The 114,872-nt window shown below is 63.2% G+C and carries 101 protein-coding genes and 3 pseudogenes (1 of these 104 running past the window's edge); 53 read left to right on the top strand and 51 right to left on the bottom strand.

What is annotated here, in order from left to right; all coding sequences use genetic code 11:
• The 4 genes in view from LB529_RS03520 to LB529_RS03535 are tightly spaced (at most 20 nt apart) and all read right to left on the bottom strand, a layout consistent with a single transcriptional unit that may run on beyond the window.
• A protein-coding gene (locus LB529_RS03520; protein ID WP_224710198.1) for a 2Fe-2S iron-sulfur cluster-binding protein crosses the window boundary here: on the bottom strand, positions 1-1,153 show its 5' end (the start). It extends 1,703 nt beyond the left edge of the window; 1,153 of the gene's 2,856 nt are visible here — the first part of the coding sequence; the start codon lies at positions 1,151-1,153; the stop codon falls past the left edge of the window.
• On the bottom strand, positions 1,150-1,416 hold the full coding sequence (locus LB529_RS03525; RefSeq protein WP_224710199.1) for a sarcosine oxidase subunit delta: 267 nt from the start codon (positions 1,414-1,416) through the stop codon (positions 1,150-1,152). Before LB529_RS03525 ends, LB529_RS03520 begins: the two co-directional genes overlap by 4 nt.
• Positions 1,417-1,436: 20 nt before the next feature.
• On the bottom strand, positions 1,437-2,678 hold the full coding sequence (locus LB529_RS03530) for an FAD-dependent oxidoreductase (protein ID WP_224710200.1): 1,242 nt from the start codon (positions 2,676-2,678) through the stop codon (positions 1,437-1,439).
• Between the two features lie 7 nt (positions 2,679-2,685).
• Positions 2,686-4,083: an MmgE/PrpD family protein gene (locus tag LB529_RS03535; protein WP_224710201.1), complete on the bottom strand. Its 1,398-nt coding sequence runs from the start codon at positions 4,081-4,083 to the stop codon at positions 2,686-2,688.
• A gap of 169 nt (positions 4,084-4,252) precedes the next feature.
• Between LB529_RS03535 and LB529_RS03540 the strand changes: the two genes are divergently transcribed.
• The 4 genes from LB529_RS03540 to LB529_RS03555 all read left to right on the top strand — a co-directional run bounded on the left by LB529_RS03540 (position 4,253) and on the right by LB529_RS03555 (position 10,522).
• Positions 4,253-5,146, top strand: coding sequence for a LysR substrate-binding domain-containing protein (locus LB529_RS03540; protein ID WP_224710202.1), 894 nt, complete (start codon positions 4,253-4,255; stop codon positions 5,144-5,146).
• Between the two features lie 177 nt (positions 5,147-5,323).
• Positions 5,324-6,979, top strand: coding sequence for an ABC transporter substrate-binding protein (locus LB529_RS03545; protein ID WP_224710203.1), 1,656 nt, complete (start codon positions 5,324-5,326; stop codon positions 6,977-6,979).
• Between the two features lie 146 nt (positions 6,980-7,125).
• Positions 7,126-9,543 carry an FAD-dependent oxidoreductase gene (locus tag LB529_RS03550; RefSeq protein WP_224710204.1) on the top strand — a complete coding sequence of 806 codons (2,418 nt, stop codon included), beginning with the start codon at positions 7,126-7,128 and terminating at the stop codon, positions 9,541-9,543.
• 76 nt (positions 9,544-9,619) lie between these two features.
• Positions 9,620-10,522: an SMP-30/gluconolactonase/LRE family protein gene (locus tag LB529_RS03555; protein WP_224710205.1), complete on the top strand. Its 903-nt coding sequence runs from the start codon at positions 9,620-9,622 to the stop codon at positions 10,520-10,522.
• A 27-nt stretch (positions 10,523-10,549) separates the two neighbouring features.
• On the opposite strand, the gene LB529_RS03560 is transcribed toward LB529_RS03555, so the two are convergent.
• From LB529_RS03560 to LB529_RS03605, 10 genes are all read right to left on the bottom strand, one after another.
• Entirely contained in the window at positions 10,550-11,467 is a 918-nt protein-coding gene (locus LB529_RS03560; RefSeq protein ID WP_224606358.1) for an allantoinase PuuE, read from the bottom strand.
• Positions 11,468-11,489: 22 nt separating this feature from the next.
• Positions 11,490-12,566: a pyridoxal phosphate-dependent aminotransferase gene (locus tag LB529_RS03565; RefSeq protein ID WP_224710206.1), complete on the bottom strand. Its 1,077-nt coding sequence runs from the start codon at positions 12,564-12,566 to the stop codon at positions 11,490-11,492.
• A gap of 256 nt (positions 12,567-12,822) precedes the next feature.
• Complete coding sequence (locus LB529_RS03570; protein ID WP_224710207.1) at positions 12,823-14,874, bottom strand: ABC transporter permease; 2,052 nt, start codon at positions 14,872-14,874, stop codon at positions 12,823-12,825.
• Between the two features lie 41 nt (positions 14,875-14,915).
• Complete coding sequence (locus tag LB529_RS03575) at positions 14,916-15,977, bottom strand: glycine betaine/L-proline ABC transporter ATP-binding protein (RefSeq protein WP_140839232.1); 1,062 nt, start codon at positions 15,975-15,977, stop codon at positions 14,916-14,918.
• A 93-nt stretch (positions 15,978-16,070) separates the two neighbouring features.
• The gene (locus LB529_RS03580) at positions 16,071-17,009 is read right to left on the bottom strand and encodes an ABC transporter substrate-binding protein (protein WP_224542991.1); all 939 of its coding nucleotides are present in this window, start codon (positions 17,007-17,009) and stop codon (positions 16,071-16,073) included.
• Between the two features lie 83 nt (positions 17,010-17,092).
• Entirely contained in the window at positions 17,093-17,923 is an 831-nt protein-coding gene (locus tag LB529_RS03585) for an SDR family NAD(P)-dependent oxidoreductase (RefSeq protein WP_224710208.1), read from the bottom strand.
• An 18-nt stretch (positions 17,924-17,941) separates the two neighbouring features.
• Entirely contained in the window at positions 17,942-18,712 is a 771-nt protein-coding gene (locus tag LB529_RS03590) for a glucose 1-dehydrogenase (RefSeq protein ID WP_224710209.1), read from the bottom strand.
• 8 nt (positions 18,713-18,720) lie between these two features.
• Positions 18,721-19,227 carry an acetone carboxylase subunit gamma gene (locus LB529_RS03595; RefSeq protein WP_095768577.1) on the bottom strand — a complete coding sequence of 169 codons (507 nt, stop codon included), beginning with the start codon at positions 19,225-19,227 and terminating at the stop codon, positions 18,721-18,723.
• 6 nt (positions 19,228-19,233) lie between these two features.
• Positions 19,234-21,429: a hydantoinase B/oxoprolinase family protein gene (locus tag LB529_RS03600; protein WP_224710210.1), complete on the bottom strand. Its 2,196-nt coding sequence runs from the start codon at positions 21,427-21,429 to the stop codon at positions 19,234-19,236.
• Between the two features lie 14 nt (positions 21,430-21,443).
• Complete coding sequence (locus LB529_RS03605) at positions 21,444-23,585, bottom strand: hydantoinase/oxoprolinase family protein (protein WP_224600567.1); 2,142 nt, start codon at positions 23,583-23,585, stop codon at positions 21,444-21,446.
• 110 nt (positions 23,586-23,695) lie between these two features.
• On the opposite strand from LB529_RS03605, the gene LB529_RS03610 reads away from it, so the two are divergent.
• On the top strand, positions 23,696-24,478 hold the full coding sequence (locus LB529_RS03610) for a helix-turn-helix domain-containing protein (protein ID WP_140839218.1): 783 nt from the start codon (positions 23,696-23,698) through the stop codon (positions 24,476-24,478).
• 458 nt (positions 24,479-24,936) lie between these two features.
• Here the strand turns inward: LB529_RS03610 and LB529_RS03615 are convergent, their stop codons facing one another.
• Entirely contained in the window at positions 24,937-25,821 is an 885-nt protein-coding gene (locus tag LB529_RS03615) for an NAD-dependent epimerase/dehydratase family protein (protein WP_224710211.1), read from the bottom strand.
• A gap of 61 nt (positions 25,822-25,882) precedes the next feature.
• The gene (locus tag LB529_RS03620; RefSeq protein ID WP_224710212.1) at positions 25,883-27,040 is read right to left on the bottom strand and encodes a mandelate racemase/muconate lactonizing enzyme family protein; all 1,158 of its coding nucleotides are present in this window, start codon (positions 27,038-27,040) and stop codon (positions 25,883-25,885) included.
• A 293-nt stretch (positions 27,041-27,333) separates the two neighbouring features.
• Between LB529_RS03620 and LB529_RS03625 the strand changes: the two genes are divergently transcribed.
• A complete protein-coding gene (locus tag LB529_RS03625; protein WP_224710213.1) occupies positions 27,334-28,320 on the top strand; it encodes an aldo/keto reductase in 987 nt (328 codons plus the stop codon).
• Between the two features lie 78 nt (positions 28,321-28,398).
• Here the strand turns inward: LB529_RS03625 and LB529_RS03630 are convergent, their stop codons facing one another.
• Positions 28,399-29,094, bottom strand: coding sequence for a FadR/GntR family transcriptional regulator (locus tag LB529_RS03630; protein ID WP_224600571.1), 696 nt, complete (start codon positions 29,092-29,094; stop codon positions 28,399-28,401).
• Between the two features lie 344 nt (positions 29,095-29,438).
• Between LB529_RS03630 and LB529_RS03635 the strand changes: the two genes are divergently transcribed.
• The 5 genes from LB529_RS03635 (at position 29,439) to LB529_RS03655 (ending at position 34,462) form a co-directional block, all read left to right on the top strand.
• Positions 29,439-30,719 carry an ABC transporter substrate-binding protein gene (locus LB529_RS03635; RefSeq protein ID WP_224710214.1) on the top strand — a complete coding sequence of 427 codons (1,281 nt, stop codon included), beginning with the start codon at positions 29,439-29,441 and terminating at the stop codon, positions 30,717-30,719.
• Positions 30,720-30,721: 2 nt separating this feature from the next.
• Entirely contained in the window at positions 30,722-31,645 is a 924-nt protein-coding gene (locus LB529_RS03640; RefSeq protein WP_224710215.1) for a carbohydrate ABC transporter permease, read from the top strand.
• Complete coding sequence (locus tag LB529_RS03645) at positions 31,642-32,520, top strand: carbohydrate ABC transporter permease (protein ID WP_140839207.1); 879 nt, start codon at positions 31,642-31,644, stop codon at positions 32,518-32,520. Before LB529_RS03640 ends, LB529_RS03645 begins: the two co-directional genes overlap by 4 nt.
• Positions 32,521-32,639: 119 nt before the next feature.
• The gene (locus LB529_RS03650; RefSeq protein WP_224710406.1) at positions 32,640-33,380 is read left to right on the top strand and encodes a ribonuclease activity regulator RraA; all 741 of its coding nucleotides are present in this window, start codon (positions 32,640-32,642) and stop codon (positions 33,378-33,380) included.
• A 26-nt stretch (positions 33,381-33,406) separates the two neighbouring features.
• Positions 33,407-34,462 (top strand): ABC transporter ATP-binding protein, encoded by a 1,056-nt coding sequence (locus LB529_RS03655; protein ID WP_224542979.1) that lies wholly within the window; start codon positions 33,407-33,409, stop codon positions 34,460-34,462.
• A 39-nt stretch (positions 34,463-34,501) separates the two neighbouring features.
• On the opposite strand, the gene LB529_RS03660 is transcribed toward LB529_RS03655, so the two are convergent.
• Positions 34,502-36,094: a GMC family oxidoreductase gene (locus tag LB529_RS03660; RefSeq protein ID WP_224710216.1), complete on the bottom strand. Its 1,593-nt coding sequence runs from the start codon at positions 36,092-36,094 to the stop codon at positions 34,502-34,504.
• 207 nt (positions 36,095-36,301) lie between these two features.
• Here LB529_RS03660 and LB529_RS03665 point away from each other — a divergent pair, with 207 nt between their 5' ends.
• The 4 genes from LB529_RS03665 to LB529_RS03680 all read left to right on the top strand — a co-directional run bounded on the left by LB529_RS03665 (position 36,302) and on the right by LB529_RS03680 (position 41,013).
• On the top strand, positions 36,302-37,384 hold the full coding sequence (locus tag LB529_RS03665; RefSeq protein WP_224710217.1) for a sugar ABC transporter substrate-binding protein: 1,083 nt from the start codon (positions 36,302-36,304) through the stop codon (positions 37,382-37,384).
• A gap of 164 nt (positions 37,385-37,548) precedes the next feature.
• The gene (locus tag LB529_RS03670) at positions 37,549-38,532 is read left to right on the top strand and encodes an ABC transporter permease (RefSeq protein ID WP_224710218.1); all 984 of its coding nucleotides are present in this window, start codon (positions 37,549-37,551) and stop codon (positions 38,530-38,532) included.
• A 5-nt stretch (positions 38,533-38,537) separates the two neighbouring features.
• Entirely contained in the window at positions 38,538-40,040 is a 1,503-nt protein-coding gene (locus tag LB529_RS03675; protein ID WP_224710219.1) for a sugar ABC transporter ATP-binding protein, read from the top strand.
• A gap of 4 nt (positions 40,041-40,044) precedes the next feature.
• Complete coding sequence (locus tag LB529_RS03680) at positions 40,045-41,013, top strand: ABC transporter permease (RefSeq protein WP_095768593.1); 969 nt, start codon at positions 40,045-40,047, stop codon at positions 41,011-41,013.
• An 83-nt stretch (positions 41,014-41,096) separates the two neighbouring features.
• On the opposite strand, the gene gloA is transcribed toward LB529_RS03680, so the two are convergent.
• The gene (gene gloA / locus LB529_RS03685; RefSeq protein ID WP_095768594.1) at positions 41,097-41,510 is read right to left on the bottom strand and encodes a lactoylglutathione lyase; all 414 of its coding nucleotides are present in this window, start codon (positions 41,508-41,510) and stop codon (positions 41,097-41,099) included.
• Between the two features lie 162 nt (positions 41,511-41,672).
• On the opposite strand from gloA, the gene LB529_RS03690 reads away from it, so the two are divergent.
• On the top strand, positions 41,673-43,115 hold the full coding sequence (locus tag LB529_RS03690) for an FAD-binding oxidoreductase (RefSeq protein ID WP_224710220.1): 1,443 nt from the start codon (positions 41,673-41,675) through the stop codon (positions 43,113-43,115).
• A gap of 3 nt (positions 43,116-43,118) precedes the next feature.
• Entirely contained in the window at positions 43,119-43,898 is a 780-nt protein-coding gene (locus LB529_RS03695) for a FadR/GntR family transcriptional regulator (RefSeq protein WP_224710221.1), read from the top strand.
• Between the two features lie 19 nt (positions 43,899-43,917).
• On the opposite strand, the gene LB529_RS03700 is transcribed toward LB529_RS03695, so the two are convergent.
• Positions 43,918-44,907, bottom strand: a complete 990-nt coding sequence (locus tag LB529_RS03700) for an NAD(P)-dependent oxidoreductase (protein ID WP_224710222.1) — start codon at positions 44,905-44,907, stop codon at positions 43,918-43,920.
• 77 nt (positions 44,908-44,984) lie between these two features.
• Between LB529_RS03700 and LB529_RS03705 the strand changes: the two genes are divergently transcribed.
• The 8 genes from LB529_RS03705 to LB529_RS03740 all read left to right on the top strand — a co-directional run bounded on the left by LB529_RS03705 (position 44,985) and on the right by LB529_RS03740 (position 52,902).
• A complete protein-coding gene (locus LB529_RS03705; RefSeq protein ID WP_095768598.1) occupies positions 44,985-45,734 on the top strand; it encodes a FadR/GntR family transcriptional regulator in 750 nt (249 codons plus the stop codon).
• Between the two features lie 261 nt (positions 45,735-45,995).
• Positions 45,996-46,982 (top strand): aldo/keto reductase, encoded by a 987-nt coding sequence (locus tag LB529_RS03710; RefSeq protein WP_224600581.1) that lies wholly within the window; start codon positions 45,996-45,998, stop codon positions 46,980-46,982.
• Positions 46,983-46,987: 5 nt separating this feature from the next.
• Complete coding sequence (locus LB529_RS03715; RefSeq protein ID WP_224600582.1) at positions 46,988-47,887, top strand: amidohydrolase family protein; 900 nt, start codon at positions 46,988-46,990, stop codon at positions 47,885-47,887.
• 272 nt (positions 47,888-48,159) lie between these two features.
• Positions 48,160-49,392 (top strand): ABC transporter substrate-binding protein, encoded by a 1,233-nt coding sequence (locus tag LB529_RS03720; RefSeq protein ID WP_224710223.1) that lies wholly within the window; start codon positions 48,160-48,162, stop codon positions 49,390-49,392.
• A gap of 86 nt (positions 49,393-49,478) precedes the next feature.
• The gene (locus LB529_RS03725) at positions 49,479-50,348 is read left to right on the top strand and encodes a branched-chain amino acid ABC transporter permease (protein ID WP_224710224.1); all 870 of its coding nucleotides are present in this window, start codon (positions 49,479-49,481) and stop codon (positions 50,346-50,348) included.
• A 7-nt stretch (positions 50,349-50,355) separates the two neighbouring features.
• Positions 50,356-51,444 carry a branched-chain amino acid ABC transporter permease gene (locus tag LB529_RS03730; RefSeq protein ID WP_224710225.1) on the top strand — a complete coding sequence of 363 codons (1,089 nt, stop codon included), beginning with the start codon at positions 50,356-50,358 and terminating at the stop codon, positions 51,442-51,444.
• The gene (locus LB529_RS03735; RefSeq protein ID WP_224710226.1) at positions 51,431-52,159 is read left to right on the top strand and encodes an ABC transporter ATP-binding protein; all 729 of its coding nucleotides are present in this window, start codon (positions 51,431-51,433) and stop codon (positions 52,157-52,159) included. Before LB529_RS03730 ends, LB529_RS03735 begins: the two co-directional genes overlap by 14 nt.
• On the top strand, positions 52,156-52,902 hold the full coding sequence (locus LB529_RS03740; RefSeq protein WP_224710227.1) for an ABC transporter ATP-binding protein: 747 nt from the start codon (positions 52,156-52,158) through the stop codon (positions 52,900-52,902). The genes LB529_RS03735 and LB529_RS03740 overlap by 4 nt, the downstream gene beginning before the upstream one ends.
• A 55-nt stretch (positions 52,903-52,957) precedes the next feature.
• Here the strand turns inward: LB529_RS03740 and LB529_RS03745 are convergent, their stop codons facing one another.
• Positions 52,958-53,860: a LysR family transcriptional regulator gene (locus LB529_RS03745; protein WP_224710228.1), complete on the bottom strand. Its 903-nt coding sequence runs from the start codon at positions 53,858-53,860 to the stop codon at positions 52,958-52,960.
• A gap of 174 nt (positions 53,861-54,034) precedes the next feature.
• Here LB529_RS03745 and LB529_RS03750 point away from each other — a divergent pair, with 174 nt between their 5' ends.
• The 3 genes from LB529_RS03750 to LB529_RS03760 all read left to right on the top strand — a co-directional run bounded on the left by LB529_RS03750 (position 54,035) and on the right by LB529_RS03760 (position 57,843).
• A complete protein-coding gene (locus tag LB529_RS03750) occupies positions 54,035-55,315 on the top strand; it encodes a serine hydrolase domain-containing protein (RefSeq protein WP_224710229.1) in 1,281 nt (426 codons plus the stop codon).
• A gap of 32 nt (positions 55,316-55,347) precedes the next feature.
• Complete coding sequence (locus LB529_RS03755; RefSeq protein WP_224710230.1) at positions 55,348-56,229, top strand: NmrA family NAD(P)-binding protein; 882 nt, start codon at positions 55,348-55,350, stop codon at positions 56,227-56,229.
• 489 nt (positions 56,230-56,718) lie between these two features.
• A complete protein-coding gene (locus LB529_RS03760; RefSeq protein WP_224710231.1) occupies positions 56,719-57,843 on the top strand; it encodes an FAD-dependent oxidoreductase in 1,125 nt (374 codons plus the stop codon).
• 157 nt (positions 57,844-58,000) lie between these two features.
• Here the strand turns inward: LB529_RS03760 and LB529_RS03765 are convergent, their stop codons facing one another.
• From LB529_RS03765 to LB529_RS03780, 4 genes are read right to left on the bottom strand one after another with little or no spacing between them, the layout of a single operon-like run.
• On the bottom strand, positions 58,001-58,174 hold the full coding sequence (locus LB529_RS03765) for a hypothetical protein (protein WP_181174704.1): 174 nt from the start codon (positions 58,172-58,174) through the stop codon (positions 58,001-58,003).
• 34 nt (positions 58,175-58,208) lie between these two features.
• Positions 58,209-59,336 (bottom strand): WD40 repeat domain-containing protein, encoded by a 1,128-nt coding sequence (locus LB529_RS03770; RefSeq protein WP_224710232.1) that lies wholly within the window; start codon positions 59,334-59,336, stop codon positions 58,209-58,211.
• Between the two features lie 14 nt (positions 59,337-59,350).
• On the bottom strand, positions 59,351-59,659 hold the full coding sequence (locus tag LB529_RS03775) for a hypothetical protein (protein ID WP_140839161.1): 309 nt from the start codon (positions 59,657-59,659) through the stop codon (positions 59,351-59,353).
• 12 nt (positions 59,660-59,671) lie between these two features.
• Entirely contained in the window at positions 59,672-60,148 is a 477-nt protein-coding gene (locus tag LB529_RS03780; RefSeq protein WP_224710233.1) for a hypothetical protein, read from the bottom strand.
• Positions 60,149-60,697: 549 nt separating this feature from the next.
• On the opposite strand from LB529_RS03780, the gene LB529_RS03785 reads away from it, so the two are divergent.
• The 9 genes from LB529_RS03785 to LB529_RS03825 all read left to right on the top strand — a co-directional run bounded on the left by LB529_RS03785 (position 60,698) and on the right by LB529_RS03825 (position 70,480).
• Complete coding sequence (locus LB529_RS03785) at positions 60,698-62,371, top strand: aromatic/alkene/methane monooxygenase hydroxylase/oxygenase subunit alpha (protein WP_224710234.1); 1,674 nt, start codon at positions 60,698-60,700, stop codon at positions 62,369-62,371.
• A gap of 100 nt (positions 62,372-62,471) precedes the next feature.
• Complete coding sequence (locus LB529_RS03790; RefSeq protein ID WP_224523078.1) at positions 62,472-63,530, top strand: NADH:ubiquinone reductase (Na(+)-transporting) subunit F; 1,059 nt, start codon at positions 62,472-62,474, stop codon at positions 63,528-63,530.
• A gap of 52 nt (positions 63,531-63,582) precedes the next feature.
• Positions 63,583-64,641: an aromatic/alkene monooxygenase hydroxylase subunit beta gene (locus LB529_RS03795; RefSeq protein ID WP_224523075.1), complete on the top strand. Its 1,059-nt coding sequence runs from the start codon at positions 63,583-63,585 to the stop codon at positions 64,639-64,641.
• 17 nt (positions 64,642-64,658) lie between these two features.
• Positions 64,659-65,027, top strand: coding sequence for an MmoB/DmpM family protein (locus LB529_RS03800; protein ID WP_112097527.1), 369 nt, complete (start codon positions 64,659-64,661; stop codon positions 65,025-65,027).
• Positions 65,028-65,114: 87 nt separating this feature from the next.
• Positions 65,115-66,137, top strand: coding sequence for an amidohydrolase family protein (locus LB529_RS03805; protein WP_224710235.1), 1,023 nt, complete (start codon positions 65,115-65,117; stop codon positions 66,135-66,137).
• A 4-nt stretch (positions 66,138-66,141) separates the two neighbouring features.
• Positions 66,142-66,939 (top strand): iron-sulfur cluster assembly protein, encoded by a 798-nt coding sequence (locus LB529_RS03810; RefSeq protein WP_224710236.1) that lies wholly within the window; start codon positions 66,142-66,144, stop codon positions 66,937-66,939.
• Between the two features lie 76 nt (positions 66,940-67,015).
• A complete protein-coding gene (locus tag LB529_RS03815) occupies positions 67,016-68,647 on the top strand; it encodes a molecular chaperone GroEL (protein ID WP_140839148.1) in 1,632 nt (543 codons plus the stop codon).
• 29 nt (positions 68,648-68,676) lie between these two features.
• On the top strand, positions 68,677-69,720 hold the full coding sequence (locus LB529_RS03820) for an NAD(P)-dependent alcohol dehydrogenase (RefSeq protein ID WP_224710237.1): 1,044 nt from the start codon (positions 68,677-68,679) through the stop codon (positions 69,718-69,720).
• 70 nt (positions 69,721-69,790) lie between these two features.
• Positions 69,791-70,480 carry an MIP family channel protein gene (locus LB529_RS03825; RefSeq protein WP_224542959.1) on the top strand — a complete coding sequence of 230 codons (690 nt, stop codon included), beginning with the start codon at positions 69,791-69,793 and terminating at the stop codon, positions 70,478-70,480.
• 75 nt (positions 70,481-70,555) lie between these two features.
• Here LB529_RS03825 and LB529_RS03830 read toward each other — a convergent pair whose 3' ends face one another.
• The 3 genes from LB529_RS03830 to LB529_RS03840 form a co-directional block, all read right to left on the bottom strand.
• Positions 70,556-72,610, bottom strand: coding sequence for a sigma-54-dependent Fis family transcriptional regulator (locus LB529_RS03830; protein WP_224710238.1), 2,055 nt, complete (start codon positions 72,608-72,610; stop codon positions 70,556-70,558).
• Positions 72,611-72,723: 113 nt separating this feature from the next.
• Positions 72,724-73,197, bottom strand: coding sequence for a hypothetical protein (locus LB529_RS03835; RefSeq protein ID WP_224523070.1), 474 nt, complete (start codon positions 73,195-73,197; stop codon positions 72,724-72,726).
• Positions 73,198-73,434: 237 nt separating this feature from the next.
• Entirely contained in the window at positions 73,435-73,641 is a 207-nt protein-coding gene (locus LB529_RS03840) for a hypothetical protein (protein ID WP_224710239.1), read from the bottom strand.
• A 355-nt stretch (positions 73,642-73,996) separates the two neighbouring features.
• Between LB529_RS03840 and LB529_RS03845 the strand changes: the two are divergent.
• Positions 73,997-75,622 (top strand): annotated as a pseudogene (locus tag LB529_RS03845) (diguanylate cyclase domain-containing protein); the annotation flags it as partial.
• Between the two features lie 23 nt (positions 75,623-75,645).
• On the top strand, positions 75,646-76,518 hold the full coding sequence (locus LB529_RS03850) for a putative bifunctional diguanylate cyclase/phosphodiesterase (protein ID WP_224710240.1): 873 nt from the start codon (positions 75,646-75,648) through the stop codon (positions 76,516-76,518).
• A 167-nt stretch (positions 76,519-76,685) separates the two neighbouring features.
• Here LB529_RS03850 and LB529_RS03855 read toward each other — a convergent pair whose 3' ends face one another.
• The 22 genes from LB529_RS03855 to LB529_RS03960 all read right to left on the bottom strand — a co-directional run bounded on the left by LB529_RS03855 (position 76,686) and on the right by LB529_RS03960 (position 100,622).
• Positions 76,686-77,435: a glucose 1-dehydrogenase gene (locus LB529_RS03855; protein ID WP_224625717.1), complete on the bottom strand. Its 750-nt coding sequence runs from the start codon at positions 77,433-77,435 to the stop codon at positions 76,686-76,688.
• An 89-nt stretch (positions 77,436-77,524) separates the two neighbouring features.
• Entirely contained in the window at positions 77,525-78,529 is a 1,005-nt protein-coding gene (locus LB529_RS03860) for a sugar-binding protein (protein WP_140839134.1), read from the bottom strand.
• 51 nt (positions 78,530-78,580) lie between these two features.
• A complete protein-coding gene (locus LB529_RS03865) occupies positions 78,581-79,663 on the bottom strand; it encodes an ABC transporter permease (protein WP_224517261.1) in 1,083 nt (360 codons plus the stop codon).
• 34 nt (positions 79,664-79,697) lie between these two features.
• On the bottom strand, positions 79,698-80,438 hold the full coding sequence (locus LB529_RS03870) for an ATP-binding cassette domain-containing protein (RefSeq protein ID WP_140839132.1): 741 nt from the start codon (positions 80,436-80,438) through the stop codon (positions 79,698-79,700).
• A gap of 485 nt (positions 80,439-80,923) precedes the next feature.
• Positions 80,924-81,736 carry an NAD-dependent epimerase/dehydratase family protein gene (locus LB529_RS03875; protein WP_224710241.1) on the bottom strand — a complete coding sequence of 271 codons (813 nt, stop codon included), beginning with the start codon at positions 81,734-81,736 and terminating at the stop codon, positions 80,924-80,926.
• 3 nt (positions 81,737-81,739) lie between these two features.
• Positions 81,740-82,942: a pyridoxal phosphate-dependent aminotransferase gene (locus LB529_RS03880; RefSeq protein WP_224710242.1), complete on the bottom strand. Its 1,203-nt coding sequence runs from the start codon at positions 82,940-82,942 to the stop codon at positions 81,740-81,742.
• Complete coding sequence (locus tag LB529_RS03885) at positions 82,942-84,558, bottom strand: hydantoinase B/oxoprolinase family protein (RefSeq protein ID WP_224710243.1); 1,617 nt, start codon at positions 84,556-84,558, stop codon at positions 82,942-82,944. Before LB529_RS03885 ends, LB529_RS03880 begins: the two co-directional genes overlap by 1 nt.
• Positions 84,555-86,651 carry a hydantoinase/oxoprolinase family protein gene (locus tag LB529_RS03890; RefSeq protein WP_224710244.1) on the bottom strand — a complete coding sequence of 699 codons (2,097 nt, stop codon included), beginning with the start codon at positions 86,649-86,651 and terminating at the stop codon, positions 84,555-84,557. The genes LB529_RS03885 and LB529_RS03890 overlap by 4 nt, the downstream gene beginning before the upstream one ends.
• Complete coding sequence (locus LB529_RS03895) at positions 86,648-88,318, bottom strand: thiamine pyrophosphate-binding protein (protein WP_224710245.1); 1,671 nt, start codon at positions 88,316-88,318, stop codon at positions 86,648-86,650. The genes LB529_RS03890 and LB529_RS03895 overlap by 4 nt, the downstream gene beginning before the upstream one ends.
• Positions 88,319-88,439: 121 nt before the next feature.
• Complete coding sequence (locus LB529_RS03900; protein WP_224710246.1) at positions 88,440-89,843, bottom strand: FAD-binding oxidoreductase; 1,404 nt, start codon at positions 89,841-89,843, stop codon at positions 88,440-88,442.
• 50 nt (positions 89,844-89,893) lie between these two features.
• Positions 89,894-90,649, bottom strand: coding sequence for an amino acid ABC transporter ATP-binding protein (locus LB529_RS03905; RefSeq protein ID WP_224710247.1), 756 nt, complete (start codon positions 90,647-90,649; stop codon positions 89,894-89,896).
• Positions 90,650-90,658: 9 nt separating this feature from the next.
• On the bottom strand, positions 90,659-91,738 hold the full coding sequence (locus LB529_RS03910; protein WP_224710248.1) for an amino acid ABC transporter permease: 1,080 nt from the start codon (positions 91,736-91,738) through the stop codon (positions 90,659-90,661).
• Between the two features lie 5 nt (positions 91,739-91,743).
• Complete coding sequence (locus LB529_RS03915; protein WP_224710249.1) at positions 91,744-92,907, bottom strand: ABC transporter permease subunit; 1,164 nt, start codon at positions 92,905-92,907, stop codon at positions 91,744-91,746.
• Positions 92,908-92,991: 84 nt separating this feature from the next.
• The gene (locus LB529_RS03920) at positions 92,992-94,026 is read right to left on the bottom strand and encodes an amino acid ABC transporter substrate-binding protein (protein WP_224542945.1); all 1,035 of its coding nucleotides are present in this window, start codon (positions 94,024-94,026) and stop codon (positions 92,992-92,994) included.
• Between the two features lie 88 nt (positions 94,027-94,114).
• Positions 94,115-95,062: a LysR substrate-binding domain-containing protein gene (locus LB529_RS03925; RefSeq protein WP_224523045.1), complete on the bottom strand. Its 948-nt coding sequence runs from the start codon at positions 95,060-95,062 to the stop codon at positions 94,115-94,117.
• Positions 95,063-95,143: 81 nt separating this feature from the next.
• Positions 95,144-95,893, bottom strand: a complete 750-nt coding sequence (locus LB529_RS03930) for an SDR family NAD(P)-dependent oxidoreductase (protein WP_224637498.1) — start codon at positions 95,891-95,893, stop codon at positions 95,144-95,146.
• Between the two features lie 10 nt (positions 95,894-95,903).
• Positions 95,904-96,614, bottom strand: coding sequence for an SDR family oxidoreductase (locus LB529_RS03935; RefSeq protein WP_140630300.1), 711 nt, complete (start codon positions 96,612-96,614; stop codon positions 95,904-95,906).
• Between the two features lie 279 nt (positions 96,615-96,893).
• The gene (locus LB529_RS03940; protein ID WP_224710250.1) at positions 96,894-97,682 is read right to left on the bottom strand and encodes a FadR/GntR family transcriptional regulator; all 789 of its coding nucleotides are present in this window, start codon (positions 97,680-97,682) and stop codon (positions 96,894-96,896) included.
• A gap of 76 nt (positions 97,683-97,758) precedes the next feature.
• Positions 97,759-98,106, bottom strand: coding sequence for a RidA family protein (locus LB529_RS03945; protein ID WP_224710251.1), 348 nt, complete (start codon positions 98,104-98,106; stop codon positions 97,759-97,761).
• Between the two features lie 10 nt (positions 98,107-98,116).
• The gene (locus tag LB529_RS03950) at positions 98,117-98,923 is read right to left on the bottom strand and encodes an SDR family NAD(P)-dependent oxidoreductase (RefSeq protein WP_224710252.1); all 807 of its coding nucleotides are present in this window, start codon (positions 98,921-98,923) and stop codon (positions 98,117-98,119) included.
• A complete protein-coding gene (locus LB529_RS03955) occupies positions 98,916-99,728 on the bottom strand; it encodes a shikimate dehydrogenase family protein (protein ID WP_224710253.1) in 813 nt (270 codons plus the stop codon). The genes LB529_RS03950 and LB529_RS03955 overlap by 8 nt, the downstream gene beginning before the upstream one ends.
• Positions 99,729-99,731: 3 nt before the next feature.
• Entirely contained in the window at positions 99,732-100,622 is an 891-nt protein-coding gene (locus tag LB529_RS03960) for a 2-hydroxy-3-oxopropionate reductase (RefSeq protein ID WP_224710254.1), read from the bottom strand.
• Between the two features lie 109 nt (positions 100,623-100,731).
• On the opposite strand from LB529_RS03960, the gene LB529_RS03965 reads away from it, so the two are divergent.
• From LB529_RS03965 to LB529_RS04030, 14 genes and pseudogenes are all read left to right on the top strand, one after another.
• Positions 100,732-101,496 carry an HpcH/HpaI aldolase family protein gene (locus LB529_RS03965; protein ID WP_224710255.1) on the top strand — a complete coding sequence of 255 codons (765 nt, stop codon included), beginning with the start codon at positions 100,732-100,734 and terminating at the stop codon, positions 101,494-101,496.
• 8 nt (positions 101,497-101,504) lie between these two features.
• A complete protein-coding gene (locus LB529_RS03970; protein ID WP_224710256.1) occupies positions 101,505-102,722 on the top strand; it encodes an NAD(P)/FAD-dependent oxidoreductase in 1,218 nt (405 codons plus the stop codon).
• Between the two features lie 55 nt (positions 102,723-102,777).
• Positions 102,778-103,080, top strand: a pseudogene (locus tag LB529_RS03975) (electron transfer flavoprotein subunit beta/FixA family protein); the annotation flags it as partial.
• 612 nt (positions 103,081-103,692) lie between these two features.
• Positions 103,693-104,124: a hypothetical protein gene (locus tag LB529_RS03980; protein ID WP_224710258.1), complete on the top strand. Its 432-nt coding sequence runs from the start codon at positions 103,693-103,695 to the stop codon at positions 104,122-104,124.
• A complete protein-coding gene (locus LB529_RS03985; protein ID WP_224710259.1) occupies positions 104,121-105,341 on the top strand; it encodes an NRAMP family divalent metal transporter in 1,221 nt (406 codons plus the stop codon). The genes LB529_RS03980 and LB529_RS03985 overlap by 4 nt, the downstream gene beginning before the upstream one ends.
• Complete coding sequence (locus LB529_RS03990) at positions 105,341-105,700, top strand: hypothetical protein (RefSeq protein ID WP_224710260.1); 360 nt, start codon at positions 105,341-105,343, stop codon at positions 105,698-105,700. Before LB529_RS03985 ends, LB529_RS03990 begins: the two co-directional genes overlap by 1 nt.
• A gap of 2 nt (positions 105,701-105,702) precedes the next feature.
• A complete protein-coding gene (locus tag LB529_RS03995; protein ID WP_224523016.1) occupies positions 105,703-106,065 on the top strand; it encodes a hypothetical protein in 363 nt (120 codons plus the stop codon).
• Between the two features lie 192 nt (positions 106,066-106,257).
• A complete protein-coding gene (locus tag LB529_RS04000) occupies positions 106,258-106,503 on the top strand; it encodes a hypothetical protein (RefSeq protein WP_224523015.1) in 246 nt (81 codons plus the stop codon).
• A 259-nt stretch (positions 106,504-106,762) separates the two neighbouring features.
• Positions 106,763-107,137 carry a c-type cytochrome gene (locus tag LB529_RS04005; protein WP_224710261.1) on the top strand — a complete coding sequence of 125 codons (375 nt, stop codon included), beginning with the start codon at positions 106,763-106,765 and terminating at the stop codon, positions 107,135-107,137.
• Entirely contained in the window at positions 107,134-108,297 is a 1,164-nt protein-coding gene (locus tag LB529_RS04010) for a c-type cytochrome (RefSeq protein WP_224710262.1), read from the top strand. Before LB529_RS04005 ends, LB529_RS04010 begins: the two co-directional genes overlap by 4 nt.
• 426 nt (positions 108,298-108,723) lie before the next feature.
• Positions 108,724-109,515: a cytochrome c oxidase subunit II gene (gene coxB / locus LB529_RS04015; protein WP_224710263.1), complete on the top strand. Its 792-nt coding sequence runs from the start codon at positions 108,724-108,726 to the stop codon at positions 109,513-109,515.
• Positions 109,512-111,425 (top strand): cytochrome c oxidase subunit I, encoded by a 1,914-nt coding sequence (ctaD, locus tag LB529_RS04020; protein WP_224710264.1) that lies wholly within the window; start codon positions 109,512-109,514, stop codon positions 111,423-111,425. Before coxB ends, ctaD begins: the two co-directional genes overlap by 4 nt.
• A complete protein-coding gene (locus LB529_RS04025) occupies positions 111,426-112,022 on the top strand; it encodes a heme-copper oxidase subunit III (RefSeq protein ID WP_224710265.1) in 597 nt (198 codons plus the stop codon).
• Positions 112,023-112,036: 14 nt separating this feature from the next.
• A pseudogene (locus tag LB529_RS04030) lies at positions 112,037-112,146 on the top strand (cysteine hydrolase); the annotation flags it as partial.
• A 2-nt stretch (positions 112,147-112,148) separates the two neighbouring features.
• On the opposite strand, the gene LB529_RS04035 reads toward LB529_RS04030, so the two are convergent.
• The gene (locus tag LB529_RS04035; protein ID WP_224710266.1) at positions 112,149-114,449 is read right to left on the bottom strand and encodes an FdhF/YdeP family oxidoreductase; all 2,301 of its coding nucleotides are present in this window, start codon (positions 114,447-114,449) and stop codon (positions 112,149-112,151) included.
• Positions 114,450-114,872: the final 423 nt, after the last annotated feature.

The following is a 114,872-nucleotide window of genomic DNA, read 5'->3' on the forward strand; positions in this document are numbered from 1 at the left end:
TCAGCAGGTCGCAAGCAATCCAGCTCCCGCCGACACGGACGCGGGCAAGGTGGCGATTTCCGACTGTGCCTTCCGCCGCTTCGATAGTCGCGCCTTTGCGCATGGTGACGCCTTTGCTGCGCAGTTCGGTTTCCAACGGACCGGCCTCGCGAGCGGGTCTCGGATCGACAAGCTCGACGACCGACACACCCGCATCCAGCAGGTCGAGCGCCGTCCGGTAGCCGTCGTCATTGGCGGCGAGCGCCACGGCGCTGGTGCCAGGGCGCACGCCATAGTGCCGGATCAGCCGTTGGGCGGCGCTGCCGAGCATGATCCCGGGCAGGTCGTTGTTGCGGAAGACGGCCGGCTGCTCGATGACGCCGGTCGCCAGGATCACCTCGCGAGCGCGCGTGCGATAGAGGCGATCGCCCTCGATCAGCGGCAGCCAGTTGTCTTCATACCAGCCATTGCAGACCGTGCCGGTCAGCACCTTGAGATTGGGCAGCGACTCGAGCCTTGCCAACAGACCGGAGAGGATGGCCGGATCGTAGCGGCCATAGCTCAGCGAGCCGCCGATCTCAGGATTCTCGTCGCACAGCACCACATCGGCGCCAGCTTCAGCAGCGGCGATCGCGGCGCTCAATCCCGCCGGGCCTGCGCCGACGACGAGCAGGTCGCAATGCAGATGCGTCTTGTCGAAATGCCGGTGCGGGGCCTTGGTGTCGACCACGCCCAGGCCCGCCTTGCGACGGATCACCGGCTCCCAGAATTTCAGCCAGCTATCGCGGCGCGGACCCATGAAGGTGCGGTAGTAGAACCCGACCGGCAGGAAGCGGCCGAACCTGTCCATGATGGCATCGCGGTCGCGCTCAAGCGAGCCGTTGACGTTCTGTGCGCTGACCCGCAGCCCTTCGCTGATCGGCGTCCACTCCGCGGCGGCGTTAGGTTCGAATGGCAATTGCACCAGCGCGTTGGCGTCGGTCCCGGTCATCGACAGGATGCCACGCGGTCGATGATATTTGAATGAGCGCGACAACACCCATTGGCCGGAAGCGGCGAGGGCGCTGGCGATGCTGTCGCCTTCATAGCCTTTAAAAGGCTTGCCTTCGAAGGTGAAGCGGATAGGCCGGCTTCGATCGATGCGGCTTCCAAAAGGGGCGAGCAGCCGGTTCATGCGCGGTCCCGCAGCTCGGACGCATCGAAGGTGCAGATGATCTCGTTGCTCACGAGATCGCGTTCGGCCAGGAAATAATAGTTGCTCGGCACGTGCCGCCACCACTCGGTCACGACACCTTTGCGGTTTTCTGCGCGGAACAGATGGCGCGACCATTCGGTATCGGCGGTTGCGTCCGGATCGGGCCGCGCACGCACCGGGCCGAAGGACTGGAACTCGTCGATGTTGCGCAGGCCGTTCATGGGGCAGGTAAGCAGTTTCATCGGTCAGTGTGGTTTCATGGCTAATGGCTGGCGGCAGTCGCGCCCATTTCATTGAGCAGCCGGAAGGTTTCGAAGCGCTCCAATGCAAATGGTTTGAGGATATCGGGCACCCGGCCGTCGGCGATGGTCTGCGCCATGCGCTTGCCGGCGACAGGCGTCGCCTTGAAGCCCCAGGTGCCCCAGCCGCAATCGAGCCAGAGATTGGTAAGCGGGCTGGCACCCATGATCGGGCTGTAGTCCGGCGTCATGTCGGTGATGCCGGCCCACTGCCGGAGCAGGCGCACACCTTGCAGAAAGGGGAAGAGGTGGACGGCGCCTTCGGCAAGATGCTCCTTCATGTCGAGCGTCGAGCGCGTCGAATAGAGCTGGTAGGGATCGGAGCCGCCGCCGATGACGATTTCGCCGCGCGAGGATTGCACGAGATAGGTGTGCAGGGAAACGGACGAGACCAGCGTGTGCAGCCAGGGTTTCAAGGGCTGGGTCACCATTGCCTGCAGCGGGTAGCAGCGGATGGGAAGCTCGACGCCGGCCTTCAGCGCGACGTCATAGTTCATGCCGCCGGTGGCGATCAGCACCTGGCCGCAAGCGACGCGGCCCCTGTTCGTCTTGACGGCCTGGACCCGGTCGCCGACGACCTCGAAGTCTTGCACCTCGGTGCGCTGGTGGATCTCGACGCCACGTCGCGACGCCTGGGCGGCGTAGCCCCAGGCGACGGCGTCATGGCGCGCCGTTCCGCCGTCGGCATGCCAGAGCGCGCCGAGGATTTCGAGCGGGCCGCCATAGTCCATATTCAAAAGCGGGCAGAGCTCCTCGACGCCCTTCTGGTCGACGACCTCGGTGCGCGTGCCCATATGCTTGCCCATTTCGGCGCGCATGTGGAAGCTGCGCATCGTCGCCTCGCTATGCGCCAGCGTAAGTTGGCCGCGCTGCGAGAACATGACGTTGAAATCGAGCTCATGCGAGAGCCGCTCGAACAGCTCGACGCCTTCCTTGTAGAAAGCGATGCCTTCCGGCGTGATGTAGTTGGAGCGGATGGTGGTGGTGTTGCGCGCCGTGTTGCCGCCGGCGAGATAGGCTTTCTCCAGTACCGCCACGCTGCTTATATCGTGATATTTGGCAAGGTGATGCGCGCAGGACAGTCCATGCCCGCCGCCGCCGATGATGACGACATCATAGGCCGGCTTCAGCTCGGGCGTGGCGGGGATGTCGCCGCTCACCGGATAGTCCCTGCTGAGACCGTATTTCAGGAGCCTGAGGGGCATTGCGGGCTCAGCTCGAAATCTTGGGAGGATCGTAGAGCAGCGCCGAGAGATCGGAGAAGCGGCTGTTGCGGTCGTCGAGCGAAAGCACCGCGTCGCGGATCGCAGCGGCGCGGCTAGATCCGAGCACGGGCGCGGCGAACTCCATGTATTTGGCCTCGACGTCCTGCCTGGTCATCGGCGCTTCCGGGCCGCCGCGCGCATGCACGTCGCCGGACGCCAGCACACGTCCGTCCGTCGTCGTGATGACGACGTCGGCCCAGCGGCCGGCCGGGAAGCGGGCGCTGTGGCGCTCGGTTTCGATCACCGTGATGCGCGTCAGCATGTCCGCGACCGCGGCGTCCACGAGCCCGGAGCCGGAAATATGCTCGAGCCCGATCCGCCCATGGAGGATGAAGGTCGCCACGGCGAAGCGCAGGCTGTATTGCGCCTTCGAGGTCGTGTCCGGCATGCCGTCGAAGAGCGTTGCGGCATAGTGGAAGCTGTTGACCTGGACATGGCCGATGTCGGACGGGGCAAGGTTGTGCGCCAGGCAAAGTCCACGCACGGCATCAATGGCCGCATGCGCCCAGCGGCAGATCGGGTAGGGTTTAAGGTATTGATGGAGCGACTGCCAGAAGACGCCGAGGTCCTGCCAATGGGTCGCGACCTCCGGCGCCTCTACCGTGATCGCCGGCGCGCCGGTGAAGCCGCGCTCGGCCAGCACCGCCGCGGAGAGGCCGACGAGAGCGCCGAGGCCGGAGCCGTCATGCAGCATGGTTGGCGTGGCGATCTCGCGCATCATCTGGCTGCGCGGGCCATGATACTCGGCAATGCCCAGCGCCTCGCGCAGTTGCGTTTCGTCGAGCCGCCGCTGCCGTGCCGCGATCGCCGCAACGCCCAGGGCGTTCCAGGCGCCGGAGGTATGATAGTCGCTCACCGTCGCATGCAAGGCGATGCCGGCCCGGCCGGCGATTTCGTAGCCGACGACCAGGGACGCCAGCGCCTCCGGCCCGGTGAGGTCGGGCCTCGCCTCCGCGAGTGCTGCAAGCGCCGGCACGACCGCCACGCCGATATGGCCTTTGGTGGGGCTGTAGCCGTCGTGGGCGTCGAGATTGTCGATCTGCGTGGCGACGGCATAGGCCGCGCCGGCAATGCTGGCGCGCCGTCCGTCGAACAGCATGCGGGCGGAATATTGCGGGTCGCCCGAGCCATAGAGCAGGACGGCGGCGTCGCGGGCGATGCGGCCGGCCTCCATCGGTCCTGCCGCAACGGCGATGCCCAGCGTGTCGAGCAGGAGGTAACGGGCCTGTTCGAGCACCGGCTGAGGGAAGACGGAAGCTGGACGCCGCAGCACGAAATCGGCCAGGCGTGTGAACGTATCGGAACTGACGACAGGCCCCTCACGCCGGTATGACGGCACAGCCACGCGCTTATCTCCCCTGTCTTCTCACAACATCATTAAATTAGGTTCATCGCGCAGGCACGCGATTAGTTTGGCGGCTTTGGCCAAAAATATTGATGCCATGTCGCTTGTCTGCGATTGAACGCCCGGTTGCCCATGCGATAGCTAGGCAACTGTGGAACAGGAGACCGGGATGAAGCCGCCACCCCCCTTGAACTATATCCGCTCGTTCGAGAGCTCGGCCAGGCATCTGAGCTTTACCACCGCTGCCAAGGAACTGGGCTACACGCAAGCCGCGGTCAGCACGCATGTGCGCGCGCTCGAACATTATATCGGCCGGCAGCTGTTCATCCGCTATCCGCGCAGCCTGAAGTTGACCGAGATGGGGGAGGCGTTCCTGCCGACCTTGCGCCAGGCGCTCGATCAGATCGACCAGGCGACTGAGGCGATCGTGGCGTCCTCTCGCAACCGGACAGTCGTGGTTTCGTGCCCGATGAGCCTTGCGGAAAACTGGCTGGCGGGCTGCATGGCCGCCTTCCGCAAGAAGCATCCTGAGATCGAGATCGTCCTGCACGGCACGATCTGGGAGGATCTGAACGAGCAGATCGCCGACATCACAATCTCGACGCGGCGTTTCGATGACAGGCCGCCGGCGGCGATCCCGCTCTGGAACGACGAACTGGTGCTGCTCTGCGCCCCTGCCTTGCTCGAGGGCGAGCATGCGCTGAAGACGCCGCAGGACATGCTAAAGGTGGACTGGATCTTCGTGCATGGCCGCCAGGAATACTGGCAGGCGGTGACCGAGGCGCTCGGCGTTGACATGGAGGACCATGACAAGGGCCTGTCGACCAACGCCTCCAACATCGCGCTCGAGCTCGCCGCGATGGGGGCGGGGCTCGTTGCCACGCAGCGCTCGCTGGCGCATGCCTATATGCGCCGCGGGCTTCTCGTCGAGCCGTTTCCGGTGCGGCCGCCAAGTCCCTGGAATTACTATCTCACCGAGAGCCAGCTTTCGAAGGGAAATATCGCCCGAGCAGTGAGGGAATGGATCTTGTCCAGGGCCAGGGAAGACGCCGCCCGACCATAGGCCTATCCGCTCCTTCAAAAATTTAGCTAGCCAATGCCATTGTTTTTTTAGGCCTCAAGGGCCGGTTTTCTGCGGTTTGTGAAGGGTCGAGCCCTTCCGCGATTTTTGCATCACCCCTAACATGCTGAGCCGCAAGGGGAATGCAACGGGCGGAAAGCCCTGAACCGGAGAACAACGATGACAATGTTCAAGAGCAACGGTGACCGCGTGCCGGCGGTCATCGAAAGCTACGCAGCTGAAGTCAAAGGCGGGCGGATGGACCGCCGCGAATTCCTAGCCATGGCAAGCGTGATGGGTGCTTCAACGGCGCTTGCCTATGCGATGGCAGGGATGGAGCCGGCCAAGGCCTCGACAGCCGTGCCCGGCAAGAAGGGCGGCATCCTGAAGATGCAGATGATCATCAAGGACATGAAGGATCCGCGCGCCTGGGACTGGTCGGAAATCGCCAATGTCATGCGCCAGTGCAACGATTACATGATCCGCTACACCACCGACTTCACCTTCGAGGGCCATCTGGTCGAGAGCTGGGAGGTGAGCGACGACGCCACCGAATACACGCTGCATCTGCGCAAGGGCGTGAAATGGTCGAATGGCGACGACTTCAACGCCGACGACATCGTCTACAACATCGAGCGCTGGTGCGATAAGGCGGCCGAGGGCAACTCGATGGCCGGGCGCATGGGCTCGCTGATCGACGCCGCTACGAAAAAAGCTACCAAAGGCGCCATCACCAAGGTCGACGACCATACGGTGAAGCTGAAATGCAATCAGTCCGACGTTACCATCATCCCGGGCTTCTCCGACTATCCGGCGGTTATCGTCCATCGCGACTTCGACAAGAACGGCGCCAATATGCTGAAGACGCCTGGCACCGGCCCGTATGAGCTGATCTCCTACAAGGTCGGCGAATCCGCCTCGGTGAGGCGGCGCAAGGATTTCACCTGGTTCGGCGGCGAGCCCTATCTCGACGGCGTCGACTGGATCGACTACGGATCGGACGCATCCAACCCCGCCATCGGCAGCGCCTTCGAGGCCGGCGAGATCGACTGCAACTACCAGACGGTCGGCGGCACGGTCGATCTCTATGACAGCATGGGCCTGGTCAAGGAGCAGGTTGTCACCGCCGGCACGATCGTGCTGCGCACCAACGTGACCAACAAGCCCTATGACGACAAGCGCGTGCGCAACGCCATCCAGCTTGCGGTCGACAACGAGACGGTGCTGAAACTCGGCTATAGCGGCTTGGGGCAAGTCGCCGAAAACCATCATGTCTGCCCGATCCATCCGGAATATTACGAACTGCCCAAAGTCCCGCGCGACCTGGCCAAGGCAAAGGCGCTGATGGCCGAGGCCGGCCTGACGGATCACGAGTTCGAGCTGATCTCCTACGACGCCGACTATGTGAAGGATCCGGCCGATGTCGTCGCTGCGCAGATGCGCGACGCCGGATTCAAGGTCAAGCGCACCATCATCCCGGGCTCGTCGTTCTGGAACGACTGGACGAAATATCCGTGGTCGACCACCGACTGGGGCATGCGGCCGCTGGGGGTGCAGGTGCTGGCGATCGCCTATCGCAGCGGTGAAGCGTGGAACGAGTCCGGCTACGCCAATCCGGAGTTCGACAAGAAGCTCAACGAAGCGATGGCCATCGCCGACCCGGCCAAGCGCAAGGAGCTGATGAAAGACGTGGAGTTCATCCTGCAGGACTCCGGCATCCTCGTCCAAGCATTCTGGCGCTCGCTCTACCGCCACCACGCCACCTATGTGAAGAACCTCGGCATGCACCAGACGTTCGAACTGCAGCTCGACAAGGTGTGGTTGGATAGGGCCTAGACCGGCAGCTCAAACACCATTCAGGGGCGCGGTTTGCGCCCCTGAATTCGCTGGCGACTGCGACCGATCAGTCAGCTAATTGAAATGCCATAGCGCTGCCAAAGAGCGCGAAGCAAAGTCGCCGAACAAAGGGAAGAAATCTCGATATGCGTACTCATGCACAAGCCGTTGTCATTGGCGGTGGTCTGATCGGCTGCTCGATCCTCTATCATCTCGCCAAGTTCGGCTGGACGGATGTCGTGCTTCTGGAACGCAGCGAGCTGACCTCCGGTTCGACCTGGCACGCGGCCGCCAACATCCACGGCCTGCATGATTCCACCAATATCAGCCGGCTGCAGCACTACACGATGGCGCTCTACAAGGAGCTGGAAGCGGAGACCGGCCAGGGCTGCGGTATCTTCCAGCCGGGTTCGCTCTATCTGGCCCAGACCGAGGCCCGCGAGCATCAGCTGCGGCTGCAGGAAGCCAAGGCGCGGCGCTACAAGATGAACTTCTACGAGGTCGGTCGCGACGAAGCGGAGCGACTGCATCCGCTGGTCGATTTCGACGGCATTCGCTGCGTCATGTATGAGCCGGAGGGCGGCAATGTCGATCCGTCGGGCGTGACTGCGGCTTACGCCGCGGGGGCGCGGCAGCGCGGCGCGGAAATCCATCGCTTCACCCCGGTCACGGCGACCGAGGCGCAAGCGGACGGCAGCTGGATCGTGCGCACGCCAAAGGGCGATATCCGCACGCAATGGGTAGTCAACGCCGCCGGCCTGTGGGGCAGGGAGGTCGCCGCCATGGCCGGGCTGCAACTGCCGTTGATCCCGACCGAGCACCAGTATTTCGTCACCGAAACCATTCCGGAAATCGCCTCGATGGGCCGACGCCTGCCGTCGGTCGCCGACCGCGATGGCGAATATTATCTGCGCCAGGAAGGCCTCGGGCTGCTGATCGGCGCCTACGAGCGCAACATGAAATTCTGGGCCGAGGACGGCACGCCGATGGATTTCGGCCATGAGCTGTTTCCCGACGATCTCGACCGCATCGAGGAAAACATGATGCGCGCCATCCAGCGCGTGCCGGCGGTCGCGGCCGCCGGCGTCAAGAAGGTGATCAACGGTCCGATGATCTGGTCTCCCGACAGCGCGGTGCTGTTCGGACCGGCGCCGGAGCTCAGCAATTATTTCTGCTGCAACGGCATTATCCCCGGCTTCTCGCAATCAGGCGGCATGGGCAAGCTCGCCGCCGAGTGGATGATCGAGGGAGAGCCTTCGCTCGACATGTTCGGCTGGGATATGGCGCGCTTCGGCCATTGGGCCGGCAAGGCCTTCACCAAGGCGCGCGTGCAGGACCAGTACAGCCACCGTTTCAAGATCCATTTCCCGAACGAGGAGCGCGCCGCCGGCCGTCCGGTGCGGACACGGCCGGTTTACGAGATGCAGAAGGAGATGGGCGCCGTGTTCGGCCTCAATTTCGGCTGGGAGCATCCGCTTTGGTTCGCGGCCGAAGGCGAGCCGCGCGAGGAAACGATCGGCTTCACTCGGCAGAACTGGTGGGGGCCGGTCGGCCGCGAGGCGCGTATGCTGCGCGAGTATGCCGGCATCATCGACATCTCCAATTTTGCCAAATACGAGATAAAGGGGCCGGACGCGGAAGCCTGGCTGAACGCGCTCTTCGCCAATCGCATGCCGGCCAAGGTCGGCAACTCTTGCCTGACGCCGCTGATCGGCAAGCGCGGCGGCATTGCCGGCGACTTCACCGTGACCAGGCTGGCGGAAGACGAGTTCATGGTGATCGGCTCGGGCATGGCCGAACGCTTCCACCAGCGCTTCTTCAAATCGGTGCCGCTGCCGGAAGGCACGACCTTCCGCTCGCGTACCGAGGATCTCGGCGGCTTCAACGTCGCCGGCCCGAAATCGCGCGAGCTCCTGCAGCGGCTCACCAATGATGATCTGTCGAACGAGGCCTTCCCGTTCATGCGCTCGCGGCAGATCACCGTCGCCGGCGTCGATGTCGTGGCGTTGAGGGTTTCCTTCACCGGCGATCTTGGCTGGGAGCTGCACTGCAAGTCGGCCGACCAGGTCGAGCTCTACCGCGCGCTGCTCAAGGCGGGCGCGGAAGTCGGCGCTGGGCCGGTCGGCTCACGGGCGCTGATGTCGCTGCGCGTCGAAAAGGGCTATGGCAGCTGGAGCCGCGAATACTCGCCGGAATACTGGCCGCAGGAGGTCAAGCTCGATCGCCTGATCAAGACGGACAAGCAATTCCTCAACCGCGACGCCTATCTCGCCGTCGCCGATAAGCCGGCGCGGGATGAACTCATCATGCTTTCCGTGTCGGCCAAGGACGCGGACGCCACCGGCGGCGAGCCGATCTTCCTGCCGGACGGCACGCCGATCGGCCAGGTGTCATCGGGCGCCTATGGCTATTTCGTCGCTCAGTCGCTGGCGATGGGCTACGTCAAGGCCGGAACCGCCAAGGCCGGCGACAAGGTGACCGTCGCCATTCTAGGCCGGCCGCATGACGCGGTGTTGCTCGCGCATCCGCCCTTCGACCCGGAAGGCAAGCGGCTGCGGTCGTAAGGCGCGAACAGCCGGCCACCGCGAGCACACCAGTTTAGAAGAGGACTTCAGACAACTAAAAACAAAGGGGAATCGCATGATCAAACGGCATTTGCTGGGCACGATGCTCGCCCTGGTCCTGACGTCCGCCGCACAGGCGGCCGACATCAAGGTCGTCAACGACGACGCCTGGTTCGCCGAAGGTCCTATCTGGTATCAGGACAAGCTGTTCTACGTCGAATATGGCCGCGGCACGGTCACTGTCTGGGACGGCAAGAAGAACGACATTTTCTGGAAGATGGCTGGCTGCGGCCCCTCGGCCGTGCTGCCGACCACCACCGGCGAGTTCCTCGTCACCTGCTACGACAACAACACGATCGGCCGCATCTCGGCCGACGGCAAGACGCTGCCTGCCTATGACAAGGACACGGACGGCAAGCCGTTCAGCGGACCGAACGATTTCGCGCCGGACAAGGATGGTGGCGTCTATTTCACGGGCTCCGGCAAGGGCGGTCCGCTGATCGACGCTTCGGCCTATTACATCGGCAAGGACGGCAGCGTGAAGAAGGTCGCCGGCGACCTGCACAATGCCAACGGCCTTGTCATGTCGAATGACGGCAAGATCCTCTATCTGGTCGAGACCGAGGACAACCGGATCATCGAGTTCGACGTTTCGTCCGACCACACCTTGAGCAACCGCCGCGTGTTCCTGCGGCTCGACGATCTGTTCCCGAACCAGCCGCATATCTGGCCCGACGGCATCAAGATGGACAAAGAAGGCGAGATGTATATCGGCCAGAGCCCGCGCTCGCTCGACTCGCCAGGCAAGATCATCGTCGTGGACAAAGACGCCAAGCTCTTGCGCACGCTTTCGGTGCCGTCGCCGTCGATGCCGAACTTCGCCTTCGGACCGGACGAGAAGGTGCTTTATGTGATGGCGCTCGACCAGATCGATGCAGCACCCTGGCACGGCAAGGTCTATGAGGTGCCGAATAAATAGAGACTTCGCTGGTAACGGCTCGGTGGCTTAGCCGCCGAACCGGTCCAGCCAGTGGCGGGCGAGGTCGGAGCGGCGGCAGACCCAGATGTCGGGATTGGCGGTGATCTTGTCGAGGAAGCGATCCAGCCCGACCATTCGCCCCGGCCGCGCCGCCAGCCGGCAATGCAGCGACACCGTCATCATGCGCGGGGTCTTCTGGCCTTCCTTCAGCAGCCAGTCGACGCCGTCGCTGACATAGTCGAAGAACTGGCTGCCGGTCTCCAAGCCTGAACCGCGCGAAAAGCGGCTGTCGTTGTTGTCGAAGCTGTGCGGCACGACGAGGTGCCGCTTGGCGCCGACATCGACGAAATAGGGCAGGTCGTCATTGTAGTCGTCGCAGTCGAACAGGAAGCCGCCATGCTCGACCACCAGCCTTCTCGTGTTGAGGCTTGGCCGGCCGGTGTACCACCCGAAGGGATCGATGCCGGTGATGTTTCGCACCGTGTCCACCGTCATGGCGATGTGCTGGCGCTCTTCCTCCTCGCTGAGCGGGGCGTAGTCGATCCAGCGCCAGCCGTGGCAGACGATGTCGCTGCCAAGTGCTGCGATCGCCTTGCCAGCCGCCGGGTTGATCTCAAGCGCGCGCCCGACAATGTAGAAGGTCGGGATGACGCCCTTGTCCCGGAACAGCGAGATGAGCCGCCAGACGCCGACACGCGAACCGTATTCATAAAGCGATTCCATGTTGCGGTTGCGCAGGCCCGGCACGGCGGGCGCGACGGCGAGATCGGACAGGATCGTTTCGGAGACGCCGTCGCCTTCGCCGATCGAGTATTCCGCACCTTCCTCGTAATTGACGACGATGTTGAGCGCCAACTTTGCGCCGCCGGGCCACTCGGCCGGCGGAGGCCGCTCGCCATAGCCGATGAAATCGCGAGCGGGCAGGTACGGTGCGTCTGACGTCATGAAATCCCCTCGGATGAAGCCCTTACCAGCATTGCCGGCCGCGCAGGGCGGTCAGGATACGCAGCGCGCGGTCCATGACTTCCTGCGGCCCGATGGTGATGCGCAGGCAGTCGGTCAGGCCGTAACCGGAGAGGCCGCGCACGATAATGTCGACGCCGCGCAGGGCACTGTCGGCGGCGGCCGCTGCCGCCGCGTCGGCAAAACGCGCCAGAACGAAATTGGTCCGGCTTTCGGGGACTTCGTATCCGGCCGCTCGCAAGCCTTGCGCGAAGCGGTCGCGAATGTCGGCGGTGCGGGTTACGATTGCGCGCGTATAGGCTTGGTCCTCTAGCGCCGCGACGGCCATGGCGAGGCTCACCGTCGAGACCTGGTTGGAGTTCTGCATCTTGCGCACCTCGGCGGCGATCCGCGGCGCGAACAAGCCCCAGCCGATGCGGGCGCCGGCCAGCCCATATGCCTTGGACAGACTACGCAGGATGACGGTGTCGCCGCGCCCGGCCAGCGCGAAGACGGCTTGCGGATCCTGATCGTCGAATTCGCCATAGGCTTGGTCGACCATCAGGAGAACGTCGCCGGGAAGGGCCGCGCGCAGGCGCAGCAGCTCCGCGTTCCTGATGCGCGTGCCGGTCGGGTTGCCCGGATTGCAGACGAACACGATACGCGTCGCCGACGTCACCGCCGCCAGGACGGCGTCGATCGAGACCTCAAAGCCGCGCTCCTGCGTTTTGGCATAGGTCGCCCCGACGCGCGCGGCCGCCGAGGCGGCGAAATTATAGGCATAGTCCGTACCCAGCACGTCAGCGCCCGGTCCGGCGAAGGCCGCGATGGTGCAGGCAATTAGCTCCATCGAACCCGCGCCGCACAGGATGAGATCGCGCTCGATCCCATAGGTTCTTGCGATCGCGTCGCGCAGCAAGGTCCAGTCCGGGTCCGGGTAGAGATGGCTGCGTGCCACAGCGACCCGGCCGGCTTCGATCGCCTTCGGGCTAGGCGGGAAGGCGCTCTCGTTCTGGGCTAGCGTGGGCCGGTCGAAGCCACCGAAATTCGCCAAGGCAAAAGCGGACATGGCCTGGACATGGGTAGTTGCTTTCAGAGGCACGGCATATCCATGCAGGTCTGGCGACCAAATTTGTCGGCAAGGTCTTCCGGAACGGAAGCTATGGCACCGCGACCAAGCCGCAAAGCAAAATTAGCCGGTGCAATGACTGCGGGAATCTGGCCCATGGGAGGGGCCATGTCCAGGCTCTTTTCTTGGATCACATAGGCCGACCTGAAGTCTCTGCTATCAGCGCCTCCGGGCTAATCATGTTATTTTTCAATGGCTTAGCGGTTTCGCGGCCTTGTGGGCGTCAGATTCAGCTGACTTCGTCGGCCCTGCCGCTGACGCCCGCCTGGATCAGCCGGTCGGCGAGGATCGCCAGGAAGGCGATCGACAGGCCGGCGATCAGGCCCATGCCGGCATCGGCCTTGCCGAGCGCGACATAGACTGCCTGGCCAAGATCGCGCGTGCCGACGAGCGCGGCGATTGCCAGCATCGACAGCGCCGCCATGATGGTCTGGTTGAGGCCAAGCATGACGACCGGCAAAGCCAGCGGCAGCTTGGCCTGCAGCAAGGTCTGCATCGGCGTCGCGCCCATCTGCTCGACCGCCTCGACGATATCGGGACGGACATGCCGCAGCCCGTGCTCGACATAGCGGATCGGCGGCACGATGGCGTAGAGCATGATGGCGATCAGCGCCGTGAACTCGCCCACCTTGAAGAACATCAGCGCCGGGATGAGGAAGACGAATTGCGGCATCGTCTGCAGCGCGTCGCAGATCGGCTTCAGGATATGCGAGACGCGATCGTTATGCGCCGCCCATGTGCCGAGCGCGCCGCCGATCAGAAGGCAGAGCAGGACCGCCAGCGTGCAGAGATAGAGCGACTGCACCAGTTGCGGCCACAGCCCGTCGACCAGGATCAGCCCGAAGCCGACAAGCGCGAAAAAACCGAGCCGCGGCCCGGCCACCTGGCCGGCAAGCAACGCGACGGCAAGGATGAAGGCAGGCCAGGGGAGATTGAGAAAGCCGGTATAGAGAACAAGGCCGGCGGCCAGCACGGCCAGCGCCCCGCGCCAACCGAAGCCGCGCAGCGCCAACACGGCCAAGGCCAGCACCAGGACGAGATAAGCCGCGAGCACCGAAGATGGCAATGTGAAGCCCCACATTGCCGGCGTAGCCGAGCCGGCGATGCCGACGCGCATCGGCAGAAGCAGGCAGTAGAGCACCGCATTGCGCACGCCGTTGAAGAACCAGGCGTAGTCGCGCACGAGCGCCAGCAGCCATTGGTTGACGGCGCCCATCTGCATGCGCAGACCGGTTTCCGGCAGAAGCGCCGCATCTGGCGCGGCCAACCGGATGACCACGGCGAGAGCTAGCGCACCCGCCAGTGACAAGGCCAACCGGCGCGGCGTCATCCAGCGCATGGCGGGCGTCGGCCCGGTCTCCGGCGCCTTCGCGAAGCCGATGGTGAGGCGGTCGATGAGGATGGCGAGCAGCGCGATGACGAGGCCGGAGAGGATGCTCTGGCCGAACTCGGCCTTGCGCATCGAGGAGAGCACCTCCCAGCCAATATCCTCGAAGCCACCGATAATGGCGGCGACGATGACCATCGACAGCGCCGCCATGGTCGTCTGGTTGAAGCCGACGAGAAGCTGCGGCAGCGCCGTCGGCACCTCGACCTGCCAGAATTGCTGACGGCGCGTGCAGCCGCTCATCAAGCCGGCCTCGCTGATGGCCGCCGGCACACGGTCCAATCCGAGCATGGTGTTGCGGACCATCGGCGGCGTCGCATAGATCGCCGAGGCGATCAGCCCAACCACCGGACCGAAGCCGAACAGGAGCAGGAGCGGAATGAGATAGGCGAAGGCCGGCACCGTCTGCATCAGGTCGAGCGCGCCGAGCAGGACCGGACGCCAGCGCGGGCGGGCGTAACCCAGAAAGCCAAGCAGGAAGCCGAGCACGGTGGAGATCGGCACCGCCAGCAGCACCAGCGCTAGCGTGTTCATGCTCTGCGGCCAGTAGCCGGCGAGCAGGATATAGGCGAGCGTGGCGAGCGCGAAGATCGCCAACCGCTCACCGCCCGACTTCAGCGCAAGGGCGGCGATCGCCAGCATCACCGCCGGCCAGGGCAGCCAGGCGAGCGCCAGCCGCGCGCCGCGCATCGGCGCATCGAGCAAAGCGGACAGCGCCCGGAAGGCCGGTTGGATGACGGCGACGACAATGTCGGTCACGGCGTTGATGTAGGTAGCCAGCGGCAGCGTCCATTGCTTGGGGAGATTGACCAGCCAGGGAAGCTCGGTTTTGAGAAGCAGGCAAAGCGCCGTCAGGATGGCCAGGCCGCACCAAGGCAGAAGCGCCGGTTCCACCACGAACCGCGATGAGGGTCGAAATGCCGCGGCCGGCGCCGTCATGAGTTCTTGCGCCTTGCCTGCTCGCGTTCGAGCACCGCGAGCACGGCGCTGGCGTCGAGCACCGCCGGCGGGCTGTCACCCACCCCGGAAACGGTGAAGGCCGTGGCGCCCGCGGCGAGTTGCGGGATGAGCGCCTCGAGGCTGGTGTCGGCGACGACGCTTCGTTCCGGCAACAGCGCGCCATTGGCGGGCGTGGCGATGTCGCCGGCCGTGATGACGCGCAACAGCGGCATGTCCTCGGTGAACTGCGCGACATAGTCGTCGGCCGGGTTGAGCACGATGTCGGCGGGACGGCCGATTTGCACGATCTTGCCGGCCCGCATGATCGCCAGCCTGTCGGCAAGCCGGAAGGCCTCGGCGATATCGTGGGTGATGAAGATGATAGTCTTCTTCAGCATGCGCTGCAGGCGCAGGAACTCATCCTGCATCTGCTTGCGGATCAGCGGATCGAGCGCCGAGAACGGCTCGTCGAGAAACCAGAGCTCCGGCCCCACCGCAAGCGAACGGGCGATGCCGACGCGCTGCTGCTGGCCGCCGGAGAGCTGGTGCGGGAAGGATGCCTCGCGGCCTTCGAGTCCGACCAGCGCGATCATCTCGCGGGCGCGGGCCTCGCGTTCCTTCGCCGGCTTGCCCTGAATTTTCAGCGGGAAGGCGACATTGCCCAACACGTTCAGATGCGGCAGCAGGCCGAAATTCTGGAACACCATGCCCATGGCGTGGCGGCGCAGCTCGATCAGTTCCTTGCCGCTGGCGGCAAGCAGGTTCCTACCGTCGAGCAGTATCTCGCCGGCGCTCGGCTCGACCAGGCGCGACAGGCAGCGCACCAGGGTCGACTTGCCGGAGCCGGACAGACCCATGATGACGAATATCTCGCCGGTCGCCACCTCGAAGCTGGCATCGACCACGGCCGGCAGATGCGCTTCGGCGCGCAGGCGCTCGGCCAGCGCATCGGGATCGATGATATAGCCGCGCGAGTCGAAGTAATAGGCCGGGCGCCGGCCATAGACCTTCCAGACATTTCGGCAGGCAAGCTTTATCGGACGCGCGGCCGTGTTCATCCTCAACCACCCGTGCCGATCGCCCGCCCGGCTCCGCGCAGTGCGGAAACCGGGCCTATAGTGCCCTCAGCCTTTGCCAGGCACATCGGCGAATTATCCCTTGGCGGCGTCGAGCCAAGGTTTCCACACCGTCTCGTTCTTGTCGATCCATTCCTTGACGACGGCGTCGAGATCCTTGCCTTGCTTGTCGACGGCCAGCATCATCTTCTGCTGCTCGGTCGCATCCATCTTGAAGGCCTTGAGGAAGGCGTAAGCCGCCGGCCATTTGGCGCCAAAGCCCGACCAGACGATCTTGTCGACGTCGGGGGGCGTGATGCAGTGCTCGTTGGTCTGCTCCTTGCAGGGCGGCATCGTCACCCAGCCGACGTCGTTCTCGGCCAGCGCGTAGTGCGGACCCCAGAACATCATGATGAGCGGCGTCTTGGCGGCTTCGGCGGCTTCCAACTCGGCCACCAGCGCGCCTTCGGAGCCCGACGGCACAGCGGTGTAGGGCATGTTGTTGTCGGCAAGGATGGTGGCCGCGCGCGAGCCCCAATCGGCCGGGTAATCGAGGAAGCGGCCATTGGGCGCGGTTTCGGGCGTCGCCAATGCCTGCACGCATTCGGGCTTGTTCAGCGCAGTCCAGTCCGGCAGGCCGGGGCAGACCTTTTCCATGAATTTCGGATAGATCCAGCCTTCCTGCGTCTTCAGATCGAGCTTGCCGATGTCCTCGATCTGCTTGGCGGCCAGCACTTTCGGATAGATGTCGCCGACATTGTTCAACCAGATCTCGACCGATGCGCTGAGCGAGCCGTCGGCGAGGCCCGAAAATTGCGGGAAATTGCCGGCGGTGACGTATTCGACCTTATAGCCGAGCTTCTCCAGAAGCTGGCCTGCGATGTGCGTGGAGACGTGCGCGCCCGTCCATTCCAGCATGGCGAGCTTGATCGGCTCGTCCTTCGCGCCAAGATCGGCGCTTTGCCCGGCCGTCGTTGCGGCAAGCATCAGCGCGAGGCCAAGACCGGCCCCTTGCAAGGCATTTCTTATTTTCATGTCAGTTCCCCTGTCTGTTGATGGTCCTTCCGTCTATTCCGGTCTCCTCCCACGAGACCGGAATCCATCGCCCCCCACCGACGCTACCACAAGGCGCCGCCGGTGATCTGGATGTTTTCCATGGTGATCCCCCTGGCGAGATCCGAGCAGAGGAAGACGGCGAGCGCCGCGATTTCCTCTGGCTGCATCATGCGCCCCTGGGGATTGCCTTTCGTGAACTCGTCCATCAGTTCCTCTGCACTGCGGCCCTTGCCTTCGCGCTCGACGACCTGCGCCACGTTGCGGCGCATCAGCTCGGTCTCGACCCAGGTCGGACTGATCATGACGCAGGTGACGCCGTGTGCTGCGCCTTCGAGCGCCACGCAACGCGTCAGCCCGAGCAGGCCGGCCTTGGAGGCGCAGTAAGCAGGATTGTCCTTCCAGCCGACGGAAGCCGCGGTCGAGCCGATGTTGACGATGCGGCCCCAGCCGCGTTCGATCATGCCGGGCAGGACCGCGCGGGTCGTACGGAACGCCCCGGTGAGATTGGTGTCGACGATCTTGTCCCAGAGCTCGTCGGAATGGCCGCAGACCGGTTGCTCGGCCGTGGTGCCGGCGGCGTTGACCAGGATGTCTGCCGGGCCGACTGCCGCCTGGGCTTCGGCAAAGAAGAGATTGGTGAGCGCGCTGTCGCGCACGTCGAGATGGGCGGCGTGCACCTTGGTGCCGTGGGCAGCCAGCGCTGACTTGACGCGCTCGATCTCGTCGGCGCCGGGATAGTAGGCGGCATCCGCCGCCCTGTCCGCCTGCGGCGACGCCACATAGGAGCCGACGGCGACATTGGCGCCGGCCTTGGCGAGCGCCGTGGCGATGGCAAAACCCATGCCGGAAAAGCCGCCGGTGACGATGGCGCTGCGGCCGGTGAGGTTGGTCATCGCGAACGTGCTCCGTGTTCACACTGCAAGATAGCCTCCGTCGACGACCATTTCGGAGCCGGTGACGAATTTCGATTCGTCCGAGGCGAGGTAGAGGACCATGTAGGCGATGTCGTTGGGTTCGCCGAGGAAGCCGATCGGATGGCGCGACAGCGCCTTCGCCTTCTCCTGCTCGAGCGTGCCCAAATCGCGCAGATAATTCTCGGTCTGCGGCGTCCAGATATAGCCGGGGTGGATCGAATTGCAGCGGATGCCGTAGCGCTGCTCGGCACAGTGTACGGCCACCGCCTTGGTCAAGGTGCGCACGCCGCCCTTGGAGGCGCAGTAGGCGGCAAGATCCGCCTCGCCGATGACGCCGTCGATGGAAGAGAGATTGATGATCGATCCGCCGCCGGATTTCTTCATCAGCTTGATGCCTTCCTGGCAGCCGAGGAAGACGCCGTCGAGGTTGATCGCCATGGTGCGCCGCCATTCGGGTAAAGAGGTATCCTCGATGTTCCGAGCGATGGCGATGCCGGCGTTGTTGACCAGCACGTCGAGCCGGCCGAAGCGCTGCTCGATCGCCGCCATGGCGGCAGACCAATCCTCGGACTTCGAGACGTCATGGCGAAGCGCCAACGCCTCGCCGCCAACTTTGACAATCTGCGCCGCCGTATCGCCGGCGAGCCTCTCGTCTATGTCGCTGACGACGAGCCTGGCGCCTTCCGACGCCAGCAAAAGCGACGACGCCCGTCCGAGGCCGAGACCGGCCCCGGTAACGAGCGCCACCTTGCCTGCGACGCGGCCCATTTGCGGCATCAGCCTCCTTTGTTCGACGGCTCCAGCGGCTTGCCAAGCCAATCGCGATAGAATCCTTCGAGATCGGGCTCGAAATCATGCACGATCGGGTAGCCGGGCGCCGCCGCCTCGACCTCATGCAGCGTGCCACATTCAGGGCAGATGAATTCGCGGATCTCCATCCAGTCCGGATCCGGCAGATCGCTGTTGGGGTAGATCTCGCGCAGCGTCTCCTCGCTGTCGCGCACGATGATCGCCGCCTTCAGCTTCCAGTTCTTGCGATAGTCGCCGAAGGAATGGCCGCATTCGCATTTCGTCACCCGCTCGTCGCCGCTCTGGCAGATGAACAGATGGTCGCCGACCGGAAGCAGGATCGGATCGCTCCAGCCGACGCGGTCCTGCAGCACCGAGACATATTTGAAGAAGCGGTCGTCGTCCTTGTAGGCGCTCATGATGCGGCGCGTCTGCGGCCAGGGCAGCGTGCCGGCAACCAGGTCGGCGATGACTTCCTTGCTGTATGAGGTCATGGTCCCTTACTCCACGCCGAAGGTCGATTTGGCGTCGACATCCCAGAAGGTCGAAAAATCCTTGGTGAAGCGCGGCGAAAGCTTGATCGCGCTGACATACATCTTCCTCACCTCGGGCGCGAAATCGGCCGCCTTCACCCTTTCGCGCTCGCTGGCGATCCATTCCGAAACCGGTTTTGCACGGGCCAAACGTCGCGCCCGCATCTCGGCACGATGGCGCTTGGTGGCGTCCAGATTGGCGACCGGGAAGCCTTCCTCGTCCTCATCGAGCACGATGCCGAAGATGCCTTCGGCTGCCTCCTTGGTGAGGAAGCCGTTCTCGACATCCCAGGCGGTCTTGACCGGATCGCGCTCGAGCACATCGCCGTAACCGCCGCCGCCATTGTAGGAATGGGTGAAGACGTCGCCGGTTTTGTGGGGTGCTGTGATGTATGGCCCTTCGAGCGTCACATGCTCGCCTTCCAGCCGCATTTCCAGCTCCGAGCGGTACGGGTTGGTGCCGGTGTGGTGGGCCAGCGGCGCGCCATTTTCGGCCAGCTCGAAGATGTTGCTCTCGCGCACTGCGCGGTGCTTCTGGCAGGTCGGCGCCGGATAGCCGCCGCAAAGCCCGCCATTGTCGAAGACGCGCGAGGAATGTTCGGACGTGACCAGCCTGAGATGATCGGTCTTGCTCACCAGCCAGGTCGACAGGAAGGAGCAGCCGCCGCGATATTTGCCGGCGCCGCCGGAGTTGGGGACGATGGAGCGGCCGATATAGAGCATCGGCATGTTCTGTTCCCATATCTCGATGTTGCCCATGTCGGATTCCGGGTTCCAGCCGACATAGGCGGTGTCCAAGCCGTCCTTGATCGCGAGCGCGCCGGACCCGGCGGCGGCGCATTCGAAATGCGCCATGCCGAAGGGCGTGCCGTATTGGCTGGTGCCCCCCATCTCGATCATCGGGCTGTTGACCTGGCCGACAAAGGCCTCCTCGACGAAGCCGCGGGCGATGAAGGAGCGCGACAGGAGCCGCTGGAAGACGCCATAGGCGGGCAAAAGCAACGCCCAGGAAGTCGCCGTCGCCACCATCTCGTTGTCGGGGTTGGTCCAGGTGCCCTTGGGCAGCTTCAGTTCGGTCGCCATCCAGGCGCCGTCATTAACGAGACCTTCGAAATTCATGTGCTGCGTCAGCGTCACGAACATGCCGCCATCCATGCCGGCCGGCGTGCAGTTCATCGAATGGTAGCCCCAGGGCTGCGTGCCCTCGAAGTCCATGACGATCTTGCCGTCGGTGGTGATCTCCATCTCGATCGGCATGTTGTAGAGCCAGTCGGGATCGCCGAGCGGCTGGTAGCCGGGCTTGCCCTTGGTGACGTGCCCGTAAAAAGTGTGGCCGCGATAGATGCCGGGCACGGTGAGCTGACGGGTGCGGGCGAGCTGGGCGCGGCGGCCCTCCTCGATGAATTCCTTCGACACCTGCATCCAGTAGTCGAGGCCGATCTCGTCGATCAGCGCCTTGACGCTTTCGCGCATGTCGATGCACGACGCCACCTTGGCCTTCTCGTCCAGCACCCAGTAGATCGGCATGCGGAGATTGCGCTCGCAGCGGATGACGTAGTCGCGCCGAAGCTCGTCGTTCTCACCGACCTTCTCGGCGCAGACGAAGAGGCCCTCGGTGAAACGTTCCTGCGCCAGCGCAACGTCGCCGCCCGGCGTGATGCCGCCGGCTTCGAGCTCGTGGCAGACCGCACCGGCCCAGCCGACGAGCTTGCCGGAATGGAAGATCGGCACCACGTCCATCACATCCGGCACCTGCACGGTGCCGATGAAGGCGTCATTGTTGGCGAAGATGTCGCCATCACGGATCTGCGGGTTTTCCTCGTAGCCGTTGCGGATCATCCATTTGATGAAGCGGCTCATCGTGTGCACATGCACCATGATGCCGTTGGAAAGCGCGATGGCATCGCCTTCCGGCGTGTAGATGGCGACGACCATCTCGCCGACCTCGCGCACGCCGGGCGAGGCGGAGATGCGGCGCGCCATCTCGCGGGCCGATACGCAGTAGGCGCGCAATTTGGTGTGCAGCGTCTCGAATTTCAGCGGATCCTGGTTGCGCAGCTTGAGCTCGGTGATGCCGTCATAGCAGCCGGTCTCGTCCATCAGCCGTTCGGATTCGAGCAGCCTTTCGCGGATGCGCAGCGCAGAGGCGGGTTTGTCCAGCATGACGTTCGCCCTTCTCAAGCGTGAGTGTAGTGCAGCAGCGTCCATTCATCGACATGGACGCGATCCTGCGGATGGACGACGAGCGTCGTCGCCGGATGTTCGATGATGGCGGGGCCGACAACTTCGTGGCCGGGTTGCAGCAAGTCCATCTCGTAGAGATTCGCCTTGTGCCAGCGGCCCCCGATATAGGCCTCGCGCACGCCCTTGTGGGCGGACGCCGGATCGGATTTGCCGAGCGGCCGCTTGACCAGCATCGGCTTGACCTTGTCGGCGGTGGCGATCAGCCCGAGCTCGGTGATCGAGAAGCCGGCCTCGCCATAGCGCGAGACGCGGTGGTTGACCTTGGCATAGACCGCCTCGAACTCGGCGATGACCTTGCGCATGTCGTCGGCCGAGCGAACCGCCGACAGCGGCGCCATGACCTCGACGTCCTCGAGCTGGCCGGTGTAGCGCATCATCAGGAACGGCACGGTCTTGATCTTGTCGTGGCTGTGGCCGTCGGCGATCATTTCGTCGACCGCAGCCTTGGTGAGATCGTCCCAGACATTGGTCACCTTCTTGCCAAAGGCCTGCAATTCGTCATCGCTGGCGCGGGCGCCGATGTCGATCTGCGTCGACACCGAATGGCGGCGCATGAAATCGGCCGTGGTGCAGCCGAAGGCCGAGAAGGCTGCGGCGAACTGGAAGGTGATGATGTCCTTGAAGCCGATGCCCCTGGAGCAGCCGGCGAGATGCAATGGCCCCGAGCCGCCATAGGACAGAAGCGTGAATTCCGAGGGGTGAATGCCCTGGCCGGAGATGACGCGGCGGAGCGCATTGTTAGCGTCGGCCTCCAGCATGTCGATCATGCCTTCGGCAGCTTCCTCGACACCGACGCCGAGCACGCGGGCGCATTTCTCCTCGAAGGCTTTGCGCGCCTTCTCGACCTGCAGCACGACCTTGCCGCCGAGGAAGTAATGCGGGTTCAAGCGGCCGAGGATAGCATCGCAATCGGCGATGGTTGGTTCGGTGCCGCCCTTGGCGAAGCAGATCGGGCCGGGATCGGAACCGGCGCTTTCCGGTCCGAGCGAGACTTTTCGGGTCAGCGGGTCGACCTTCAGGATCATGCCGGCGCCAGCGCCGATCGTGTCGAGATGCAGCGTCGGCACGTTGAGCTTGAAGCGGTCCATCAGCGGCTCGTTCTCGATCCGCGTCTGGCCGCGCGTGATGACGCCCATGTCGAAGGACGTGCCGCCCATATCCGAGCAGATCAGCGAGTCGTTGCCAATCAGCTTGCCGACATAGGCCGCGCCGAGAATGCCGCCGATCGGCCCGGAGATCATCGTCTCGTGCAGGCGCGGATGGTCGATCGAGGTCAGGCCACCGAAGGAGAGCAGCGTCTGCACGCCATATTTGAAGCCGTATTTCTTGGAGACGTCCTCAATGCCTTTGAGCTGCTTGCGGCCGCGCGAAGTGGCGTAGGCCTCGATCAGCACCGAGTTCAGCCGCGACTGCTCGCGGATGACCGGACGCACCTCATGGCTGGTGTAGACGAGGATGTCGGCGCCGGCGGTGGCGATCTCCTCGCGACAGATCTCGGCAATGCGTTTCTCATGCGCCGGATTGACGTGAGAGAAGATGGTCATGATGCAGATCGCCTCGACCTTGTCGGCAATCAGCTTCTTGGCGGCCGCATGCACCTCGTGCTCGTAGAGCGGCAGGATGACGTCGCCGAACTGGTCGATGCGCTCGGTGACGCCATGGGTGCGGCGGCGCGGCACCAGCGGATCGGGATGGTGATGGGTGACCGCGTGCAGGCGGTCGGCATAAGAATAGTCGGCCCAGGCCTGCAGGCCGCGGCCCATGAGGATCATGTCCTCGAGGCCCTTGGTGGTGATCAGCCCGAGCTTGCGGCCGGTGCGCGACAACAGCGTGTTGAGCATGCCGGTGCCGGAATAGAGCACGACGTTGACGCCTGAGAACAGGTCCTGCAGCGAGATGCCCCAGGCATCGGCCGCATCCTCGGCGGAGGCGAGGAAGCCCTCGGCCTCGTTCTTCGGAGTGGTCGCCGACTTGCCGATCTTGAAGTGGCCGTCCTGATCGACAAGGATCGTGTCGGTCATGGTGCCGCCAGCGTCGATGCCGATGACGATTGGGTTGGTGGTAATCTGGTCCACGGGTCGCTTTCCCTTGCCGAGAGTGACCGCAGGCTAGATTCCCAAAGCCGGATCGCGCCATATGCCTAAAGACACAATGACGCTTGGGCCGGGTTCGCCGAGAAAAGGGCATGCGCATGGGCAACATCTGGGCGCCGCTGGCCAAGGCGATCGCCGCCACCGGCACCGACCGGCATGTCGACTGCCTGATCGACCTGATCGGCGCCGACATCGCGCATGACCTGGTGACGGTGACGCGCTACTCGGCGACCAAGACGCCGGAATTCGTCAAGCACCGGCGCTTCTCCGACGAGATGGTGCGGCGCTATCTCGACAATTACTACGTCTTCGATCCGTTCTATGCCTCGTGGCGCAGCCAGCGCCGGCTAGGCATCATGCCGCTGAAAGGTCTGGCCAACGAGGAGGCCAAACGCGGGCAGTACATAGCCGGTTTCCTGGCGCAGTCGGAAATCTGCGACGAGGTCGGCATCATGTTGGCCGATGGCGGCGACTGGTGCCTCGGCATCTTCCTCGACCGCTCGACGGTGTCGTTCAAGGACAGCGAGATCGCGCTGCTCACCGAGCGATTGCCGGTGTTCGAGGCGCTGCATGCGCTGGACATCAAAGCACGCGGCTCAGACTTCTCCCGCACCTCGGCGCCCAGTGGTCCCGGCGCCTCGCCGCAGCAGAAGCCCAGAATTCCGGAAAGCCTCTGGCCCGAGCTTTCATCGCGCGAGCGCGAACTGGTGCAGCTCATCCTCGCCGGCCATCCCACCGCCAACATTGCCGAGCGGCTCGGCATCACCGTCGGCACGGTGAAGAACCACCGCCGCCGCATCTATGAAAAGCTCGACATCACCACCGAGCGTGAATTGTTCCTGCAGTTCTTCCAACATCTGGGTCCAGCAGCGTAGCTGACATCGGTCAGGAGCAGCGAAATCGCTGAACCGGATCGATTCAATGCTCTTGCGGCCGGATATCGGTTCTGAACCAGATCACAATGCGAGAATAATGTCCGTTCTTGAAGGTTCCGCTGCCCTAAGCTGCCGGCCCGCTTGCGGCCCAAACGCCGACCGCAGCTTATCCTTTGACTTCCGGGGGTTGAAACGTCCCTACAGGTTAGTCGCTGTAAATCTCTCGATCTCGACAAGAACTGACTGCGCGGACGGACCTTGCCCGAGGTGAGAGGTACCTTCATCGCTAGTAAGCTCGGAAGAGAAATCATGTTGACGCTCTGCCGATTGTGATACGGCGCGGCATTCGGCCTGGGTGGCTTGTCACCGGCCTGACGCCTGGAACGAGCTGGTCAGAGATCAGCCGGATATAGTGGCTCTATCAAGCCGGTCGCCGCTGCCCGTGGAGCACGATCGGGTCACTGGGTCCGCCAGTCATACTCTTGCCGGAACCCAAGGACGTCGCGCAGCTTCCGGTTGGAGATCGGTCCCTCAAATGCGTCCATGGCGCGGGTGACCGGTATGTTGGGCACATGCTTCCTGAGAAACTCCGCCGTCGGCAATTCAGACACGATGGTGTCGTTGACGGCGTTGAATATCTGGAATCCCAAGCCGTCCCTCTCGACGCACAGGTCGACGATCTGACCGAGATCGCGCACGTCCATATAGGTCCAGGCGTCGCGCCGCCGCTTCGAGGGATCGGCCAGGAATTCCGGAAAGCGGGCATAGTCCTTCGGCTCGACGACGCCACCGATCCGCAGGGCATAAATGTCGACTCCGGTGCGAGAGGCGAAAGACCGCGCGATCTTCTCGCCGAGCAGTTTGGAAAGGCCGTAGCTGTCGGTCGGATCGGCGTCGTAGTCCTCATCCATCGGAAACGACTTGAAATCGCGTTCGCCTTCGGCAAAGCAGACGCCATAGACCGTCTCGCTGGAAGCCGTGATGATCTTGCGTATGCCGAGCTTGGTGGCGGCCTCGACCACATTGTAGGTCGACTGCACATTGGCGGCGAACATGGCGTTGTCCGGCCGCAGGAATATCCGCGGCAGCGCCGCGAAATGGACCACCGCATCGACCGGCCGGCGGCCCTTGCCGCCGAAATATTCATTGAACCCGAAATGCAGCGTCAGCGCATTGTAGGCTTCGCCGGCGTCGGCAAGGTCGGTGATGACGGTGTCGACACCCGGCAGATCGAGCGGAGTCAGGTCGAGGTTGAGGACCTGATGCCCGCGTTTCAGCAGATAGGGTATGACGTGCCGACCGATCTTGCCGCTGCCGCCGGTGAAGATGATTCGCTTGCCCATGGTTTCCTCCAAAAGAATTTATTGGTCGAGCAGCGGATCCCGCCAGCCGGCGGGTCGCCCGCTATTCAAATATGCCGAAGCCAGGAACCGCGTGCTTGCGCACACCATCCATGTCGAGCTCGACGCCGATGCCGGGAACGTCGGACACCGCGATATGGCCGTCCTCGACGATGGACCTTGCGCCGTCCGGCAGGCGGACATAGCTGTCCCACGCGTCCCGTTCCTCAAGCGCGTGCCATTCCAGCACCAGGAAGTTCGGCACGCTGGCGCAGACATGGCAGGTCGCCATCGTGCCCAGCGGCGTCGACACCAGATGCGGCGCGAAGGGCACATAATACATCTCGGCGAGGTTGGCGATCTTGCGGCTTTCCGCAAGGCCGCCGCATTTCGGCACATCGGGCATGACGACGTCGGCCCCGTAATTCTGGAACAGCTCGCGAAAGCCCCAGCGCAGATAGAGGTTTTCACCGACGCAGATCGGCGTTTTCGTACGCATTCTGATCTGCTTCAGAGCCTCGACATTTTCCGCCGGGATCGGCTCTTCGAGCCACAGAAGATTGAAGCGCTCCATCTCGGCGGCGATGCGGCTGGCGCTCAACACATCGTAGCGCGCATGCAAATCGATGCAGAGATCGACGTCGGGACCAACAGCGTCGCGCACCGCCGCCACACGTTCCACCATGAAGCGGAGTTCCGCGCCGTTGATGGTGTGGTTCATCCGGTCGAATTTCGTTGGATGGTGCAGATTGTCGATATCGAACTTAAGCGCCGTGAAGCCCTCCGCAACCATGCGGCGGGCGCGGGCCGCACATCCCTGCGGCGATCCCGATTCGTCATCGCCGTCGCCGCAATCGGCATAGAGCCTTATCCGGTCGCGGAACTTGCCGCCAAACATGCGGTAAAGCGGCTGGCCGGCGGCTTTCGCCGCCACGTCCCACAGCGCCATTTCGAGCCCGGTGAGGGCGATGAGAAAGACGCCGGCCTGCGCGCCGGAAAACACGTGATCGCGGCGGATCTTGTCCCAGCAATATTCGACATTGCGCGGATCCTCGCCGATCAATTCCGACTTCAGTTCCGAAATCAACCCGACGATTGCGGCGGCACCTGCATCGGGGTTGGCTTCGCCATAACCGGAGATACCGGCGTCCGTATCGATCCGGATCAGCGTCGCCTTGCCGTGATAGGCGACGACCGCTGTCTTGATATCCACGATCTTCATCGGATCCTTCTCCCCGTAATGGCGCCGCACTTTACAGCACACAATTCTGGCTAAATGCCAACTTGTCTAATAAGCATACAAGATTGCCGAATAAGGCGTAAACCCCCTTTGAGAGATTTTGCGTCAGCCGGCTTCAGAGCCTCCCGCCTTACCTTGAATTATTTGGGAATTTGCGGTTTTTGGCGACAAATTGCGATTCCCGGAGAACGCACTTGTTAGACGAGTATATAAGCGTATAAATTGGGTAACGGCAGGGCCATGGCCCATATATGCCGGCAATCGGGAGGAACAGGATGCAACAGCGACAGCTGGGATCGTCGCCGGTCAAGGTATCGGAAATCGGACTTGGGACTTGGGGCATGTCGGGCGCGTTTTGGGGCGCGGCCGACGATAAGGAATCGATCCGGGTGATCCGACGCGCGCTCGAGCTTGGCATCACGCTAATCGATACGGCCGAGGCCTATGGACACGGCCATGCCGAGGAAGTCGTCGGCGAGGCACTGGCCGGCCGCCGCGACAAGGCCGTCATCGCGACCAAGGTCGCGCCCAATCATCTGGAACCCGCCGCGATAGAGGCGGCGCTCGACGGTTCGCTGAAGCGCATGCAGACAGACCATGTCGACGTCTATTTCGTCCACTGGCCGAACTCGGAGTTTCCGATCGGCCCGACCATGGAGATGATGGAGCGGCTGCGCGCGTCAGGACGGATCAAGGCGGTCGGCGTCTCGAATTTCAGCACCGCCGACATGGACAGCGCCCGCCAGCATGGCGTCATCGACGTGCTGCAGCCGCCCTACAACATGCTCTGGCGCGAGGTTGAGGCCGAAACGCTGCCCTATTGCCGCAAGCACAATATCGGCGTCATGCCATACAGCGGCCTGGCTCAGGGACTGCTCACCGGCACGCTGTCACCGGACACGAAATTCGTCGAGGGCGATGAGCGGCGCACAACGGTGCTGTTCCAGCCGGGCACCTATGAGCGGGCGGTGAATGCCGTCGACCTCCTCAAGCCGATCGCGGCGCGCTACGGCAAGACGGTTCCGCAGCTTGCGATCCAGTGGCTCACCAGCAGGCCGGGCGTCAGCTCGCCGCTGGTCGGCGCCCGCACCGTCAAGGAGCTGGAGGAAAACGTCGAGAGCGCCGGCTGGACGATTCCCGACGCGGACATTGCCGCCATCGACAGGATCACGGCCCCGATCTGGGCGGAAATCAAGGACAAGGGCGACATGTTCGGTTTCCGCGCACGCCAGCGCCAGGAACAACAAGCGAAGAGGGCCTAGGGCCCCCTCTCAATTCAACGCCGTGTCCTCCCGGCACGCTGCGGCGCGGCCAGCGCAAATGCTGGCTGCGCTGCTTCTTCACCGAGGCAAGCCGACCGCGGTGGTTTTCTTGAGGTGCCGGCGCATCGCTTCTTCGGCTCTCTTTTCATCGCGCGCCACGAGCGCCTCGTAGATTGCCCTGTGCATTTCGGTTGCCGAGGGGAGCGCATGCGGCATCTGATTGCTGATGCGCCTGCTTGCCATCTGCCACCACCGAGACGAATACATGAAGCGGTCGAGAATCCTGTTCTGCGCTGCCCGGCAAATCTCCATGTGGAAATCCAGGTCGAGCTTCAGATAGGCATCCGGATTGTCTTCGCTCGCCGACATCGCCGCCAGCAAGGTGCCGAGACGCTCGAGGTTCTCCTTGGTCATGTGCTTGGCCGCGATGGCGGCGATCGCCGGCTCGATGATTATCCGCGTCGCGTGCGCTTCGGCCAGGATCTCGCGCATCTGCTCGGGCGGCAGCCAGTCGATGAGCAATGGGCTGAGGTAATCCCACTCCTCGGCGGGGCGCAGCACCACGCGCCGTCCCTGCGCGATCTCGATCATATCGAGCGACGCCAGGATCTTCAGCGCCTCTCGCGCGACCGCGCGCGAGACTCCGAACTCCTGAAGGATCTGCTGTTCCGACGGCCCCTGGGCGCCGGCGACACCGCTGCCGGCGATGCGTCGCGCCAGCACACCAGCTACCTGCTTGGGCAAAGTTTGAAGCTTGACCTCGACGGTATCCATCACTAACATCCACTTGTCTGATAAGCTTATAGGCTGATAGCTAGATATGCAGTCAACTTATCTCATAAAAACGCTCACTAGCCTATAACACGGCCTGCGGAAAGGGATCGAGCGGTGTCCAGTCGCCGTGCCCTGTTGCCGCCGTCCGAGATCAAGATCGATACGCCTTACCAACTGAGGCGTGTTGGAGCGCAAGTGCCCGATCGCCCGGAGGCTCGCAAGCGTCGTCCGGGAACCCATACAGGCAGTCTCGCCGCGGGAGGAGCACGCCGGCGGACTGTCGAGGGCGAAAGTCGTCGGCCGTCCCTGGACGGACCGATCCATCAAACCAGGAGGAGATTGTGATGTCCGGAACCTTATCGAGACGCAAATTCCTTGCCGCGAGCGCGGCGGTGACGGCCGGCTCGCTTGCCGCGCCGTGGGTTGCCAGGGCAGACGCTAAAGAGATCACCGCATTGCTGATCACGGGCGGCCCGCTCTATCCCAAATATTGGGAGAAGATCGTCCAGGACTTCACCGCCAAGACCGGCATCAAGGTTCGCTACGACCTCCTGGAATTCACGCCCCTGACGGCGAAGGTGGTCACGTTGAGCGCGGCACGGTCGAGCCAGTACGATGTCTACAGCACCCACACCGCGCAGATCGATTCCTACTTCAACCATTTCGCGCCGCTGAACAGCTATTTCAGCGACTCCGAGCTGGCAGACTTCTATCCCGTCGCGGTTAAATACCTGCGCGATCCCAAGAACGGAAATCTGGCGGCGATTCCGCGCAACATGGATGCGCGCGTTCAGTATTACCGCAGCGACATCTATCAAGAGAAGGGCCTGAAGCCGGCCGGAACCTGGGAAGAACTCGTCGATGTCGGGCTAAAACTCACTGGCAACGGGCACTATGGCCTTGTCGTGCCGGGGCAGGGGGACCCCGCCCAGCGCACCTTCAGCGACCTGCTTTGGCAGGCAGGCGGCGACTGGGTCGACCAGGCCAACAAGCCGGCGTTCAATTCCGAAGCCGGCATCAAGGCGCTCACCTTCTATCGCGATCTGATCCAGAAGCACAAAATCGTGCCGCCCGACGCCGTTGGCTATCAATGGAACGAGAACTCGACCGAATTCTCGTCCGGTACGGTCTATGCCACTTTCGATTGGCCGGGCGCCTTCGCCACCCTGTCTAATCCGGAAACCTCGCGCGTCGTCGGTAAATGGTCGACGGCGCCCTATGTGCGGGACAAGGAGGCGATCTCATGCGCCATCTCGCACGCCATGGCGCTGAACGGCCAATCCGGACGCAAGGAACCCGCCGTCGAGTTCATCAAATACACGGTCAGTACCGACGCCCAGCGGCTCCAGTTCGACCAGTTCACCAACTTCCCGAGCAGCCAGAGTCTGGCCAAGGAAGTGATCGCTGCGGCCAAGGGCCCGCAGGCCACTTGGCTGCAGCAGCTCGAGACGACGATCGCGAACGGTAAGGAATGGCCCAAGCTCGCCGGCTTCTCGAAGGTCTGCACCTTGATGTTCTCGGCCATCGAGCAAGCCCTGTCAGATCAGGTTTCGCCCGCCGACTCGCTCAATCAGGCGGCGAAGGAGGCGGAAGAGATCATGCGCCGGGCCGGAGCTTACGACTGAGAATGTCGGCCGCAGCGCAGCACCAGGCGCCAGGGCGCCGGCGGCGTTCGCCGCTGCCCTACACCTGGCAGAGAGGTTACCTCCTGGCCAGCCCGGCGCTTCTCGTGATGCTGGCCATCCTGATCTATCCGCTCGGATACTCCTTCGTCATGAGCTTCTTCCGCTGGGATCTGAGCGGGTCGGCGCCATTCATCGGAACGGGAAACTACACCGACGAGCTCTTTGGCCGCCAGTTCAACCAGGCGCTGCGAAACCAGACCATTTTCAGCGTCGTTTCCATCACGATCGAAGTGGTGGCTGGCATGGCGATCGCCGTGCTGGTCAACGGCAAATTGCGCGGCATGCGGCTTGCGCGCACGTTGCTTTTGGTTCCCCCGATGATTGCGCCCGCCGTCGTCGGCCTGAACTTCCGATGGCTGTTCAACACCCAATACGGCTTGGTCGACGCGCTGCTGCGCATGTTCAACCTGCCTGACATTCCGTGGCTCAACCACCCGACCTGGGCGCTCGTCTCGGTGATCGTCGCCGACGTCTGGCAGAACACGCCACTGATGGTGCTTCTGTTCCTTGCCGGCCTGCAATCCCTGCCGCAGGAGCCGCTCGAGGCAGCCACGGTGGATGGCGCGACGCCGTGGCAGCGCTTCTGGCACATCGTTCTGCCGCTGATGCGCCCGGTCATCATGATCGCGCTGATGCTGCGCATCATCGACACCTTCCGCACCTTCGACGTCGTCTGGCTGATGACGCAGGGCGGCCCGGGCGGCGCCACCAATCTGCTCACGGTCTATTCCTACCTGCTGGCGTTTCAGGCGGTGGATTTCGGACACGCGGCGGCGGTCTCCTACATCGCGCTGGGCATGTCGCTGTTCGTGCTCGCCCTGCTCTACGGAGTGCCGTGGCTGATTGCGAAACGGAGGGCGATATGAGCGAAGCTGTCATCGTCAGCGCACGTTCCATGCCAAAGCGCCGGCGCCGCCGGTTCACGGCGGGAATCGCCGGTCAGTATTTGGCGCTAGTCGTCACAGTCGCGCTCACCGTCTTTCCGCTGGTGTGGCTGTTCCTGACCTCGATCCGAAGCTCGGCCGATATCTTCTCGGTTCCGGTGCACATCATCCCCGAGACAGCGACGCTGACGCAGTATGTCGCGGTCTTCGCCCAGTACGACACGATGGGCTATGTCTGGAACACCGTCATTGTCTCGGTGGCGACGGTCATTCTTGTCCATCTGCTGGCCATCCCCTGCGCCTATGCGCTGTCGCGCTTCAGGATGCCGGGCGCCATGCTGATCTTCGGGCTGCTTTTGATCATGCGCATGATCCCGGTCATCGCGCTTGCTATCCCGCTCTTCGCCGTGTTCGCCGCCATGGGCCTGCTCGACACTGTCTGGGCGCTGATCCTCAGCCATACGGCCGCCAAGCTGCCGGTTGCCATTTGGCTGCTTCTGGGCTTCATCCAGGATGTGCCGAAAGAGATCGAGGAGGCCGCCCAGTCGGATGGCGCCGGCACCGTGCGCACGCTGGTCCAGATCGTCGCGCCTCTGATTGCGCCGGGCATCGGCGCCAGCGCTGTCATCACCTTCCTCTTCACCTGGAACGACCTGCTGCTCGCGCTAACGCTGACCTCGAGCAAGGCCGCGCAGACGCTGCCGGTCGGTCTCACCAATTTCGTCTCGCAGTTCGGCATCGACTGGGGCGCCATGTCGGCTGCCGGCGTGCTCATGGTCATCCCGACTTTGGTGTTCGTCTGGTTTGCCCAGGGGCTGCTGGTCAAGGGGCTCACGACCGGCGCGGTTCGCGGCTGAGTAGCGGACATGGGCCAAAACGCGCTCGACGGCTTTGCTGGGCGTTGAACGCAACTGAGTGCGATCGATGAGGTTAGAACTCACCGCGCATTGGAGGAAATAGAATGGAAGCTGACCAGATACCGGCGATACCGGACATTTCCCGGCCGCCACGAGAACTGGTCGACGCGCTGGCGGCGATCGGTTCGGCGACGCTGGCCAGTGAGCTCTACCACAAGATGGGCATTCGCGACCCGCAGATCCGCGGGCCCCGCCCACTGCGGCTTGGCAGCACGGCGGCCGGCCCGGCGCTCACGCTCCAGTGCATGCCAAAGCGCGAGGATCTGTACAACGAGACGGAATACGAGGAGCCGGAGCGGCAACTGCACCGGCACGTGCTTTATCCCACTCAGCCCGGCGACATGGTGGTGGTCGATGCCCGTGGCGACATGGGCAGCGGCATCTTCGGCGAGATGATGCTGACCTATTTCGCCGGGCGTGGCGGCGCCGGCGTCGTTATCGACGGCTGTATTCGCGATTCCGCCCAGGCGGCGGCGCTCGACATCGGCGTCTGGGTGAGGGGCGTCACACCGAATTTCCATGCCCAGACCAACATCGTTCCCTTCGCCGTCAACGTTCCGATCGCCTGCTCGAACGTGCTGGTCATCCCGGGCGATATCATCGTCGCCGACGACGATGGCGTGGTCGTCGTGCCGGTCGGCCTTGCCCCCAAACTGGTCGAACTCGCCGGCGCGCATATCGAGTGGGAAGAGTTTTCGCGCTTGCGGCTCGCGCAAGGAGGAGACCTGCGGAAATACTACCCGTTGAGCCCCGAGGGCGAGGCTGAATACCGCGCATGGCGGCAGGCTCAACGAAAATGAGCCGTGCCGGTACGGGAGAAGAATAGGTGTCTGCAATCGAGATAGAACAGCTCGGCAAGAGCTTCGGGGCGGTGGAAGTTCTGCGCGACGTCAACATCGAGATCGCCAGCGGCGAGTTCGTGGTCCTGGTCGGTCCGTCGGGCTGCGGCAAGTCAACGTTGCTGCGCATCATCGCGGGGCTCGAAGAGCATACGACTGGCGAGATCCGCATCGGCGGACGCGTCGTCGACGAGATGCCGGCCAAGTCGCGCGACATAGCCATGGTGTTCCAAAGCTATGCCCTCTATCCGCATATGAGCGTGGCCGACAATATGAGCTTCGCGCTGCGGCTGGCCAAGGTTCCCCGGGAAGAGATCGTTTCCAGAGTGAAGGCCGCGGCCGAGATCCTCGGTCTGCAGGACCTGCTCGGGCGCATGCCGCGTCAACTGTCCGGCGGCCAGCGCCAGCGTGTGGCCATGGGCCGCGCCATCGTCCGCGACCCTGCGGCCTTCTTGTTCGACGAGCCGCTCAGCAATCTCGATGCCAAGCTGCGCGTGAAGATGCGTGCCGAGATCAAGAAGCTGCACCAACGGCTGGGACGAACCAGCATCTACGTCACCCATGACCAGACAGAAGCAATGACGCTCGCCGACCGCATCGTGGTGTTGAACAAGGGCCGCATCGAACAGATCGGCACCCCTTCCGAACTCTACGACAACCCGGCGAATCTGTTTGTCGCAGGTTTTATCGGCTCGCCGGAAATGAATCTTATCAACGGCCGCATCCAGAGTGGCGCATTCATCGCGGAGCAGGGCCTACGCCTGCCCTTGCCTCACGTGGCAGGGGTGGGGGACAAGCAAGGTGTGGTTTACGGGATTCGTCCTCAGCATATCGCTGTCGGAGGCAACCACGCACAGGCGAGAGTCCAGGTTGTCGAGCCGACCGGTGAAGCGCAGGAAATCACCTTGACCGCCGATGGCGTCGACCTGATGGCGGAGATCCGGGACCGGCCGCCCTTCAAGCCGGATCAGGAGGTGAACCTGGAGATCATGATGCATAAGGTACATCTGTTCGACGCCGAGAGCGGCAGGAGGATAAACTAAAGGAGCCTGTCCTCTCCGGATTGTCCCGCTTCGAGTGAGCTATGCCGCTGGTGTCCTCCCGGTGATCATATCCGCCGCCTTCTCGGCCATCATGATCACCGCTGCGTTGGTGTTCGATGATACGATGCGTGGCATCACCGAGCTGTCGCAGACGCGTAAGCCTTGCAGCCCGCGCAGGCGCAGTTCCGGATCAACGACGCTGTCGGCATCGCCGCCCATGCGGCAGGTGCCGACCGGATGGTAGGCGCTGCGGCCATACTGGCGGGCAAAGGCTTCGAGCGCCGCGCGGCCCTTTGTCGCCGCTCCAGGCAAATGCTCGCGGCTGATGTATTTGGCGAAGGCCGGCTGAGAGAGGATCTCGCGACTGATCTCGATGCCATCGATGGCGCGTTCAAGGTCGTAGCGTTCGGCGAAGGGATTGGGGTCGATGACCGGCGCATCGCGCAAATCCGCCGAGCGCAAAGTGACGCTGCCGCGCGAACGCGGCCGCACATGGTAGGAGTTCAACGTGCAGCCATTGCCGCCGGGGACCGAGCCGATGCCTTCCTCGACACCGGCGCCGGGCAGGAAATGAAATTGTATATCTGGCGTCTTTTCCGAGCGGTCGCCCCACCAGAAACCGCCGGCTTCGACGATGTTGGAGGCAACCGGTCCTTTGCCGAAGAGCGCATATTCGAGGCCGGCGACGGCCTGCCAACGCTTCTTCTTGTAGCGGTCGATGCCGTGCGGCCCGTTGAGTTCCGCGACGACGTCGACGTCCATATGGTCGTGGAGGTTCTGGCCGACGCCGGCGAGATCATGCACAGTTTTGATGCCATGCTTTTCTAGATGCGTGGCAGGGCCGATGCCGGACAGCATCAGGAGTTTCGGCGAGCCGATGGCGCCGGCGGTGACGATCACCTCGCGCTCGGCGTGCAGCAACTCGGCGCGACCATTGGCGATGATCTCGACGCCGACGGCCCGACCCTTCTCGACGACGACGCGGCTGACCGTGGCGCCGGTGCGCAGCGTCAGGTTCCCGCGGCCGAGCGCCGGTTTCAGATAGGCGACCGCGGTGCTCGAGCGCCTGCCATTGCGCGTCGTCGTCTGGTAGAAGCCGGCGCCTTCCTGCTCGCCGGCATTGAAGTCGGCGCGGAAGGGCAGGCCAGCCTGCTGCGCCGCCTTGACGAAGATCCTGGTCAGCGGGTGCGGCGTGCCGCTGGAAACGCCGAGCGGTCCGTCGATGCCGTGCTGGGAACCGGCAAAAGTGTCGTTGCCCTCGGAACGAACGAAATATGGCAGCACATCGGCGTAGCTCCATCCCGCGCAGCCGAAGTCGGCCGCCCAGTCGTCATAGTCCTGTGGGCAGCCGCGCGTGAACACCTGGGCGTTGATCGAGGAGCCGCCGCCGAGCACGCGCGCCTGCGGGTAGACCATGACGCGGCCGTCGATCTCCTTGCCCGGTGCCGCGTCATAACCCCAGATCAGCGGCCCGGACGTCATCTTGAAGAAGCCCACCGGCATGTGGATGTATCGGTCGGTGTCGGGCGGCCCGGCCTCGAGCAGGACGACGGACAGGCCTGGATCCTCGCTCAGCCTCGCGGCAAGCACGCAGCCGGCCGAGCCGCCGCCAACGATGATATAGTCCGCCATTCTTGCTCCCTTGCCGAGGCAAATCCGGCCTCGCGCTTTTACGCGCGACGATCTCAAGTCGCTTGTGCCACGTCAAGAGAAAGGGTATGGTTGCCGTGTTGAAGGGTTGTCGTACAAGTAGAGGAACTTGACGGCCCGTCTCCGGAGGACCCGGCCGCGCTCCCTGCGCACGAGCCGGGCGGAAACAATTCAATCGGGAGGTTCGAAATGAAGGACAGCAATGGTCTTGTTTTTTCCGGCAGGCTGAGCCGCCGGACCTTGATGCTGGGCGCTGCCGCCGGGGCGGCGACGCTGGCGATGCCGAATGTGCTGCGCGCGGCCGACAAGCCGACGCTGGTGACGTCGATCCGCTCATTGTCCAATCCCTACCACGCGGTGTGGAAGACCGGCGCCGAGGCTTATGCCAAATGGGCCGGGCTGGAGCACGTCACGCTGGTCTCGGAAGGCAACAGCGAGAAGGGCATCGCCGATATCAAAGCGATGCTGGCCAAGACCAACGGCAACATGGTGCTCAACTCCGATCCCAACGACACGCCCGACGCGCGCCCGATCGTCGAAGCCTGCGCCAAGGCCGGCGCCTATGTGGTGACGCAGTGGAACAAGCCTGCCGACCTGCACCCCAAGGACTTCAACCCGAACTATGTCTCGCATATCGAGTTCGACGGCATCGCCAGCGGCAAGACCATCGCCGAGATCCTGTTCAAGGCCATCGGCGGCAAGGGCGGCATCGTCGCGCTCGGCGGCCTGATCTCGACCACGGCCGCGATTGAACGCAAGAAGGGCCTCGATGCTGCGCTCGCCGCGAACCCCGACATCAAGCTGCTCGACTTCCAGGTCGCAAACTGGAAATCCACCGAGGCCTTCGACCTGATGGGCAATCTGCTGACCCGCTTCGGTGACGACATCAAGGGCATCTGGGCCGCCAATGACGACATGGGCTCCGGTGCGCTCGAAGCGCTGCGCGCCGAAAACCTCGCCGGCAAGGTGCCGATCGTCGGTGTCGACGGCATCAAGACGGCGGTCGACGCGGTGCGCACCGGCGAGTTCGCCTGCACGATCACCTCGGATCCGTTCTGGCAGGGTGGCATGGGGCTCGCCATCGGCTACAACGCCAAGACTGGCAAGTTCGACCCGGCCAAGGAGCCGCCGGAACACCGCGAATTCTACGGCAAGGCGGTGCTGATCTCGCACGACAATGTTGAGGAATATTACAAGACCAATGTCGAGGCGAAGCCCGAGATCAACTGGAACGATCTCTGGGGCCGGGTGACCGGAGCGATCCGGGCCTGACCCGTTTGGGGCGGGCCGGCTTCTCCCTGGCGACGGCCCGCCCCTTTTTGCCGGCGTCTTGCGCCCGCGGCCACGACGCCTGTCACCAGGAGACGGGAAGCGGTTTGTTGACAATCGATACAGAACCTCTGAAGTCCGTTTCGGACATCGAGCGGACAACGCTTATGACATTCCTCCCCGGCCGCATCGCCATCATGCTCGGCGGCAGGCGCTGGCGCAGGCTCGCGCCGTTGGCGGTGCTGGTCGTGCTGTGCGTTCTGATCACCATCGCCAATCCCAATTTCATCGAGCTGCGCAATCTGGTGCGGCTAGCGAACTCCGCCGCCGTGCCGCTGACACTGGCGATGGGCCTGACATTCATCATTCTGATGGGCAGCATCGACCTTTCCGTCGAGGGCACGCTGTCGGTGGCGGCGATGGTGGTGGTGCTGCTCGCCGCCAATGACAGCAACGGCAACGATTATGGTTGGTGGGCAGTTCTGGCGGCGATCACCGCCGGCACGGTCATGGGCCTCATCAGCGGTCTCGTCCAGACGATGCTGCGCATCCCGTCCTTCATGGCGACGCTCGGCATGTGGTTCATCGGACTTGGCCTGTCGGTCTATATGCTGGGCGGCTCGGCCATACGACTGAACGACGCCTCGATCCGCAATCTCGCCTTGCACCGTTTCCTCGGCCTGCCGCTGGCGGTCTGGGTCGCGCTCGGCGCGTTCGCGCTTGCAGCGGTCATCCAGTATCACACCAGGCTTGGCCGCCACATATTGGCGATCGGCGGCGACGAGGACGTGACCAGGCTCTCCGGCGTCAACGTCACGCGCGTGCGCATAGCGGCGTTCGCGCTGGCGGGCTTCTTCTTCGGCATTGCCGGTGTGCTTGCCGCGGCGCAGCTCGGTCAGTCGCATGCCGTCATCGGCGACGGCAGGCTGTTTGCCGGGGTCACCGCGGTGGTCGTCGGCGGCACGGCGCTGACCGGGGGCGAGGGTGGCGTCGTCAATACGCTGATCGGTGTGCTGATCGTCACCGTTTTGGCCAATGGCATGATCCTGCTCGGCATCTCGCCTTACATCCAGCAGACGGTGCAGGGCCTGATGATCATCGCGGCGGTGGCGCTGTCGCTCGACCGCGTTCGCCTGAAGATCGTGAAGTAAGCGCCATGCTGCAGGCAACCGGCATCATCAAGAATTTCCCCGGCGTCCAGGCGTTGCGCGACGTCTCCATAGAGGTGCGGCCGAACGAGGTGGTCGGACTGATCGGCGAGAACGGCGCCGGCAAGTCGACGCTGATGCGCCTGCTGGCCGGCGGCTATCGGCCGGATGGTGGTACGATCACCCTCGACGGCGAACAGCTCAAGCTACGCAACGCCCGCGACGCGGCCAGGAACGGCATCGGCATGGTGTTCCAGGAACAATCGCTGGTGCTCAACCTGACCGTCGCCGAAAACATCTATCTCGGCGAAGAAGACCGCTTCACCCGCTTCGGTCTTGTCAACTGGCGCGCCATGAATGCTGCGGCGCGCCGGCAACTGGCCAAGATCGGCGTCGACATCGACGTCACCGCGCGCACCTCCGAACTGACCTTCGCCGCGCGCCAGATGGTCGAGCTTGCCAAGGCGCTGACGCTGGAGGAGATGGTCGAACGTCCATTGCTCATCCTGCTCGACGAGCCGACCTCGGTGCTCAACGCCGCCGATATCGAGGTTCTATTCGCGCGGGTACGCTCGCTGAAATCCCGCGCCAGCTTCGTCTTCGTGTCGCATCGCCTCGACGAAGTGCTGGCGATTTCCGACCGCGTCTACACGATGAAGGACGGCGCGGTCGTGGCCGAACACCGCGCGGCGGAAGTCACCGCGCCGGAGCTGCACGAGATCATGGTCGGGCGCGGGCTGCAGGCCGAATATTATCGCGAGGCCCGTCAGCAGCCGCCGCGCGAAAAGATCATGGTCGAGGCGAAGGGGCTGGGCGCGAATGGCTTTTATAAGGGCGTTGATCTCACCATCCGGACCGGCGAGATCGTCGGCATCGCCGGCGTCGTCGGCTCCGGACGCGAGGAGGTTACCCGTACGGTCGGCGGCTTCCTGCCACATGATGCGGGCGAGATGAAGATCGCCGGCGAGACGGTTCGCTTCAGCTCGCCAGAGCCGGCGGTGCGCAAGGGCATCGGCTATGTGCCGCGCGAGCGCAGGCTCGAAGGCCTGGTGATGTTCCTGTCGATCGCCGAGAACATTTCGCTGGCGGATCTCTCGAGCGTCATGCGCAACGGGGCCATCGATTACGGCAAGGAGCGGCGGCTTGCCGCTGACTGGATCAAGCGGCTCAGCATCAAGGCGCCAGGACCGGACGCCGCCTGCCGCAAGCTCAGTGGCGGCAACCAGCAGAAGGTGGTGCTGGCGCGCTGGATGACGGCGGGCTCGCGCATCTTGGTGCTCGACCACCCGACGCGCGGGCTTGATGTCGGCGCCAAGGAAGAGGTTTACGAGCTGGTGCGCGACCTCTCGGACCAAGGCGTGGCGATCCTTCTGATCTCCGACACACTGGAGGAGACGATCGGCCTGTCGCACCAGGTTCTGGTGATGCGCGACGGCGAGATCACCGCGCGCTTCGATGCCAGCCCCGGCAACAAGCCGGATCAGGTCGAGTTGCTACGAGCGATGGTGTAAGCCGATGAATGAAGGTTTTTCCATCAAGCAGGTCTTCGAGGGCAAGTGGACGCAAGGCGCCATCCCGCTGGTGCTGCTTGTCGCCCTTTTGCTGATCATCGAGATCGCCGCGCCCGGCTTCCTGACCGGCGAGACGCTGGCGCTGCTCTTTGCCAACACCGCCGTGCTGTTTATGCTGGCGACCGGCGTCACCTTCGCCATCCTGCTCGGCGGCATCGACCTGTCGATCCAGGCGGTCGCCTCGCTGGCGAGTGTGATGCTGGCGCAATTGTTGCCCTCGCTCGGCTTCGCCGCGTTCCCGGTGGCGATCCTGTCTGGCCTCGCCTTCGGGCTGCTGAGCGGCATCGTACATGTCAAGCTGCGCGTGCCGTCCTTCGTGGCGACATTGGCTACCGGCGGCGTGGTCACGGGCCTGGCGCTCTGGGTCTCCAACGGCCGCGCCATCACCATCGAGGAAGCCGGGCGTGAAAAGACGGCGTGGATCAACGCTACGATTTTCGGCCTGCCGATGGTGGTGCTGATTTCGGCCCTGATCGGCATCGTCAGCTTCCTCGCGCTGCGTTACACCCGCTTCGGCCGCCAGGCGATCGCGGTCGGGGCCGGCGAACCGGCGGCGTGGGCGGCCGGCATTAATGTCGACCGCACCAAGATCATCGCCTTTGCCGCATCGGGCATTCTGGCGGCCATCGCCGGCGTCGTGCTGGCGGCCAGGCTGTCCAGCGGCTCGCCGGTGCTCGCCAACCAGCTGCTGCTCCCCGCCATCGCCGCCGTCATCGTCGGCGGCACGGCCATCACCGGCGGGTTGGGCGGCGTGGCGCGCACCGCGGTCGGCGCGCTGATCATCTCGATCGTGCGCATCGGCATGACCTTCGTCGGCGTCAACATCTTCCTGGAAAACATGGTGTTCGGCGCGGTGCTGATCGCCGCCGTCGCCATAACCATCGACCGCAGCAAGATCGCGGTCATCAAGTGACGAACCGATCCGCACCGCCTCCCAAGCAAACGCGGACGCAGTGGGACCGCATCGGCAATGAGCCGGTGCGGTCCGGGCTGAATTTACTGCATCGTGTCCAGGCCGATCAGCTCGATCTTGTAGCCGTCGGGATCCTCGACGAAGGCGATGTGAGTGGTGCCGTGCTGCATCGGTCCGGGCTTGCGCGGGATCTTGGCACCGCGCCTCTCGAGCTCGGCGCAGACGGCGTAGATATCGTTGACGCCGAGCGCCAGATGGCCAAAGCCGGTGCCGATCTCATAGGGTTCCTCGCGGCCCCAGTTCAGCGTCAGCTCAACGACGGCTTCCTTGTCCTCGGGTCCATAGCCGACAAAGGCATTGGTGAACTTGCCGCCGGGATAATCGTCGCGGCGCAGCAATGTCATGCCGAGCACCTCGGTGTAGAAGGCGATCGACTTGTCGAGGTCGAGCACCCTGATCATGGTGTGCATATAGCGAAAGCCGGGGGCGTCGCTCATTGGGAAAGTCCTCCGAATTCAGTGATTTGCCGGTCTGACCATCCACATCAAGCGGCTTCGGGAAGAAGCATGCTATCGCTTGATGTTCTCAATCAGGGTTGTATGATAACACGACAAGATTAGTGGTTGTCCAGTCGTTTCCGGAAGGTCCAGGTTCAATTCATGAATGCAGTGCCGCCCATTTCCGCATCGCTGATCGCCGCCCTAGCCGGCGTGCTGTCTGATGGCGGGCTGCTGACCGAACCGCAAGACCTGGCGCGCTACAGCCGCGACTGGTCGGGCGACCATGTCGGCCGCCCGCTGGCGGTGGCGCGGCCCAGCTCGGTGGAAGAAATGTCGGCGCTGATGCGGCACTGTCATGCCGAGCGCATCCCCGTCGTGCCGCAGGGCGGGCTGACCGGCCTTGTCGGCGCGGCGGTGGCGGCTGACGGCAATGAGGTCGTCGTCTCGCTGGAGCGCATGAACAGGATCCGCTCGATCAGTCCGATCGACTTCGCCATGGTGGTCGAAGCCGGCTGCATCCTCGAGGACGCCAAGCGCGCGGCGGAGGAGAGCGACTGCATCCTGCCGATCACCTTCGGAGCGCAAGGCAGCTGCCGCATCGGCGGCAATGTCGCCACCAATGCCGGCGGCTTCAACGTGCTGCGCTACGGCATGACGCGCGACCTGGTGCTTGGCCTCGAAGTCGTGCTGGCCGACGGCCGGATCTGGAACGGGCTGAAGGTGCTGCGCAAGGACAATCGCGGCTACGATTTGAAGCAGGTCTTCATCGGCTCGGAAGGCACGCTCGGCATCGTCACCGCGGCGGCGCTGAAACTCTTCCCCAAGCCGACGCAGATCGAAACGGCGCTTGTCGGCCTACGCTCCGTCGAGGATGCAATGGCGCTCTATGCGCGGGCGCGGCGCGGTTGTAGCGACTTGCTAACCGCCTTCGAGTTGATCCTGCGCGGCGGTATCGAGATCACCATGCGCGAGGGCAAGGATTTCCCCGATCCGCTCGGCAAGCCTTATCCCGCCTATGTGCTGATCGAGGTTTCGTCCGGTGGGCTGATCGCCCTCAAGGATATGCTTTTGAGTTTTCTCGCCGGCGTCGAGGATCTTGTCGAGGACGGCATTGTGGCATCGACCCGGGCGCAGGCCGAGCGCCTGTGGCTTTACCGCGAGATCATGGTCGAGCGGCAGGGCCGCGGCGGCCGCTATCTGCGCACCGATGTCTCGGTGCCGATCTCCAAGCTTGCCGATTTTGTCGCCGACGCGCTCACCGAACTTGGACGGGCGAGACCCGACGCGCTGCCCGTCACCTACGGCCATGTCGGCGACGGCAACATCCATCTCAACGTCGTGCCGCCGGAGGGCATGGGGGCCGAGGCGATCGAGCATCTGTTCGAGGAGGCGGAAGCGGAGATTTTCGCCGTCGTCGACCGCTATGGCGGCTCGATCAGCGCCGAGCACGGCATCGGCCGGGTCAAGCAGCGGGCCTTCCTCGACCGCATCGATCCGGTGACGCTCGATCTCGCCGCAGGCATCAAGGATGCTTTCGATCCGCGCCATATATTGAGCAACGGCCGCATTCTGGCGTCCGCATCCGCGCTCGACTATAGGTGAGCGATGACGCTGAAGCTCGACAAGGTCAATCGCGGTCCGCACCTCTCCACGCTCGTGGCGAGTTCCATCTCGCGCGAGATCGCGCAAGGACGCCTCAAACCCGGCGATCAGCTGCCGACCGAACAGGCACTGGCGACCACGTTCGGGGTCAGCCGCAACGTGGTGCGCGAGGCGATCGCAAGGCTGCGCTCCGAAGGCCGCATCTGGTCGCAGCAGGGCAGGGGCGCCTTCGTTGCCGACGCTACCAACGCGACGGTGCTGACGATCGACTATGAGACCTTGCAGCGGGCGGATTCCTTTCGCAATCTTTTCGAGCTGCGCGGCATGCTGGAAGTGCAGATCGCCGCGCTGGCCGCGACCCGCCGTTCCGATGCGGATATCGTGGCGATGGAACAGGCGCTCGACGGTATGCGCATGGCTCCCTATGGCAGCGTTGCCTGGCTGAAGAACGATCTCGGTTTCCACCGTGCGGTCGCCGATGCGACCCAGAACCCCTATATGGGCCAGTTTCTCGTCTTCGTTTCGGAGCGGGTGCGCGAAAGCATCCTGGCCGCCGGCAATCAGCAGAAGTCCGACGACATGGCGCGCACGACCCTGGGCGAGCACGAACGCATCCTGGCGGCGATCAAGGCCGGCGACGCGAAGGGCGCGAGCGCGGCAATGACGCGGCATCTGGCCGGTGCGGCCTCACGCGTTGGACTGCCAGGCGGCGACGCTGTGGCCGCGTCGCCGACACGGCATTCGAGGTTGCGAAAGGCCGTGCGCGGGCGGGCGGCGGGGTAGGGCCGCGCAGCCACCTCCCTCACTCGGCCGCAGCCTCAATCAATGAAACGCCGTTGAGCTCAGCAACAATATCCGACAGCGCCGGCACGAATTTTTCTCCGTGCCCCGTAGCGACCGCCGTGGCAAAACCGTTGCGGACCACGGCGCCGACCGGGTTGGCAATACCGGCGGCCTGGGCGAAAGAGGCGAGATAGGTCATGTCCTTCAGCGCATTGGCGATGGCGAAGCGCTGGGCGTTCTCGTTGCGGTTGAGCACGAAGTCGAAGAAGGCCTGGTAAAAGCCGCAGTCCATGCGGCTGCCGGAAATGACGCTGTTGAAGACCTGCGGCGTCAGCCCGGCCTTTGCTCCCAGCGTCAGCGCTTCGGAATAGATCGCCGAATAACCCATAGAGACGAAATTGTTGAGCAGCTTCATGGTGTGGCCGCTGCCGGTCGGGCCGGTGTGGATAATTCGCGCGGCGAAGGCTTCGAGCACTGGTCGCGCGCGGGCGACCGCTTCCGCCGCGCCGCCGACCATGACATCGAGCTTGCCTTCGGCGGCTTCCTTGGGCGTGCGCGCCAACGGCGCGTCGATCAACGTCACGCCATTGGCGGCGAGTTCGGCGGCAAGCGCTATCGTCGAGGAGGGGTTAGAGGTCGAGCAGTCGACTATCAATAGCGGCTTGCCGGAGGCTGCAAGCCCGTCCGGTCCTTTCACGACCGCCTCGACCTGCGGCGAACCGGTAACGCAGATCAAAACGATGTCGCAACCTTCAGCGAGCGCGCGTAGTGTCGCCGCCTGGCGGGCCCCGGCGCTGACAAGCTTCAGCGCCGCCTCCTGGTTGCGGTGTACCCAGACGGTCAGCGGCCAGCCCTTAGCCAGAAGGTTGGCAGCCATGCCCGAGCCCATCGCGCCCAGGCCGATAAAGCCGATTTTCTGCTTCATGTTGGTCTTCCAGTGCTGTTGGAATTTCTGTTTTGATGCATGTCGTTGTCCGGGAACCGCTGTGCACTTCCGGGGGGCATGCATTGGAAACGAAAGATTGCCGTTGCAACCAAGCGGTGCGATCCTTGGCCTGAGAATCGATTTAAGAGGCCGGTTTTCCGATGACGGATCGCCAGGGAGCAATGTTCGGCGCCATTCGCCAGTCCCCCAATCTCAGGGGCGAACTGGTGGAGAAATTTGCCGCGCAGATCGAGGCCGGCGATCTTGCGCCTGGCCAGCGGCTTCCCACCGAGCAGGAGATCGTCAACGCGACGGGCGTCAGCCGGACGGTGGTTCGCGAGGCGCTGGCATCGTTGCGCGCACGGGGGCTGATCACGACACGGCAGGGCCTCGGCGCCTTTGTGGCCCAGGAGCCCCCGCCGAAAACCTTTTCGATCGTGCCGACGGATGTCGAATCGATCGACGAGATCCTGGCGGTGCTGGAGCTGCGCATGGGCGTCGAGGCGGAGGCGGCGGCGCTGGCGGCCACGCGCCGGACCGCCAAGGACCTTGGGCTTATGGCTAAGCAGCTCGACGCAATCGACCGGGCGATCGCCGAAACGGGTCTCGCCGCGACCGAGGATGCGGCTTTCCATCGGGCGATTTCGCTCGCCTCGCACAACGCCTACTTCAGCCGGCTCTTCGACACGTTCGGCACTGCGATGATCCCGCGCCAATGGACGCAATTCGACCAGATGGAGCCCGACGAGCGCGAGCGGCATTTCGAGCGGACGCGGCGCGAGCACCGGGCGATCCATGATGCCATCGCAGCACGCGACGCCAAGGCGGCGCAGCGCGCGATGCGGCTGCATCTTTCCCGTTCCTACAAGCGCTTCGAGCAGCTCCGAGACGGAACCGCACATCTGAAGTAGATCGGGCGAGGTCGCCCGAGCGGCGCATGGCGCTTCGCGAGAGGCAGCTACGACGCGGCTTTCAAAGTGCGGCCGGCCGTGATTGGCATTATGCGCCCATGCCAGGAACATTCCGTCGTCCTCCAGCCCGCCGGTAGATCCAAAACCAGCATTTCGGTCATCACCTTTTGCATGCTTACAGGGTTGTCATACAACCATTCGATCTGATATTCCTGTGGGGATGACCCGTCAAGAGGACGCGGTTTTTCAGGAGTGGTTTCTATGCATCAAAGGCGATTTGGCCGCACCGGCTGGCAAGTGTCGGAAATCGGCTTCGGCAGTTGGGCGATCGGGGCCGATTGGGGCGACGTCGAGGAGAAGGACGCCATCGCGGCGCTTAATGCGGCGCTCGATTCAGGCGTGACGATGATCGACACGGCCGATGTCTATGGCGACGGCCGGGCGGAAAAGCTGATCGCCAAGACGCTGAAGGGGCGGGGCGGCGCGAGGCCGATGGTCGCCACCAAGGCCGGCAAGCGGCTGAACCCGCATGTCGCCTCAGGCTACAACCGCCAGAACCTGACCAGCTTCGTCGAGCGCAGCCTGCGCTATCTCGAGGTCGACGTGCTGGACCTGGTGCAGCTCCATTGTCCGATGACAGAAGTCTTCTATCAGCCCGAGACCTTCGATGCGCTGGAGAAGCTGGTTGAGGAAGGCAAGATCCGTCACTACGGCGTCAGTGTCGAGAAGGTCGAGGAAGGCATCAAGGCGCTGCAATACCCCGGCGTCGTCAGCGTCCAGATCATCTACAACATTTTCCGGCAGCGGCCCGCGGAACTGTTCTTCGACATGGCGCGCCAGAAGGACGTTGCCATCATCGTCAGGGTGCCGCTGGCCAGCGGGCTCCTGTCCGGCAAGTTCAAGAGCGATTCCAGCTTCAGCGCCAAGGACCACCGCAGCTACAACCGGAAGGGCGAGGCCTTCGACGTCGGCGAGACATTCGCCGGCGTGAATTACGAGGAAGGCCTGCAAGCGGTCGAGGAATTGCGGGCGCTGCTGCCGCCAGGCGCCACCATGGCGCAATGGGCGCTGCGCTGGATCCTGATGAACCCGGCGGTGACGGTCACCATTCCGGGCGCCAAATCGGTCAGGCAGGCGCAAGAGAACGCCGCCGCGTCCGACCTGCCGGCGTTGTCGCCGCAATTGATGGAGCGCATCGCCGACATCTATGAGCGGCGCATCAAGGCCTCCGTCCACCAGCGCTGGTGAGCGCCATGCGCAGCGGCGAACGCCTGGTTGCTGGTAAGCAACCGGTTTCTGGTAAGCAACTGGTGATCGACGGACATCAGCATTTCTGGGATCCGGTGGACGGGTCCTGTGGCTGGATGACGGAGGATTACGCCGCCATCCGCCGGGTGTTTTCGCCCGACGATCTTCGGCCAGCGCTTGCGGCGGCCGGCGTGGACAAGACCATCCTTGTCCAGACATGGCATTCGCTCGACGAGACGCGCGCATTCCTGGAGACAGCCAGCCGGACCAATTTCGTCGCTGGCGTCGTGGGATGGGTGGACCTCGCCGATCCCGAGGTGGCGGCCACACTGTCCGAGCTGAAGGCGCGGCCAGATGGCCGTTACCTGGTCGGCATCCGTCACCTCGTGCACAACGAGGCGGATCCGAACTGGCTCTTGCGCGCCGATGTCCAGCGCGGGCTGGCGGCTGTCGCCGAAGCGGGGCTCGCCTATGACCTGCTGTTGAAGGAGCCGCAGATTCCGGCTGCCCTGGAGACGGTGGCGCGGCATCGCAATTTGCGTTTCGTGGTCGACCACATCGCAAAACCGCGCATTGCGCAGCACGCGATGGAGCCATGGGCCGGATTGATGCAAGGCTTCAAGGCCCATCGGGACCACGTCTGGTGCAAGCTGTCCGGAATGGTCACGGAAGCCGACTGGCGGCACTGGAAGCAACAGGATCTGCAGCCCTATGTGGACGAGGTCCTTTCCATTTTCGGCCCGTCGCGATGCCTATTCGGCTCGGATTGGCCGGTCTGCCTGGTCGCAGCCGACTATCAGACGGTCAAACGCGCCTTCGACGATTGCCTCTCCGGGCTGACCGAAGAGGAACGTTCGCACATTTTTGGCGCTTCTGCCGTCGAGGCCTACCGCTTGTCGCTGTGACGGTGGCAAGGCTCTGAGCCCTCCCGCCTTGCGGTTGCCGGGCCACATTCATCAGCACATGATCGCGGCGCATGTCTCTGCGTTGGGCATCTTTGTCCAGCGCCTCGCACCGACTGCAATGAACTTCCTCGCCCAAGCTGAGATCAGATACGGAAGAACCAAAGGGGGCGACACGACGCCTCCCGGCCGCGCACTCCGCGCCGGAGTTGACACCACTGTTACATGGTAATAGGGTTGTATGACAAGTTGGCCATGTAACGGGAGGAACATGCATGAGACAGCTAGGACTTGGATTGACCATCGCGGCCGCGGGGCTCGCCATGGCTTTGCAGACGGCCCGCGCCGACGAGGAGCTGCCCATCGGCGTCATCGCCGCGCAATCGGGCTCGTTCGTTTCGGCCGGCAACACCATCGTCGGCGCCGCGAACCTGGCGGCGCAGCAGATCAACGACGCCGGCGGCATCAAGGTCGGCGACAAGACCTACAAGATCAAGCTCTATGTCCGCGACAACCGCACGGATGTGAACGTCACTATCGCGGCCGCGCGCGAGCTGGTCAACGACATCGGCGTCAAGGCGATCTGGGGCACCGAGACGCATGACTTCTCGGTATCCATGGCCAAGATCACCGGCCCGGCCAAGGTCCTGCAGTTTTCCGGCAACAGCTCGCTCGGCGCCGTGCTCGACGACAAGGCCGTCGCCGAGGATGGCTGGCTTCACTACACGTTCCAGAGCGAGCCGCAGGAATGGCAGCGCAGCGGCAGCACCGCCAAGGGCGTGCTCTCGCTTCTGACGCCGCAGCTGAAGTCGCCGCCGAAGCATTCGGTGGTGTTCGTCGGCAATGACGCGACCGGGCAGTATCTGTCGTCGCACTATGTCAAGGCGCTCGAGGCGGAAGGCCAGAAAGTCGACCTTGTGCAGTATCCGCCGGATACGACCGACTTTTCGCCGCTGCTTACCCGCATCAAGGGCATGAAGCCCGATATCGTGCATTTCTGGTACAATGGCGATTCAACGCTCACCGCTTTCCCGCAGGCTCTCAAGCTCGGCGTGGCGCCGTCCTATTTCCTGTTCGGCGTCGATCCGGGCATCTATCAGGAGCGCAGCCTGAAGGCTGATGTGCCGGTGACGCTGAGCTGCGTGCCGGTCTGCTGGGGTTCATCGCCATACTCCGAAGTGAAGCAGTATTTCGACAAGTATTTCGGCCTCGGCGCCGCCAAGGGCCCGCAGTCCTCGGTCTCGCTGCTCTATTACGATTACTTCTTCTGGTACGCCAAGGCGCTGGAGAAGGTCGGCAAGATCGACGATCCGGACGCGGTGGTCGCGGAGCTCCTGAAGTCGGACTACAAGGGCGTCGTGTCGCCGGTGCCGCTTGTATTCAACAAGCACCACCAGGTCACCTTCGCCACCGAGGTTTGCATGGTCGAGCCCAACACATCCGACCAGTTCAAATGCGCGGTCGAGCAGCCGCCGGCCGCTCCGCCGCCCGGCGACAACGGCGGCTGAACCGGCCCCCGACAAAATCCGACATCGGGATGGGCGGCGAGGTTCCGCCCATCCTCCCCTTGCAGGCTCGCCACCCGGATTTGATTATGGACATTTTTGTGCAGCAACTGGTGAACAGCCTCTCGGTTGCCAGCGTCACCATTCTCATCGGCATCGGCATCACGCTGATCTTCGGTCTCGCCGGCATCGTCAATTTCGCGCATGGCGAGTTCCTGATGGTCGGCGGCATGGCGACCTGGTTCATGGTCGGCATGGGCATGAACTTCTTCGTGGCCCTTGTGCTCGCCGGACTGCTGGTCGGCGCGTTCGGCTTTGCCGCCGAAAGATGCCTGTTCCGCTTCACGCTCGACCGGCCGATGAACGGCTTCATCATGTCGATCGGCCTCAGCGTGATCCTGCAGCACGCGGTCATCCGCGTGTTCAACGAATTCCAGAAAAGCATCACCGACCCGGTCGGCCTGGTCTGGACGATCGGCGGCGTCGACATCATCGCCATGCGCGCGATCGTCGTCGCGATAACGGCCGTCATCGTGGCGATCACCTATTTCGGCATCTCCCGCAGCCGCTATGGGATGGCGTTGCGGGCGAGCGTTGCGGACCGCGACACCGCCGAGCTGATGGGCATTCCGGTGCGCCGCTACGTCACCGGCGTCTTCATTTATGGCAGCCTGCTTGCCGGAATAGGCGGCGCCTTGATGATCTCGCTGTTTCCGATCACACCGTTTACCGGCAGCGTCATCATCATCCGTGGTTTCGCCGTCTCGCTGATCGGCGGCCTCGGCAATGTCGGCGGCGCGGTCGTCGGCGGCCTGGTGCTCGGCTTGGTCGACGGTCTCAGCGCCGGCTACGGCTATCCGGAATGGACCGACGCCTATTCGCTGGTCGTGATGATCCTGATCCTGGTGCTGCGGCCGCAGGGCCTGCTCGGCGGCACGCTCGGCCCCAAGGCATCGTGAGATGTCGATGCCAGTGACCGACAACAGCGCCGGCAAGACAGGCGCCGCGCCAGAAGGCGCCAGAGCACGGGATCGCCTGGCGCTTCTGACGGCGGACAACGCCGCCGTTCCCCTGCCGGCCGGCGTCCAGGCGATCACGGCCATCCTTTTGGCGGTGCTGCTCATCGCCTTGCCCTGGCTCGGCCTCGGCTACCGCTTCCTGTCGATCGCCATCACCACGCTCTATACGGCGATCGGGCTCTACGGCCTCGGCCTGCAGTTCGGCCAGGCCGGCATCATGTCGGTCGGCCATGCGGCGCTGATGGGCGTCGGCGCCTATGCCTCGGCGATCCTGTCGGTGCAGCTCGGCCTGGGTTTGTGGGCATCGCTGCCCTTCGCCATGGCGCTGTCGGCGATCGTCGGCGGCGTCATCGGCCTGCCGACGCTGAGGGTCGGCGGCCAGCATTACATCATCATCACCTTCTGCTTCTGCGCGCTGTTCGTCATCGTGCTGACCAATGGCGGCACCTTCACCGGATCGGCGACCGGCCTCGACGTCGACTCGGTGACACCCTTGCCTGGCATCAATTTCGACAAGCTCTCCAACAATTACTACCTGGTCCTGGCGGCGCTGTTCCTGGCGGTTGTGGCAACCTATCTCATCGGCAATTCGCGCTACGGGCGGACGTTGCGGGCCATCCGCGAGAACGAGCAACTGGCGCGTTCGGTCGGCATCAATGTCGACCTGCACAAGCTCGGCGTGCTGATGGTCTCGGGCCTGTTCGCGGGCCTCGCCGGGGTGCTGCAGCTCTACTATCTGCGCCACATCTCGCCGACACTGTTCGGCGCGTTTCCCAGCCTCTACCTCGCGCTGATGGTCATGCTGGGCGGCGCCCGCTATCTCTACGGGCCGCTGATCGGCGCGGTCGTCGTCAATTTCCTGCCCGAGGTGCTGAACCTCGATCCGGTCGATTCCCGCATCGCATACGGCGTCTGTCTGCTCCTGGTAATCCTGCTGCTGCCGGGCGGCGTCGGCGCCGGCATCAAGAACATCTACTGCGCGATTACCGGCGGCTTCGAGACGCAAAAGCAAAGAGGTTCGAATGGCCGCGCTTGAGGTGAGGAGCCTGCGCAAGCAGTTCGGCGGCGTCGTCGCGCTCAACGGCATCGATCTCGACATCGACACCGACCGTGTCGTCGGTATCGTTGGCCCTAACGGCTCCGGCAAGACAACTTTGTTCAACGTCGTCACCGGCGTCCATCCGGCGACCGGCGGCACGGTGTTCTGGCATGGGCAGGACATCACCAATATCGGCGCGCATCGCATCGCGCGAAAGCGGCTGGTGCGGACGTTCCAGCAGGCGATGTCGTTTCCGGGCCTGACCGTCGACGAGAACGTCCGGATCGCCTGGGAGCAGGGCAGGAAGGGAGACGGCCGCTGGGCGTCACCGGGCATGATCCTCGAGTTTGTCGGCCTGGCGCCGCTTAGCAAGGCGATTGCGGGATCGCTGCCCTTCGGCAGCCTGAGACGCCTTGGGCTGGCCGTCGCGCTCGGTGTGTCGCCCGAACTCCTGCTCCTGGACGAGCCCGGCGCCGGGCTGAACGACAGCGAAGCGCAGGCCTTCGCGGCGGTCATCGCGCAGCTGCCGCCGCAAGGCATCGGCGTGTGCCTGATCGACCATGACATGGACATGATGTCGGAGCTTTGCGACCGGCTTGTCGTGCTCGACTTCGGCACCAAGATTGCGGAAGGCCCGCCGGGCGAGGTGCTCGCCGATCCCAAGGTCCGCGAGGTCTATCTCGGTCCCGACAAGAAGGCGGCCGCGTCATGAGCCTGCTTGCCGTCGAGCATGTCGACACCGGCTACGGGCCCGTCGCCGTCAATCGCGACGTCTCGCTCGCGGTCGGCCAAAACGGGATCGTCACCATTCTGGGACCCAACGGCGCCGGCAAGACGACGCTGCTGCGTTGCATCGCCGGCGTGGTGAAGCCGCGGCGCGGCACGGTGACCTTCGAGAGCCGCGACGTCACCAAGCTTCACGCCGACGAAAAAGCAACGCTCGGCATCGTGATGGTGCCGGAAGGCCGCCGTGTGTTCGCCGACATGAGTGTGCGCGAGAACCTTTTGCTCGGCGCCTACTGCCGCAACGACCGGGATGCTATCGAAGCCGACATCGCCTTGATGGAAAGCTATTTCACCATCCTTGCCAAGAAGCGCGGCGCCAAGGCCGGGACGCTCAGCGGAGGCCAGCAGCAGATGCTGGCCATCGCGCGCGGCCTTATGGCCAGGCCACGCATCCTGTTGCTCGACGAGCCGTCGCTCGGGCTATCGCCATTGCTGGTCTCGGAGCTGCAGGGCATCATCATCGACGTGCGCGAGAAGTTCCGCGCCGCGGTGCTGCTCGTCGAGCAGAACGCCGGACTGGCACTCTCGGTGGCCGAGCAAGGCTATCTCATGAATTCCGGGCGCATCGTAGCTTCAGGCGGCATCGAAGAGTTGCAACAGTCGTCGGTCATGCAGGAGCTCTATCTCGGCAAGAGGGCACGGCAGAACCAAAGTTCCTCGCAGGCTTAATATTCGCAGTGTCTAACGGCGATAGCCCGAAGGGGGCGCGTGAAATAAAAGCAAATCACAATCCGGCAGCGACCTCTTGGATGAAGTCCAGAAACGCTCTGACCTTTGCAGGGGGTAGATGGCGCGAGGGATGGTAGGCATAGAGTGGATAAAGCTCCTCCGACCAATCCGGCAAAATCCGCACCAATTCGCCGCGTGCTATGAAGGGCGCGAGACCCACGGCAAGGCTCTGGAACACCCCTTGACCCGCCACGCAGGCGGAGACCGCGACGGAAGGATCGTCGAGCACCAGGCGGCTTGTGACCTTGACCTCAACGATCTCGCCGCCGCGATAGAATTCCCACGAAAATGGCAGTCCCGTCTGAGGATCGCGGAAGAGCAAAGCCTCGTGATGGACGAGGTCATGAGGCGAGCGCGGCTCGCCATGACGATCGAGATATACCGGCGCGGCGACCGTCAGGATCGGCGTTTCGAGGAGTTTTTGTACGATGAGCGTTGAATCGTCCGGGGGGCCGAAGCGTACCGCGACGTCTATCCCCGCCATCATCTCCTCGCGATAGTTGCTTGTGGATAGATCGAGTTGCAGCATTGGATAGCGTGCCAGGAACTGCCTAAGCGTCGGCGCGAGCACCATGCGCGCGAACCAGGGATCGACTGATACGCGCAGCCTGCCGCGCACGACCGCAGCGGCACCTGCCACCTCGGCTGCCGCCTCGTCGAGGCCGGCAAGCAATGGCATTACCTGCGCATGGAAGCGCCGCCCTTCTTCGGTGAGGCTTACCTCGCGCGGATTGCGGTCGAAGAGGCGGACGCCGACCCTCGCTTCCAGGCGCGCCACCGCCCGGCTCACGCCTGAGGGCGTTACGCCGAGCATTTCGGCCGCCCGGGCGAAATTCCCGGCCTCCGTCACCGCCGCAAGGACGCCGACGCCGGTGAGGAGCCGCGTGTCGAAAACCATTCCTTCTCCTTACCGTCCACTAACGGACGCCACCTCGAAACCGCAATGATTTTGAGTCACCGTAGCACTGATCTTAATGCGCGTGAATCACGTTATATCTCGGCATACACACGGCTCCATTGTCGGGTGAGCAGCCATCGGCCGCCCTCCTGAGAACCTTCAAAGGAGCCAGTCATGAACCAGTTGACACGCAGAACCATTCTCCAGCGCGGAGGCCTGCTCGGTGCCATTCTGGCGCTCGACACCGTAAGCCCCGCTCTGGCTGCAACGAAGCCCGTCGCATCCCTTCTGAGCGCGAGCGCAATCGACGCCGCCTTGCGCGCCGGCGTCTCCCGTGACGACGTCTCCGGCGTCGTCGCCATGGCAGCCACCCGCAATGGCCTCGTTTACGAAGGCAGCTTCGGCAGGTCGAACGTTGCGACCGGCGCGCCGATGACGGCCGACACGGTGTTCTGGCTGCTCTCCATGACCAAGGCCTTCACGGCCACCGCCTGCATGCAGTTGATCGAACAGGGCCGCATCGACCTCGATGACGACGCGGCCAAGTATCTGCCCGAACTTACCGCGCCCCAGGTCCTTGAAGGCTTCGCCGCCGACGGTGCGCCGCGCCTGCGCCCCGCCAAATGCGCCATCAAGGTGCGGCATCTGCTTACCCACACCTCCGGCTTCACCTATTCGGTCTGGAGCGAGGCGCTGAGCCGCTACGAGCAGGTCACCGGCATGCCCGACATCGCCACCTGCAAGAATGCCGCCTTCACGGCGCCGCTCGAATTCGATCCCGGCGAACGCTGGGAATACGGCATCAGCATGGATTGGGTCGGCAAGCTGGTGGAAGCCGTCTCGGACCAGTCGCTGGAAGTCTATTTCCGCGAAAACATCTTCGCGCCGCTCGGCATGCGGAACTCCGGTTTCCTGATCGGGAGCGAACAGAAGAAGCATGTCGCCACCTTCCAGAACCGGCGCGCAGATGGCGGGTTGGAGCCGGCGCCGTTTGAGATGCCGCAGCGGCCGGAATTCTTCATGGGCGGCGGCGGCGCCTTCTCGACCCCGCGCGACTACATGACGTTCCTGCAGGCCCTGTTGAACGGCGGGACGCTAAATGGCGCGCGTATCCTCCGTCCGGAGACGGTCTCGCTGATGATGCAGAACCAGATCAGCGAACTGAACGTCCACGAGATGCGCTCGGCGCATCCGTCCTATTCGCGCAGCTTCGACCAATTCCCCGGCCAGCCGCACAAATGGGGCCTCTCCTTCGACATCAACACGCAGCCTGGGCCGAACGGCCGCTCTGCGGGCAGCATCTCATGGGCCGGCCTGCTCAACTGCTATTTCTGGCTCGATCCGGTCAAGCATGTCACCGGCGCGCTCTTCACACAGATCCTGCCCTTTTACGACGAGCGGGTCGTCGCCCTCTACGGTGCCTTCGAGCGCGAGCTCTATGCCGGACTCGCCTGAGTCGGCGCGATCCCAACCAAAGGAGAACCGATATGTTTGCAATCACCGGAATCACCGGCAAAGTCGGCGGCGCCTTGGCGCGCACTTTGCTTGCCGACGGGCTTTCCGTCCGCGCCGTCTTGCGCGACGAGGCTAAGTCTGGGCCATGGATCAGACAGGGCTGTGAGGTCGCCCTTGCCGAGATGAATGATGCGGAGGGCCTCACAGCCGCCTTCCGCAGTGTCGAGGGCGTCTTCATCCTGCCGCCGTCGGAATTCGATCCCGAGCCAGGCTTTCCCGAGGCGCGGCGCGTGATCGCGGCGCTGGCGGCGGCCCTCATCGCGGCCCGTCCCGGCAAGGTGGTGTGCCTGTCGACCATCGGCGCCGACGCTGCGCACGAGAACCTGCTGACCCAGCGCACCCTGCTTGAGGAAGCGCTCGGCGAGCTCGACTTGCCGATAACCTTCCTTCGGCCCGCCTGGTTCATGGAGAATGCGCTGTGGGACGTTGCCGCCGCGCGTGATGAAAGCGTGCTGCGCAGCTGCCTGCAGCCAGCCGACAAGGCCTTCCCGATGGTCGCGACGCAGGATGTCGGGCGCACCGCAGCTGCGCTCTTGCGCGAGGACTGGACCGGAACGCGGATCGTCGAGCTGGAAGGGCCTCAGCGCGTGTCGCCAAACGACCTCGCCCATGCCTTCGCCAAGGCGCTGGACCATCCGGTGCGGGTCGAGATCGTGACGCGCGACAGTTGGGAAGCGCTCTTCCGCGGGCAAGGCACGCGCAATCCGCTGCCCCGAATTCGCATGATCGACGGCTTCAACGAGGGCTGGATCGCGTTCCGCGACGACGGCAGGTCGGCGATGAATGGTACCGTGACACTCGAAGACGTTGTCACGGACCTCGTCGGCCAGAACTGCTCCGAGGCGGCTGGCTGAGGTCGATAGCTGCGGGCACGAAACACCGGCGGTGCAGCGTCCCCCCGAAGCATCAACTCAGAAAAGCGAGTTCATGGACACCATCATCACAAGGGGCGTCGCAATCCCTCGGCTCGGCCTCGGTACTTTCCGCGTGCCGGGGGCAGACGCCCAGCCGGTCGTCGAGAGCGTCTCCTTCTCGGGCGGCCCGTCGGTGACAATCAAGTCGCACCACAATGTCGGCGGCCTGCATGGACGTCGGCCCCCGGTCGTTGAAGCCGACGAGGGCGCCAACGTCGAGCTTGGGCGAAGCAGACACCCGACTTGCGTTGTCGGGTGCAAAGCCGTAAGACCTGCACGTCGCGAAAAACGACGCCCGCATCACTGGGCTTCGCGCATACGCCGACCGTTTCGCGGTCGGCCAGCGGCTCCAACAGCACGAGCCTGACGACAGATTGGGCTCCCGATTTCGTGCTCCGTCGGCACGGATCGCAAGACATGGAGCGCGCTATGCAGTATCCCATCACGATTGTGGGCGCAGGTTTGGGTGGCCTCACCCTGGCCCGCATTCTCAATCTCAATGGCATCGCCGCCGTGATCTACGAGGCAGAGGCATCGCCCAGCGCCCGCGTGCAGGGCGGGCTGCTCGACATGCATGAAGCTACCGGCCAGCATGCTCTGAGGGTGGCCGGTCTGTTCGAGCAGTTCGAGCGGCTGGTGCGTCCCAGCGAGGACGCGAAGCGCGTCGTCGATCGAGATGGCACAGTGCTGCTCGACAAGCCCGGTAATCCCTTCAGCAAGCGCCCGGAGGTGGACCGCGGTGAGCTGCGGAAGATGCTGATCGATGCCCTGCCGCAGGGCACGATCCATTGGGAACACAAGGTCGCGTCGGTGTCGTCGAGAGGCGACGGCCGAAACGAGCTCCGATTCGTCGACGGCACTGGCACGACGACGTCGCTGCTCGTAGGCGCCGATGGCGCGTGGTCGAGGGTGCGGCCGCTCTTGTCCCAGACGAAGCCTGAATATTCCGGGACCTGCTTCATCGAGACGCATCTGTCGGCGGACGATCCGCGCAGCGTCGCAAACGCTGAGATCATCGGCACAGGCACGCTGATGGCAGTGGCGCCGGGCAAGGGCATTCTTGCCCATCGCAACGCGGACGGCAGTGTTCACGTCTATGTCGCGATCAACAAGCCGGAAAGCTGGGCATCAAGCATCGACTTCACGGAGGCACGCGCCGGTCTCGCCCGGGTCGCCGAGCAGTTCGACGGTTGGGCCGCACCGCTGGTCGCGCTGATCACAAACACCGATATCTCGCCCGTGATACGGCCGATCTACGCGCTGCCGGTCGACCATCGCTGGCGTCACGTGCCAGGCGCGACGCTGCTCGGCGATGCCGCGCACCTAATGTCTCCCTTCGCTGGTGAAGGCGCCAACTTGGCGATGTATGACGCCGCTGAGCTGGCTGTTGCGATCGCCGTCAAAAACGACAACGAAGCCGCCATCGCCGAATACGAACAGCGTCTGTTCCCTCGCAGCACCAGCGTTGCGCAAACCAGCGCGCAGAACCTCACTCGGTTCTTCGGACCCGAGGCTCCTCAGAGCGTCGCCGACCTCTTCAGCGCCTTGGGCTGAGAGATATGGCCCAAAACGTAGGCTCGAACCCCCCTCGATCGCCGCTTCGGAAGTTTGGTCGGCACAGCACCTTTCGAGACAATAGGCTGTTTCGATCTTTCCAGCGAATTTCGAGGAGTTGATGTTGGAGCGCGACCTGTCACGAGCGTCTTGATGGTCAATTGGTCTTCAATTGACCGACACGGTTCTCGGCAATCCAGCGGGCAGCCAGCACCAGCGCGCCCATGCTGAAATCCTTACCGTGCTTGGCGACCATTTCTTCCGACAGTTTGGCGAGCCGTTCGAAGAATTCATCCTTGCTCTTGTCCTCAGGGGTAAGTTCGGTCTGCATCCTTCTTCTCCTGTCGCTTGCGGCCCGCATTGGCCTATTTGAACATCTGGGCGGGAAAGGTGATGATCGCGGCGGTACCGTCGACGGTGCCTAGCGCCAGGTGCCGTCCGTCGCCGGACCAAGCAAGCGCGGTCACCGCGCTGCCCAGGGGTCTGACGAGGAGTTCGTCCCGCGTTCCGATCTGGGCGACGGTGATCCGACCGTTGGCATAGCCGGCCGCAATCAGTTTCTTCTGCGGATGGGCGGCCACGGCCTCGACCGGAACCAACCCGGCGCGGCCCGTCTCCAGAGCGCCGGAGGTTTCGCCGTCAAGTGGCGGCGCGGTCATCGACCAGCCGGCAATCCGGAATGCGCCCGACGCAAACAGCGCGTCCCCCGGCGCGCTCCAGCATACCGTCCGGACTGACGATGGAAATCCCGCCACGATTGCAGTTCGGTCATCACTTGCGCTGACCAGAGCAAGGCCTCCGGTTTCGAGCCCACAGGCCAGCCAGGCGCCGTCGCCACTCCAGCAAATTGACATCGGGTGCGCTGAAAAGGCGAAATCGCGCATCGGGGTGGGCTCGCCTTCGACCATCCAGGTCGACAACCTGTGCTCCTGACCGCAGGCAAGCCTCCTCCCGCCTGGTGAGAAGGCAAGCGCGTCCGTGGATGGTGGCGCGTCGCGTTGCAGCCTCACTGCTTCGATCCCGCCGCGCGCCAAAAAGATGTCCTGCCCGCTGCTGACGGCCACCATGCCCGTCCGAGGACTATAGTCGATTGCGACGGCAGGTCCGGCGATCTTGACCAGCGTCTCCATCACAGAGCCGTCCGCGTTCAGCCGGGCCACATCGCCGGCCGCCGTCCCGACGAGAAAATCGGACCCAAGATAGCTTGCGAGCGGAACATCGCCATCAGCCAGAACGGCGGTCGCTACCAGTGGCACTGGCGGCTTTTCCCTTGGGCGGATCGTCGTTTGGCCGAGATCGCCGCTCACCCTGATCCGCTGCTCCGGCGGTTCCTGGTCCGCGACTGCCGCTATGGCAACCGTTCCATCGATGCACGTGAAGGCGACGGTCGAGCCATCGGCGCTGAAGCGCAGATCGGCGATCGCCGATGGACGGCACCAGCTTCTCGCCAGCAGGTCGAACAAGGTGAGGTTCTGTATCGCGTGCTGGTTCATGGCCACTCCCTTCGTCAGTTCACGGTCTTCGCCAGGCGACGGTCGACATCGTCAATGTCACCTTCGGCGGCCGCGATACGTTCCTCGCACGCCGTGCATGCGTTCCTGAATGCCGCGGCACTCTCCTCGGCTTCATGCAAGTCCTGCACCAGTTGCGCGTTCGTGCCGCGTCTGCCGATCTCGAGTTCCAGGCGCAGCACATCCATCTCGACGCCGGCAAGTTTCTGGTTGAGACGCTGCGCCTCGGCGGTGAGCGCGCAGACGCTCGCGACGAGATCGAGGCGGCGGGCGAGCAGCGCGTCACGGCTTTCGGTTTGCCCCATCGGACCCTCCTGTCACTTTTCGTTTCCAGGCACCGGACCTGGCGGTTGCTCGAATGCCGCCAGCAGCCCGGGCAGTGTGCCGGCCTGTGACTGGAACTGCTTTTCGGCCGTCTCGATGTGGCTCTTGAGCTGGTCCCAGATGTCGACGCGCATCATCGCAGTCGTGTCCCCGGTGAGGCGCTCGATTTCTTCGACGCGAAACTGGCGCGACAGCGAAACGCCGGAAAATACGAAGTCGCGCAGCAGGATGGCGTGGCTCTCGATGAACAGATGGATCATCGGATGCGTTTCGGCGGTGACGCCGCGGGCCGCAAGTTCGGCCCGGATGAAGCTCTGGAAGTGGCTCTGCAGGCGCAATTGGCTCTCGCCCATGAAACGCATGACAAACACCAGATCACGGGGCATCAGCCTTACCAGATCGCCGGCAACGCCGTCGGACAGATCGGATGTTGGCGGCGGACGGCTCCGGTTGTCCCTGTCGTTCGGCATAGCCTCTCTCCTGCTGAGCCGCATGGGCCGTCACGTTGAAATAATAGAGTGACCAGAAGAATTGAATAGATGTCGTGTATTTTTCTGCATGCTGCAGGTGCTAAGTAAATATATTGCAATTGCGAATAGAAGAAAATCATTACAGCCGTAAGTTACAATTGTAAAATAACGTTACAGTTGATGGCGATCTCTGCCGTCGAAATGCGCGTGGGTTGTTTCCAGCGGCCGGATGCGCCCTTATTTCCAAACTGGCACGGTGCTTGCTTTGTCTATTTCCATAAGAAGCCCATCGCGCTCTCGTCGCGGTGCTAAAAGAACGAAGGAACGGAGGAAGCAGGTCCGCTTCGATACGCCATCGCAAGTGCGGTTGGCGTAGCGAGCCGCGCCAGACCCCTCACAAACCTTTGCCGCGATCCACTTGAACAGCCGGCCGTCGGTCGCGCCTGAATGCGCAACCCTTTGTCGTGCCGTTCGCACTCTCACTGGCGGCGCTGTTTGCCGTCTCACGCCCGGATCAAGGGATCCGCGGCTCAAACCTGGTGGAGGCTTATGACGATGTCGTCTTTGACGCTCAACAAGATTACCTCGCAACGCGGCATTTCCGTAGGCGAGGCGACGAAGAAGATTTCCGACCTCGGTTGGAACCCGACCTATGTCCAGGAAGCGATGACGTTTCCGACCGACTACAAGATCGCCAAGGCGCCGCGCGATCCGATGAAGCAGGTGCTGCGCTCTTACTTCCCCATGCAGGAGGAGAAGGACAATCGCGTCTATGGCGCGCTCGATGCCGCTCTTCGCGGCGACATGTTCCGCAATGTCGAGCCGCGCTGGGTGGAATGGATGAAGCTCTTCCTCGCCATCATTCCCTTCCCGGAAATCTCCGCCGCCCGTTCGATGGCGATGGTGGCGCGGCTGGCGCCGGGCGAAGATCTCAGGACCGGCTTCACCATGCAGATGGTCGACGAGTTCCGCCACTCCACGATCCAGATGAACCTCAAGAAGTGGTACATGGAGAACTACATCGATCCGGCGGGCTTCGACATCACCGAGGAAGCCTTCGGCAAGTGCTATGCGACGACCATCGGCCGCCAGTTCGGCGAAGGCTTCATCACCGGCGACACGATGACGGCCGCGTGCATGTACCTGACCGTCGTGGCCGAGACGGCGTTCACCAACACGCTCTTCGTCGCCATGCCCTCGGAGGCCGCCCGCAACGGCGATTACGCGCTGCCGACCGTGTTCCTTTCGGTGCAGTCCGACGAGAGCCGGCACATCGGCAACGGCCACTCGCTGCTGATGGCCGCGCTGAAGGAGCCTGAGAACCACCTGCTGCTCGAGCGCGACATGCGCTACGCCTTCTGGCAGAACCACGCCATCGTCGACGCCGCCATCGGCACCTTCATCGAATACGGCACCACCAATCGCGACAAGAACAAGGAATCCTACGCGGAGATGTGGCACCGCTGGATCTACGAAGACTACTATCGCACCTACATGCTGCCGCTCGAGAAGTACGGCATCAAGATCCACCATGACGATGTCCAGGCAGCCTGGGAGCGCATCACCAAGAAGAACTACGTCCATAAGGTCGGCCAGTTCTTCGCGGTCGGCTGGCCGGTCAACTTCTGGCGCATCGAGGCCCAGACCGACAAGGACTTCGAGTGGTTCGAGCACAAATATCCGGGCTGGTACGCCGAGTTCGGCGACTTCTGGAAATGGTATGCCAAGCTCAGCCACAAGGGCGAGAAGGTACTCTTGTTCAACAGCGATGTCGGTTACGTCTATCCGCACCGCTGCTGGTCCTGCCTCGTGCCTTGCCTGATCCGCGAGGACATCGTGGTCGACGAGATCGACGGACAGCTGCATACCTTCGCCCACGAGCTCGACCGCTGGACCGCTGTCGAAGCCTTCGCCGACGAGTATCAAGGCCGTCCGACGCCCGCGATGGGCCGCTTCAGCGGCAAACGCGAGTGGGAGACGCTCTATGACGGCTGGGATCTCGCCGATGCGATCAAGGACCTCAACTTCGTCCGTTCCGATGGCAAGACGCTGATCCCGCAGCCGCATTTGCGCTTCGGCGCCGACGAGCAGTGGACGCTCGACGACGTGCGCGGCAACGTCCTCGGATCGCCGCTCAAGGCGCTTCGCGGCATGTCGCCGGCCGATCGTGAGAAGCATCTGGCCGAGTATCGGGCCGGCTTCACGATCACGCCCTTCAACTGACCATACGAGCGCGGGGGCCGGGTTCCGACCCCCGCGACATTCCAGAGGAAGGCCATCTCCTGTCCTGCGGACGGGCCGGAGAGGAATTGGGAGGTTATCGATGACTGGTGCTCACACCGTGCGCCTGGAGCCGGTCGGCGTCGAGTTCGAGGTCGAAAACGGCGAGACGGTCCTGAACGCGGCATTCCGCCAAGGCATTGCGCTGCCGCATGGCTGCAAGGAAGGGCAATGCTCGGCCTGCAAATGCGTGCTGCTCGAAGGCGAGGTCGACATGCTGAAATACTCGACCTTCGCCCTCAACGACACGGAGAAGGATACCGGGCACATCCTGTTGTGCCGGTCCATCGCCTATTCCGACATGCATGTCGAGCTTCTCAACTACGACGAGGAGGTGCTGGCGAAATCAATCGCGGTGAAGACATTCAAAGGCCGGATCTCAAAATTCGAACATCTGACCCATGACATCCGCGGCATCGAGATCGAGCTCGGCTCGCCGATAAAATTCTGGGCTGGGCAATATGTCGACATCACGGTCACCACGCAAAAAGGGGAGACGATTACGCGCTCGTTCTCCATGGCAAATACGCCGGACCAAACCCAAAAACTTTCCTTCATCATCAAGAAATATCCCGAAGGAAAGTTCTCCGGAGAGCTTGATTCCGGAGGCATCCGCGTCGGAGCCGAAGTCACTGTCGCCGGACCCTATGGAACCTGCTTCCGGCGGGAGGAACGGCAAGGTCCCCTGATCCTGGTCGGCGCCGGCTCCGGCATGTCGCCGGTTTGGTCGATCCTCAACGATCACCTGAAGAGCGGCGAGAAGCGGGACGTGTTCTTCTTCTACGGCGCGCGGACCCCGACCGACCTGTTCTATCTCGACAGGATCGCCGAGCTTGCCGGCCGGCACCCGGAGCTGAACTTCATCCCGGTGCTGTCGCATGTGAATGGCGAGGCGTGGGACGGCGAGCGCGGCTTCGTCCACCAGAGCGTCGATGCCAAGCTCAAGCAACTGGCGGTCGACGGGCAGGGCGACGTCTACGCCTGCGGTCCGCCGCCCATGATCGATGCGCTGCAGCCGGTCCTGTTCATGAACGGCTTCGAGAGCGAACGCATCTTCTTCGACCGGTTCACCACGTCGTCCAGCGCCACCCCGGGCCATTGAGACGGCCCGGAGCCAGCGACACCAAAGCAACTGCAACAAGGGAGTGAAGACAATGGTAGCAACGTCGAGTTCAGTCGGATCGGGAGCCGCGGGAGCCGCGATCTTCGCCGATTCCGACAGCCGCAAATATCGGTATTTCGATCCGAAAGGCCAGCGCGCCACCCATTACGAGGATGTCACGGTCGACGTGCAGCCCGACCCCGAGCGCTACCTGATCCAGGACTGGATCATCTCCTTCTCGAACGGCAAGGGCGCCTACATCAAGGACAATACGGCTGCCAAGAGCTCGAACTGGCATGCCTTCCGGGCTCCCGACCAGGAGTGGGAGCGCACGCATTATCAGCGCCAGTCGAAAATCGAGACGATGGTGCAGAGCGTGATCACCAATGCCCGCCGTGCCGGCGCGCCGAAGACCTTCGACAAGGTGTGGGCCAAGCTCCTGCAGGCGCATCTCGGAGCGTGGAAACATGCCGAGTTCGGCCTAGGCACTTCGCTGATGCAGGCGCAGCGCTACGGCTACACGCAGATGATCAACAACGCCACGCTGACCAATTCGTCCTACAAGCTGAGGCTCGCCCAGGACATCACGCTCTATCTCGCTGAGATCGGCATGGACATCGCCGGCTGGGACGACGAACTCGGCAAGAAGCACTGGCTGGAGGACGGTGTCTGGCAGGGCACCCGCGAGGCGGTCGAAACCATCATGGGCACGACCGACTATCTGGAGCAGTACTTCGCCATCAACATCGTGTTCGAACCGCTGGTCGGCGAACTGTTCCGCTCCGGCTTCCTGATGCAGGCCGCGGCCGCCAACCACGACTTCATCACACCGCCGGTGATCTCGGCGGCCGAAGCCGACTACGAGCGCAACCTCGCCAACACCATCGACCTGGCCTACCTGCTTGCCAATGACGAGAAGCATGGCGCGGCGAACAGGAAGCTCTTCCAGGGCTGGGTGAACAAGCACGGCGCGCTTGCCGACAAGGCAGCCACCGGCCTTCAGCCGATCTGGTCGATGCCGCATTCCAAGCCGATTTCCTTCACCGACGTTCGCGCCCAATCCGAGGAACGGATCGGCCAGATCCTCGGCGAACTCGGCCTCAAGCGCTGAACAGGGAGAAGACCAACATGTCAGTAGCAGCACGCGACGCCTCGCAGTCCAACATCTTCAAATCGATGAAGGACATCACCTTTGAGCAGACGATTTCGCACCAGTGCGGCGTCACCATGAACGACTCGGTCGAGGCGCGCGCCATCGCCGAATTCATGGGCAAGAAGCCGGGGGTTATCGTCACTTACCAGCCGGCCATGATCCGCATCGACGGCAACGGCAAGCTGATCTTCAAGATGGACGAGATCAGCGAATATCTCGGCCGCGACATGACCGCGGAGATCTTCGAGGTCAACACCTCTACCCACTACGGCCGCATGGTGCGCGTCGACGACAACACCGTGATCCTGTTCGGAAACATGGACGAGGTCTTCGAATACATCTGAGGAAGCCGGGCACCGGCGCGCCGCCCAATCGCGGCGCGCCCGCTCCATCAACAGGACGGCATCAACGCGACGATTGCGGAGGCAAGAATGTACAGGACACCTGAAGGCAAAGACATTTTCGTGGTCGATGGCCACACCCATTTCTGGGACGGCAGCCCGGAGAATCAGAGGAACATCCACGGCAAGCAGTTCATCGACTGCTTTTACGCCTATCATACGGGGCTGAGCCCGAAGGAGCAGCTTTGGGAGAAGGGCAAGTTCGAGAAATACAGCGCCGACGATCTCTATCGCGACCTGTTCATAGACGGTCCGGACGACGTGGCGATCGTCCAGTCGACCTATCTGAAGGATTTCTACAAGAACGGGTTCAACACGATCGAGCGCAACGCGGAGGTCGCCAAGCGCTACCCGGAGCGCTTCATCATCAATGGGTCCTTCGATCCGCGCGACGGCGAGAAGGCGCTGGAATACATCCACTTCATGAAGGAGACTTACGACGTCAAGGGCGTGAAGATGTACACGGCCGAGTGGAACGGCGCCTCCAAGGGCTGGAAGCTCACCGATCCCGATGCCTACAAGTGCTTCGAGCTCTGTGAAAAACTCGGCATCAAAAACATTCACGTCCACAAGGGCCCGACAATCATCCCGCTCAGCAAGGACGCGTTCGACGTGCACGATGTCGACCACGCGGCGACGGATTTCCAGGGCTTGAACTGGATCATCGAGCATTGCGGGCTGCCGCGCCTCGACGATTTCTGCTGGATCGCGACGCAGGAAACCAATGTCTATGGCGGCCTTGCCGTGGCGCTGCCCTTCATCCATTCGCGCCCGCGCTATTTCGGCGAGGTCATTGCCGAGCTGCTGTTCTGGATCGGGCCGGAAAAGATCCTGTTCGGCTCCGACTATGCGATCTGGACGCCGCGCTGGCTCGTCGAGAAATTCTGGGCGTATCAGATCCCCGAGGACATCGCCGCGGAACGCGGCGTGCAGCTGACCGACGAGATCAAGGAAAAGATCCTCGGCCTCAATGCCGCGCGCCTCTACGAGATCGACGTCGAAGCGAAGAAGAAGGCGTTCGCAAGTTCGCCCTTCAGCATCGCGGCGGAGTAGGGCCATGGCAACCGCCAGCGTTTCCGACAGCCGCGAGAAGGAACTCTGGCGGCGCCTTGGCGAGGTCAATGACCCGGAACTCGACGAACCGATCACCGAGATGGGTTTCGTCGAGCGCGCCGAGATGACGGGCGACGGCAGCGTGGAGGTCGATTTCCGCCTGCCGACCTACTGGTGCTCGCCCAACTTCGCTTTCCTCATGCTCGACGGCGTCCGCAAGGCGCTCGACCAGCTTTCCTGGTCGCCCGCCTATCGCGTGAAACTGCACGATCATATGTTCGCGGAGGAGGTCAATCGCGGCATCGAAGCCGGCAAGGCATTCGGCGACATATTCGCCGAGTTAGCCGCAGACGCGGATCTCGGCGCCGTGCGCGAAACCTTCAGGATGAAGGCATTCAAGCGCCGCCAGGAAGCGGTCCTGCGCGGACTTCGGCAGCACGGCCTGACGGATGTCGAAATCCTCGGCATGGACCTGCCGGCATACGATGCCGCCAGCTTCGAGCCGGGCGAGGCGGCCATGCAGAAGCCGCGGTACCGGGCAGCGCTGCTGGAGCGGTTTCCCGATCGCCGTATGGACGATCCCGTCTTCGTCACCTGGGAAGGGCGGCAAATTCCGCCTGCCGCGCTCAGTGCCCATCTCGCCGAGTTGCGCGGTGTGCGTGTCAACATGGAGTTCAACGGTGCGCTTTGCCGTGGGCTCAAGCAGACAAGATACAGGGAACTGAGCGTGGTCGAAGGCGAGCCGACGCTGGTCGACTTCATCATGGATCGCGTGCCGGCGCGAAACGCGCCGGCCGTCTAAGCAGCGTCGAAAGCAACGGCCTCCCTCGCACGAGGCCCCCAACCAACAACCCGCCCGTAAGGCGGAAGGAGGAATCATGCCTAAAATTATGCTTCACAATTCCGAGGCCCGCCGGGCCCTTGCCCGTGGCGTCTTCAGGCTGGCGGCGGCAGTCGAACCGACGCTCGGTCCCAAAGGCATGAACGCCATGATCGACCGGCCGATCGGAACGCCTATGGTGACCCGCGACGGCGTCAGCATCGCTTCCGAAATCGAGCTGCATGACCGTTTCGAGAACATGGGCGCGCAGGTCGTCCGCGAGGTGTCGATGCAGACCAACGAGGTCGCCGGCGACGGCACGACGACCGCCATCGTGCTCGCCAACGCGCTGATCCAGGGCGGCATCGAGGCCAATGAGCGCGGCGCCAAATCAGTCGATCTCTGCAAGGGCATCAACCTTGCCGTGGCGGCGGTCGTGACGGCCCTCAAGGCATCGGCCAAGCCCGCCAAGGGCAATGGCGTCCTCGCCTCGGTTGCCAACATCGCCGCAACCGATGCCAAGCTTGGCGCGCTGGTGGCGCAAGCGCATGAGCGCGTCGGCGCGGAAGGCGTCATTACCACCGATTTCAGCGTGACCACCGAGACCACCCTGGACGTGGTCGAGGGCATGTCCTTCGACCGCGGCTACCTCTCGCATCACATGGTGACGGACCAGGAGAAGATGGAGGCCGTGCTCGAGCGGCCCTTCATCCTGATGACCGATCTCAAGATCAAGGAGCCCACGGCGCTGGAGACTGCGCGCCGTATCGCCGACGAGGCGGGGCGCCCGTTGCTGATCGTCTCCGAGGAAGTGTCGCCGGAAGTTGTGGTCACGCTGCTGGGCAAGCAGGGGCCAGGCAAATACCTTGTCGTCCATCCGCCGGAATATGGCCATTGGCGAAAGGCCATGATGGAGGACCTGGCGATCATCACCGGCGGTAGGGTGATAGCCCGCGACCTCGGCGGCCGGCTGGAGGACATCACAGTCGACGATCTTGGGACCGCTGACCGGGTGAAAACCAGCTCATCCTACACCTCGATCATTCGCGGCGGCGGCGACCATGACGCGATCGCGGCGCGCCGCGCCCAGGTGCAGCGGCAGTATGAGGCCGCGCCGCCGAACATTGAGCAGGACAAGCTGCGCGAGCGCCTGGCCAAGCTCTCCGGCGGTACCGCGATCCTCTATGCCGGCGGCGTCACGCCGGTCGAGCAGAAGCGGACCATCCAGCTGATCGAGGACTCGCTGAATGCGGTGCGCGCGGCGTCCGAGGAGGGCGTGGTTGCCGGTGGCGGCTCGGCGTTGGCCCAGATCGCGCCGCTGCTCGACAAGGTGGCGACCGGTGTCGACGGCGATGTCGCCGAAGGCGTGCGCCTGGTTCGGTCGGTGCTGACACGGCCGCTCTGGCGCATCGCCGCCAATGCCGGCGCCGATCCCGAAGCCGTGGTAGCCGAGGTGACGCGCATCAACGGCGGCTACGGCTATAACGCATCCGCCGGCAGCTACCAGAACATGTTCGAAGCCGGGATCATCGATCCTGTCCGCGTCACCTACACCGCGCTGGCCAATGCCGCCTCCGTGGCGACGCTGATCCTGACCACCGAGACACTGATCGGCGATCTTGCCGAGGATGAGGACCCGACGGCCGGGCCGGCGCTCGGCGGCGGCGCGGAAAAGCTTGGCCGCGCCTGAAACAATTCCGGACCTGAAAGGACACGACGATGAAAGCCGCAAGACTTTACGAATACGACCCGCACATGAACGTCAAGCTCAAGATCGAGGAGGTCAAGGCGCCGACGATCACGGCCCCGGACGAGGTCATCGTGCGGGTAGGTGCCGCCGGCCTCTGCCGCACCGACCTCCATATCATTGAAGGTGTGTGGAAACCGACCATGGACCCCGACGGCAGCCTTCTGCCTTACATCATGGGTCATGAGAACGCCGGCTGGGTCGAGGAGGTCGGCAGCGGCGTCAGATCGGTCAAGCGCGGCGATGCCGTGATCTGCCATCCGTTCCGCTCTTGCGGCATCTGCCTCAACTGCCGGCACGGCGAGGATATGTACTGCGACAATGGCCAGTTCCCTGGGCTCGGCATGAATGGCGGCTTCGCCGAATATTTCATCACCAGTGAACGTTCGCTGATCAAGCTCAATGTCAATGTCACGCCGATCGAAGTGGCGCCGCTGGCAGATGCTGGCATCACCGCTTATCGCGCAGCCAAACGGGCGGCGAAGCTTTTGCGGCCGGGGAGCTACTGCGTCCTGCTCGGCATCGGCGGGCTCGGACACATCGCGCTGCAGTCGCTGCATGCGATTTCAGGCTGCCGGATAATCGCCGTCGATCGTGAGCCTGCCGCGCGCGTGCTGGCCAAGGATCTCGGTGCCGACTTCGTCCTCGATGGCGGGCCGAACGTCGTCGAAGAAGTAAAGGCGATCACTGGCGGCGGCGCCCATGTGGTCATCGATTTCGTCGGCGAGCTTGGCGTGGAAAACATCTGCTGGAAGATGGTGCGCAAGGGCGGCCAGCTGTTCGTGGTAGGCTATGGCGGCGCCGTCAACGTGCCGACCGCGCATCTGGTCATCGAGGAAATCAACATCGGCGGCAGCCTGGTCGGCAATTTCACCGAGCTCGTCGAGCTGATGGAGCTCAACGCCGACGGCAAGGTCAAGATGCACTACACCGAATACAATCTCGCCAGCATCAACACCGCGCTCGATGACTTCAAGAACCGGCGCTTCACCGGCCGCGGCGTCATTGTTCCCTGAAAACCTTGGGCCCGGATGGGCGCGGAAAGCCGCGGTATCCGGTCCAGGCGTCATAATCCGGAGAGGAAAAATGAACAAATACATCTGTGAATTCGTCGGAACCTTCGCGCTGGTCTTCTTCGGCTGCGCGACGGTTCTGTTCATGCGTTCCGAGGTCGGACTGCTCGGTGTTGCAATGGCCTTCGGCCTGTCGGTGATTGCGATGGCCTATTCGATCGGGCCGATTTCCGGCGCGCATCTCAACCCGGCGGTAAGCCTTGGCGTCTTCGTTTCGGGCCGGATGAAGTCCAACGATCTCGCCGGCTACGTGGTCGCGCAATGTCTGGGGGCGATCGCTGCCTCGGCGGTGCTCTACGTGATGGCGCAAGGCAAAGGCGGCGGCTATGACGTCGCCGCGAATGGTTTTGCCCAGAACGGCTGGTCGGCCTATTCGGCGACTTCGGCGTTCTTGTTCGAGGCAGTCGCCACATTCCTCTTTCTGCTCGTCATCTTGCGTGCCACCGCGGAGGACGGCGCGGGTGCTCTGGCTGGCCTGGCGATCGGTTTGACGCTGGTCATGATCCACCTCGCCGGCATTGCCGTGTCAGGGTCTTCGGTCAATCCGGCTCGCTCGCTAGGGCCCGCGTTGTTTGCCGGCGGAAGCGCGCTGTCGCAGCTCTGGCTCTATATCGTGGCGCCTTGCCTGGGCGCTGCCGCGGCCGGACTGGTGCTGCGCACCGGGATGATCGGCGCCAGCGAACCGGCACCGCAGCTCGCCTGATCGGCCGCTGCCTTTTTGTCGGTAAGAGTTCCCCAACCCATGGCGGAACGCCATGGGTTTCTTTTTGCTGCGTGTTCAGACGAAGCCGCGCCGGATGCCATATTGCTCGAGCTTGCGGTAGAGCGTTGGCCTGGAAATGCCCAGCCGCTGCGCCACCCGGCTGAGATTGCCGCCCTCCGCGGTCAGCGCATTCTTCAACGTTTGGTGTTCCGCCTCGGCTAGCGTGCCAGCGGGCTCTTCGGGGGAGACTGCCGTGTTGCTGCCCGGCTGCGGCTCGGAACCGCCATCCGTGATTTCCTCGGGAAGGTCGTGCAGTCCGATACCACGGCCGCGCGTCAGGACGTGCAGCCGTCCGACGAGGTTCTTCAGCTCACGCACATTGCCCGGCCACCGATAGGCGAGCAATGCAGCGACAGCTTCCTGCGAGAATTCCAGCGGCTCGTCGCCTGATGCAGCGGCGATCTTCCGGTTGAAATGTTCGATCAGCAGCAGCACGTCCTCGCCGCGATCGCGCAGCGGCGGCACAGTGATCGAGACGGCGCCGATCCGATAATAGAGGTCGCGGCGGAAACGACCCGCAGCGACTTCCTGCTTGAGGTCTCGATTGGTCGAGGCGACGAGCCGGACGTCGATTGGCCGGCCTCGGTTGTCGCCGATACGGTGGACCACGCGCTCTTCCAGGACACGCAACAGAAACGGCTGGATCTCGAGCGGCATCTCGCCGATCTCGTCGAGGCTGAGCACGCCGCCATTGGCAAGCTCGAAGACACCCGGTTTGCCGTCGCGTGATGCGCCGGTGAAGGCGCCGGCGACATGGCCGAACAGCTCGCTGCCGAACAAGTCCTTTGTGATAGCGCCGCAATTCATCGCGATGAACGGGTCATTGTCCGTACGCCGGCTGCCGGCATGGACGAGCCGCGCGAACAGCTCCTTGCCGACGCCGGTCTCGCCTTCGACCAGCAGTGAGGCGACGCTTTTCGATCGCGCGACGCGGCAGGCGACATCGACTGCGGCAAGCAGTGCCTCGCTCTCGCCGACTATCATTGCAGCTGCGTCTTGAAGATGCTTGTCCGCCTCCCGGTTGATCACGGTCAGGCTCGAAACTGTCGGCGCCGACGGGAACACCAGCGCCGCGCCGCGCAAGTCGCCATCGAGCTTGAGCGGTGTGATGTGGCAGGAGCGCAGATGAGCCGGCAGAGCCCTGGCGATATCGGCCTCCGAACCCGACGACGGAAGGTTCATCAGCCAGCGGCCGCGGCCCGCGTCTATCGGGCCGCTGGTCATTTCGGCCGCTTCGCCGTCGGGCAGGTTGTTTCGGTAGATCGCGCGCCCGCGATGATCGACGATCACCAGTCCATCTTTTCGGCGATAGCCGGGAGCCGAGGAAATGAAAGCTTCGAGCAGGCGTGTGCGCTGCTCCTGTTGCTGCTCTGCCAATGCTTTTTCGATCTGGCGGGCCGTGGCGGCGACAAGCGCGGTGTTGTGCGGTCGGAAGATCGGCGAGTAGCCTGACAAGTCGACGACCCCGACTATCTTGCCGTCCAGCGGATCGCGGATCGGCGCCCCGGCGCAGGTCCAGGACTTGATGCCGGCGCAGAAGTGCTCCGCCGCATGGACGAAAGTCGGTTCCCCGGTCCACAGGGCCGTGCCGATGCCGTTGGTCCCGACGGCGCCCTCATTCCATTTGCCGCCGATGGCCAGATGAATATCCATGCCGTCATGCAGGGTCTTCTTGTCGCCGATGGCATCGATCAGCACGCCGTCGCTGTCGGCAAGAACCAGCATCGCGCCGGTGCCCTCCAGCAACTGACCGATGGAGGCGAAGGATCGGCGCGCCGCCGAGAGCAGTTCGGCATTGGCCCGGGTCAGATACTCGATTTCGTCGCGATCGCTGCTCAGCGGCGCTTCGATCCCCTGAGCGTTGATGCCGCCGGTGGCGCTGCGATACCAGGAGTCGTGAATGAGGGAGCGGACGTGGCTTGGGCGGATCGGATCGCGGACACATTTGGGCTCGTCCGCCAGAAAATCTTCCCAAGCGCGCATGGTGGCGCGCTCGTCATAGTCGATGCTGCCCAGAGCGATTTGATTGCCGGCCAACGACGCACGCGTCGGAAGAGCATCGATCTTCATCTGATTAGGCCCAGGATCGCGTTTCATTCAGTCATTACGGAACCTTCGAGGCATGCCAATGCTGTATGCTGTCTTGGATCGGACGTGCCGAAGCCGGTCCAATCGCTTACCGGTCAATTGATGCCTAGTTTCGCGCCGATGTCGGTGGCGAGCTGTTCTTCGGAGTAGGTGGCGGTGAGGCGACGCCCGTCCATTTCGGCAAGCTTCGCGGCGACGGCTTCGTCGACCGGCGCGAAGTAGCCGTTCTGCTTGGTGGCCAATACGAAAATGTGCTCGCCGCCGCGATCGCGGATATCGCCGATATGATGAAGCTGACGGCCTGTGTCTTGATCCTTCGAGATCACACGCCCATTGAGGCTGACATGCACGGACGGGTTGGCCTCGGCCACAGATCCGGTTGCGCCGCCAACGTGAAAGATAAGGCCTTGAGCCTTCGGTTTCTGACGTGGCTGTTTCGAAGCTGAATAACCGCCGGCGCTGAGCTGGTCGGCAAGGCGCACGATGGTTGAGCGGTTCTGCTCAATCAGCCTTTTGACTTGAGCATCCTCGCGCCGCGGGCCATCCCGCTTGGAGATGATCTCGACCATGAATCCTCCCAGATTCGTCGGCAGTGCCGGTATGGCAATTTTTCTTGCTTGCAGCAGACCTTACACTGCCACAGTCGAGTCCGCCATTCATATTAGTTAGTGCCGAAATGGATGTCGTTGGTAGCAGGTGGCTGTTACACCGGGGTATTCGTAGGTTGAGCAATGCCCGTGTCATGCGCCTTGCTCTTCGATTCCGAGGGCTCGCTGTTGAATGAGTGTGCTGTTGCAGGAGACATTCTATTTCCCGTATCGCTGCTCCAGCGCTTCGGCAATATGCTCGCAAAGCAACTCCCCGGTGACGATGGTGACGTGGAGACGGATGCGTGCGCCCCGCGGATCGACCATCGTGACCACCGCGCCGCGGTCGGAGTATTCGAACGTGTCCAGAACCTTGTGAATGACAAAGTCAGCTACATTGGCTGCCGAGCCGGCGTGATTTTCCACGGCCTTCCTCCATCCCGAAATCAGCGGATCATGCCTTTGGGCAGCAGTCGCGTGCCTAGGCGGTCTCCTCCGACAGCTGCCCGATCGTTAAATATGTAGCGGATTACCTCAACGTCCAGAAGAGTATTGACCCGCCATCCCTGTTGAGCGGCGAATATCTCTTTGTTCACAAGCGCAAAGGATAAGTGCCCCGGTCGTCATATCGTTGAAGCAGACAACGACGAAGTGCAGATTACGCTAAACGCCATCTTAAGTCAGCCTTAATACATTTCAGCGCGAGATTGGCGAGGCGCTTCCAATCAGTCCCGCTATTGGCGCCTGCGGGCGGGACTGACCTCATCAGGTCAGCGTTAACATGAAACGGCTCAAGGACATAAGTGTCGGCAGCAAGCTCACGCTGGGCTTTGGATTGGCACTGCTTTGCACCGTGACGGTCGGGGTATTTGGGGTCGCACAGCTGCGGTCGCTCAATAAGGTCACGAGCGAGATCACCGGAGTTTGGTTGCCCCAGGTGCAGATCGTCGACGAGATGAAGCGCAACCTTGCGGAGCACCGGCTCTACGCGACGCTGCGCATGCGTGCCGAAAACTCTCAGCAAATCGCTGACATCGACAAGGAGATGGCGAGAGAGAGCGAAGAAATGCTCCAAGATCGGCGCGCCTACCGCAGGAGCGCCGGATCACCCGCCGAGCAGGAGCTGTTCGATCAATTCGTCAACCTCTGGACGGCGTATCAAGATTCTCTGTCGTCGATCATTCCACTTCTCGATACCGCGGAGCGAACGAAGGCAGCTAACGAGTTCGAGGCGGTGTCGCTCCCCACGATTGCGGCGGCGGCTCAGCGGCTGGATGGCCTCTTGGCACTCACCAATCAGCGCAGCAAGGCTGCCGCAGCCATGGCGGACCGCACCTACACCATCGCGCAGCGGCTCGTTTGGGCCGCGATCGCCTTTGCTGCCGTGTGCCTTGGCGTGCTTGTCGCCTGGATTCGCCATAATGTCAGCAAGCCGATCCTGGCCGTGAGCGAAGCGATGCACCGGTTGACGCGAGGGGAACACCGCTCGACGCTGGTTGCGCTCAGAAAGGGTCGGCGCGACGAGGTCGGAATATTGTTCACGGCCTTTGCCGGCTACCGTGCCAGCCTGGAGCGCAGCATCGCCCTGGCTCGTGATGCCGAGTTGGAGCGGCAGAATCTGGCTGCCGCTGCCGCGAACATGCCTGTGGGCCTGTGTATGTTCGATGCCGGCCGACGGCTGGTTTTCTGCAATCAGGCCTATGCCGACTTCTATCGCCTGCCGGAGGCCCTGACCCACCCTGGTTCCCGGTGGGCCGATTTGATGCGTTTCCGGATTGCGGCGGGACTTTATGTAGGCCAGGACCCGGACAGATATCTGGAAGAGCTCTCGGCGACCATCGACCGCGCCGAGCGCGTCGTGAGCCTGGTGGAGCTCAGGGACGGGCGCACCATCGACCTCATTCATCAGCCGCTGCCGGGCGGCGGATGGCTCGCCACGCATCACGACGTGACCGACTTGCGGCGCAGCGAGGCTCGCATATCGCACATGGCTCGCCATGACGGGCTTACCGATCTTCCAAACCGGATATTGTTTCGCGAACGCGCCGAGGACGCCTTGACCGAGATGGCTCGCAGAGATGGCAAGGTCGCCTTCCTTTGCCTCGATCTCGATCATTTCAAGACTGTCAACGACACGCTAGGGCATCCGGTCGGCGACGCCTTGCTCAAGGAGGTCGCCGCAAGGCTGAGGCAGATCGTGCGCGAGGACGACACTGTTGCCAGACTAGGTGGCGACGAGTTCGTGATCATTCAAAATGGGGTCGATCAGCCGGTCGAGGCCACCGCCCTTGCGCAACGCGTCATTGACGCGCTGAGCGCGCCTTATATCGCCGACGGCCATGGCGTCACCGTCAGCGCCAGCGTCGGCATCTCGATTGCGCCTGACGACGGCACAAACGCCGACCAGTTGCTCAAGACATGGATGCCCGCATGCAGGCGCGGCGGGTTCTCGAACTCGATCTGCGCGACGCGTTGGGACGGCAGCAGTTCGAGATCTACTACCAGCCGCTCCTCAATCTCGAAAGCGGCGAGGTCAGCTGTTTCGAGGCGCTGTTGCGCTGGCATCACCCGACGCGGGGCATCGTTTCGCCGTCCGAGTTCATCCCCTTGGCTGAAGAGATCGGCTTGATTGTTCCGATTGGGGAATGGGTGATCAAGCAAGCCTGTCTCGACGCAGCAAGCTGGCCCGAAGGCATCAGGGTTGCCGTCAACCTGTCGCCGACGCAGTTTCGCAATGCCCGCTTGCTCTCGACGATTGTCGCAGCGTTGGATGCCTCGGGATTGCCCGCGAGCCGTCTCGAGCTTGAAATCACCGAGACCGTGCTGCTGGCCAACACCCAGGCCACTCTCGCGATGCTGCAACAGATCCACTTGCTGGGTGTCCTTATCGCGATGGACGACTTCGGGACCGGATATTCGAGTTTGAGCTATCTGCGCTCGTTTCCGTTCGACAAGATCAAGATTGACCAGTCCTTCGTAAAGGACGCCGAGGATATCGACAGCTCCGTCGCCATCATACGGGCCGTCACCAGCCTCGGCAACAGCCTTGGGATGCAGACCACCGCCGAAGGGATAGAGACGGCCGAGCAACTGGAACGGGTGCGAAGAGAAGGCTGCACGGAAGCGCAAGGCTTCCTGTTCAGTCGGCCACTACCGGCTCGGGAGATCCCCGCGATGCTGGAGCGCACACGTGCCGTCGTGGCCGGCGACATCAGCGAGCTTGCGCCCGAAACGACAGGCGAGCGGAAGAAAGAACGGGTCTCCGCTGGCCGGCTTGGCAGGAGTGCGTCTGCCCGGGCTTGACTGAAGTCGGCAAGATGTCCCGCCGCAGAGAACAAACCTGCTCGCGGTACTTGCTAGCCAACTCACTGGCTCATGTCGGCCGGTCCTAATGAACGCGCCGGCGCGGCCGTGAGGCCGAAGCCGACGGTGTCATCCGGAATAGGCTCTGATGGGCTGCGGTTCGCAGGTCAGAGGGAAACCGATAGTCCGCCGTCAACCGCCAGCACATGTCCATTGACGTAACCGGCAGCGTTAGAGGCGAGAAACACCACGGCTCCGCCGAGTTCCTCAGGCTTGGCCCAGCGGCCTGCAGGGGTTCGTGCCTCGACCCATTTGGTGAAAGCCTCGTCGTTGATAAGCGCGGTATTGAGCTCGGTGGCGAAATAGCCGGGAGCGATCGCGTTGATTGTTATGCCGTGACGGCCCATCTCGGCGGCGGCGGAGCGCGTCAGTCCATGCAGGCCCGCCTTTGCCGCCACATAGGCGTGAATGGTGGGACGGCCAAGGATCGCCGCAACCGATCCAGTGTTTATGATGCGCCCGAATTTGTTCGGCAGCATCAGACGCACTGCATCACGCATCATGCGAAAGCAGGCCGACAGATTGACGGCAATCACACGGTCGAAATCCTCGTCCTCCCATTCGACCAAAGGCCTGCGATGCTGGATGCCGGCGTTGTTGATCAGAATATCGAGGCGGCCGTGGCGTTCGACGATTGCTTGGAGCGCCGCCCTTGAGACCGCCGCGTCGGCAACGTCGAACGGCAGGGCTTCGGCCCCGATGCTTTCCGCCGCCGCGGAGAGGGCGTTCGTGCCGCGGGCGTTGACGATTACCGTCGCACCGTTTTCCGCAAGTGCTTTGGCCATGGCGAAGCCGAGGCCGCGCGAAGCACCCGTGACCAATGCGACACGGCCCTTGAGCGAGAACAATTCCGACATTGAAGCCCCTGGAGCGAGATGAGAATGCTTCAATCTAGCCGCATCTCGCTTCAACGAACGGGCGGGAGTTACCTCCCGCCCAAAAAACCCTATTTGGCGACGCAGGTATCCGCCGTCTGCGGAGTGCAGACGTCGAGGCCGGTGTAGGTCGGGTCAGCCGGCGGAGCCTTGCCGTCCTTCATATCCTTCAATGCCATCATCGTCTTGTAGCCCATTTCGAACGGCCGCTGGCCGACCTGGCCAAGGGAGAGACCTTCCTTCATCTGATCGATCTGGACGGGAAGCGTGTCGGCGACGACAAGGGCCAGGGCCTTCGAGGCGATCTTGTCCTTATACGGGGCTACCGCAGCTCGGTTGGCATCTGGGATGAACTGCGGGAAGCCACCCGTTGGGATGAATGCGTCGAGGTTCGGGTTTTTCCCCATGATGTCCTCGAATTGCTGCACCGAAAGCGGGAAATCATCGTTGGTATAGAGCGGACAGCCTTCGATTTCGGTCCAGCCATTCTGGCCCGTCAGCCGATCCCCGGGCGAGGCTGCCGATTTGGTGCCCGAAAGCGTATCGCGAATGCCCTGCATGCGCTCGTTGTGATTGGCCGCCGCCGCGCCGCCCGACTGGATACAGATCGTGCCGCCCTTGGGCTTAATCTGCATGGCAAGCTTGGCAAGGTTCACGCCGATCTCATAATTGTGGGTCCCGATATAGGCGGCGCGAAGATCCTTGTTCTCGGGCAGGAGGTCGGAATCCCAGGTGAGGACCGGGATGCCGGCTTCCTTGGCGGCCTGCAGCGCGACTGCCATCGCCGCGGCATTCGATGGCGACACGGCGATGCCGTCCACCTTCTTGGCAACGAGGTCCTGCACGATCTGTACCTGCTCGTCGCCGCCGCCATGCTCTCCGGGGCCAATATACATGCACTCCAGGGCCCCATTCGATTCGGCTTCGGCTTTCTTGCAGCCGTCGCGTGCCTGGTCGAAGAAAGGATTGTTCATGTTCTTCGGCACCAGGGCGAAGGTGTATTTCGCCTGGGCGCCGGAAACGGCGAGCACCATTGCGCCAAGCGCCACGGCCGCCGTCAACAGATGTTTTTTCATGGGACGTTCTCCTCCTTGGTGTGATCCCGCAGGCCTCCCGCCGGCGGGTTTCTAACGGCTTCGTTTGGGCATCAAGGCTGCCAGCGACGCTGCGAGCATCGATCTGCCGCCGGTTTGCATGCCCAAAAGAACCGCAAGAACGATGAAGGCGCCCACGAAGGCACCCTGCCAATTTGAATCGATGCCGGCCATCAGCAGTGCATTCCTGATCACCTCGAGGAAGGCCGAACCGATTATCGCGCCGAACGCCGTGCCGGCGCCGCCCATGAGGCTGGCTCCGCCAATGACTGTCGCGGCGATCACGCGCAGCTCATAACCTTGGCCCATGGCGTTGATGGCCGAGCCGTTGTAACCAAGCAGCAGCAGCGAGGCGAGCGAGGCGGTGAAAGCCGAGAAGACATAGGCCTGGAATTTGATCCAGTCGACCGGCACGCCGGTAAGCCGGGCGGCCTCCTCGTTACCACCGATGGCGAAGAGATGCCGGGCCCAGGCGGTGAAATTGAACACGAAGCCGACGATCAGGGCCAGAATCACCATAGTCCAAAACTGCGATGACAGTCCCGGTATCCAGTGGGGTGCCCAGTCCTGCGGCCCATGCAGCGGCCATCTCGCCTGACCGATCGCCTTCACGATCGGAGCATCGGGCCCGAACTGGTAGAGCATCTGGTTGGCCGAGAACACGACCGCCAGCGAACGCGCCACGGACAGCATCCCGAGGGTGACCACGAAGGACGGCATTCCGACATAAGCAACAAAGAACCCGTTGACCGCGCCGCAGGCCAGACCGGAGAAAAGGCCGATGGCGAAGGCGACGTACCAAGGATAGTGCCAGGTCAGGAACAGGCCGGCGACGATGGCCACCAGGCCCATGATCGAGCCGACCGACAGATCGATGCCACCGGTGATGATCACCACCGTCATGCCGAGCGCCATGAGGCCGAAAGGTGCGAAGTTGCGCGTGACGTTGGCGACGTTTTCGGAGGTGCCGAAGCTCGGCTCGATGGCCGTCATCAACATGACGAGAGCAATGAGCGCGATTGTCACCCAGAATGGCTGACTTGAAACCACACGCTGCAACGCCGTCTTCTCCTTGGTCGGGATGAAGTCCGCCATGGCCGGGCGGCTGGTTTCCACGAGCGACTCCCTGACGCTAACCGACTGCCGAGCACTATTCGCCACGGATGGCCCCCGTTATTAGTCCGGTGATTTCCTCGGGCGAGGTGTTGTCGACCTGCTTGTCGGCAACCTTCGAACCTCGCCTCAGCACGATGATACGATCTGCGACGGCGAAAACGTCAGGCATGCGGTGGCTGATCAACATGACCCCGACCCCTTGCGCCTTGAGGCGTCGGATCAATTCGAGCACTTCCGCCACCTGGCGTACGGAGATTGCGGCGGTCGGCTCGTCCATCAACACCAGCTTGGCGTTCGAAAGCCGGGTTCGTGCGATGGCTACCGCTTGGCGCTGCCCACCCGACATCTTCCTGACCAGGTCGCGCGGTCGGGTTTCCGATTTGAGTTCTTCGAACAGCGCTGCCGAGCGGTCGATCATCGCCTGCTTATTGAGCACCCTGATCGGCCAGAAGCCCTTCTTGATCTCACGGCCAAGAAAGACGTTCTGCGCGGCCGTTAGATTGTCGGCGAGCGCCAGGTCCTGGTAGACGACTTCGATTCCTTTGGCACGCGCTTGGACGGGTTTGTGGAATTGACAAACCTCGCCGTCCACTACGATTTCGCCGTCGTTCGGCGGGAAGTTCCCGGCCACTGTCTTGACTATCGTCGACTTGCCGGCGCCGTTGTCCCCCATGAGACCCACGACTTCGCCCCGCTCTACCTGGAAGCTGACGTCGGTCAGGGCCTGGATGGCTCCAAAGTTCTTGGAAACATGGCGAACTTCAAGCACCGGCATCGCGGTCCTCCCCGGACAACATTGCCAACCTTGTCCCGGACTTATGCAAGACAGCTAATCAGCGAAACGCATTCAACACAATCATTATTAGATCAGGATTTTGGGGGGCGTTGGAGCAAGGGTGCGACTTGGGTCCACCACCTTCGCAGGGATCAACGGACAGCTCGCTGACTTTTCAGCGCCAGATAGCTATCCAGAAAAGACGAGCACGTCTTCAATCTGCTCGCCTTTTCTTATCTCGAAGGTCGAAGGAGCAGTTTACAACGGCTGCCTGAGTTTGGCGCCCAGCTTTGCGCCTGATGCCGGCCATTCAAGCAGAGCTTTGCCTCCGCCCGGAAGCGGACATCGCAGGGTGACAATGCCGGATGTCGTCGTATTCCAGAGGCAGACGACGCGAAATCGAATCCGCCACCCTCAGTGCGCTTGGTTCGGCGCCTCCCTACTGGTGACGCGGAGACGGATGCGTGCGCCCTGCGGATCGACCCTCAGGACGGCTTGTCGTCAGGGTGGCCAAGCTCGCAGAACCAGCCTCCGAGATACTTCACCGACGGTTTGATTGGATCGGGAACTGGTGTCTTCGCCTCGACGGCGGCACGAAATGGTTCGGCGCTGTCCTGCGGGATAAATCCCAGGTGATTGGCGCCGCTGTTGTCGACCATCTTCAGCTTGTTGTTGGAAATGCCGAACGAAATCGTGTGGCCGACGCGCGGCGCGGTCAGCGATGCCTCGACCAGGCGCACGCAGTCGGCGAAGGAGAGATACGACCACAGCATGCGGCGGTCGGCCGGCTCGGGGAAGGACGAGAAGATGCGCAGGCATACCGTCTCGATGCCGAACTTGTCCCAATAGAGCCGGCTGAGACTCTCGACAAAGTTTTTCGACACGCCGTAGAGGCTGTCGGGACGCACCGGCGCGTCGACGCCGATATGCGCCTCGACCTCGTGGTAGCCGATGGCATGCACCGATGAGGCATAGATGACACGCTTGACGCCGTGTTTCCGCGCGCCTTCGTAAATGTGGTAGGAGCCCCGGATACTGGAATCGAGGATGGTCTGCCACTCGCATTCGAGCGGCGCGCCGCCGAAATGCACGATCGCGTCGCAATCCTTGGTGGCCGCGATCGCGGCTTCCATGTCGGCGAGATCGAAAACCGCTTCCTCTTCGTGAGGCGCGAGATCGCCGAACGGGTGGCGCCCCGCCAGGCGAATCGTCTTGGCCAGCGGCACCAGCCCCTTGCGCAGCTCCGATCCAAGCCGGCCGGCGGCGCCGGTTATCAGGATACGTTCGTAATGCGGCATCGTTTACTCCACTTGCGCTACGGCGGTATTGATCCGCGAGATCGCGTCGGCCAGCACCTCTTCGCTGGTCGCGGTCGAGATGCGGAAATAGGGTGACAGTCCGTAGGCGACGCCGGGCACCGACGCCACCCGGCCTTCACTCAGCAGGTAATTCGCAACCGCGGTATCGTCTTCCAGCACGACGCCCTTCGGGGTCTTGCGGCCGATCAGGCTGGCGCAGCCGATATAGGCATAGAAGGCACCTTCCGGCGGCGACAGCGTCAGCCCGTTGATCTTCCCGATGCCGTCCACGACCAGATCGCGGCGCCTCTCGAAAGCCTGGCGGAAGCGCGCGACTTCGTCCTGCGGACCGTTGAGCGCGGCTACGGTCGCGGCCTGCGCGATCGAGCACACCGAGGTGCAGGACTGGCTCTGGATCGTCGACATCGCCTTGACGAGCGGCGCGGGTCCCGCCGCGTAACCGACGCGCCACCCGGTCATCGCGTAGGATTTCGAGACGCCGTTGACGATCAGAGTGCGGTCCTTGAGCTCGGGGCAGGCCTTGCCGAAGGAAACGAACTCGCGCCCGTCGAACAGGATGTGCTCGTAGATCTCGTCGGAGAGGACGAGCACTTGCGGGTGCATTGCTAGAATGGCGCCGAGTGCGCGCAAATCCGGCTCCGAATAGACCGCGCCGGATGGATTACCCGGCATGTTGAGGAAGAGCCATTTCGTCCTCGGCGTGATTGCCTTTTCCAAGAGCGCTGGCGTCAGCCGGAAACCGGTGGTCTCCGGGCATTCGACGACGACCGGCGTGCCGCCGAGCAGCTTCACCATTTCGGGATAGGAGACGAAGTAGGGCGCCGGCAGGATTGCTTCGTCGCCCGTCTCCAGCGTTGCCATCAGCGCGTTGAAGATGATCTGCTTGGCGCCGTTGGCCACCACGATGTCATCGGCCGTGTAGTCCAGGCCGTTCTCGCGTCGGAATTTGCCGACCACAGCCTGGCGCACCTCGGCCGTGCCGGCAGCGGCGGTGTAGAGGGTTTGTCCCGCTTTCGCCGCGAAATGCGCGGCATCGATGATGTGGAGGGGCGTCGGAAAGTCGGGCTCGCCCAGGCCGAGATCGATCACGTCCACGCCCCTGGCGCGTAGCGCCTTGGCGGCCTGCGAAGCGGCCATCGAGGCCGAAGGCTTCACCACCGAAAGGCGCGAGGCAATATAGCTCATCAGTCGTTCTCCGTGATGTAACCCTTGGACCGATCATTGGCTCGTGCGGCCGCACGGCGTTTGGCCGGATCGCCATAGCCGCCGCCGCCTGGCAGTTCGAGGATCAGCCGGCGTCCCGCCGGCACATGCTGCCAGCCCTTGGGCCGCATCTTCGTGCCGTCGTCGAGCTTGACCACGCCGGCAGTGCCCGGCTTGCCGCCGTTACGGCCGTGGGCCGGATGATTGACGCGGTCGAACATGGCCGAGAAGTCGAATTCGTGGCCGTCGGTCGCTGCGATCTCGATGATCTGGCCGAGGCCGCCGCGGAATTCGCCGTCGCCGCCGGAGTTCGGCCGCAGCTCCTTGCGCCAGATGACGATCGGGCCGGTATGCTCGGTGGCCTCGATCGGCATGGTGTGGACGCCGGACGGGAAGGCTGTCGCCGACAAGCCGTCTAGCCCGGGGCGTGCGCCCATGCCGCCGGAGTTGAACATCAGCACTTCCGCCCGGCGACCGGACGCGCTTGCGACAGGACGCGCAGAAATGTGGATGTTCCAGAGAGCACCGGCGCCTTCAGCGAGGATCTTGCCAGGCAGCGCCCTGGCGAAGGCGCCCAGCACCAGATCAGGGACCATGTGGCCGAAAATATGCCTGAGGGCCACCGGCGCCGGTCGCACGGCGTTCAGGATGTTGACCGGTGAGGATACGGTGAAGAAGGCGAGCGAGGCGGCATTGTTGGGAATGTCGGGCGCCACCATGCATTTCAGCGCATAGCAGGCATAGGCCTTGCTGTAGATGATCGGGCAGTTGATGCCCCAGCGGCTCATCGGATCTGTGCCCGTGAAATCGACTTCGACATGGTCGTCGCGGACCGAGACCGTCGCTGCGAGCTTGACCGGCTCGTCATAACCGTCGGTCACCAGCTCGTTCGACCAGCTTCCCTTCGGTAGCGCCTCGATGCGCTCGAGCATCGCGTCGCGGGTGCGCGAGAAGATGAAGTCGCCGAGCCCGTCGAGCGAGGTGAGGCCGATCTCCTTCATCATGTCGACGAGGCGGCGATGGCCGACCTCGTTGCAGGCTGCAAGCGAATAGAAATCGCCGACGACCTGGTTGGGCTCGCGGACATTGGCGCGCAGGATGCGGACCAAGTCAAGGTTGACCTTGCCCTTCTCGGCAAACTTCATGATCGGGATCTGAATGCCTTCCTCATAGACCGATTTGCCGTCGGCGCCGAAGCCGCGGCCGCCGACATCGACCACATGCGCCGTGCAGGCGAAGAAGGCGACGAGCTTGCCATTGAGGAAGGACGGCGAGACCATGGTGATGTCGTGCAGGTGGCCGGTGCCGAGCCAGGGATCGTTGGTGACGTAAGTGTCGCCCTCGAACATTTGATCGCGCGGGATCTCGTTCATGAAATGCAGCACGGCTTCGGCCATGGTGTTGACGTGGCCGGGCGTGCCGGTCACCGCCTGCGCCAGCATCTGGCCGCGCGGATCGAACACGCCGGCCGACAGGTCGCCGGATTCGCGCACCGAGGTCGAAAAGGCGGTGCGCAAAAGCGTGAGCGCCTGCTCCTCGACCACCGAGATCAACCGGTTCCACATGACCTGCATGCGGATCTCGCCAACATCGCTCATGCCTGGCTGCCTTTGCGGATCAGGAGGATCGCTCCGTCGCTCTGGATGACGGCGTCGAAGCTGGTGGTGACAACGGTCGATGTCTCGCGCTCGACGATGACGGCCGGGCCAGCGATGCGATCGCCGGCGCACAGCGCCTCGCGTTCGACGATGCCGTAGCTCTGCGGCGCGCCCGTTGCCGGATCGAAGACCGCGCGGGTCGTCGTCGGTTGGCTGGTCTTGTTGCCTGCGGTGAGCTCGTGCCTGGTGCCGGCCGGACGAATATCGGTCGCCTTCACCGACCAGGTGACGATCTCAATCTCCAGCCCGTCGAGCCCGTCGATGGCGCGGCCGAAGAAGCGCTGATAGCTGGTCTCGAACAGCGCCTTGAGCCTGGCGGCCGCATCGTCGCCGAACGGCTCGTCCGATACCGGCACGGGGATTTCCCAGCCCTGGCCGGCATAGCGCATGAAGGCGGTGATCTCGCAGACGATCTGGCCACTGGCGCCGGTGCGGACAAAGCCTTCGGCGGAGGCTTTGAGATCGGAGAGCAGGGCGTTGACTTCGGCCGGCTTGAAGCGCGAAAGGCGCGTCAGTTTCGAGGCCAGCGCCTCGTAGCCGAACGGCGCCTTGAGGAAACCGATCGCCGATCCAACGCCGGCGCCGCGCGGCACGATGCACTGATCGATGCCGAGCTTTTCGCAAAGCCTTGCCGCATGCAGAGGCGCTGCGCCGCCAAAGGCGATCATCAGATTGTCGGAAATGTTCTTGCCGTTCTCAACGGCGTGTACGCGGGCGGCGTTGGCCATGTTCTCGTCCACCACCTCGCAGATGCCGAAGGCGGTCGACATGGCATTCAGCGACAGGCGCTCGCCGACATCGCGCAGGATCGCCTGCTCGGAAGCGGAGATGTCCAGCTTGATCGCGCCGCCGGCGAAATTGTGCGGATCAAGCTTGCCGAGCACCAGGTCGGCGTCGGTGATCGCCGGGCGTTTGCCGCCGCGGCCGTAGCAGGCCGGGCCGGGTTCCGAGCCCGCGCTTTCCGGCCCGGTCTGGATACGGCCCATAGCGTCCACCCACGCGATCGAGCCGCCGCCGGCGCCGATCTCGATCATCTCGATCACGGGGATCGAGATCGGCATGCCGGAGCCCTTGGAGAAGCGATAGGTGCGCGCCACTTCGAAGGTTCTCGCCGTGCGCGGCGCAAAATCCTCGATCAGGCAGATCTTGGCGGTGGTTCCGCCCATGTCATACGAGACGACCTTCTCCAGGCCGAAGCGCCGAGCGATGTCGGCGGCAAAAATGGCGCCGCCCGCGGGACCGGACTCGACCAGCCGGACAGGGAATTCAGAAGCAGTTTCCACCGAGATCAGGCCGCCGCCGGAATGGATCATGAAGACCGGGCAGTCGGCGCCCATGTCCTTGAGGCGTGTCTGCAGGCGGGCGAGATAGTCGGCCATCTGCGGCCGCACATAGGCGTTGGCGCAGACCGTGTTGAAGCGCTCGAATTCGCGCATCTGCGGCGAGACCTCGGCGCTGATCGAGATCGGGATGGTGAGCTTGCGAGCGAGGATCTGGCGCGCCCGGCGCTCGTGGTCGGGGTTGGCGTAAGCGTGGATGAAGCCGATCGCCACTGAGCCGAAATTGCCGGCCAAGATCCGCTCGGCGATTGCTTCCAGCGCCGCTTCGTCGAGCGGCTGCAGTTCCTGGCCCTCGGCGCCGATGCGGCCCTTGACGGTGAAACGATCTTCACGCGGGATCAGCGGCGTCGGCAGCTGCAGGTTCAGATCATACTGCTCGAACCGGTTCTCCGTCCGCATCTCGATCACATCGCGAAAGCCTTCCGTCGTGACGAGCGCGGTCCTGGCGCCGCGCCGCTCGATCAGCGCATTGGTGGCGAGCGTCGTGCCGTGGATGATGATGCCGATCTCGGCTGCCGAAATTCCGGCATCGCGGACGACGACGTCGATGCCGTCGAGGATCGCCTGCTCGGGCGCCGAATAATTGGTCAGCACCTTGGTCGAAAACATCGTTCCCCTGACATCGAGGGCGATGTCGGTGAAGGTGCCACCGATGTCCGCGCCGAGGCGGATGTCGTCTGATCTGGAGGTCATGCCGTGGCCTTCTGCGAAGCGAGTGCTGCGTCGCGCATCTGGGATAGGGTCTGCCGGGGCGTGAGCGCTTCGGGCGAGATGGCGATGTCGAGAACGGCGCCGGTCGCAGACTGCTGGGCCCGCCGGAACGCCGCCGCGAAATGCCCGGTGCTTTCGACGCGCTCGGCGTGAAAACCATAGGCCCTTGCCAGCGCCACGAAGTCCGGGTTTTCCAGCGAGGTGCCGGAGACGCGGGCCGGATAGTTGCGTTCCTGATGCGCGCGGATCGTGCCGTATATGCCGTTGTTGATGATGAGCACGATTGGCTGCGCGCCTGCCTGCATAGCCGTGCCGAGCTCCTGGCAGTTCATCTGGAAGTCGCCGTCGCCGGCAAAGCATACGACGGTGCGCTGCGGAAACGCGACTTTCGCGGCGATGGCTGCAGGCAGGCCATAGCCCATGGCACCGGATTGCGGGGCAAGCAGCCGCGCGTCCGGCCCGAACTTGAAGAGCTTGTTCGGCCAGACCGTGAAATTGCCGGCGCCGTTGGTGAGGATGACATCGGCCGGCAAGGTCTCGCGCAACCAGGCGGTGACCGTGACCATGTCGACCGGGCCGGGCTGGACGGGTGCCGCGAATGTGGCTTCATAGGCCTTGCGCGCCGCCGCGCGCCAGTTGGCCCAGCCACCTTTCACCGGCGTCAGCGCCTTGGCGAAAGCGTTCGGTCCGGCATGGACGCCGATCGCGGGCACGTAGATCTTGCCGATTTCGCGGTCGGAGCCGTGCACATGGATCAGCTTCTGGCGCGGCACCGGAACGTCGAGCAGCGTGTAGCCGTCGGTCGTCATCTCGCCGAAGCGGACATTGACAGCCAAGATCACGTCAGCATCGCGGATCAGCGTCTTGACATGCGCCACCATGCCGACGCCGGCTTCGCCAACGAAGACTGGCGAATGGTTGTCGAACCGGTCCTGGTAGCGGAAGGCGGCAATGACGGGGATGTCGGAAGCCTCGGCGAAGGCCTGGAGCGCGGCGCGTCCGTCGGCGGTCCAGTTGGCGCCGCCCATGAGCAGCACCGGCCTCTCGGCCGCAGCCAGCATCTCAAGCGCCGACGAAAGGGCATCCTGCGACGGAGCGGCTTCGAAAATCGAAGCAGGGCCGCTGAGCGGCGCGGCCTCGGTCGCGGTCGTCAGCATGTCTTCGGGCAGCGCGACGACGACGGGGCCGGGCCGGCCGGTCAAGGCGGTGGTCCAGGCGCGCGCCAAGATTTCAGGCAGGCGCTCAACGTCGTCGATCTCGACCGCCCATTTGGCGACGGTGCCGTAGACGGCGCGGTAGTCGATCTCCTGGAAGGCCTCGCGGCCCTTCATATCGGTGCCGACCTGACCGACGAAGAGGATCATCGGCGAACTATCCTGCATCGCGGTGTGGATGCCGATGCTGGCATTGGTCACGCCTGGGCCGCGGGTCACTAAGCAGATGCCGGGCGATCCCGTCAGCTTGCCGTAGGCCGAGGCCATGAAGGCGGCGCCGCCTTCATTGCGGCAAAGCACATAGTCCAGCCTGCCCTTGGTATCGTGCAGCGCGTCGAGAACGGCGAGATAGCTTTCGCCGGGCACGCCAAAGCTCTTGGTCGCGCCCAAGGCGATCAGGCATTCGACAAGAAGGCGACCGCCATTGCGGACCATGCTTCGACATCCTCTTAAGCCGGTGGCAAGCGGACCGAGCCTGCCTTTCGGATTTATACCTGCACTGCGGCCGGTCGACGCGAAATCAAGAAATGCGATCCATACGAAAGTTTTTCTTTCGCTATGAAATCCGCACCAAAACACTGGGGTTCATCATGCCCGACGGATCGAATGCATCCTTCAGCCGGGCCATGAGCTCCCGCTCCACTGGACTTCTGTTCCGGTCGGCCATGGCGATCTTGGCGCGGCCGAGCCCATGCTCGGCGGCGAAGCTCCCGCCCATGTCGGTGGCTGAAGCGGCCAGCGCCTCAGCGAATACCGCGGCTTTCCCATCGAAATCGGCGCGGCCCGCCGGCGGCGACAGATTGTAGTGGATGTTGCCGTCGCCGAGATGGCCGAACGGGTTGATCCGCACGCCCGGAAGAATCTCGTGGCATAGTTTCGCGCCCGCCTCGATGAAGCGCGCGATCGCGCCCGGCGGCACGGAGATGTCGTGCTTGAGCTGCTCGCCCTCCAGCCGCTGGCCTTCCGGCTGTTCCTCGCGCAGGCGCCAGAACTGCGCCCGCTGCGCGCCCGAATTGGCCAGCGCGCCATCGACGACCAGGCCTTGCTCCATGCCCCATTCCAGCGCCGAACCCAGGATGTCGTCGAGGGGAACGCGCGTCGAGCCCGACGCCATCTCGACAAGCAGATAGACGTCGCCCCGCGTCTCCAGCTGATAGGCGAGGTCTGGAAGATGCTTGAGCGCGAGCGTCAGGCCGACATCCGAAAAGAATTCAAAGCCGGTAAGGAACTCTCCGGCCTCGCCACGCAGAAACGCGCCGAACGACACGGCGGCGGCGAAGTCGGACATCACCAGGAGGGCGCTCGCCCGCTGCTTTGGCGAGGGATAGAGCCTGAGGATTGCTCGCGTCACGATGCCGAGCGTGCCTTCCGAACCGCAGAACAGCTTGCGCAGCTGATAGCCTGCATTGTCCTTCTGCACCGCGCGCATTCCGTCCCACACCGTGCCGTCCGCCATGACGACCTCGAGGCCGAGGACCAGATCCTGCATCATGCCGAACCGGAAGGCCTGGCTGCCGCCGGCATTGGTGCCGATCAGACCGCCGATCCTGGCGCTGCCTTCGGCCCCAAGATGCATCGGGAACATCAGGCAATGCGGCTCCAGTGCCTCGTGCAGCGCGGCGAGCACGACGCCTGCCTCAACCGCGATCGAGCCGCTCTCCGGATCCGGCTCGCCGATTGCCGTCATGCGCGACAGCGAGACGATCACCGCGTCGGGCTGCTCGGCGACGGCCCCACCACACAGGCCGGTATTGCCGCCTTGCGGCACGACTGCCAATCCTGCCTGCCGGCAAGCCTTGACGACCGCGGCCACCTCCGCGGTGTTGGCGGGGCGGGCGACGCCCACGGGCCGGACGCCGTAGCGGTTGAGCCAATCGCGCTGGTAAGGTTGGGCATCATCGCCCGAAAGCCAGCCTTTCGGTCCGAGTATCCCGCGCAGGGCGACTATAGGATCGGTCATTGAAATTCCTGCTGATGTGCGCGCGAACGTTGCATCTCCCGGGATGCTGTTCAATGACCCAGCACCTGCGACAGGAACTGACGGGTTCGCTCGTTTCGGGAGGACGCGAAGAACACCTCCGGCGGCGCCTCTTCGACGATCTCGCCGCCGTCCATGAAGATGACCCGGTCGGCGACGCGACGGGCGAAGCCCATTTCGTGGGTCACGCAGATCATCGTCATGCCTTCGGAAGCGAGCGTCACCATGACATCCAGCACCTCGGCTATCATCTCCGGGTCGAGCGCCGAGGTCGGCTCGTCGAACAGCATGATCTGCGGCTGCATGCAGAGCGCGCGGGCGATCGCGACGCGCTGCTGCTGGCCGCCGGAAAGCTGGCTCGGAAACTTCATCGCCTGCTCAGGGATTCGCACCTTCTCCAGAAAGCGCCTGGCCGTCGTCTCGGCTGCCGCGCGCGGCCGCTTGCGGACGATCATTGGCGCGATCATGCAGTTCTCCAGCACCGTCATGTGCGGGAACAGATTGAAGTGCTGGAACACCATGCCGACTTCGCGCCTGATCCCGTCGATATTGCCGACGTCGTCGTTGAGCTCGGTGCCGAGCACGGCGATGCGGCCGCCGTCATGCTGTTCGAGCCGGTTGATGCAGCGGATCAGGGTGGATTTGCCGGAGCCTGACGGACCGCAGATGACGATCCTTTCGCCGCGCCCGACGGAGAGGTTTATCTTCCGCAGCGCGTAGAACGACCCGTAATGTTTGTCGAGGCCTTCGATATGCACGGCCGGGCCGGACGGGAGCGTGGAATCCATGCGTGCCTCCTACCGCTCGCCGACCGCCATGCGCCGCTCGAGGTAAGCGCCGTAGCGGGACAGGCTGAAGACGAAGACGAAATAGATGAAGGCAATGAAGGCATAAACCTCGACATAGGCGAAGCGCCATTCGCCGGTGCCATAGGCGGCATTGCCGGAGGCCAGGATCTCGAAGAAGCCGACGATGACCACCAGCGAGGTCTCCTTGAACGAGATGACGAACTGGTTGATCGTGGCCGGCAGCGCGTTGCGCATCGCCTGCGGCAGAAGGATGCGGCCGATACGCTGCCAATAGCTCATGCCGAGCGCCATGGCGGCTTCTTCCTGCCCAGCCGGGACGCCCTGCATGCCGCCTCTGACGATCTCGGCCTGATAGGCGGAGAAGAACAAGGCGGAACCCAGGATCACCCGGTAGAGCTTGTCGCCCGCCAGCCACTGCGGCAAGGCGAAAGGCAGGACGATGGCGAAGGTGAACAGGATCGAGATCAGCGGCAATGACCGGACCCCATCGATGATGAGACCGGTGGTCCTGGATATCCATGGCAGCTCGGAGCGGCGCAGCAGCGCCAGGCAGACCGCCAGCGGGAAGCCGATCAGACAGGTGGTCACGAAGATGAAGAGGGTGAGCGCCAGCCCGCCCCAGGCTTCCTCGCCGACATAGGAAAGGCCGAGCACGCCGCCTTTCATCAGCACGTAGTACGACGCTGCTCCTGCTCCCCACACCAGCGCGATCCGGCGTCCGGTCCAGAAGGCCGGAATACAGCTCAGCACCGTCATCACCACCACGGTCAGGCAGGCGAGCGCGGAGCGCCATTGCTCCTCGAAGGGATAGAGGCCGAACAGGATGATCCGCCACCGGGCAGCGATGACCGACCAGCAGGCTCCTGCCGCCGCCTGGCACGCCTCTGGCCCGCCACTCGTGGTGAAGACGGCAGAAAAGACTGCCCAGTTGAGCAGTTTCCAGACGATAGAGACCATGATCGCCAAGGAGATCAGCGACAGCAGCGCCTGGAGCGGCGTCGCGAAGAAGCGGCGCTTCAGGTCTTCGAGCCTGCCCGGGGCAGGGGGGGCGACAATGACCATCTCCATCTCTGTCATCCCCTCAGTTGATTGCCCTTGAGGGCAATGGCCTTGTTGATGCGGTTGAAGACGGCGGCGAGGCTGAGATTGATGGCGAGGAAGCCTCCCATCAGGATGCCGATCACTTCCAGGGTCTGGCCGGAATGATTGATGGTCAAAGCCACGATCATGAAGAAGTCGGTGAAGCCGACGGCAATGCCCATGGTCGTGGCCTTCATCAGCCAGACATACTGGTTGGCAAGGATCGGCAGCATGGCCCGTAACGCCAGCGGCAGACGCACCAGCGTGAAGACGCGCCATGGGCTCAAACCGAGCGAGCGTGCGGCTTCCATCTGGCCCATGCCGACAGATTTGAAGCCGCCGCGCACGATTTCTGCGATGTAGGAGCCGCCATAGATGGCGATCGCGATAGCCAAGGCGGAGAATTCCGGCGGAACGCGCAGGCCGCCCCTCAGGTTGAGGCCTTCTAGGGCCGGGAAATCGAGCAGCGGTGCGTCAGGCAGACGTCCTACCACCAAAACGACGGCCGCGCAGGCCAGCGCCGCAGCAGCACCGGCAAGCTGAATGGTGGCACGCTGGCCGAACGGCTGGCTGAGCCGTGACGTCCTGCCCAGCCAGACCGGCAGCGCGATGGCGGCGATCACGGCCGATGTGGCCAGCGCCATTGCCACCCCGCCGACATTCGGCGCCGGCACGTAGAGGCCGCGGCTGGTCAGCAGAAAGCCCCAGGCTTCGTGCGCAGCGCGCGGCGTCGGCAGGTGCGTGATCAAAGCGTACCAGAAGAAGACCTGGAGGATCAGCGGGATGTTGCGGAAGATGTCGACATAGGTGCGGCCGAGCAATTGCGCCAGTTCGTTGGACGAGGTCCGCGCCAGGCCGACGATCGTCCCGACTAGCGTTGCCAGGATCAGCCCGGTGCAGCCCAGGAACAGCGTGTTGATGATGCCGATGAGGAAGAACCACCAATAGGGATCGTTGGCCGTGGCCGGCAGCAACGAGAAGTTCACGTCCCAGCCCGTCGACTTGTAGAGGAAATCGAATCCCGAGGTGATCCCTTGCTCCGCGAGATTCCGCCGCGCGATGATGATGCCTGCGAGCACCAGGGCCGCAAGCGAACCGACATAGACGACCTGCAACAGCGCGCTGCGGACCCTCTGATTTCTCAGCAGGCTGACCATTGACCAATCCTTCTCGAATTGCCGCCGGCTCCGCCCGGCCGAAGCCAGGCGGGAGCGTTGAGCGGTAACACCGTCAGACGTGGATCAGTCGATCACCAGCGGGAACAGGACGCCGCCATTGTTCCAGAGGTTGGTTAGCTCGCGATCCATCTTGTAGGGCGAGTCCTTGCCTAGGTCGCGATCGAAGATCTCGCCGTAATTGCCGACCTTCTTGATCACGTTGTAGGCCCAATCGTCGGAGAGTCCGAGGCCCTTGCCCATGCCGGGCGTCACGCCAAGGAACTTCGCCACCTGCGGCGAGGTCGGCTTGGCCTTGATCTCGTCGACGTTCTTGGAGGTGATACCTTCCTGCTCGGCGAAGATCAGTGTGCTCAGCGTCCAGTTGGCGATGTCGACCCAATTGTCGTCGCCCTGGCGCATGATCATGACTTCCGGCTCTACCGCGAGCACGTCGGGCAGGATGACATGGTCTTCGACCTTGCTCTTGGCGATGCGGGCGATGGCCAATGTCGGACCCCACTGCGCATAAAGATCGCAACGGCCGGAGAAGTAGGCCTGCTCCAACTCTTCCGTCTTTTCGATCAGCACCGGCTCGAGCTTGATGCCGAGCTTCTGGGCGTAGGCGGCGACCTGCTGTTCCTGCGAAGTGCCGGCGGGAATGCAGATCGTGCCGCCATTGGCATCCTTGAGCGATTTCAGGTTGAGCTCCTTATGCGCCATCACCTTGGTGGTGCCGAGGTAGTAGGACATCGAGAATTGCAGGCCGAGCTCGGTGTCGCGGCTGAGTGTGCCGCCCGAGGCCTTGATGATAATGTCGACATCGCCCGACTGAAGCGAGGGCCAGCGCTGCGCCCAACTAATCGGCACGACCTTCAGCTTCGCCGGATCGCCGAACACGGCGGTCGCCACCGCCTTGCAGAGGTCGATGTCCATGCCCTTCCAGTTGCCCTTGTCGTCCACTTCGGCGAAGCCGAGATAGGAGCCGTCATGGCCGGTGCAGTTGAGCACGCCGCGGGCCTTCACGGTCTCCAGCGTCTTGCCGCCGGCGGCTTCAGCCGGCGCCGCCAGATGCGCGAGGCCCAGGGCCATGGCGGCGGCCCCCCATTTGATCATTTTCATAGTTGTTGTCTCCACTGTTGAGGTTGTTCCGTTTCTTGTTGTTGGAGCCCCGCAAGATGTCTTCGGGACTCGGTCTCGAAGCCGCCTCTCAGTCGGAAAGCGGGGTCGGTTTCGGCAAGGAGAGTTTCAGGTCGCTCCGCCAATCCTCCTGGGCCAGCCACCGATGGAGCGCTGCCACCGCCTTCACGCGCAGATGCCCGCGCGGGACGACGAGGTAGAAACCCGGCACTTCCTCCGGCTTCATATCGGCAATGGCGTCGCGGCCGATCGGCGCCACCAGCGCGCCGGAGCGGAAATCTTCCTCGGCATCGATCACGGAAACCAGGCCGACGCCGATGCCTTGCAGGGTCGCCCGACGCATGGTCGCGGCATCGTCGAAGCTGATGCTGCGGTCTCCATCCGTCAGCTCGACGCCAAGGTGCCGCAGAATATCCGGCCACAGGCGCTTCGACTTGACGGTGTCGAGCAGCGTGAACTTCGTGAGATCGTGCGCCGACTTGATCTTTTCGCCGATCGCCGGCGTGCAGCAAATGATCTTCGGATCCGGCACCAAGAGCGTGGTTTCGTAGTCCGGCCAGTTGCCGTAGCCCCACTGCACGGTCATATCGATGTCGTCGCGCCCGAAGTCAGGCAGGTCGACCATCGTCGTCAGCCGCAGATCGGCGCCCGGCAGCATCTCGCGGAAGAGCGAGAGCCTGGGCAGTAAATAGTGCGTGGCGAAGTAGGGGCTGGCATTCAGGTTGATGCGGTCGCGGTAGTTCGACTTAGTGACGCGGCGGACACCTTCGGAAAACTCCTCGAAGCCGGCCTTGACGTAGTGCGAGAGCAAAATGGCGGATTCGGTCAGCTCGATCGAACGACCCTTGCGCTCGAACAGCGTCACCTGGAGCGTGTCCTCCAGCAGCTTGATCTGCTGCCCGACCGCTTGCGGCGTGACCAGCAATTCGTCGGCTGCCTGCCTAAAACTCTTGTGCTGCGCGACGGCGTGGAAAACGCGCAGCGCATTGAGCGATGGGAGGCGAAGCTTGCCGGTCATGGGAATTCCGCCTCCTTTCGTTCGAGACTCCGTCGATCATGCACTGCTGAATGTCAGCCGGGCCGGGCTGATGAAATTGGTTCAGGCGTAGATGTAACCACCTGAGACAATGACGTTTTCACCGGTCATGTAGGTATTCTTGGGTCCGCCCGTCATGAGTACCCACTCGGCGATTTCCGTCGGCTCGGCGCCGCGGCCGAGAGGGCTTGCCTTAGCCAGCTCCTCGAGGAAACCGAGCGCCTTTGCCTTCTCCGTGGCCATGCCGGCGGGTGCGACGGAATTCACCAGGATGCCGTCCTTGGCGACGTGATGGGCAAAGGAGCGCGTCAGGCTGACGACGGCTGCCTTCGTCGCTGCATAATGGGCGTTCTGCGGATGCGCCTTGAAGGCATCGACCGAGGTGAGGTTCACAATCCGCCCGCGGACATGGTTCTTCGGCTCTTGCGCCTGCATGTGGCGAACCGCGGCCACCATCATGTGATAGGTGCCCTTGATGTTGATGCCGTTGGAGGCGTCCCAATCGGCGTCGGTGATTTCGAGCAGCGGACGGCGCGGATAGATGGCGGCGCAATTGATCAGCGTGTCGATGCGCCCGAGCTTTGAAACGATGGCGTCGAAAGCGGCATGGCACTGCGGGCCGACCTGGATGTCGCAAGTCGCCGCTGCGGTTGGCAGGCTCTTGGCCTTTGCCGGATCGAGCGCGCTCTGCGCTGCTTCCTGGTTGATGTCGATGATACCGATCTTTGTCGCCCCGGCCTCCACGGCCATGCGGGCGAGAAGAGCGCCGAGGCCTGCGCCGCCGCCAACGATCAGAACGGAAAGGTCTTTCATCCTGTTTCCCTTACTTGGTGCCGCTCGGCGAGGTTGGCCAGGTCGGCATGATGTCAAAACGGGTAACGTCGGCCCATGCGGGGAGCGCGAGAACCGCGGTCACCATCTTGGCCACGTCATCCGGCTGCACCACTTTGCTGGCGTACATGGCCTCGCGCGCCTTGGCGTCGAGGATGTCTTCATAGAGCTGCGTCTCGACACGGCCGGCGACGATCTCGGTGACGCGTATGCCGGACGCAGAGAGGTCAGCGCGCAGCGCGCCGGCAAAGCCGGAGATCGCCGCCTTGGTGGCCGCGTAGACGGCGATGTTGGAGAATGCCGTGTGGCCGGCGACGGAACCGGTGAACAAGATATGGCCCGACTGCCGCTCGCGCATCTGCGGCACGACGAGGCGGGTGAGCAGGATCGCGGCGCTGAGGTTCACCTCGAGCGTGGTGTCGATGTCGGCGATGTTCATATCGGCGAAATTGCCGAGCGGCGGCATGATGCCGGCATTGTTGATCAAGACGTCGACGGTGAGATCGGCCAGCACCGATTCCAGCGCCTCGCGGTCGGTGACGTCGACGGCGATCGGCACGATGCCCGGACGCTCGGCCTGTAGCTCCTTGAGCGCGGCCTGGCTGCGGCCGACGGCATAGACGTCGTAGCCGGCGTCGCTCAGCGCAATTGCCATCGCCCGCCCTATGCCGCTCGTCGCTCCTGTTATGAAGGCTGTCGTCACCTGGGCTTCCCCGATTGCTTGGGCTTCAGTTTGCGGCCTGAGCCGATGCCGCGAAACCAAGAAAAGCAGCAAAAAGGAAAGATAAACTTTCGAACGCCTTTCGGCGGCTGGAACATTCCGGCGTGCCTATGCGGCGACAAACGCTGCTATCCCAAGGAAAACAATGTCCTCAACCCGCGAAGGCGGATTTCCGATCGCCAACTGAGAAAAAACATGGCTTTCGTAAACAACCGGCCGCCCGCGCGGCGACAGAGGCAAACGACGTCGAAGTCGGTGAACCTACCCGGCGGTCGGCAAAGGCTTTTTCAGCTTGGTGAAAAGCGAGGCCGCCGCGGCCTTCTGCTCGGCCTCGGTTGCCTCGACGCCCGAGGCTTTGGCAAGCGCGCGCACGCGTCCCAAACTGTTCTGCAGATGCTTGCGCATCGCCTGTCGGGCTTTGCTTCCGTCCTGCCTTTCGATGGCATCGACGATGGCTTTGTGCTCGCTGTGGATACGCGCGTAGTAGCTGTCCTTGAGGGCAGGCTCGACAACATAACCGAGCTGGAATCTCGGCACGATCATCGGCCCGAGATAGGCAAGGAAGCCGTGGATGAATTCGTTGCGCGCCGCCTTGGCGATCGCGAGGTGGAAGTCGTAATCGTAATGGATCTGGACCGCGGCGGGGTCGGCCTGCTGCGCGTCGATGTCATCCATTATGGCGCGGATGCCGCTTGCTTCCTTGTCGGTGCGGCGTTCCGCGCAGAGCCCGGCGGATTCCACCTCGACGCTCAGTCTGAGTTCAAGCAAGGCGATGGTTTCCGGCAGGGTCCTGAGTGCCTCGTCCGGGATCGAGAAACTGCGCGGGGTCGGCGTTTCGCTGACGAACATGCCGCGCCCCTGTTGCGGCACAACCATGCCTTCTGAGCGCAGCCTCGCCACCGCCTCGCGCACGACGGTGCGGCTGACATCGTATTCGGCGCAAAGCTCCGCCTCGGTCGGCAGTTGCGCGCCGGGCGGCAACTGACCGGAGCGGATCTTTTCGGCCAGGCTCTCCGCCACCAGGGTGGAAAGCGGCTTGCGCTTCGTCATTGAGGTCCTTCCGTTCAAATCAGATCAGGGCCGTTCAAGCTCAGATTCGGGATGATGCCCGAACCGGCAGGACCATTCAAACCGCGGCTGTCACGATCAGCTCGACCAGCATGCCGGGCTTGGCCATCCGGCCTTCGCCGGAGGAGCGCGCCGGCGCATGCTCCTTCGGCATCCAGGTGTCCCACACCGTGTTCACGTCATCGAAATCCCGCACGTCGTCCAGCCACATCTGGACGTGCAGGATGCGGGTTTTGTCGGTGCCAGCCTTGGCGAGCAACGTGTCGATCTTGCCGAGCACCTCGCGCATCTGGTCGGACGCGGATTGACCCGGTTTGGCGACTTGGCCGGTCAGGTAAAGCGTGCCGTTGTGGATGACGCCGTGATGAACGCGGGTGTCGAAGTCGAAGCGCTGGATGTCGGTCACGGGTTCTCTCTCAGGTAGCCGGCGTCAGCCGGATGGGATTGCCTTGCAGATACTGCGCGTAGGGCGCCTGGACGAGCCAGCCGGCATCGACGGGCAGGGTCACGCCGGTTATCGAGGCGGCGCGGTCGGAGCACAGGAACAGCGCGGCCTCGGCAACGTCGCGCGGCTCGACGAAGCGGCGCAGAGCCGTGGTCGCCTGGATGGCTTCGGGGTTGCGCTCGCCCTTGGCGATCTTTGCTTTCAGCCCGTCCGACAGCGTGTAACCCGGAGCCACGGCATTGACGCGTACCCCGTGCGGGCCGAGCTCGGCGGCCAACATCTGGGTGAGGGCCAGCACCGCATGTTTTCCCGGCGTATAGGCCGGCAGCGACAGCGGCGCGAAAGAGGCAAGCGAGCCGACATTGAGGATCGCCCCGCGCCCGGCCGCCGACATCAGCCGGCCGAACACCTGGCAGCCGAGCAGGGTGCCGCGATAGTTGATGCGCCACATCTTTTCGTCTTCGGCGAGGTCCTGGTCGAGCACATGCTTGCCACTCTGCAGGATACCGGCGCAGTTGACCAGGATGTGCGGCGTGCCGAACGCGCTCACGACTTCCGTCGCCAGAGCCTCGACCGAGGAGGGGTCAGCGACGTCGGTCTGCACGAAGAGCGCACGCGGCGCGCCGGCGCTCTCGCAGGCGCTCGCCGTTTCCCTGCCACGGATGGCATCGCGGCCGGCGACGACCACCTGATAGCCGTCCTCGGCGAAGCGCTCGGCGATCGCACGGCCGATGCCGGATGTGCCGCCGATTACGACGGCGGTCAGCGCATCAGCCATGGTGGCGGTCCTTCCGCTCGATGTCGAAGAATTCGGCCATGGCCTCGACCTGGAAATCCATCATCGGGCGTCCGGGCTGAATGCGGCAACCGATCTCTTTCGCCGCCTTGAGCAGCGCCGTCTCGGCGGGCTCCATAATGATGTCGACCACCGTCATCTCCGGCGTCAGCTTGCTCACATCCATCGGCAACGGATCGCCGGCCTTCAGCCCGGACGGCGTGGCGTTGATCGCCATGTCCATGCCGGACGGATCGGGCTCTCCGATCTCGATGCGACAATCGGGGAAGGACTTGTTGACCAGCGAGGCAAGCTTTTGCGCGCGGTCTTGGTCGATGTCGGCCAGCCGTATCTCCGCCGCGCCTTCTTCGGCCAGGCAATAGGTCAGCGAGGAGCCGGCGCCGCCGGCGCCAACTTGGAGGATGCGCTTGCCGGCGATCTGGTGTCCGCCTGCCTTCAAGCCATCGATGAAGCCGACGCCGTCGAAATTGTCGGCATACCAGCTACCGTCCGCCTGCCGGCGCACCGAGTTGGCGCTCTGCACACGCGCGGCGCGGTCGTGAGCGGCCGCGCATTTGTGGTAGACCGGGACTTTATAGGGCACGGAGATGATCACACCCTTGATGTTCTCGGCCGCCGTGATGCCGGCCCAGAAAGTGTCGAAATCTTCCGGACGGCAGCTCAGCGGCACCATCAGGCTGTCGAGCCCCTTCTGCTCGAAGATCTCGTTGAATATGCCGGGGCTCTTCGCATGGCCCACGGGATGGGCCAGCATGACGAAGATGTCGGCCTTGCCGGTTCCGCGCATCGGTTATTCCTTTCCGTTTGACAGTTCGTGATCACTCAGGATTTCGAGCGCCCGCACGAGTGAAGAATGGTCGGCGTCCGCGCCGGCGGTTCGCGCTGAGCAAGCGTTCATCAGCTGCTGCGCCGTTGCCGTGCCCGGCAATGCAACGCCAAGCGCGCGAGCACTTTCGAGCGCAAGACCGAGATCCTTCTGGTGCAGCCGGATGCGGAAACCCGGGGCGAAGGCGCGGGCGATCATGCGCTCGCCATGCACTTCAAGCACGCGCGATGAGGCGAAGCCGCCCATCAGGGCAGTGCGCACCTTCGCCGGATCGCAGCCGGCCTTGCCGGCAAAGACCAGCGCTTCGGCAACCGCTTCGATGTTGAGCGCGACGATGATCTGGTTGGCGATCTTGCATGTCTGGCCGGCGCCGTTCTTTTCGCCGATCAGCGTGATGTTGTTGCCGAGCTGCTCAAAGATCGGCAGCGCGCGCTCGAACTCGGCGGCCGGTCCGCCGACCATGATGGTGAGGCTCGCCGCCTTGGCGCCGACCTCGCCGCCGGAGACCGGCGCGTCGAGATAGCCGCCCCCCGCTTCCCTGATTTTCGCCGCAAATTGGGCGGTGGCGATCGGGCTGATCGAGCTCATGTCGATCACCAGCTTGCCGGCGGATATCCCTTCAAGCACGCCGTTCTGGCCCAACAGGACGCGCTCCACGTCAGGCGTGTCGGGCAGCATCGTGATGACGATCTCCGCGGTCCGCGCTACCTCGGCGGCGGAGGCGACGACCGATGCTCGCAGATCTGCAGGCAGAGGCGAGCGGTTGAGCACCGTGACGACCTCATGCCCTCCGTCGGCGAGATGCCCTGCCATCGGCGCCCCCATGACGCCCAGTCCGATAAAGCCCATCTTCATTTGCAACTCCGTTGCGGCCAGAGCCATCTTGCAGGCCAAGCTTGCCATATGATATAGGACATCATACAAATTTCAATACACCTTCTTCTCATTGGAGACCAATCGCAAAATGCAGGAGCGTGTCAATTCGCTAAAGGCTGCCGTGCAGGCGGGTAAACCCCACATCGGTATCTGGTGCTCGCTGGCTTCGGCGCTGACCACCGAGGTCGTCGCCGGCTCCGGGACGGGCTGGCTGCTGATCGACGGCGAACACAGCCCGAACGATCTGCGCAGCATCATGGCGCAGCTTCAGGTCGCGGCAGCGTTTCCTTGCGAGGCAGTGGTGCGCCTACCGTCGGATGATGCAATTCTCATGAAGCAGGCATTGGATGTCGGCGCCCGCAGTCTGATGATCCCCAATGTGCGCACGGCCGATCAGGCACGCGCCATCGTCGCAGCCATGACCTATGCGCCAGGCGGCTTCCGCGGCTTTTCCGTCGGTCATCGTGCCAATGCGTTTGGCCGCATCGCCTGCTACCACGCCAAGGCACGCGAGCAGCAACTGCTGGCCGTCCAGATCGAGGACGAATCGGGCGTCGCCAATGCGGGCGAGATCGCCGCTGTCGCGGGCGTCGATGTGCTCTTCGTCGGCCCCGGCGATCTCTCCACCAATATGGGCGCGATGGGCAATCCAGGCGCTGCACATGTGCAGGAGGCGATCGCTTCGGTGCGCAAGGCCGCGGCCGCCGCTGGCAAGGCCAGCGGCATCCTGGCGCCGGTCAAGGCCGACGCCGACCGCTATGTCGCCGACGGCTTCACCATGATTGCGGTGGGCTCGGATCTCGGTTTGCTGGCGCGGGGCTCGGATGCCCTGATCGCTTCGTTCAGGCAGTAGGAAAAGTCATGGCAATTCCTCCTTACAAGGCGCCTTCCCGGGACGCCTACGACATCGTCATCGTCGGTGGCGCGGTGATCGGTTCGTCGACCGCTTACTGGCTGAGCCAGGCGCTGGGCAGCGGCGCGTCGATCCTCGTGGTCGAACGCGACTCAAGCTACGAGTTCTCCTCGACGGCGCTCTCCACCAGCGCAATCCGCCAGCAGTATTCCAACCCGATCAATGTGAAGATCAGCCAGTTCGGCATCGAGATCATCCGCGGTTTTCAGGAGCGGATGGCGCCGTTCTACACCAATGAGCCCGCGCCTGATCTCGGCTTGAAGGAACACGGATATCTCTACTGCTGCTCGCCCGAAGGCGTGGACGCGGCGCGTGAGCGGGTTGAGCTGCAGCGCAGCCTCGGGGCTCACACAGTCTTCCTCGGACCGGGCGCGTTGAAGGAACGTTTTCCCTGGCTGAATGTCGACGACCTCGGCGGAGGTTCGTGGGGTTCGCGCGAAGAGGGCTGGTTCGACTCCATGGGCTTGCTTAATGGGTTCCGCCGCGCGGCGCGAGCGAGCGGCGTGGAATATATCGACAACGCCGTGACGGATTTGGATGTTTCCGAAGGCCGGGTCGTCTCGGCCCGTCTCTCGACCGGCCAGACGGTTCGTTGCGGAACCCTAGTCAACGCCGCCGGTCCACGCGCACAGCAGGTCGCCGCCATGGCTGGCTTGTCCATCCCGGTTGCTCCCTACAAGCGCTACAGTTTTGTTTTCGCCAGCGCCAATCCCATCCCCGGGCGGATGCCCAATGTCATCGATCTTTCCGGCACATTCGTACGCCCCGAAGGCGAGCTCTTCCTCACCGGCAACACGCCGCAGGGCGACGGGCCGGCCGAATACGACGATTTCGAGATGCATTTTGAAGAGTTCGACGACTACATCTGGCCGGCGCTTTGGCACCGCATTCCAGCCTTCGACGCGTTGAAGGTGCAGACCAGTTGGACCGGCCATTACGAATACAACATGCTCGATCACAACGGTATCGTCGGCTTCCACCCGGAGGTGACCAACTTCATGTTCGCCAACGGTTTCTCCGGCCATGGCCTGCAGCAGTCGCCTGCCGTCGGCCGGGCGGTCTCGGAGCTGATTGTCCACGGGGCTTTTCAGACGCTCGACCTGTCGCCGTTCAGCTACGAGCGCATACCGCGGAATGAACCGTTTCTCGAAGAAGCGGTGATTTGAGCCGTGTCAAACTGAGCCGACCGGCGCTCCCAATTTGATTTCAGGGAAAACGGAAATGAAGATCCTTGTGCCCGTGAAGCGGGTTGTGGACGCCAACGTCAAGGTCCGGGTGAAAGCCGACGGACTGGGCGTCGAGCTTGCCAACGTCAAGATGGCGATGAACCCGTTTGACGAGATCGCGATCGAAGAAGCCATCCGCATCAAGGAAGCCGGCAAGGCTGAAGAGATCATCGTCGTCTCGATCGGCCCGCAGCAGGCGCAGGAGACGCTGCGCACCGCGCTCGCCATGGGCGCCGACCGTGCCATCCTGGTCAAGACCGACGAGCAGACCGAGCCGCTGGGCGTCGCCAATTTGATCATTTGATGACTCGCAGGACAGCTGGCTGCTTCATTGCATCGCGTTTCGCCTCGCGATCATTTCTGGTGCGAGCGATATCCACCGCGATCCGCTTCTTGTTTGCTTCGGGACGTAGTTGTCCGTCACGGTTTTTGACGAATGACCCATGGCCGCCATGATGGCGGGCCTGAACGTTGCATTCTCATCTGGCGAAAATGGAAGACTTCGATTAGCTCCAAAGAGCGTCGAACAGCTCGAAAATGGCTCCAATGACAGCGCGGAGCCGATCTGCGTCGAGATGTTCCATCGGTGTGTCGCGTCAGGTCAGAGGGTACTCTGGGTCGACCTTCAGGCTTAGAAATCGTTCGATCAACATGCATTCTTCTGTTGGGTCGCACTGTCAAAGTCGAGCCACCCCATCGTGTCCTCAAGCGGTCTCGCTACATGAGAAAAGGTCTTCGCCAGCGCTCGAGCTGGCAGGTCGATGACTACAGCTTTCGAAGCGAAGTTGAGCAACTCATCAGTAGACGAGTTGCCGGAACTGCGCCAACGGACACTGCCGTCCAAGTGAGTGGAACCTTCCGATCGATGCTGCCTTATCTTCATGTTTGAAGAAGCAGCGAGAGGAAGCAATTGAGCAGCATTGCCTGGCGGAGTCTGCTTTTATTCCCGGTGCTTGCACTGGCGCTTGCCTCCTGCTCCTCATCTGAAACCGTCGAACAGCAATCGAAGCTTGCCGCCTCGACGGGGGAGGCGGCGGTATTGGTGATCAATGCCTGGCTTTCCGGCGCCGCACCGCCGCACTATGCATCTGCGGCCCTGCAATCCTTTGCTGGCACGCTTGGTGACGCCGACCGGCAAGTTCAATCGGCCCCTTCATCCGATATCGCAAAGCGGGACGCGCTGAAGTCGGCGGTCGGCCGGCTGACGATCGCAGCAGCCGCGGCCGAGCGCGCCGTTAAGGCTGAACAGCAGATCCAGGCCAGACAGGCGCGGCAGGATCTTCGCGCCGCGCAAGCGGATCTCGCCGCGGCCTATCGCCAGTATTTTGCGCAGCAGCAATGAAGAAGCTGCTTGAAATTTCACTCGGTGTCGTGACCAGCGTCGGCGGCTTCCTGGAGGTCGGCTCGATGGCGACGGCGGCGCAGGCCGGTGCATTGTTCGGCTACCAGCTCATCTGGGCGATTGTACTTGGCACCGTCTGCATAGCCTTCCTGGTCGAGATGGCTGGCCGGTTTGCCGCCGTGAGCCATCACACCATTGCCGACGGTATTCGCGAACGTTTCGGCTTTCATGCTTTCATTTGGCCGCTGCTTACGGTCTTGCTGGTCAACTTCCTGGTGCTGTCCGCCGAGCTAGGCGGCGTTGCCATTGCCGCCGAGCTTGCCACAGGAATCGGTTTCCAGTGGTGGGCCTTGCCGGTCGCTTTCCTTGCCTGGCTGCTGCTGTGGAAAGGCACGTTCGGCCTCATCGAGAAAGGGGTATCGATGCTTGGCCTGGTCACGCTCTGCTTCGTAGTCGGGGCGGTGATGCTCCGCCCCGACTGGAAAGAGGTGGCGGTCGGGGCCGTGCCCAGCCTGCCGCAGCACGACACGGCGACCTACTGGTTCATGGCCGTCAGCATTCTCGGCGCATCGATCTCGCCTTATCTTTTCATGTTCTATTCGTCGGGCGCGATCGAGGACCAATGGGACAAGAGTTACCTCGGCGCCAATCGGGCGATTGCCGGCCTTGGCATGGGCTTCGGAGGGACAATCTCGATCGCCGTGCTGATCGTGGCCGCGCTTGTGCTCGGCGCCAATGGCGTGAACCAGGTGGATGACTATAACCAGCTTCCGCTGATGCTGATCCCGATCTTCGGCTTCTGGGGCTTCGTCCTTTTCGTTGCTTCGCTGGGCATTGCCTGTTTCGGAGCCGCTCTCGAAGTAGCTTTGCAGCAGGCCTATCTGGTCGCGCAGGGATTCGGTTGGACATGGGGTGAGGATCTGAAGCCGCGCGATGATCCCGGATTCAGCCTCGTCTACACATTGACGCTCTTCCTCGCCGCCGTCCCGATAGCGCTCGGTCTGGACCCGTTGAAGCTCACCATCTTCTCGATGGCGCTGACCGCGGCCAGCCTGCCGCTGACGGTCGTGCCGTTCCTTTTCCTGCTGAACGACGACCGCTATGTCGGCAAGCATCGCAACGGTGTCATTTCGAACGCGGCCGTGATCTTCGTCATCGCGCTCGGCTTCGTGCTGGCGGTGGTGACCATTCCGCTGCAGATATTCGGAGGCACATGATGCAGCTGCTGCGCGATATATTGGACAAGCAGGTCGTCGATCGCGAGCAGGTCAAGATCGGCAAGGTTGATGGCCTGGTCGCCGAGCTGAGGCAAGGCAAGCCGCCCAGGGTCATTGCGATCGAGCTTGGCTCGATCGCGCTGGCGCGTCGGCTTGGCGCGCGACCCGGCCGATGGACCGCGCGGCTCGCGGCAAAGCTTGGCGGCAAGCGCCAGGCACGGCCGCACCGGATCGCGTGGCACAAGGTGCGCGACATCGGTGTCGACATCGAATTCGATATCGACGTTCGCAGGACGAAGATCTTTGCCTGGCAGCACTGGTTGCGCGATCACGTCGTCGGCCGGATCCCGGGAGCCTGACGATGACGAATGTAAACCTCGAGCATCTGGCCGGTCGGCGCGTGTGCTCAGAAAGCGGCAAGAGCATCGGCTACATCGAGGAGATCATCGCCGAGCAGGATGGTGACGATCTCGTCGTCACCGAATTTCATATCGGCATCTTCGCGGCGTTCGAACGTCTGTCCGCGTCGACCGTCGGCACCGCATTGCTCGATTTTTTCAAGCTGCGTCGCAGGTCGGGCCTCTATCGCATACCTTGGGACAAGCTCGACATTACCGATCCGGCGCACCCGCGGCTGCTCTGCTCGGATAACGAGCTTTCGGGATTAGAAGATATTGGCAATTCTCGGACAAGTCCCGCTCCCCTCCATCAGCGCGACAGTTGAGGCAGCGGTCTTCCGATGTCGTCCGAGACGCTTTGCACCGACCCGCGGGCGCGCCGTCTGTCCAGATGAGCCCGGACTTGCCGACGCCAAGGCCGCTACTCTTGCCATATTGCATTTATGCCCAAGGAAACTCCTCGTATGCGGAACGATCGAGTCCAACTGCCGTTACCGTCAAAAAGACAGGAGCGAGCAATGACTGGACGCACCACCCACGATCAGCAGATACGTGTCATCGAGAAGCGTGAGAATACGAAGAACGCGCCCAAGGAATTCGAGGCCAAAGCGGAGCTGAAGCGGTCGGCGGCGGAGCGCGAGGCACGGCGGAAGGGGTCGAGCCTCAGGGGCGATACGCCTGACCTGGTCGATCCAGACGATCGCAATATCCTTCGCGGCAAAAATCAAGAAAGTGCCCATAACAAGAATCGAGATTCCAAGTAGGACCGCCTTCCGCGGCAACCCCAGGGCCTCCCGGCCGCAATCGGTGCCTTCTCGATAATCTGTGGCAGCAGTCTTTTGCGCAACTTGCCCGGATTCTCGACGAATAACTGTGATCGGCTTCGACGTGTTCGACTGGAAAAGGTCTCCAGGCTGAACCACCGCCTTCGCTAGCGGTTGACCGCCAAAAGACCGCAGCCCCGGCGCCCGCGGGAATGGAACCTCGCCCATCCTGCAAAGTTAAAGCGCGGGAGCGGTTGTCATGTCAGCAAACGCCGGCCTTCTGGTAGGCTTCGCATTTTGGTTCCTTGCCTATGCCAGCAACTGGGTCGCAGCCGAGGAACTCGGGCATCAACAAGCGAAGGTCGTCGAACTGTCGCTGTTCCTGAGCAACGGTTGTGGTGCATGCCATACCATAAGAGGCACCGAGGCCCGCGGGTCGATTGGCCCGGACCTTTCCCATGTCGGATCGCGATCAGCGATCGGCGCCGGGGTCCTGCCTAACACCGAGGAAGCCATTGCACGTTTTGTCGCTCGCCCTGATCTGTTCAAGCCAGGCGTGAAAATGCCGGCGTTCGACATGCTGCCGCAAACCGAAATCCAGGCGATCGCGCGATATTTGAAAGCCTTGAAATGACGCCTGGTTCTCGTACCGAATTCGGGACAGCGTCGTCCAATGCTACTGCCGAAGAAGACACCGTTCGCGTGGCGAACCAGCCGATGATGATCCGCGTGAAGCATGTCGTATTCGGCGCCATCGGTTTGCCTGTCGTCCTGTTGCTTGGGGCATGGATCGGCTTTTTCAACGTCGGCGCCAGCAGCGGCCATTGGAAGGTGACGGCCTGGTTCCTTCAACTCGCCATGCGCTCGGCCGTACGCACCTATGCATTGGCCGTGGACGCGCCGAAAACGCTCGACCGGCGGGGGCTCCCGGCGGCAGCCGGACATTTCGCGCGAGGCTGCGCGATCTGCCACGGCGCACCCGGCGAGCTCCGCTCGCCGGCGGTGCTGCGGATGCTTCCGCAACCGCCGGATCTTGCGCTCACGGTCGGAGATTGGACCGACGCCCAGCTTTTTCGGATCGTCAAGCATGGAATACGGTTCACCGGCATGCCCGCCTGGCCGGCCCGCGACCGCGATGACGAGGTCTGGGCAATGGTTGCTTTCCTGCGGGAACTGCCAAAGCTCAATCCGAATGAATTTCGAGCGCTTGCCTTCAATGGCAGCGATGCTACCAGCAGCGATCGGCAACCCGCCACCCCGGATGTTCTCTCCGACTGCATGCGCTGCCACGGAGGCGACGGCGAGGGCAGGGGTGACGCCGTGCCCGTGCTGGCCGGGCAGAAAGAAGCTTACCTGCTCGCCAGCCTTCAAGCCTATGCCAAAGGCGATCGCACGAGCGGCTTCATGGCTCTGCCGGTGACTGGCGTCGACCCCGCCGATCTGGCTGCGCTTGCCCGGTATTTCGCGGCGCAGCCGTCGGTATCAGCGGACCGCGATCAAGTTTCGGCGGAGGTGATCAACAAGGGACAGCAAATCGCTGAGGCCGGAATTCCGGAGCGGAACGTGCCTGCCTGTTCCGGCTGCCATCTCGGCTCCGACAAAAATCAGGTTTATCCACGCCTTAACGGTCAGCATGCCGCTTACCTGGAGCGGCAGCTGAAGCTGTTCCGGTCCGAGGACCGAGGCGGCACGCCGTTCTGGCATATCATGGCTACCGCAGCCCAACGCCTCACGGACGACGATATACGGGCGGTATCGGCCTATTTTTCCAGACGTGCTGAAGGTCCTCGGTGAGCACAATGCGCCTGCTGTACAAGGCGCCTCGAAATCGGTTCAAGGAACTTTATCCCATCCTGCCAGTTCCAACTCCGCACAGACGGCCTGAGCAGACAGCCGGCTGAAGCATCCTTTGCGGGTGAACCAGGCTGAATGCACTTCCGGCGGCCTTACGAGACATGGAATTTCGGGACTGCAGCCTGTCCCGGCCTCCTGTCGCAGCTATGGCGCGTAGATGCCGCAGAACAGAAGAACGCCGCCGATCAGGCAGAAGGCGAGGAGTGTCGCAACGTAGAACCCGTGTTCGCGGAAAATCCTGATATCGCGTTTCAGACTCACGGCTCAGCCTCTTCGGCACCCTACGAAGCCCACAACACGGAACGGCACCGGCGAGTTCCGGATGCTCTGTTTCCTCTGTTTCGAAGAGCCCCCAATTGGCGGGTGTTGGCCCGCCTCACGGCTGCCGCCGGCGGATCCGCTCTCGCCTCTCGCTGCACGGGTGTGCAGTCGGCCCTCGATCCGCACGGCGAGCAGGCCGACGCTCTGGCTGTTCTGTTCTGGATATTCACGGCCGTGCTCGGACTTGTCTGGCTGGTCACCATGGCCGGGTTGTTCTTCGCGCTGACACGCCGGCGAGATAGTCGCGGCGAACCGGCGCAAGCGCGTCCAGCCGTCAAACGGCAGGTGCGTATCGCCTTTGCTGCGATGCTGGCATCGACCGTCATCATTCTCTCGGGCCTGACCGTGCTCAGCTTCGACGGACAAAGGATGGTTTTCAGGGATGGGGCCGGGGCGGCCGTAACAATATCGGTCATAGGGCACCAATGGTGGTGGCAGGTCCGCTACGAAGGAAAGAATGGTTTCGAGACGGCAAACGAGATTCGCATTCCGGTAGGCAGCGCGGTCGATATCAAGCTCACCACGGGTGACGTGATCCACTCGTTCTGGATACCGAGCCTTGCCGGCAAGCTCGATCTCATTCCAGGCAAAAGCAATGAACTCCGTATCCAAGCGGACAAGCCCGGCGTGTACCGCGGCCAATGTGCCGAATTCTGCGGTCAGCAGCATGCGCATATGGCGATCTTCGTGGTGGCACTGGAGCCGAGCGAATTCGAACGCTGGCGCGCAAAACAGGCCGCGCCCGCAAGGCCGATGGCTCATCTTACGAAGCAACAAAATGTCGTTGCTTCCGCGGCACCGTCTCCGTCCGCCGCCCTTTCGGAGCATTCGCGATGAGCCAGGCGGTCGAAGAACGTCACGAAACCCGTGACACCGATCTGGGTGACGAGGAGCTGCGCGCAAGGCTGAGCAAGACCTGGGGCACGGCGCGTGGTCTGATAGGCATTCTTTCGACAGTCGATCACAAGATCATCGGCATCCGCTATGCCGTCACTGCCTTCGTCTTCCTGTTGGCCGGCGGCATCATGGCGATCATCATGCGGCTGCAGCTCGCACGGCCGGACAGCCACTTCGTCGACGCCGAGCTCTACAACCAGCTTTTCACCATGCATGGCACAACGATGATGTTCCTGTTCGGGGTGCCGGTCGGCGAGGCGTTCGCCGTCTATCTGGTGCCGCTCATGGTCGGCACCCGCAACATCGCCTTTCCGCGTCTCAATGCCTTCTCCTACTATGTCTATCTGTTCGGCGGCCTGATGTTGTGGGGCGGTTTCGCGTTGAGCATCCGCCCTGATGTCGGGTGGTTCTCCTACGTACCCCTCGCAAATCTGAATTTCACTCCAGGCAAGGGGCCGGACTATTGGGCGCAGATGATCACTTTTACCGAAGTCGCAGCGCTCGCAGTCTCGGTGGAGATCGTCGTCACAGTCCTGAAGCAGCGCGCCCCGGGCATGACGCTCGACCGCATTCCACTCTTCGTATGGACGATGCTCGTCCATTCCTTCATCATCATCTTCGCCATGCCGGCGATCATGCTCGCCTCGTCTATGCTGATCATGGAGCGGCTGGTCGGCACGCAGTTTTTCAATCCGGACGCGGGCGGCGATCCGCTGCTTTGGCAGCACCTTTTCTGGTTCTTTGGTCACCCCGAAGTCTACATCATCTTCCTGCCTGGAACCGCTTTCGTGTCGGCGATCGTGGCGACATTCTCCCGGCGGCCGGTCTTCGGCTATTTGCCGATGGTGCTGTCGCTGATCGCGATCGGCTTTTTGTCCTTTGGCTTGTGGGTTCACCACATGTTCGTGACCGGCCTGCCTGAAATCGGCGCCGCATTCTTCACCGCCTCCAGCATGGCTATAGCCATTCCGAACGGGGTCCAGATATTCTGCTGGATCGCGACGCTGTGGGACGGCAAGCCGGTGCTCAAGGCGCCGTTGATCTTCGTGCTCGGTTTCTTCTTCATCTTTGTCGCCGGCGGGCTCTCGGGTGTGATGCTGGCGTCAGTGCCAATCGATACGCAGGTGCACGACACCTATTTCGTCGTCGCCCATTTCCACTACGTGCTTATAGGCGGCACCGTCTTTCCGCTTGTCGCGGCCGTCTACTACTGGTTCCCGAAAGTGACGGGCCGGCTCATGGATGAGCGGCTCGGCAAATGGCAGTTCGTCCTCGCCTTCACTGGTTTCAACGTCACGTTTTTTCCGATGCACCTGCTCGGCCTGCACGGCATGCCGCGCAGGGTCTACACCTACCCCGCGGAGATGGGCTGGGGCGGGCTCAACCTGCTCGCCAGCACCGGCGCGCTGCTGTTCTTCGCAAGCTTTCTGCTCATGCTCTACAACATGATTGCCAGCGCCCGCTCGGGCGCCCTTGCCGGCGACAATCCCTGGGGCGCCGACACGTTGGAGTGGGCGACCAGTTCGCCGCCCCAGCCGCAGAACTTCGATCGCATTCCCTGCGTCACAAGCGGTTCGCCGCTATGGGATAAGGGCGATGACAAGGCGGTGGTCGGCGGCCTCAAGGTTGATGAGCGCGAACTGCTCGTGACGAGCGTCACGGAGGCCCGGCCTGACATTCGCGAGGAATCGCCGGCGCCCTCGATCTGGCCCTTTCTGGCGGCGTTTGCCACAGCCGTCGCGTTCATCGGCTCGATCTACACGCCCTGGGCGGTTACTTGGGGTTCGCCCGTCGTCGCCATCGTGCTGGTCGCCTGGTTCTGGCCGAAAACCATCGAGGAGAATGTCTAGATGGCCCGCAGCGTCATCGATGTCTCGGGTTTGCCGACCTATGCCTTCGGTTCGCGTGTCACCCCCTGGTGGGGGACCTTCTCGTTCTGCCTGCTGGAGGGAACTGGCTTCGCCCTCGGCATCGGCGGTTATCTCTACCTGGCCGTCACCAACAAGGATTGGGCGAAGGACGCGGTGCCTTTGAGCCTGCTCTGGTCGGCGCTCTTCACGCTCGTCCTTGTTGTCAGCGCACTGCCGAATTTCCTGATCAAGCGAGCAGCGACGCAGGAGAGTTTGCGCTCGGTCCGTCTGCTGCTGCTGATCATGAGCGCGATCGGGCTGGTGCTTATCGGGCTGCGCATCATGGAATTCTCGGCCTTGCCGGTACGCTGGAGCGACAATGCCTATGGCTCCTTTGTCTGGCTCCTTCTTGGCCTGCATGGCGTGCATGTGCTGACAGACGTCGCCGACACGCTGGTCCTGACGGTGCTGATGTTCACGCGGCATGGAACGGGCAAACGCTTCAGCGATGCCGAGGACAATGCTTTCTACTGGTATTTCGTCGTGCTCTCATGGCTGCCCCTCTACGTCGTGCTCTATTGGCTGCCGAGGTTGTGATACGGCCGGGATCGCGCAGTTCCTCCGACGCTACGCACGACGCCTGATGACCGTCTACCACCAGCGCTTCGCGCAACAAGTCGAGACCGTCGACATGGAGACGGTTCTCTCGGCCTGGACCTGACGCTATGCGACGATCCTCACCGGCACCGACTTCGCCGCCGGGACGTGCGCTTTATGAGCCCGGTGCCACAGCGGAATCAAAGGATTGAGTTCGGGATAATAGCCGGCGCAGTTGCCGCTTGGTATGGAGTAAGGCGTGACCCGCAGGCCTCCCACCCGCCGCTCGACGCCGTCATCGGCATGCGCCTCGAGAGCGACTTCCTGCCCGGCGCTGAGCCCCATCCGTCGGATGTCTTCCTCGTTCATCAGCAAGACCATTCGCGTTCCGATGATGCCGCGCAACCGATCGCGATAACCATACACGGTCGTGTTGAACTGGTCGTTCGACCGAACTGTGATCAGCGTCAGTACGTCCTCGCCCGACACATCGATGTCGGGGTCGGTTTCCAGTGTGGTGGGCAGCTTGAAATTCGCCTTTTTGTTCGGCGTTTCCCAGACGCGCTTCGACGCCTTGATATCGCGATGGAATCCACCTGGCGTGAGGAAGCGTTTGTTGAAATCCTTGAAATGTGCCGGGAAGCAGCGCTCGATCTCGTCGCGGATGCGGGAATAGTCAGCGACCCAGTCGTCCCAGGGAACCGAACTCATGCCGGCGACGGTCGCCTTGGCGAGTTCCGCGACAATGCTCGGCTCGGACATGAGATGCTCGCTCGGTTTTTGCCGCGACCCGAAGGAGCCGTGAATGCACGCGGTCGAATCCTCCATCGAGACCCATTGCGGCCCGCTGGCCTGAATGTCCTTCTCCAGCCGAGACAGGCATGGCAGCAGATACGTGACTTTCCCGGCGATCAAATGGCTGCGGTTGAGCTTGGTCGCGATCTCGACGTGCAGGTCGAGGTTCCGCCAGGCCTTCTCGACCAGTCCGGTTTCCGGAACGGCCCGCACGAAATTACCGCCGAGTCCGACAAAACCGCGAACCCGCCCGTCGATCACGCCCTCGCACGTCTCGACGGTATCGAGCCCCTTATCCCGCGGCGGCTCGAAGCCGTAGAAGTCGCGAAATTTGTCGAGCGGAACAAGCTCCGGCTTTTCGGAAATGCCGACCGTTCGCTGTCCCTGCACGTTGGAGTGTCCGCGCAACGGCGATATGCCGGCTCCGGGCTTGCCGATATTGCCGCGCATGAGCAGCAGGTTGCACAGCATCTGCACATTCTCGGTGCCGTGGCGATGCTGAGTGAGCCCCATGCCGTAATTGCCGATGACCGCATTGGCCGAACTGTATATTTCAGCGACATGTTCGAGATCAGCCCGCGAGATGCCGGAACGTCGAACGATGTCTTCCCAACCGGTCGCGCGCAGATAGGCTTCGAAGTCGGCAAAGCCGTATGTATGCTCCTCGATGAAAGCGGTATCGAGGACGCGTTTTCCGCCTCGCTCTCGGGCTGCGTCATCGAGCGCCAGCACAGCCTTGGCGATACCAGTCATGGCCGCAATATCCCCGCCCGCCCGGATCTGGAAGAAATCGCTCGACATTTTCGTCCCTGGGCCTGGCGACAGCATCTCGACCGGGTTCTGCGGGTTCTTGAATCTCACCAAGCCCCGCTCCCGCAGAGGGTTGAAGGTGATCACCGGGACACCGCGCTGGCGAGCGTCCTCGATGGGGTGTAACAGGCGCGGTGCGGTGACACCGGTATTGTGGCCGAAGAAGAACATCATGTCGGATTTGGCGAAGTCCTCCAATTGCACCGTGCCGACAGGAGAGCCGATCGATTCCGGTAGGCCGACCGACGTCGACTCGTGACACATGTTCGAGGAATCGGGCAGGTTCGAAGAGCCGTAGATGCGGGCGAAGAGCTGATACATGAACGAGGCCTCGAGCGAGGCGCGTCCGGACGTGTAGAAGACCACGGACTTCGGGTCGAGGCGCCTGAGCTGAGCGCCCATATCGCCGAACGCGTCCGGCCACGCCACAGGCTCGTATCTGTCGGTGGCGCGATTATAGCGCATCGGCTCCGTCAGGCGTCCCTGTTTCTCAAGATCGTGATCCGGCCAATCCAGGAGTTCGGTCACTCTATGGGTGGCAAAGAAGGACGGCTCGCAGCGCCTGCTGGTCTGCTCCCACATCGTTGCCTTGGCGCCGTTCTCGCAGAACTCGAAAGGCCGCGGCTCGGCCGGCTTCGCCCATGAGCAGGAGACGCACATGTAGCCGTCCGCCTTGTTCTGCTTCAGCAACGTGCTCCATATGTCGGACAGCAGCAGCCCCTGGTCCCGCGCGTTGCGGATCAAAGACTTGAGCGAGCCCCATCCGCCGGTCGGATGATTGTATTTCTTGATCTCGACGCGATCGGTGACAGCAGGTTCCATGTGAGTCGTCCAAAAAAGAGGAAAGCAAAGAGAAAACCAAAGCGGGCCTCAGTTGTTCCAGCTTGCCTCGTCAGTCACTCATCGTCGGCCGCCAGTGCTCAGGCTCGCTAACGGTAGCGCACGGTCGTGTCGGATGGCTCAATTGTGTCCAAAGAGGCGCTGCCAATCTCCACCAAGAGTGCCGAAGGGCGATGCCGGACAGCCTTGAACCGAGCGGATGATTGAGGTGGTGCCCATCTATCATCAGCTTCGCGCTGCCCAGGGCCAGCGTGGACGTCCGGCCGCCGCTGCGCTGCGCTCGTTGTTAGGAGAGATCGTGCTCACGCCCGGCGACAAGCGCGGCGAGGTCCATGCCGAGCTATGCGGCGAGCTGCTCGGCATTCTCAAACTCGTCAACCCTTCATGCGCCAGGGGTATGGTGCG

Origin of the sequence: Mesorhizobium sp. CA5 (assembly GCF_020165105.1) — a bacterium.
Lineage (GTDB): Bacteria > Pseudomonadota > Alphaproteobacteria > Rhizobiales > Rhizobiaceae > Mesorhizobium.

What these genes read in the sequence shown, in the direction of transcription:
- LB529_RS03830 (WP_224710238.1), bottom strand. Translation starts at nt 72,610, where the DNA reads ATGAAGATCGATGCTCTTCCGACGCGTGCGTCGTTGGCCGGCAATCAA.
- LB529_RS03680 (WP_095768593.1), top strand. Translation starts at nt 40,045, where the DNA reads ATGAATGAAGGTTTTTCCATCAAGCAGGTCTTCGAGGGCAAGTGGACG.
- LB529_RS03725 (WP_224710224.1), top strand. Translation starts at nt 49,479, where the DNA reads ATGGACATTTTTGTGCAGCAACTGGTGAACAGCCTCTCGGTTGCCAGC.
- LB529_RS03770 (WP_224710232.1), bottom strand. Translation starts at nt 59,336, where the DNA reads ATGAACCAGCACGCGATACAGAACCTCACCTTGTTCGACCTGCTGGCG.
- LB529_RS03745 (WP_224710228.1), bottom strand. Translation starts at nt 53,860, where the DNA reads ATGGTTTTCGACACGCGGCTCCTCACCGGCGTCGGCGTCCTTGCGGCG.
- LB529_RS03545 (WP_224710203.1), top strand. Translation starts at nt 5,324, where the DNA reads ATGACAATGTTCAAGAGCAACGGTGACCGCGTGCCGGCGGTCATCGAA.
- LB529_RS03820 (WP_224710237.1), top strand. Translation starts at nt 68,677, where the DNA reads ATGAAAGCCGCAAGACTTTACGAATACGACCCGCACATGAACGTCAAG.
- LB529_RS03965 (WP_224710255.1), top strand. Translation starts at nt 100,732, where the DNA reads ATGCAGGAGCGTGTCAATTCGCTAAAGGCTGCCGTGCAGGCGGGTAAA.
- LB529_RS03705 (WP_095768598.1), top strand. Translation starts at nt 44,985, where the DNA reads ATGACGGATCGCCAGGGAGCAATGTTCGGCGCCATTCGCCAGTCCCCC.
- LB529_RS03880 (WP_224710242.1), bottom strand. Translation starts at nt 82,942, where the DNA reads ATGAGCTATATTGCCTCGCGCCTTTCGGTGGTGAAGCCTTCGGCCTCG.
- LB529_RS03580 (WP_224542991.1), bottom strand. Translation starts at nt 17,009, where the DNA reads ATGAAAATAAGAAATGCCTTGCAAGGGGCCGGTCTTGGCCTCGCGCTG.
- LB529_RS03710 (WP_224600581.1), top strand. Translation starts at nt 45,996, where the DNA reads ATGCATCAAAGGCGATTTGGCCGCACCGGCTGGCAAGTGTCGGAAATC.
- LB529_RS03670 (WP_224710218.1), top strand. Translation starts at nt 37,549, where the DNA reads ATGACATTCCTCCCCGGCCGCATCGCCATCATGCTCGGCGGCAGGCGC.
- LB529_RS03635 (WP_224710214.1), top strand. Translation starts at nt 29,439, where the DNA reads ATGTCCGGAACCTTATCGAGACGCAAATTCCTTGCCGCGAGCGCGGCG.
- LB529_RS03660 (WP_224710216.1), bottom strand. Translation starts at nt 36,094, where the DNA reads ATGGCGGACTATATCATCGTTGGCGGCGGCTCGGCCGGCTGCGTGCTT.
- LB529_RS03800 (WP_112097527.1), top strand. Translation starts at nt 64,659, where the DNA reads ATGTCAGTAGCAGCACGCGACGCCTCGCAGTCCAACATCTTCAAATCG.
- LB529_RS03970 (WP_224710256.1), top strand. Translation starts at nt 101,505, where the DNA reads ATGGCAATTCCTCCTTACAAGGCGCCTTCCCGGGACGCCTACGACATC.
- LB529_RS03575 (WP_140839232.1), bottom strand. Translation starts at nt 15,977, where the DNA reads ATGAACACGGCCGCGCGTCCGATAAAGCTTGCCTGCCGAAATGTCTGG.
- LB529_RS03735 (WP_224710226.1), top strand. Translation starts at nt 51,431, where the DNA reads ATGGCCGCGCTTGAGGTGAGGAGCCTGCGCAAGCAGTTCGGCGGCGTC.
- LB529_RS03610 (WP_140839218.1), top strand. Translation starts at nt 23,696, where the DNA reads ATGCGCATGGGCAACATCTGGGCGCCGCTGGCCAAGGCGATCGCCGCC.
- LB529_RS03775 (WP_140839161.1), bottom strand. Translation starts at nt 59,659, where the DNA reads ATGGGGCAAACCGAAAGCCGTGACGCGCTGCTCGCCCGCCGCCTCGAT.
- LB529_RS04000 (WP_224523015.1), top strand. Translation starts at nt 106,258, where the DNA reads ATGACTGGACGCACCACCCACGATCAGCAGATACGTGTCATCGAGAAG.
- LB529_RS03860 (WP_140839134.1), bottom strand. Translation starts at nt 78,529, where the DNA reads ATGAAAAAACATCTGTTGACGGCGGCCGTGGCGCTTGGCGCAATGGTG.
- LB529_RS03995 (WP_224523016.1), top strand. Translation starts at nt 105,703, where the DNA reads ATGACGAATGTAAACCTCGAGCATCTGGCCGGTCGGCGCGTGTGCTCA.
- LB529_RS03675 (WP_224710219.1), top strand. Translation starts at nt 38,538, where the DNA reads ATGCTGCAGGCAACCGGCATCATCAAGAATTTCCCCGGCGTCCAGGCG.
- LB529_RS03905 (WP_224710247.1), bottom strand. Translation starts at nt 90,649, where the DNA reads ATGGATTCCACGCTCCCGTCCGGCCCGGCCGTGCATATCGAAGGCCTC.
- LB529_RS03560 (WP_224606358.1), bottom strand. Translation starts at nt 11,467, where the DNA reads ATGACGTCAGACGCACCGTACCTGCCCGCTCGCGATTTCATCGGCTAT.
- LB529_RS03740 (WP_224710227.1), top strand. Translation starts at nt 52,156, where the DNA reads ATGAGCCTGCTTGCCGTCGAGCATGTCGACACCGGCTACGGGCCCGTC.
- LB529_RS03600 (WP_224710210.1), bottom strand. Translation starts at nt 21,429, where the DNA reads ATGCTGGACAAACCCGCCTCTGCGCTGCGCATCCGCGAAAGGCTGCTC.
- LB529_RS03810 (WP_224710236.1), top strand. Translation starts at nt 66,142, where the DNA reads ATGGCAACCGCCAGCGTTTCCGACAGCCGCGAGAAGGAACTCTGGCGG.
- LB529_RS03765 (WP_181174704.1), bottom strand. Translation starts at nt 58,174, where the DNA reads ATGCAGACCGAACTTACCCCTGAGGACAAGAGCAAGGATGAATTCTTC.
- LB529_RS03785 (WP_224710234.1), top strand. Translation starts at nt 60,698, where the DNA reads ATGACGATGTCGTCTTTGACGCTCAACAAGATTACCTCGCAACGCGGC.
- LB529_RS03795 (WP_224523075.1), top strand. Translation starts at nt 63,583, where the DNA reads ATGGTAGCAACGTCGAGTTCAGTCGGATCGGGAGCCGCGGGAGCCGCG.
- LB529_RS03525 (WP_224710199.1), bottom strand. Translation starts at nt 1,416, where the DNA reads ATGAAACTGCTTACCTGCCCCATGAACGGCCTGCGCAACATCGACGAG.
- LB529_RS03850 (WP_224710240.1), top strand. Translation starts at nt 75,646, where the DNA reads ATGCAGGCGCGGCGGGTTCTCGAACTCGATCTGCGCGACGCGTTGGGA.
- LB529_RS03640 (WP_224710215.1), top strand. Translation starts at nt 30,722, where the DNA reads ATGTCGGCCGCAGCGCAGCACCAGGCGCCAGGGCGCCGGCGGCGTTCG.
- LB529_RS03755 (WP_224710230.1), top strand. Translation starts at nt 55,348, where the DNA reads ATGTTTGCAATCACCGGAATCACCGGCAAAGTCGGCGGCGCCTTGGCG.
- ctaD (WP_224710264.1), top strand. Translation starts at nt 109,512, where the DNA reads ATGAGCCAGGCGGTCGAAGAACGTCACGAAACCCGTGACACCGATCTG.
- LB529_RS03895 (WP_224710245.1), bottom strand. Translation starts at nt 88,318, where the DNA reads ATGGTCCGCAATGGCGGTCGCCTTCTTGTCGAATGCCTGATCGCCTTG.
- LB529_RS03715 (WP_224600582.1), top strand. Translation starts at nt 46,988, where the DNA reads ATGCGCAGCGGCGAACGCCTGGTTGCTGGTAAGCAACCGGTTTCTGGT.
- LB529_RS03950 (WP_224710252.1), bottom strand. Translation starts at nt 98,923, where the DNA reads ATGGCTGATGCGCTGACCGCCGTCGTAATCGGCGGCACATCCGGCATC.
- LB529_RS03815 (WP_140839148.1), top strand. Translation starts at nt 67,016, where the DNA reads ATGCCTAAAATTATGCTTCACAATTCCGAGGCCCGCCGGGCCCTTGCC.
- LB529_RS03730 (WP_224710225.1), top strand. Translation starts at nt 50,356, where the DNA reads ATGCCAGTGACCGACAACAGCGCCGGCAAGACAGGCGCCGCGCCAGAA.
- LB529_RS03615 (WP_224710211.1), bottom strand. Translation starts at nt 25,821, where the DNA reads ATGGGCAAGCGAATCATCTTCACCGGCGGCAGCGGCAAGATCGGTCGG.
- LB529_RS03720 (WP_224710223.1), top strand. Translation starts at nt 48,160, where the DNA reads ATGAGACAGCTAGGACTTGGATTGACCATCGCGGCCGCGGGGCTCGCC.
- LB529_RS03900 (WP_224710246.1), bottom strand. Translation starts at nt 89,843, where the DNA reads ATGACCGATCCTATAGTCGCCCTGCGCGGGATACTCGGACCGAAAGGC.
- LB529_RS03925 (WP_224523045.1), bottom strand. Translation starts at nt 95,062, where the DNA reads ATGACCGGCAAGCTTCGCCTCCCATCGCTCAATGCGCTGCGCGTTTTC.
- LB529_RS03760 (WP_224710231.1), top strand. Translation starts at nt 56,719, where the DNA reads ATGCAGTATCCCATCACGATTGTGGGCGCAGGTTTGGGTGGCCTCACC.
- LB529_RS03855 (WP_224625717.1), bottom strand. Translation starts at nt 77,435, where the DNA reads ATGTCGGAATTGTTCTCGCTCAAGGGCCGTGTCGCATTGGTCACGGGT.
- LB529_RS03910 (WP_224710248.1), bottom strand. Translation starts at nt 91,738, where the DNA reads ATGGAGATGGTCATTGTCGCCCCCCCTGCCCCGGGCAGGCTCGAAGAC.
- LB529_RS04035 (WP_224710266.1), bottom strand. Translation starts at nt 114,449, where the DNA reads ATGGAACCTGCTGTCACCGATCGCGTCGAGATCAAGAAATACAATCAT.
- LB529_RS03955 (WP_224710253.1), bottom strand. Translation starts at nt 99,728, where the DNA reads ATGCGCGGAACCGGCAAGGCCGACATCTTCGTCATGCTGGCCCATCCC.
- LB529_RS03875 (WP_224710241.1), bottom strand. Translation starts at nt 81,736, where the DNA reads ATGCCGCATTACGAACGTATCCTGATAACCGGCGCCGCCGGCCGGCTT.
- LB529_RS03695 (WP_224710221.1), top strand. Translation starts at nt 43,119, where the DNA reads ATGACGCTGAAGCTCGACAAGGTCAATCGCGGTCCGCACCTCTCCACG.
- LB529_RS03555 (WP_224710205.1), top strand. Translation starts at nt 9,620, where the DNA reads ATGATCAAACGGCATTTGCTGGGCACGATGCTCGCCCTGGTCCTGACG.
- gloA (WP_095768594.1), bottom strand. Translation starts at nt 41,510, where the DNA reads ATGAGCGACGCCCCCGGCTTTCGCTATATGCACACCATGATCAGGGTG.
- LB529_RS03990 (WP_224710260.1), top strand. Translation starts at nt 105,341, where the DNA reads ATGCAGCTGCTGCGCGATATATTGGACAAGCAGGTCGTCGATCGCGAG.
- LB529_RS03665 (WP_224710217.1), top strand. Translation starts at nt 36,302, where the DNA reads ATGAAGGACAGCAATGGTCTTGTTTTTTCCGGCAGGCTGAGCCGCCGG.
- LB529_RS03585 (WP_224710208.1), bottom strand. Translation starts at nt 17,923, where the DNA reads ATGACCAACCTCACCGGCCGCAGCGCCATCGTCACCGGCGGCTTTTCC.
- LB529_RS03780 (WP_224710233.1), bottom strand. Translation starts at nt 60,148, where the DNA reads ATGCCGAACGACAGGGACAACCGGAGCCGTCCGCCGCCAACATCCGAT.
- LB529_RS03915 (WP_224710249.1), bottom strand. Translation starts at nt 92,907, where the DNA reads ATGGTCAGCCTGCTGAGAAATCAGAGGGTCCGCAGCGCGCTGTTGCAG.
- LB529_RS03940 (WP_224710250.1), bottom strand. Translation starts at nt 97,682, where the DNA reads ATGACGAAGCGCAAGCCGCTTTCCACCCTGGTGGCGGAGAGCCTGGCC.
- LB529_RS03920 (WP_224542945.1), bottom strand. Translation starts at nt 94,026, where the DNA reads ATGAAAATGATCAAATGGGGGGCCGCCGCCATGGCCCTGGGCCTCGCG.
- LB529_RS03630 (WP_224600571.1), bottom strand. Translation starts at nt 29,094, where the DNA reads ATGGATACCGTCGAGGTCAAGCTTCAAACTTTGCCCAAGCAGGTAGCT.
- LB529_RS03625 (WP_224710213.1), top strand. Translation starts at nt 27,334, where the DNA reads ATGCAACAGCGACAGCTGGGATCGTCGCCGGTCAAGGTATCGGAAATC.
- LB529_RS04010 (WP_224710262.1), top strand. Translation starts at nt 107,134, where the DNA reads ATGACGCCTGGTTCTCGTACCGAATTCGGGACAGCGTCGTCCAATGCT.
- LB529_RS03790 (WP_224523078.1), top strand. Translation starts at nt 62,472, where the DNA reads ATGACTGGTGCTCACACCGTGCGCCTGGAGCCGGTCGGCGTCGAGTTC.
- LB529_RS03835 (WP_224523070.1), bottom strand. Translation starts at nt 73,197, where the DNA reads ATGGTCGAGATCATCTCCAAGCGGGATGGCCCGCGGCGCGAGGATGCT.
- LB529_RS03750 (WP_224710229.1), top strand. Translation starts at nt 54,035, where the DNA reads ATGAACCAGTTGACACGCAGAACCATTCTCCAGCGCGGAGGCCTGCTC.
- LB529_RS03540 (WP_224710202.1), top strand. Translation starts at nt 4,253, where the DNA reads ATGAAGCCGCCACCCCCCTTGAACTATATCCGCTCGTTCGAGAGCTCG.
- LB529_RS03550 (WP_224710204.1), top strand. Translation starts at nt 7,126, where the DNA reads ATGCGTACTCATGCACAAGCCGTTGTCATTGGCGGTGGTCTGATCGGC.
- LB529_RS03930 (WP_224637498.1), bottom strand. Translation starts at nt 95,893, where the DNA reads ATGAAAGACCTTTCCGTTCTGATCGTTGGCGGCGGCGCAGGCCTCGGC.
- LB529_RS03885 (WP_224710243.1), bottom strand. Translation starts at nt 84,558, where the DNA reads ATGAGCGATGTTGGCGAGATCCGCATGCAGGTCATGTGGAACCGGTTG.
- LB529_RS03590 (WP_224710209.1), bottom strand. Translation starts at nt 18,712, where the DNA reads ATGGGCCGCGTCGCAGGCAAGGTGGCGCTCGTTACCGGGGCCGGTCTC.
- LB529_RS03620 (WP_224710212.1), bottom strand. Translation starts at nt 27,040, where the DNA reads ATGAAGATCGTGGATATCAAGACAGCGGTCGTCGCCTATCACGGCAAG.
- LB529_RS03890 (WP_224710244.1), bottom strand. Translation starts at nt 86,651, where the DNA reads ATGACCTCCAGATCAGACGACATCCGCCTCGGCGCGGACATCGGTGGC.
- LB529_RS03690 (WP_224710220.1), top strand. Translation starts at nt 41,673, where the DNA reads ATGAATGCAGTGCCGCCCATTTCCGCATCGCTGATCGCCGCCCTAGCC.
- LB529_RS04025 (WP_224710265.1), top strand. Translation starts at nt 111,426, where the DNA reads ATGGCCCGCAGCGTCATCGATGTCTCGGGTTTGCCGACCTATGCCTTC.
- LB529_RS03985 (WP_224710259.1), top strand. Translation starts at nt 104,121, where the DNA reads ATGAAGAAGCTGCTTGAAATTTCACTCGGTGTCGTGACCAGCGTCGGC.
- LB529_RS03645 (WP_140839207.1), top strand. Translation starts at nt 31,642, where the DNA reads ATGAGCGAAGCTGTCATCGTCAGCGCACGTTCCATGCCAAAGCGCCGG.
- LB529_RS04005 (WP_224710261.1), top strand. Translation starts at nt 106,763, where the DNA reads ATGTCAGCAAACGCCGGCCTTCTGGTAGGCTTCGCATTTTGGTTCCTT.
- LB529_RS03825 (WP_224542959.1), top strand. Translation starts at nt 69,791, where the DNA reads ATGAACAAATACATCTGTGAATTCGTCGGAACCTTCGCGCTGGTCTTC.
- LB529_RS03870 (WP_140839132.1), bottom strand. Translation starts at nt 80,438, where the DNA reads ATGCCGGTGCTTGAAGTTCGCCATGTTTCCAAGAACTTTGGAGCCATC.
- LB529_RS03805 (WP_224710235.1), top strand. Translation starts at nt 65,115, where the DNA reads ATGTACAGGACACCTGAAGGCAAAGACATTTTCGTGGTCGATGGCCAC.
- LB529_RS03530 (WP_224710200.1), bottom strand. Translation starts at nt 2,678, where the DNA reads ATGCCCCTCAGGCTCCTGAAATACGGTCTCAGCAGGGACTATCCGGTG.
- LB529_RS03960 (WP_224710254.1), bottom strand. Translation starts at nt 100,622, where the DNA reads ATGAAGATGGGCTTTATCGGACTGGGCGTCATGGGGGCGCCGATGGCA.
- LB529_RS03595 (WP_095768577.1), bottom strand. Translation starts at nt 19,227, where the DNA reads ATGACCTCATACAGCAAGGAAGTCATCGCCGACCTGGTTGCCGGCACG.
- LB529_RS03700 (WP_224710222.1), bottom strand. Translation starts at nt 44,907, where the DNA reads ATGCATGCCCCCCGGAAGTGCACAGCGGTTCCCGGACAACGACATGCA.